88 protein-coding genes, 2 tRNA genes and 1 pseudogene (1 of these 91 running past the window's edge) are annotated in these 82,727 nt (G+C 58.6%); 53 read left to right on the top strand and 38 right to left on the bottom strand.

What is annotated here, in order from left to right:
- Nucleotides 1-118 precede the first annotated feature (118 nt).
- Nucleotides 119-640, bottom strand: coding sequence for an HAD family hydrolase (locus ACN2TU_RS05505; protein ID WP_435153626.1), 522 nt, complete (start codon nt 638-640; stop codon nt 119-121).
- A gap of 879 nt (nt 641-1,519) precedes the next feature.
- Here ACN2TU_RS05505 and ACN2TU_RS05500 point away from each other — a divergent pair.
- The 3 genes from ACN2TU_RS05500 to ACN2TU_RS05490 all read left to right on the top strand — a co-directional run bounded on the left by ACN2TU_RS05500 (nt 1,520) and on the right by ACN2TU_RS05490 (nt 3,932).
- Nucleotides 1,520-1,909: a DUF5805 domain-containing protein gene (locus ACN2TU_RS05500; protein ID WP_435153624.1), complete on the top strand. Its 390-nt coding sequence runs from the start codon at nt 1,520-1,522 to the stop codon at nt 1,907-1,909.
- Nucleotides 1,899-2,954, top strand: a complete 1,056-nt coding sequence (locus ACN2TU_RS05495) for a tyrosine-type recombinase/integrase (RefSeq protein WP_435153622.1) — start codon at nt 1,899-1,901, stop codon at nt 2,952-2,954. Before ACN2TU_RS05500 ends, ACN2TU_RS05495 begins: the two co-directional genes overlap by 11 nt.
- Nucleotides 2,955-3,416: 462 nt before the next feature.
- Complete coding sequence (locus ACN2TU_RS05490) at nt 3,417-3,932, top strand: twin-arginine translocation signal domain-containing protein (RefSeq protein WP_435153620.1); 516 nt, start codon at nt 3,417-3,419, stop codon at nt 3,930-3,932.
- Between the two features lie 56 nt (nt 3,933-3,988).
- Here ACN2TU_RS05490 and ACN2TU_RS05485 read toward each other — a convergent pair whose 3' ends face one another.
- Nucleotides 3,989-4,582: a DJ-1/PfpI family protein gene (locus ACN2TU_RS05485; protein WP_435153619.1), complete on the bottom strand. Its 594-nt coding sequence runs from the start codon at nt 4,580-4,582 to the stop codon at nt 3,989-3,991.
- A gap of 226 nt (nt 4,583-4,808) precedes the next feature.
- Between ACN2TU_RS05485 and ACN2TU_RS05480 the strand changes: the two genes are divergently transcribed.
- Complete coding sequence (locus ACN2TU_RS05480) at nt 4,809-6,434, top strand: acyl-CoA synthetase (protein WP_435153617.1); 1,626 nt, start codon at nt 4,809-4,811, stop codon at nt 6,432-6,434.
- 30 nt (nt 6,435-6,464) lie between these two features.
- Here ACN2TU_RS05480 and yciH read toward each other — a convergent pair whose 3' ends face one another.
- Together yciH and ACN2TU_RS05470 are read right to left on the bottom strand one after the other, a co-directional pair.
- Nucleotides 6,465-6,764, bottom strand: a complete 300-nt coding sequence (gene yciH, locus ACN2TU_RS05475) for a stress response translation initiation inhibitor YciH (protein WP_435153615.1) — start codon at nt 6,762-6,764, stop codon at nt 6,465-6,467.
- A gap of 143 nt (nt 6,765-6,907) precedes the next feature.
- Nucleotides 6,908-7,072, bottom strand: a complete 165-nt coding sequence (locus ACN2TU_RS05470; RefSeq protein ID WP_435153613.1) for a hypothetical protein — start codon at nt 7,070-7,072, stop codon at nt 6,908-6,910.
- 84 nt (nt 7,073-7,156) lie between these two features.
- Between ACN2TU_RS05470 and ACN2TU_RS05465 the strand changes: the two genes are divergently transcribed.
- Nucleotides 7,157-8,308 carry a thiolase family protein gene (locus tag ACN2TU_RS05465; RefSeq protein ID WP_435153611.1) on the top strand — a complete coding sequence of 384 codons (1,152 nt, stop codon included), beginning with the start codon at nt 7,157-7,159 and terminating at the stop codon, nt 8,306-8,308.
- A gap of 2 nt (nt 8,309-8,310) precedes the next feature.
- Nucleotides 8,311-8,676 carry a Zn-ribbon domain-containing OB-fold protein gene (locus ACN2TU_RS05460; protein WP_435153609.1) on the top strand — a complete coding sequence of 122 codons (366 nt, stop codon included), beginning with the start codon at nt 8,311-8,313 and terminating at the stop codon, nt 8,674-8,676.
- Nucleotides 8,677-9,045: 369 nt separating this feature from the next.
- On the opposite strand, the gene ACN2TU_RS05455 is transcribed toward ACN2TU_RS05460, so the two are convergent.
- Nucleotides 9,046-9,741, bottom strand: coding sequence for a DUF7547 family protein (locus ACN2TU_RS05455; RefSeq protein WP_435153607.1), 696 nt, complete (start codon nt 9,739-9,741; stop codon nt 9,046-9,048).
- 39 nt (nt 9,742-9,780) lie between these two features.
- On the bottom strand, nt 9,781-11,007 hold the full coding sequence (locus ACN2TU_RS05450; RefSeq protein ID WP_435153605.1) for a GNAT family N-acetyltransferase: 1,227 nt from the start codon (nt 11,005-11,007) through the stop codon (nt 9,781-9,783).
- 148 nt (nt 11,008-11,155) lie between these two features.
- Here ACN2TU_RS05450 and ACN2TU_RS05445 point away from each other — a divergent pair, with 148 nt between their 5' ends.
- Nucleotides 11,156-11,644: a DUF7992 family protein gene (locus ACN2TU_RS05445; RefSeq protein WP_435153603.1), complete on the top strand. Its 489-nt coding sequence runs from the start codon at nt 11,156-11,158 to the stop codon at nt 11,642-11,644.
- A 24-nt stretch (nt 11,645-11,668) separates the two neighbouring features.
- Here the strand turns inward: ACN2TU_RS05445 and ACN2TU_RS05440 are convergent, their stop codons facing one another.
- Complete coding sequence (locus tag ACN2TU_RS05440) at nt 11,669-12,754, bottom strand: NADH:flavin oxidoreductase/NADH oxidase (protein WP_435153601.1); 1,086 nt, start codon at nt 12,752-12,754, stop codon at nt 11,669-11,671.
- Nucleotides 12,755-12,869: 115 nt separating this feature from the next.
- Between ACN2TU_RS05440 and ACN2TU_RS05435 the strand changes: the two genes are divergently transcribed.
- Nucleotides 12,870-13,610, top strand: a complete 741-nt coding sequence (locus tag ACN2TU_RS05435) for a DUF7504 family protein (protein WP_435153599.1) — start codon at nt 12,870-12,872, stop codon at nt 13,608-13,610.
- 27 nt (nt 13,611-13,637) lie between these two features.
- On the opposite strand, the gene ACN2TU_RS05430 is transcribed toward ACN2TU_RS05435, so the two are convergent.
- Both ACN2TU_RS05430 and dpsA read right to left on the bottom strand, forming a co-directional pair.
- Nucleotides 13,638-14,018 carry a hypothetical protein gene (locus ACN2TU_RS05430; RefSeq protein ID WP_435153597.1) on the bottom strand — a complete coding sequence of 127 codons (381 nt, stop codon included), beginning with the start codon at nt 14,016-14,018 and terminating at the stop codon, nt 13,638-13,640.
- A 441-nt stretch (nt 14,019-14,459) separates the two neighbouring features.
- On the bottom strand, nt 14,460-14,993 hold the full coding sequence (dpsA, locus tag ACN2TU_RS05425; protein WP_435153595.1) for a DNA starvation/stationary phase protection protein DpsA: 534 nt from the start codon (nt 14,991-14,993) through the stop codon (nt 14,460-14,462).
- A 224-nt stretch (nt 14,994-15,217) separates the two neighbouring features.
- Here dpsA and ACN2TU_RS05420 point away from each other — a divergent pair, with 224 nt between their 5' ends.
- Together ACN2TU_RS05420 and ACN2TU_RS05415 are read left to right on the top strand one after the other, a co-directional pair.
- Nucleotides 15,218-16,648, top strand: coding sequence for an aldehyde dehydrogenase family protein (locus ACN2TU_RS05420; protein ID WP_435153594.1), 1,431 nt, complete (start codon nt 15,218-15,220; stop codon nt 16,646-16,648).
- Nucleotides 16,649-18,136: 1,488 nt separating this feature from the next.
- Nucleotides 18,137-19,351, top strand: coding sequence for a Cdc6/Cdc18 family protein (locus ACN2TU_RS05415; RefSeq protein WP_435153592.1), 1,215 nt, complete (start codon nt 18,137-18,139; stop codon nt 19,349-19,351).
- Between the two features lie 26 nt (nt 19,352-19,377).
- On the opposite strand, the gene ACN2TU_RS05410 is transcribed toward ACN2TU_RS05415, so the two are convergent.
- Nucleotides 19,378-20,706, bottom strand: coding sequence for an APC family permease (locus ACN2TU_RS05410; protein WP_435153591.1), 1,329 nt, complete (start codon nt 20,704-20,706; stop codon nt 19,378-19,380).
- A gap of 235 nt (nt 20,707-20,941) precedes the next feature.
- On the opposite strand from ACN2TU_RS05410, the gene ACN2TU_RS05405 reads away from it, so the two are divergent.
- The 4 genes from ACN2TU_RS05405 to ACN2TU_RS05390 all read left to right on the top strand — a co-directional run bounded on the left by ACN2TU_RS05405 (nt 20,942) and on the right by ACN2TU_RS05390 (nt 24,885).
- The gene (locus ACN2TU_RS05405) at nt 20,942-21,712 is read left to right on the top strand and encodes a sugar phosphate isomerase/epimerase family protein (RefSeq protein WP_435153589.1); all 771 of its coding nucleotides are present in this window, start codon (nt 20,942-20,944) and stop codon (nt 21,710-21,712) included.
- A gap of 167 nt (nt 21,713-21,879) precedes the next feature.
- Nucleotides 21,880-22,839 (top strand): carbohydrate kinase family protein, encoded by a 960-nt coding sequence (locus ACN2TU_RS05400; RefSeq protein ID WP_435153587.1) that lies wholly within the window; start codon nt 21,880-21,882, stop codon nt 22,837-22,839.
- Between the two features lie 77 nt (nt 22,840-22,916).
- Complete coding sequence (locus ACN2TU_RS05395; protein WP_435153585.1) at nt 22,917-24,476, top strand: uracil-xanthine permease family protein; 1,560 nt, start codon at nt 22,917-22,919, stop codon at nt 24,474-24,476.
- A gap of 109 nt (nt 24,477-24,585) precedes the next feature.
- Nucleotides 24,586-24,885, top strand: coding sequence for a zinc ribbon domain-containing protein (locus ACN2TU_RS05390; protein WP_435153583.1), 300 nt, complete (start codon nt 24,586-24,588; stop codon nt 24,883-24,885).
- On the opposite strand, the gene ACN2TU_RS05385 is transcribed toward ACN2TU_RS05390, so the two are convergent.
- Nucleotides 24,878-25,252, bottom strand: coding sequence for a secondary thiamine-phosphate synthase enzyme YjbQ (locus ACN2TU_RS05385; protein ID WP_435153582.1), 375 nt, complete (start codon nt 25,250-25,252; stop codon nt 24,878-24,880). The genes ACN2TU_RS05390 and ACN2TU_RS05385 overlap by 8 nt on opposite strands.
- Before the next feature lie 52 nt (nt 25,253-25,304).
- Between ACN2TU_RS05385 and ACN2TU_RS05380 the strand changes: the two genes are divergently transcribed.
- The 8 genes from ACN2TU_RS05380 to ACN2TU_RS05345 all read left to right on the top strand — a co-directional run bounded on the left by ACN2TU_RS05380 (nt 25,305) and on the right by ACN2TU_RS05345 (nt 32,510).
- Nucleotides 25,305-25,610 carry a MazG-like family protein gene (locus ACN2TU_RS05380; RefSeq protein ID WP_435153580.1) on the top strand — a complete coding sequence of 102 codons (306 nt, stop codon included), beginning with the start codon at nt 25,305-25,307 and terminating at the stop codon, nt 25,608-25,610.
- On the top strand, nt 25,555-26,544 hold the full coding sequence (locus tag ACN2TU_RS05375) for a methyl-accepting chemotaxis protein (protein WP_435153578.1): 990 nt from the start codon (nt 25,555-25,557) through the stop codon (nt 26,542-26,544). The genes ACN2TU_RS05380 and ACN2TU_RS05375 overlap by 56 nt, the downstream gene beginning before the upstream one ends.
- An 84-nt stretch (nt 26,545-26,628) precedes the next feature.
- Nucleotides 26,629-27,105, top strand: coding sequence for a YbaK/EbsC family protein (locus tag ACN2TU_RS05370; RefSeq protein ID WP_435153576.1), 477 nt, complete (start codon nt 26,629-26,631; stop codon nt 27,103-27,105).
- A 38-nt stretch (nt 27,106-27,143) separates the two neighbouring features.
- On the top strand, nt 27,144-27,572 hold the full coding sequence (locus ACN2TU_RS05365) for a DUF4149 domain-containing protein (RefSeq protein ID WP_435153575.1): 429 nt from the start codon (nt 27,144-27,146) through the stop codon (nt 27,570-27,572).
- Entirely contained in the window at nt 27,569-27,985 is a 417-nt protein-coding gene (locus tag ACN2TU_RS05360; protein ID WP_435153574.1) for a GIY-YIG nuclease family protein, read from the top strand. Before ACN2TU_RS05365 ends, ACN2TU_RS05360 begins: the two co-directional genes overlap by 4 nt.
- Nucleotides 27,986-28,044: 59 nt before the next feature.
- Nucleotides 28,045-30,147 carry an acetate--CoA ligase family protein gene (locus ACN2TU_RS05355; RefSeq protein ID WP_435153572.1) on the top strand — a complete coding sequence of 701 codons (2,103 nt, stop codon included), beginning with the start codon at nt 28,045-28,047 and terminating at the stop codon, nt 30,145-30,147.
- Nucleotides 30,144-31,250, top strand: a complete 1,107-nt coding sequence (locus ACN2TU_RS05350) for a phosphotransacetylase family protein (protein WP_435153571.1) — start codon at nt 30,144-30,146, stop codon at nt 31,248-31,250. The genes ACN2TU_RS05355 and ACN2TU_RS05350 overlap by 4 nt, the downstream gene beginning before the upstream one ends.
- Nucleotides 31,251-32,510: an FAD-dependent monooxygenase gene (locus ACN2TU_RS05345; protein WP_435153569.1), complete on the top strand. Its 1,260-nt coding sequence runs from the start codon at nt 31,251-31,253 to the stop codon at nt 32,508-32,510. It abuts the gene before it with no gap.
- On the opposite strand, the gene ACN2TU_RS05340 is transcribed toward ACN2TU_RS05345, so the two are convergent.
- Nucleotides 32,500-33,522 carry an NAD(P)-dependent alcohol dehydrogenase gene (locus ACN2TU_RS05340; RefSeq protein WP_435153567.1) on the bottom strand — a complete coding sequence of 341 codons (1,023 nt, stop codon included), beginning with the start codon at nt 33,520-33,522 and terminating at the stop codon, nt 32,500-32,502. The two genes, ACN2TU_RS05345 and ACN2TU_RS05340, sit on opposite strands and share 11 nt — an antisense overlap.
- Nucleotides 33,523-33,679: 157 nt before the next feature.
- Here ACN2TU_RS05340 and thiC point away from each other — a divergent pair.
- The 4 genes and pseudogenes from thiC (at nt 33,680) to ACN2TU_RS05320 (ending at nt 37,725) form a co-directional block, all read left to right on the top strand.
- Nucleotides 33,680-35,067: pseudogene (thiC, locus tag ACN2TU_RS05335) on the top strand (phosphomethylpyrimidine synthase ThiC).
- Nucleotides 35,068-35,198: 131 nt separating this feature from the next.
- Nucleotides 35,199-35,792, top strand: coding sequence for a TetR/AcrR family transcriptional regulator (locus ACN2TU_RS05330; RefSeq protein WP_435153565.1), 594 nt, complete (start codon nt 35,199-35,201; stop codon nt 35,790-35,792).
- A complete protein-coding gene (locus tag ACN2TU_RS05325; RefSeq protein WP_435153564.1) occupies nt 35,789-37,258 on the top strand; it encodes an MATE family efflux transporter in 1,470 nt (489 codons plus the stop codon). Before ACN2TU_RS05330 ends, ACN2TU_RS05325 begins: the two co-directional genes overlap by 4 nt.
- Nucleotides 37,259-37,359: 101 nt before the next feature.
- Nucleotides 37,360-37,725: a VOC family protein gene (locus tag ACN2TU_RS05320; RefSeq protein ID WP_435153562.1), complete on the top strand. Its 366-nt coding sequence runs from the start codon at nt 37,360-37,362 to the stop codon at nt 37,723-37,725.
- Nucleotides 37,726-37,763: 38 nt separating this feature from the next.
- Here the strand turns inward: ACN2TU_RS05320 and ACN2TU_RS05315 are convergent, their stop codons facing one another.
- Complete coding sequence (locus ACN2TU_RS05315) at nt 37,764-38,714, bottom strand: phytoene/squalene synthase family protein (protein WP_435153561.1); 951 nt, start codon at nt 38,712-38,714, stop codon at nt 37,764-37,766.
- Nucleotides 38,715-38,887: 173 nt separating this feature from the next.
- Between ACN2TU_RS05315 and ACN2TU_RS05310 the strand changes: the two genes are divergently transcribed.
- Nucleotides 38,888-39,589 carry a rhodanese-like domain-containing protein gene (locus ACN2TU_RS05310; RefSeq protein ID WP_435153559.1) on the top strand — a complete coding sequence of 234 codons (702 nt, stop codon included), beginning with the start codon at nt 38,888-38,890 and terminating at the stop codon, nt 39,587-39,589.
- Between the two features lie 70 nt (nt 39,590-39,659).
- Complete coding sequence (locus tag ACN2TU_RS05305; protein ID WP_435153558.1) at nt 39,660-39,869, top strand: hypothetical protein; 210 nt, start codon at nt 39,660-39,662, stop codon at nt 39,867-39,869.
- On the opposite strand, the gene ACN2TU_RS05300 is transcribed toward ACN2TU_RS05305, so the two are convergent.
- The gene (locus ACN2TU_RS05300; protein WP_435153556.1) at nt 39,857-40,951 is read right to left on the bottom strand and encodes a CNNM domain-containing protein; all 1,095 of its coding nucleotides are present in this window, start codon (nt 40,949-40,951) and stop codon (nt 39,857-39,859) included. The two genes, ACN2TU_RS05305 and ACN2TU_RS05300, sit on opposite strands and share 13 nt — an antisense overlap.
- A 526-nt stretch (nt 40,952-41,477) precedes the next feature.
- Between ACN2TU_RS05300 and ACN2TU_RS05295 the strand changes: the two genes are divergently transcribed.
- From ACN2TU_RS05295 to ACN2TU_RS05280, 4 genes are all read left to right on the top strand, one after another.
- Nucleotides 41,478-44,519 (top strand): MMPL family transporter, encoded by a 3,042-nt coding sequence (locus tag ACN2TU_RS05295; RefSeq protein ID WP_435153555.1) that lies wholly within the window; start codon nt 41,478-41,480, stop codon nt 44,517-44,519.
- A gap of 1 nt (nt 44,520) precedes the next feature.
- Nucleotides 44,521-45,099: a TrmB family transcriptional regulator gene (locus ACN2TU_RS05290; protein ID WP_435153554.1), complete on the top strand. Its 579-nt coding sequence runs from the start codon at nt 44,521-44,523 to the stop codon at nt 45,097-45,099.
- Between the two features lie 27 nt (nt 45,100-45,126).
- Entirely contained in the window at nt 45,127-45,261 is a 135-nt protein-coding gene (locus ACN2TU_RS05285) for a hypothetical protein (RefSeq protein ID WP_435153552.1), read from the top strand.
- 61 nt (nt 45,262-45,322) lie between these two features.
- A complete protein-coding gene (locus tag ACN2TU_RS05280) occupies nt 45,323-46,309 on the top strand; it encodes a DUF7544 domain-containing protein (RefSeq protein ID WP_435153550.1) in 987 nt (328 codons plus the stop codon).
- Here ACN2TU_RS05280 and ACN2TU_RS05275 read toward each other — a convergent pair.
- From ACN2TU_RS05275 to ACN2TU_RS05265, 3 genes are all read right to left on the bottom strand, one after another.
- Nucleotides 46,306-46,758, bottom strand: coding sequence for a DUF7552 domain-containing protein (locus ACN2TU_RS05275; RefSeq protein WP_435153548.1), 453 nt, complete (start codon nt 46,756-46,758; stop codon nt 46,306-46,308). The two genes, ACN2TU_RS05280 and ACN2TU_RS05275, sit on opposite strands and share 4 nt — an antisense overlap.
- Before the next feature lie 49 nt (nt 46,759-46,807).
- Nucleotides 46,808-49,123 (bottom strand): DEAD/DEAH box helicase, encoded by a 2,316-nt coding sequence (locus tag ACN2TU_RS05270; protein ID WP_435153546.1) that lies wholly within the window; start codon nt 49,121-49,123, stop codon nt 46,808-46,810.
- Between the two features lie 152 nt (nt 49,124-49,275).
- Complete coding sequence (locus ACN2TU_RS05265; protein WP_435153545.1) at nt 49,276-49,719, bottom strand: DUF6653 family protein; 444 nt, start codon at nt 49,717-49,719, stop codon at nt 49,276-49,278.
- Between the two features lie 132 nt (nt 49,720-49,851).
- Between ACN2TU_RS05265 and ACN2TU_RS05260 the strand changes: the two genes are divergently transcribed.
- Together ACN2TU_RS05260 and ACN2TU_RS05255 are read left to right on the top strand one after the other, a co-directional pair.
- Nucleotides 49,852-50,970, top strand: a complete 1,119-nt coding sequence (locus tag ACN2TU_RS05260; RefSeq protein WP_435153543.1) for a pyridoxal phosphate-dependent aminotransferase — start codon at nt 49,852-49,854, stop codon at nt 50,968-50,970.
- A 61-nt stretch (nt 50,971-51,031) separates the two neighbouring features.
- Nucleotides 51,032-51,322, top strand: a complete 291-nt coding sequence (locus tag ACN2TU_RS05255; protein WP_435153541.1) for a PRC-barrel domain-containing protein — start codon at nt 51,032-51,034, stop codon at nt 51,320-51,322.
- On the opposite strand, the gene ACN2TU_RS05250 is transcribed toward ACN2TU_RS05255, so the two are convergent.
- On the bottom strand, nt 51,319-52,764 hold the full coding sequence (locus ACN2TU_RS05250; RefSeq protein WP_435153540.1) for a DHH family phosphoesterase: 1,446 nt from the start codon (nt 52,762-52,764) through the stop codon (nt 51,319-51,321). The two genes, ACN2TU_RS05255 and ACN2TU_RS05250, sit on opposite strands and share 4 nt — an antisense overlap.
- A 301-nt stretch (nt 52,765-53,065) precedes the next feature.
- On the opposite strand from ACN2TU_RS05250, the gene ACN2TU_RS05245 reads away from it, so the two are divergent.
- Nucleotides 53,066-53,139: transfer RNA gene (locus ACN2TU_RS05245), tRNA-Lys, on the top strand.
- On the opposite strand, the gene ACN2TU_RS05240 is transcribed toward ACN2TU_RS05245, so the two are convergent.
- The 5 genes from ACN2TU_RS05240 to guaB all read right to left on the bottom strand — a co-directional run bounded on the left by ACN2TU_RS05240 (nt 53,121) and on the right by guaB (nt 57,043).
- Nucleotides 53,121-53,252, bottom strand: a complete 132-nt coding sequence (locus ACN2TU_RS05240) for a hypothetical protein (RefSeq protein WP_435153538.1) — start codon at nt 53,250-53,252, stop codon at nt 53,121-53,123. The two genes, ACN2TU_RS05245 and ACN2TU_RS05240, sit on opposite strands and share 19 nt — an antisense overlap.
- Nucleotides 53,253-53,459: 207 nt before the next feature.
- Entirely contained in the window at nt 53,460-53,927 is a 468-nt protein-coding gene (locus tag ACN2TU_RS05235) for a hypothetical protein (protein ID WP_435153537.1), read from the bottom strand.
- Complete coding sequence (locus ACN2TU_RS05230) at nt 53,906-54,559, bottom strand: succinylglutamate desuccinylase/aspartoacylase family protein (protein ID WP_435153535.1); 654 nt, start codon at nt 54,557-54,559, stop codon at nt 53,906-53,908. The genes ACN2TU_RS05235 and ACN2TU_RS05230 overlap by 22 nt, the downstream gene beginning before the upstream one ends.
- Before the next feature lie 372 nt (nt 54,560-54,931).
- Nucleotides 54,932-55,405, bottom strand: a complete 474-nt coding sequence (locus ACN2TU_RS05225; RefSeq protein WP_435153533.1) for a DNA methyltransferase — start codon at nt 55,403-55,405, stop codon at nt 54,932-54,934.
- A gap of 144 nt (nt 55,406-55,549) precedes the next feature.
- A complete protein-coding gene (gene guaB, locus ACN2TU_RS05220; protein ID WP_435153531.1) occupies nt 55,550-57,043 on the bottom strand; it encodes an IMP dehydrogenase in 1,494 nt (497 codons plus the stop codon).
- Between the two features lie 259 nt (nt 57,044-57,302).
- Between guaB and ACN2TU_RS26940 the strand changes: the two genes are divergently transcribed.
- The 6 genes from ACN2TU_RS26940 (at nt 57,303) to ACN2TU_RS05195 (ending at nt 60,912) form a co-directional block, all read left to right on the top strand.
- Entirely contained in the window at nt 57,303-57,509 is a 207-nt protein-coding gene (locus ACN2TU_RS26940) for a DUF8099 family protein (RefSeq protein ID WP_472850199.1), read from the top strand.
- Nucleotides 57,510-57,512: 3 nt separating this feature from the next.
- Complete coding sequence (locus ACN2TU_RS05215) at nt 57,513-58,442, top strand: DUF5794 domain-containing protein (RefSeq protein WP_435153529.1); 930 nt, start codon at nt 57,513-57,515, stop codon at nt 58,440-58,442.
- 67 nt (nt 58,443-58,509) lie between these two features.
- Nucleotides 58,510-58,734, top strand: a complete 225-nt coding sequence (locus ACN2TU_RS05210) for a DUF5795 family protein (RefSeq protein ID WP_435153527.1) — start codon at nt 58,510-58,512, stop codon at nt 58,732-58,734.
- A gap of 43 nt (nt 58,735-58,777) precedes the next feature.
- A tRNA-Trp gene (locus ACN2TU_RS05205) sits at nt 58,778-58,952 on the top strand.
- 266 nt (nt 58,953-59,218) lie between these two features.
- Nucleotides 59,219-59,380, top strand: coding sequence for a hypothetical protein (locus ACN2TU_RS05200; protein ID WP_435153526.1), 162 nt, complete (start codon nt 59,219-59,221; stop codon nt 59,378-59,380).
- Nucleotides 59,381-59,607: 227 nt separating this feature from the next.
- On the top strand, nt 59,608-60,912 hold the full coding sequence (locus ACN2TU_RS05195) for an LVIVD repeat-containing protein (protein WP_435153524.1): 1,305 nt from the start codon (nt 59,608-59,610) through the stop codon (nt 60,910-60,912).
- Nucleotides 60,913-60,968: 56 nt separating this feature from the next.
- Here ACN2TU_RS05195 and ACN2TU_RS05190 read toward each other — a convergent pair whose 3' ends face one another.
- The 4 genes from ACN2TU_RS05190 to ACN2TU_RS05175 form a co-directional block, all read right to left on the bottom strand.
- On the bottom strand, nt 60,969-61,451 hold the full coding sequence (locus ACN2TU_RS05190; RefSeq protein ID WP_435153522.1) for a hypothetical protein: 483 nt from the start codon (nt 61,449-61,451) through the stop codon (nt 60,969-60,971).
- 101 nt (nt 61,452-61,552) lie between these two features.
- Entirely contained in the window at nt 61,553-62,125 is a 573-nt protein-coding gene (locus tag ACN2TU_RS05185) for a metal-dependent hydrolase (protein WP_435153520.1), read from the bottom strand.
- 274 nt (nt 62,126-62,399) lie between these two features.
- A complete protein-coding gene (locus tag ACN2TU_RS05180) occupies nt 62,400-62,711 on the bottom strand; it encodes a HalOD1 output domain-containing protein (RefSeq protein ID WP_435153518.1) in 312 nt (103 codons plus the stop codon).
- Between the two features lie 255 nt (nt 62,712-62,966).
- A complete protein-coding gene (locus ACN2TU_RS05175) occupies nt 62,967-63,299 on the bottom strand; it encodes a HalOD1 output domain-containing protein (RefSeq protein ID WP_435153516.1) in 333 nt (110 codons plus the stop codon).
- A 180-nt stretch (nt 63,300-63,479) separates the two neighbouring features.
- Here ACN2TU_RS05175 and dinB point away from each other — a divergent pair, with 180 nt between their 5' ends.
- Together dinB and ACN2TU_RS05165 are read left to right on the top strand one after the other, a co-directional pair.
- On the top strand, nt 63,480-64,844 hold the full coding sequence (dinB, locus tag ACN2TU_RS05170) for a DNA polymerase IV (protein WP_435153515.1): 1,365 nt from the start codon (nt 63,480-63,482) through the stop codon (nt 64,842-64,844).
- A gap of 58 nt (nt 64,845-64,902) precedes the next feature.
- Entirely contained in the window at nt 64,903-65,178 is a 276-nt protein-coding gene (locus ACN2TU_RS05165) for a hypothetical protein (RefSeq protein WP_435153513.1), read from the top strand.
- On the opposite strand, the gene tpiA is transcribed toward ACN2TU_RS05165, so the two are convergent.
- From tpiA to ACN2TU_RS05150, 3 genes are all read right to left on the bottom strand, one after another.
- Nucleotides 65,175-65,819 carry a triose-phosphate isomerase gene (gene tpiA / locus ACN2TU_RS05160; protein ID WP_435153511.1) on the bottom strand — a complete coding sequence of 215 codons (645 nt, stop codon included), beginning with the start codon at nt 65,817-65,819 and terminating at the stop codon, nt 65,175-65,177. The two genes, ACN2TU_RS05165 and tpiA, sit on opposite strands and share 4 nt — an antisense overlap.
- Nucleotides 65,820-66,057: 238 nt before the next feature.
- Nucleotides 66,058-67,011, bottom strand: coding sequence for a TIGR03557 family F420-dependent LLM class oxidoreductase (locus ACN2TU_RS05155; protein WP_435153510.1), 954 nt, complete (start codon nt 67,009-67,011; stop codon nt 66,058-66,060).
- A gap of 184 nt (nt 67,012-67,195) precedes the next feature.
- Nucleotides 67,196-67,516 (bottom strand): hypothetical protein, encoded by a 321-nt coding sequence (locus ACN2TU_RS05150; RefSeq protein WP_435153508.1) that lies wholly within the window; start codon nt 67,514-67,516, stop codon nt 67,196-67,198.
- Nucleotides 67,517-67,674: 158 nt separating this feature from the next.
- On the opposite strand from ACN2TU_RS05150, the gene hisC reads away from it, so the two are divergent.
- From hisC to ACN2TU_RS05125, 5 genes are all read left to right on the top strand, one after another.
- Nucleotides 67,675-68,748 (top strand): histidinol-phosphate transaminase, encoded by a 1,074-nt coding sequence (gene hisC / locus ACN2TU_RS05145; RefSeq protein ID WP_435153507.1) that lies wholly within the window; start codon nt 67,675-67,677, stop codon nt 68,746-68,748.
- A complete protein-coding gene (locus tag ACN2TU_RS05140; RefSeq protein ID WP_435153505.1) occupies nt 68,745-69,260 on the top strand; it encodes an adenylate kinase family protein in 516 nt (171 codons plus the stop codon). Before hisC ends, ACN2TU_RS05140 begins: the two co-directional genes overlap by 4 nt.
- Nucleotides 69,257-69,862, top strand: a complete 606-nt coding sequence (locus ACN2TU_RS05135; RefSeq protein ID WP_435153504.1) for a CDP-alcohol phosphatidyltransferase family protein — start codon at nt 69,257-69,259, stop codon at nt 69,860-69,862. Before ACN2TU_RS05140 ends, ACN2TU_RS05135 begins: the two co-directional genes overlap by 4 nt.
- A gap of 51 nt (nt 69,863-69,913) precedes the next feature.
- Nucleotides 69,914-70,447, top strand: coding sequence for a multiprotein bridging factor aMBF1 (locus tag ACN2TU_RS05130; protein ID WP_435153502.1), 534 nt, complete (start codon nt 69,914-69,916; stop codon nt 70,445-70,447).
- 225 nt (nt 70,448-70,672) lie between these two features.
- On the top strand, nt 70,673-71,608 hold the full coding sequence (locus ACN2TU_RS05125; RefSeq protein WP_435153501.1) for a DUF4349 domain-containing protein: 936 nt from the start codon (nt 70,673-70,675) through the stop codon (nt 71,606-71,608).
- A 60-nt stretch (nt 71,609-71,668) separates the two neighbouring features.
- On the opposite strand, the gene ACN2TU_RS05120 is transcribed toward ACN2TU_RS05125, so the two are convergent.
- The 3 genes from ACN2TU_RS05120 to ACN2TU_RS05110 form a co-directional block, all read right to left on the bottom strand.
- Nucleotides 71,669-72,103 (bottom strand): DUF7313 family protein, encoded by a 435-nt coding sequence (locus ACN2TU_RS05120; RefSeq protein WP_435153500.1) that lies wholly within the window; start codon nt 72,101-72,103, stop codon nt 71,669-71,671.
- Nucleotides 72,104-72,156: 53 nt separating this feature from the next.
- The gene (locus ACN2TU_RS05115) at nt 72,157-72,894 is read right to left on the bottom strand and encodes an NAD(+)/NADH kinase (protein WP_435153498.1); all 738 of its coding nucleotides are present in this window, start codon (nt 72,892-72,894) and stop codon (nt 72,157-72,159) included.
- A 113-nt stretch (nt 72,895-73,007) separates the two neighbouring features.
- Entirely contained in the window at nt 73,008-74,318 is a 1,311-nt protein-coding gene (locus ACN2TU_RS05110; RefSeq protein WP_435153497.1) for a M20/M25/M40 family metallo-hydrolase, read from the bottom strand.
- Nucleotides 74,319-74,550: 232 nt separating this feature from the next.
- Between ACN2TU_RS05110 and pdhA the strand changes: the two genes are divergently transcribed.
- Nucleotides 74,551-75,591, top strand: a complete 1,041-nt coding sequence (gene pdhA / locus ACN2TU_RS05105; protein ID WP_435153661.1) for a pyruvate dehydrogenase (acetyl-transferring) E1 component subunit alpha — start codon at nt 74,551-74,553, stop codon at nt 75,589-75,591.
- 83 nt (nt 75,592-75,674) lie between these two features.
- The gene (locus ACN2TU_RS05100) at nt 75,675-75,908 is read left to right on the top strand and encodes a hypothetical protein (protein ID WP_435153495.1); all 234 of its coding nucleotides are present in this window, start codon (nt 75,675-75,677) and stop codon (nt 75,906-75,908) included.
- Here the strand turns inward: ACN2TU_RS05100 and ACN2TU_RS05095 are convergent, their stop codons facing one another.
- Nucleotides 75,909-76,163 (bottom strand): MTH865 family protein, encoded by a 255-nt coding sequence (locus tag ACN2TU_RS05095; RefSeq protein WP_435153493.1) that lies wholly within the window; start codon nt 76,161-76,163, stop codon nt 75,909-75,911.
- 129 nt (nt 76,164-76,292) lie between these two features.
- Here ACN2TU_RS05095 and ACN2TU_RS05090 point away from each other — a divergent pair, with 129 nt between their 5' ends.
- The gene (locus ACN2TU_RS05090) at nt 76,293-77,339 is read left to right on the top strand and encodes a M42 family metallopeptidase (protein ID WP_435153491.1); all 1,047 of its coding nucleotides are present in this window, start codon (nt 76,293-76,295) and stop codon (nt 77,337-77,339) included.
- 398 nt (nt 77,340-77,737) lie between these two features.
- Nucleotides 77,738-78,352 (top strand): plastocyanin/azurin family copper-binding protein, encoded by a 615-nt coding sequence (locus ACN2TU_RS05085; protein ID WP_435153490.1) that lies wholly within the window; start codon nt 77,738-77,740, stop codon nt 78,350-78,352.
- Nucleotides 78,353-78,449: 97 nt separating this feature from the next.
- Here ACN2TU_RS05085 and ACN2TU_RS05080 read toward each other — a convergent pair whose 3' ends face one another.
- Nucleotides 78,450-78,923, bottom strand: coding sequence for an SRPBCC family protein (locus ACN2TU_RS05080; RefSeq protein ID WP_435153489.1), 474 nt, complete (start codon nt 78,921-78,923; stop codon nt 78,450-78,452).
- A gap of 85 nt (nt 78,924-79,008) precedes the next feature.
- On the opposite strand from ACN2TU_RS05080, the gene ACN2TU_RS05075 reads away from it, so the two are divergent.
- Complete coding sequence (locus ACN2TU_RS05075; RefSeq protein ID WP_435153487.1) at nt 79,009-79,593, top strand: arsinothricin resistance N-acetyltransferase ArsN1 family B; 585 nt, start codon at nt 79,009-79,011, stop codon at nt 79,591-79,593.
- Here the strand turns inward: ACN2TU_RS05075 and lrpA1 are convergent.
- From lrpA1 to ACN2TU_RS05060, 3 genes are all read right to left on the bottom strand, one after another.
- On the bottom strand, nt 79,586-80,014 hold the full coding sequence (lrpA1, locus tag ACN2TU_RS05070; RefSeq protein ID WP_435153485.1) for an HTH-type transcriptional regulator LrpA1: 429 nt from the start codon (nt 80,012-80,014) through the stop codon (nt 79,586-79,588). The two genes, ACN2TU_RS05075 and lrpA1, sit on opposite strands and share 8 nt — an antisense overlap.
- Nucleotides 80,015-80,118: 104 nt before the next feature.
- Entirely contained in the window at nt 80,119-81,054 is a 936-nt protein-coding gene (locus ACN2TU_RS05065) for a thiamine pyrophosphate-dependent enzyme (RefSeq protein WP_435153484.1), read from the bottom strand.
- A 1-nt stretch (nt 81,055) separates the two neighbouring features.
- Nucleotides 81,056-82,727, bottom strand: the 3' portion of a protein-coding gene (locus tag ACN2TU_RS05060) for a 2-oxoacid:acceptor oxidoreductase subunit alpha (protein WP_435153482.1). The gene runs 218 nt beyond the window's last position; the window shows 1,672 of its 1,890 coding nt (coding positions 219-1,890); the start codon falls outside the window, past its right edge; it ends in the stop codon at nt 81,056-81,058.

The following is an 82,727-nucleotide window of genomic DNA, read 5'->3' as shown; positions in this document are numbered from 1 at the left end:
GTCGTCTCGGCTGGCCGAGACGACCGCTCCATCACCTCCGGGTTTTACCGCCTCACTCGATATTCGCGTTCATCCCAACTGCGATTAGATGAATATCGGAACCGAAACCGCTCTTCTCCTACACTCCCCTGAACGCGGTTCCCGCTCTCCGAGCAGTCTCTTGGTCACTGTCCGAGTCGCCAACGAACAGCGTTCGTTCCGGCCGCACCCCCAGTTTTTCCACGGCGGCGAGTAGCGGTTCCGGATGTGGTTTTCGCTCGGAGACCGAATCGCGACCGATAATCGCTCCGATGTCTTTTGAAATGTCGTGTGCAGCCAAAGCGATGCGACATGCTTTCTCGCAGTTGAGCGAGCAGATACCGACCGGAGCTGCCGCCTCGACAAGTTCGTCCATGATCGGTAGGCGCTCTGATTGGCGCGCTCCGGCACACTCCGCCGCCGCCAAATGCGGCTCGATTGCGTCCGCAGCGCCGATTTCTTCCGCGACCGGCAATAGGTCTAGCGCGTCGTCCGCGTTCGCGTTTCCGCCATGTGTTCGAATTATTGGCTTGATCCGCTTCGCAGTTTCCTCCCAATCTACCGCGAGTCGAACGAGGGTTCCATCGAGGTCGTAAACGATTGCGTCGTACGAATCATTCATTTTTCTAACACAATGTGGTCTGCGCACAAATACGTTCTTGGCATTCGAACATGGTATGGAGACGGTTATCCCCGTCAAATCACTCTGAAGAAGACGCAGACCGGCCGTTCGGAAAATCCGTCGGAGGGAAGTGAATAGGGACACAGCGGTCGGCTCTTGGTCAACTGTGTGACGCACACCAGGGGGCGGATAGTATAGCGACATACAATTTATCCATGCGGCAGACGGGAGCTAACTAACTTAGATAATGATTTGTGCGCTTCACGAACAATTCTTGCACGGGTAGTGAAGAAGGCGGAGGCCGTCAGTTTAGGCTTTCAGACGCGACGAACAGTCCGAACGAAGCCACCAACTAGCTGTTCGCCTCCGGCAGTGGAGTGAAGTAGCACCTCGATGGTGGCAGATACCCACCTCGACACTCGACGCAGGAATAATTCGGCGGCCAGTAGTTGCCAAATGTCGCTGAAAACAAGGGTCGCTGCGCGACTGTTGAGGAGACGGCCAGTGCGGACTGCTCTTCGTGCATTCTAACTGCGTATGTGAGTCGTGTTCTCAACATATATTCAGCCGAATTGGAATACGGTTTGACGGCCCTACCGAGACGACAACCCTCGTTGCAACATCGAGTGGGAGCACAACCACGAGAAAATCAACCTCGGCGCAAATGATTATTTATGAGGATGTAATTTAAAACCACATCTTCAGGTTCCTACCTGAAAATAATATCGTCGTCTGTAGTACTTGATGAGGTGATATTGTGACTCTAATTAGGACGATATACGACAATTCAGCGCGTTAACGGAGTCCCATTCGGAAAGATAAAGTCCCTTATCACGCTCCATGGGACAAATTGAAATACTGGGGATGGGACGTGCAACCATGGGCGACGAGACGAGCAGAACTGTCGTGAAGACATACATTCCCGAATATCAGAAGGACGAATGGCAGTCGCACGCCGACGAACTCGACATGAGCCAGAGCGAGTTCGTCAGAGCCATGGTACAGGCCGGACGAAAGGGATTCGAGATTAATCCTGTGGAGACCCCTGAAGGCGGGGCGAACCCCGGGGGTAGCGAGCTGAAAACACGGCTGCTCGAAACCCTCGCAGCGGAGGGACATCTATCATGGGACGAACTGGTCGAACGACTCGCCGGAGATTTCGAAGACCGACTCGAAAACGTGCTCGACGAACTCCAGTCTGCGAACCGGGTACAGTACAGCGGGCGGCGCGGGGGCTATGAACTCGTCGGAGGTGCCGATGGCCACTAGTTCCGATAGTCCGAACCCCGATGACCCGGTCGGCTACTTCCTCCAAGATTTGCTCTACCACGGGAAAAGTGAGCGAACCAGAACGGCGTATAAACGTGTTCTCCGTCGCTTTGAAGCGTTTCTCACTGACCCCGATTTGAACCCCGCAGGGCGTAGCGTGACCCCGGAATCAGCCACTCAACGCGACTGTATGGCGTGGATTCATACGCTCCGAGGTAACCATGCCGAAAGCACCATCGCGACCTACGCCTCCTATCTGCATCGGTTTTACACGTATATGACGCAAGTCGGCGCGTTCGACTCGAATCCGATGGCGCTCGTGGTCGAAGAGATGCACGAATCTATCGACAAAGATCCGATGCGCCGCGAGATTTCGGTGATGAGTATGCGGGAGTTTGTCGCCGGGATAACGCATCCGTTAGAACGCGCTGTCGTCCTCACACTGCTGAAAACCGGGATGCGTGTCGGCGAAGTCAGCAATCTCGATTTGCGGGATGTGAATCTTGCAGACGAGGAAATACGGCGAACGTACACGCTCGGAAAACGTCCACAACTCGATGGCCGACCCGACTCGATTTTCGTGGCCACAGATGCCGTCCGTGGGCAAGTCGTCAACGAAGAGGAGCGAACCGCCTCGAACAAGCGAAAGCGCGAGACCATCGTCCCCGTGGATGATGAACTCCGAGGGGCGCTCATCTGCTGGCTCGCGATTCGCCCGGATGTCCAATCGCCCGCGGAACCGCTGTTCGTCAGCACGAGTGGCGACTGGGGGACGCGGCTCACGCCAAAAATGGTTCGAAACATCGTCGAGCGCCACGCCCGCGACTGGGGCTGGTATCGAACCGGTGGCGGTGCGGAAGAAAACGTTACCCCCCATTACTTCCGACACTTTTTCACGACGCATCTCCGCGATCGAACCGGCGACAGAGGTATCGTGAAATACCTCCGTGGAGACGTTGCGAGCGACATCATCGACACGTACACCCACAACTGGGGCGACCGAGTGCGCGAGGTGTACGAAGCGAACATCTACTCGCTGGTGTGAAACTCCATCGCGACCCGACCGCGGAGAGTCCACAATAGATATCGAAGTACTCCGACATCAACTCGGTTCTGGATTGGGAAATCAGTGCCATCCCGTCGCTTCGGCAGTCGTGAACCCACGAGAGCGACGATCACAATTCGGACACCGTGAAATATCAATGAGTCGACTCCGGATTTGGCAGGTGAACAGGGATGTTTTCACAATCTATGGTTTCGGAAGAATTGAGTAGTCGAACAACACACGTCTCACGTTGAACCCATATACTGTATGTCGCTATACGAAAGGCGGTTGGATAATTCGTCTTTCGCGTTCCGAATCAATATGCGGAATTCCCGTGGTAATCCCCATTACCGGTCGGATACGACGATTACGAGCGTTCGGACACCGATAGGTTCAATCTGAAAATTTGAAAGTTCTGCGCTCTTTATCAGAGATTCTCACATACTGGTTCGTGAGGGAGAGATGTCCGAGAACGATAATCACGGCACGGAAAACCTCGAATCGAAAGAACGGCGGTCGTTCATGAAAAAGGGTGCACTCGCGGCGGGTGCACTCGCGTTGGGCCTTGGGAGTGCTGGAACCGCTACCGCCCAGGACAACGAGATGTTGGTATACACGTACGCCTATCATCCAAACGTCCCGTTCCGCGTTGAGAACACCTTGGAGCAGTCCACTGTCGTTCGGCTGCTAGCGCGACCCGGTGGTGGAGACGTGCCCGAAATCAGCCAACCAGACGACTACAGCGGCTGGGTTGTTCGCTACGACCTCGGCGGGCAGGATGCGTCGATTACCACAATAGTGTTCTCACGAGGTGCGAGTCTTAGCTCGGGTGACCGACGACGGCTCGCTGGTGACGCATCCATCTTCAGTAGTGGCCTCAACCTGCTTAGCACCAACCTTCAGGGAGGTGGCGGTGGAAACGGCAGCGGAAACAACACAACGACGCAGGGGAACGGCGGAAACAATTCGTCCGCCTGAGCGAACTCGCCGTTGTTTTTTCCGGTATTCGAACGACCCGTGAAAAGATAGTATTCTCAGTCGTCGGCAGCGACGGCCTCATTGTGTTCGATATCGGTTCCTAAAACGTCGAGGAACTGTGATAGCCACTCGACGTGATCGCTCCAGTCCCTGCCAGTCACCAGATTTTTGTCGGTCGTCACGCCATCGTAATACTCGCCACCAGCATCCTCTACGTCCGCTTGTAGTGCGGAGTATGCGGAGCACGTTCGCCCCTCGATGACATCCGCGGCGGCGAGAATCTGGGCGGCGTGACAGATGGCGGCAATCGGTTTGTCCTCGTCGTCGAAGTGTTGAACGACTTCGATAACCTCGTCGTAGTTTCTGAGGTATTCGGGTGCACGCCCGCCGGGGATGACGAGACCGTCATAGTCGGCGGGGTCAATGTCGTCGAACGATGTCGTGAGTGCGAAATCGTGCCCTCGTGATTCGACGTAGGTCTGGTCGCCTCGGAAGTCGTGAATCGCGGTCTTGACGGTGTCGTCTCCGTCTTTTTCGGGACACACTGCATCGACCTCATGGCCGACCGCTTGCAGCGCCTGAAACGGTACCATGATTTCGTAATCCTCGCCGAAATCGCCGACTATCATCAACAGTTTCTTTCCGGCCATCGAGGGGCATACGACGGAGATAAACAAATAGATACTGGCGAACGGGATGGATGAGAAGGGCGTCGAGACTGAACGCAACACCGCTTTAGTTCGAATTAAGGAACGTCCGAATACCGCCGACGAAACGGTACTGAGACGGAATCAGGCGAAAGAGCGGTATGGACTCCTGTCCGACCCGTGATAACAGACGACAAAATCAAATAACCGACCATCCATTGTCCGACGAATGCAAATCGATTACGAGCGCGAACTGTCGGAATTCGAATGGGACATTCCGGAAGAGTACAACCTACCTGCGGTTATCGAGTCACACGCCGAGGAGTTCGGCCACCGACTTGCGGTCAAATTCCGCGACGAGGAGGGAAGCGAGACCGAACGAACCTACGCCGACTTACGCGACGATATGAACCGATTCGCCAACGCTCTCGAATCACTCGGGGTCGGCGAGGGCGATAGGGTGATGCACCTTCTGCCGCGCCACCCGGACGTGTTCGCGATCCAACTCGGGGCGTTGAAACGCGGTGCGATTTTGGTGCCGTGTTCGGCCATGTTGAAGCCGAAAGACCTCCAGTTCCGGGCGAACGACTGCGAGGCGACGACCATCGTCTGCCACGACGAGTTGACCGACATGGTCGAACCGATTCTGGACGAGACGCCGCTTTCGACACTTATCGCATTAGATGGGTCGCAAACGGGCAACTGGGAATCCTTCGCCACCGTGGTCGATGGCGAACCGACCGAACATGACGGCCCGGACATCGGAGCACAATCACCGATGTCCATCAACTACACCAGCGGAACGACGGGACAACCGAAGCCCGTTCTTCATCGCCACCGCTGGATGCATTGCTTCGAGCGCGTCAACGGGCGCTACTGGTGGGGTGTCGAACAGGGAATGGACTACGAGGACGAATTGCTCTGGGCGACGACGGGCACAGGATGGGCCAAATGGTTCTGGAGTCCGGTTGGCGTGGCGCTGACGACGGGTGCACCGCAGTTCATCTATCGAGGGGACTTCGACCCCGAAACGTTCCTTTCGCTGATGGAAGAAGAAGGCGTCACCCGACTCTGTGCGGTGCCGACCCAGTACCGGATGTTCACACAGGAGGACGACATGGCCGACTACGACCTCGCCCTGAAGGAGGTCGTTTCGGCGGGCGAACCGCTGAACCGCGAACCGATTCAGGCGTTCGACAAGGCGTTCGGCGTGACGCCACGGGACGGCTATGGCCAGACGGAAACCGTCGCACTGGTGACGAACTACCCCGGAATCGACGTGAAACCGGGAAGCATGGGCAAGCCAACGCCCGGCCTCGGAACGACCATCATCGACACGGTGGACGACGAGGAAGTCGAAACGGGTGAAATCGGCGAGATCGCGGTCCCGGTCGATAGCCCCGCGATTTTCGACGGCTACTTCGAGAAACCGGAGCTGGACGAGAAGACGTTCTCAGGTGCCTATTACCGAACCGGTGACTTGGCGAGCGAGGACGAAGACGGCCGATTCTTCTTCGAAGGGCGCGCGGACGACATCATCATCTCCGCAGGCTACCGAATCGGACCCTTCGAGGTCGAAGACGCCCTGGTCGGTCATTCGGCAGTTGCAGAGGCCGCTGCAGTCGGTAGCCCTCACGATGAGCGTGGAAACGTCGTCAAATCCTACGTCATCCTCGCGGATGGCTACGAGGGTAGCGACGAACTCGCAGAAGAACTACAAGAGTACATGAAACAGGAGACTGCGCCGTACAAATACCCACGCAGAATCGAGTTCGTGGACGAACTCCCGAAAACGTCCAGCGGAAAAATCAGGCGTATCGAACTCCGCGAGCAGGAACAAGCGAAGTTCGGGTAAGTTCACCGCACCCCCACGTTTGCCATCGGTTTAGTTGATTGCGTACCCCTTCTCTCGCAGAACTTCCCCCACACGCTCGCGGTGATTACCCTGGAGTTCGATTGCCCCTTCGTGTATGGTTCCACCAGTTGCCATCTTTCGTTTGAGTTCCGACGCGAGTTCTTTCAGGTTAACCGAGTCGGAGTCGAACCCCTCCACGATGGTCACTGGCTTGTCGTAGCGCCGTTTTTCGATTCGGATGCTAAGACGCTGTTCGGTTCTCCCCAAGTCTTCATCGATGCCGAGTTCCTCTGGCAGTCCCGTAATGGAACTAAAGTCGTCTTTTGCCACGGCAAGCTACAGTATGACACCGAGTACCTTGGCTCTGTCTCACAATATCCTGAGAAAATCCGTTGAAACACTAATTCAAGCACTTCTCGCCATCAGTGTGCGAAAATACACCAACACGACCGGGTCGGTAGTCGATTATCACGTCATGGCATCCGTCCTCGGTGAACGTGAAACTCCCGCAGTTTGCGGTCGTAGTTGATGCGGTCGAAATAGCCGAACCTCGCCTCGGGTGAATCGAGAATCACGACGCAACCAGAACCGGCGATCGGTACTGTAGCGAAAGTGGTAACGAGGGCTTCCCGTCGCATACCAAACACGAGTTCGACTCGTGACAAATATCTTCCCTTCCGGAAATCTCAAGATTCTAAACCCACCCCTGCGTCGTCTGTGGCATGAACCGAGTCGCAGTCATCGGCGCGTCGATGACGGAGTTCGGAAAGCGCGAGGGGTGGATACGCGAACTGCTCGCGGAGGCCGGACAAGCATGCCTCGACGACGCTGACGTCTCGCCACACGACGTGGAGCACCTGTACGTTTCGAACATGGCGAGTGGGGAATTCGAGGGCCAAACAGGGATTCCGAACGCGCTGGCGCACGACTTGGGCGCGCTTCCGGCGTACACCCAGCGAATCGACCAGACGAGCGCGAGCGGGGGGGCTGGAATCTACGCCTCGTGGCAGTCGGTCGCGTCGGGGGCGAGTGACCTGACCCTGCTCGTCGGGGGCGAGAAGATGACCCACAAAACAACGGCCGAATCGACGGACATTATCGCCTCGCTCACGCATCCCGAGGAGTACAAACACGGCGTCACGCTCCCGAGTTTTGCGGGCTTGACCGCCCGGAGATATCTTCACGAATACGACGCCCCGCGCGAGAGTTTGGCGAGAGTGGCCGTGAAAAATCACAAGAACGGGGTCGATAATCCACACGCCCAGTTCCGTAAGGAGGTCGATTTGGAGACAGTGATGGACTCACCCATCGTCGCCGATCCGCTGCGATTGTACGACTTCTGCCCAATTACGGACGGAAGTGCAGCACTCATGTTTTGCCCCGAATCGAAGGCGAAGGAGTACACCGACGACTACACCGTCATTTCGGGTATCGCTGGCGCAACTGACACTCACGTCGTCCACCAGCGTGCTGACCCCACCGTGATGGGTGCGGCGTACGAAAGCAGCGAACTCGCGTACCAGATGGCCGAACGCAACCCGGACGATATCGACGTGGCGGAACTCCACGACATGTTCACGATCCTCGAATTTCTCCAGAGCGAGGCGGTCGGCTTCTTCGACCAAGGCGAGGGCTGGAAAGCAGTAGAGGAGGGCGTCACCGACCGCGATAGCGAGTTGCCCATCAACACCTCCGGCGGCCTGAAGTCGAAGGGCCACCCACTCGGCGCGAGTGGCGTTGCACAGGCGTACGAGCTCCACCAGCAGTTGCGTGGCGAGGCCGGAAAACGACAGGTCGATGCGGAGGTCGCACTGGCCTGCAACGTCGGTGGATTCGGAAATTGTGTTACGACTACCATCATGGAGGCACGATAATCATGCCGCTCGAAGCACATCGCTGTCCGAACGGTCACCTTACGATTCCGGTACACCCGCGCTGTCCGGAGTGCGCAGAATCGCAAGAGGAGACCGTGGACATGACCGACGAGACTGCCGAGGTGGTGACGTGGACGACCAGCACCGCGACCCCGCCCGGCGTCCGTCAGCCGAACCACCTCGCAATCGTCGAGTTCGAGGTGGACGGCGAATCGGTACGTACGATCGGCCAGTTGACGACTGACGGCGTGGAGATTGGCGACGAGGTTCGGCCAGTCTACGCCGAGGAACTCCGCGACCCGAACGCCGGTATTCGGGAAGCGGCGAGTCAGGAGTGGGACGGCTACCGCTTCGAACCTATGGAGTAAACGGGAGCAACCGCTGATTTTTCGGGGAAGGTAGCTTCACGAATAATTGATTTTTGACGTGGTGTGGTTCCTCGCGCGAGCGACCTCCGGTCGCTACCGCTCACCGAGGTCGTTCGTGACAATTCGCGCGATCCAAATTGTCCATGTGGCGCGCGCTGGCATAGGCCTGAGGCGTCTACCGCCGAAGGCATGTGCTGAAGTCGTGCGAGGGATGAGTATCGCAGGCCTGTGGCCGAGGAACGCAAGAGGTTGGGGAGGCATGTGGCCGTCGCGGTGCGGTAGCGATCTGCTTGGAGTCGGCAACAGCCAGCATCACCGGAAATAGAGAAAATCGACGATCTGACTCACAATATAGGGAAATCAAAAATCCTACTCCTCGGAATCGTCGGCACCGTCGGCAACTGCACCACCATCCGAGTCGTCGCTATTCTCCGAATCGTCGTCCAAATCAGCCGCAGAATCGCCAGCATCCCCATCCCAGACGCCGAGTTCGTCTCGAATCGAGCGCAGTTCGGCGTCTACATCGACCTGCGGTTTTTCGTCGTCGTCCTCGATTTCCTCGGCCTCCGCGTCCGCCTGCTCCATCGCCTCGCGACTGTCGTCCGCTTGCTCTTTCCCGGTCGAAATCTCTTCGCGGATGTCGTCGCTGAGTCGGCGTGCGTCTTCGAGAATCCGCCGCGCACCCGGTTCCTGCGGAAGACCACCTTCGGTGAGCGCGCCCTCGACTTCATCGAGCGTGGACTGGAGACGATCCAGCGTGGCCCGACTCGCGCGTCCGGCGCGGGAGCTGAGTTCGGAGCGCGCTTCGCGGGTCGAATCGTACTCGGGGTCGACGAGGCGGATGATTTGCTGAAGTGCCTTGAGCGCGCGAACGTTCGCCTCCAGCATGGTGATAAGCGTCGGGAGGGCGTACTCGCTCGTAAACGAGAGGACTTCGCGGGGCGTCGGCGGGCGAGGAAGACCGAACGAACCTCGTGGTGGCTGCCGAAGTTCCGTCTGAAGGTCACGCAACATTGTCTCCAACTCCTCGATTCGGTCTTCGAGGTCGTCCGGGTCGTCAGACATGGCCGGATGTTCGCACCGCAGGACAAAAATATTGGTTGGTCAGAATCCTTCCCGAAGGAACACGTCTCGTTTCGGGAAGAGTGAGTCGAGACGAGCGCGGGCGTCGTCGGATTCGATGGCGCAGTCTCCGAATCGCTCTGCCCCCTCGACGGAGTAGTACCCCGCAACCAACTGTGAAAGCGTGTTCACGTCGAAAGTCACATCGGGTTCGGCGTCGGTGCGGCCACAGAGCACGACATCGTCGGGATCGAGTTCGAACGTTCCGTCGTTCCAGTCCGCCAGTGGGTCGATAACTCCAATGACGATGCTTTCGGTGGCTTCGTCGGGGAACGAGATGCTTTCGAGGGCGCGCGGAACATCCACGAGTCGGAACATCGGCCCGGTGTGAATCTCGCATTCGACATCGCGCGGGTTATCCACCATGTCGAGTAGCGACGTGTTCTCGGGTTCGTGGATGACAACGCTCTCGACTTGTGAATCGTGATACTGCACGAATCGAAGCAGGTGGCGGTACGCTTCGTCGTCCGCATATGCCAGTTCCCACGTTTTGAGTTGCCTGCCGTCCTCACCGTCCTCGATGACATAGACGATGAAACCTCGCGCGTTACCCTTTAAATCGTCTTTGTTCGTGTCGGGCGAGTCGCGTTCGTCCTCGTCTTGCACCCACACGTACACGTATGGATCTTTGTCCCACTGTTTGAACACCCGATTTCGCCACCACTCCTCCGTTCGGTCGATGGAGAGGGCGTAGTTCTCTCCGTGGGCGGCGAGAACGGGGGCAAGTAGTTCCCAGTCGTCCGCATCGACGCGACGGAACTCCCCCGTCGATTCGGTATCCAGTGCGAGGGTGTCCGGTGTCGTCTCGTATCTGGTGAACTTGGTCACCGTCCCCCAGCCATACTTCCGATAAAATTCGTAGGAGAAGGGCCAGAGGGAAGAGAAGTACACCTCGTTCTCGCGGTACTCGACGAGCGAGTCCACGAGCATCCGCTGAACTAATCCTCTGCGGCGGCTTTCCGGCGGCGAGGCGACGGCGGACAGTCCGGCCATTTCGTGCCACTCACCACGAATACGCGTGCTGAACCAATGGTGTTTGCAGACACAGAGGAGATCGTCGTCGTCGAACAGCCCTCGGCGATCACCGAGCTCCGGTTTGTCGTCCTCATCGTCGTCGGTTTTCGGGCCGTCCTCTGGGCGAAAGGCGTAGCGCAAGAACCCGTCGTATTCGCGCTTGCGTTTGGCGGGAATCGGTCGATATTCGGGCATATTTGTTGGTAGATGTGAAATGAGAAATAGGTTCGTATCACCCACATAAACCATATGCAGCCATATCAAATTCGTGTTTGAGCTCACGAGTTCCGAACCACAACGGACGCATGGAGAGTTTATCCCCATGAACGTCGTTTCTATACGTATGAGCCTGGACGTGAGCACACCCGACGCACCGACCATCGACGGGGAGAGCGAAGACCAGTACGAACCCGACGGGGCGAAACGGAGCGACCTCCAGGAATACCTCGACGGCGATGAAAACGCATGGGAGGAAGGGTTCAGCGAATGGGCGTCGGAAACGTCGCTTTCCGAGGATTCCTATCGCATCATCCTCGAACTCGGTCTCTTGAACGAACTCGATTTCTTCTGGGATACCGAAACCGAGGAAGTTGGATTCGAATCACCGGAGATAGGGGATGACTGGAAAGACCGACATCCGCAGCTCGAGACGTGGTCGACCGTCTCCGAAATCAACGAAGAGATGGACGAATTGGGCGAGACGGTTGCTGGCACCCTCAGCGACTACTACATCGCGTGGGAGGCAGAGCGAGAAGTGACGGAGACGTTCGGCGAGCAGTACAATGGCCGTGACGATGCGCTCTCGGAAAACGAGCGCGACCGGGAGATATGACGGAAGCGAGTGTCGTTCGAAACTCTATAATGCCCGCCGATACTGCACCGGCCACTCGACACGGTCTTCGGCATCGAGTTTTTCGGCGGCATGAAGCGTGAAGTACGGGTCGCGGAGATGTTCGCGGCCGACGATAGCGAGGTCGGCGCGTTCGTTCCGGATGAGTGCGTCGGCCTGCGCCGGTTCAGTAATGCCCCCGACTGCGCCCACCGAAAGGTCGGTTTCCTCGCGAATTTGCTCGGCGTAGGGCACCTGATAATTGGGGCCGGTACTCGGAATCTGCTGGGCAGGATGCAGTCCTCCGGCGCTTACGTCGATGAGGTCGGCCACGTCGGCAAGTCGGTCTGCGAGCCGAACCGAATCCTCTACGGTCCACGATTCTCGGTTTGGAAGCCAGTCAGTTGCGGAGATTCGAACGAACACCGGTTTGTCGTCGGGCCAGATTGTTCGAACGGTTTCGGTGATTTCGCGGACGAGACGGGTTCGATTTTCGAAGCTCCCGCCGTAGTCGTCATCGCGGTGGTTTGCGACCGGTGAGAGAAATTCGTGGAGCAAATAGCCGTGGGCTGCGTGCACTTCAGCGATTTCGAATCCCGCGTCGAAGGAGTGTTGTGCCGCAGTTCCGAAGGCATCCACCACGGTTTGGATATCGTCCGTCGTCATCTCGCGGATTCGGGGTGGGTCGGAATCGTATGGCCACGGATCCGCACTTGGTGCGACAGTTTCCCATCCCCCATTGTCGGGTTGGAGGGGGGTGCTTCCCGCCCACGGGCGGGACTTGCTCGCTTTTCGACCGGCGTGTGCGAGTTGAATCGCCGGAAGTGCGCCCTGTTCGCGGATGAACCGTGCAACGGGTTCGAGGGCGTCCGCGTGCTCGTCGCTCCAGATGCCGAGGTCGTTCGGCGAAATGCGCCCGCGAGGTTCGACCGCCGTCGCTTCCGTCATCACGATTCCCGCGCCACCAGTCGCACGACTTCCGAGATGAACGCGGTGCCAGTCGGTCGCTAAGCCGTCTCCCGCAGAGGAGTACTGGCACATCGGAGAGACCATCACACGATTTCGTGCCGTACTATCCCGAAACGAAATGGGGCTAAAGAGGTCGTCAGCCATCGTCGTCACGTACACATCCGCCCCTGAAAACAACTACAGACGCTGCCGTGTTTGCCGATATCCCCGAACGCAATATCCGAAAACTTATAATACATAGTAGTGTTTGTGTGAAACAATGCAGTATCGTGGCGAAAACAGTACCTCTGCGTCTGAGACGGCAGCCGTTTTTACTCGAACACTGGCAGGTCTCAAACGCCGAGGAAGCGGGCTTCTTCTGGTTGGTCCACAGCCAGCGATGGATGAAGCCTGCAATCGATTCCTCGGTGAATCACAGACTGAGCCGCGACAGCGATTACTGGTTCGAACCGACGGAGAGAATCACCACACACACGCTGCGTGTGCGGGGTTGGGTTCGGCTACTGATTGCACGAGCGGTTCGAACGATGGAACCACCAAAGTCATCGAACGAGTGACCCACACACGAGGCGCCGCGATGGCGTCGAATGCTGGGTACGAAGGTGCAGGAACGGATACTGAACCGGAAACGACCGTCCTCACTAGTAGGAGTCTTCCACGCCTCGGAATTACGATTTCCGAAGTTATCGACGAGTTCGACCGGGAGTGTGGTGGTTTGGAATCGGGCGAACTCCGGGTGTGTTTTGATTCCCTCACACCCCTCTTGGAGGAGTACGACCAAGAGTCGGTGTTTCGGTTCCTCCACATCCTGACTGCCCGCATCCGACACGTCAACGGGATGGCGCACTTCCATCTTCCAGCCGAGATGGATTCGACCATCATCAACACACTGGCACCTGTTTTCGACGCCGTCGTCGAAGTTCGGACGACGGGTGGTCTGGCCGAACAGCGATGGCAGTTAGTCCAACAGGACGTGACAACTGATTGGCTCTCGCTTTAACTCCGATGTTGATGACAATCGGAACTGTCAGTCGACCAGTAGCCACGGATGGCGGTTGCTCAGTCGAGTGGCGATCCGTCGTCCTTCTGTCGGGGCAAACCGGTCGAGTTCTCTAAGTCGGATGATATCATCGTCCGTAATTTGTTCGAACAGCGGCGTGTCGAGCAGTTGTGCAACACCCGGAACCGCCTGTTGCCCGTATAATCGCTGCCGTCGTCGCCGTTTTCCCTCGGCGATCCATTCTCCGGGGTCGAGTGAGTGGTCGTAGGATTCGATTATCGGATACCAACCACCTCGAACAGCGTGGCCCGTGTATCGAGAAACCGTGGACAGTCGCTCACGAGGGGTGGATTCGTTCGACGGATGCCGACCGGCATCCACAGGTTCGAAGAGTTTTTCGTGTGCCACCAACAGACGGTGAAACTGTTCGACGGAACGTGACAACTCTTCGGCGACGGCCGACCGAAATCGGCGCTCTGCCTCCTCGTAGTACCGATAAAATTTCCCGCGAGCGTTCCGTTCGAAGGTCCGCGCCTCGAAATATGGTTGTTTATATCGCTCAATATGTCGAGGTATTCGATTTTGTGTTCGGACGGCGGTGACTGGAGTCTCGCAGCACCTCGGTCCGCCTTGACCAGTGCGCTCAGGCACTGCTCGCCTCGATATTGGAAGAATCTATATCGACCATCGTTTCGCTCGACCAAATCCCGAGCCCCCCTGAAGAAACCCTTCGAAACCATACGATAGTTGGCATCTCGTTTGAGTGCTACAGCTTAAATCTTTCAACGAAATTATCACAAGGAATAATTTGTACGGGCTGGTTTCGAGGGATCATCCCGCGTTGACCGCTTACCAAAGTGTGAGTGAGTCGTGGGCGAGGAAATGGTCGATTTCGTGTGCATACTCCTCTATCTCCACGAGTTGTTCGCGGAGTATTTCGCCCGTAGCGTGGTCACCCAAACTCTCAGCGAGTTCGATGTGACTGCTGACGCTCTCGATGATATCGCCGTACGCTTCGAGGTCGTTCTCCATCGACGTTCGCACGTCGTAGACATCCTCGCCTTCGAACGGAACTGGACTGTGCTGTTCGAGCATGGCCGGACCACTTATCGGAACTCCACCGAGTGCCTGAATCCGCTCCGCGATTTCGTCGGCCGCGTACTCAGCGTCTTCTGCGGCCTCCCCCCAGAACAGATGAAGTTCCAAATACTGTGGCCCTTCGACGTTCCAGTGATGTTTTCGAAGTTGGTGATAGAGCACGTACGTTGCCGCGAGATCGGCGTTCAGTGCCTCGATAATCTGTTCCGCCTTATCGATATCCAATCGAACCGCGTTCATTTCGACGGTTCCCGCCCGCTGTCGAACCCGTTGCTGTTGGCTCATTGTACCCCCTTCCCCCGGTACATCGGCGGTCAGTATAAAATATGCGCCGGGCACAAATTCCAATCGAGACCGGTTTTACCGAGCGAAGAACCGATTGCGTTGGGGTAGGTGCGATTTTCAGCAGTCGGATGTTAGCGTTCGACATATCAGGTGGTGAAAACAACCCAGAGTCATTAATCCAGTTGTGAGTAAATAATTTACCGACGGAGTGCCAAGGGATACCTATGACACAGAAGCGTCTCCATCGCCGGGAGCAGTTGTACATTGATGGCGAATGGTTGGAAGCCGACGACGTGCTCGAAGTTACAGACCTCGCGGACGGTGGAATTTTCGCCGAAGTGGCCGCGGCCGACGCCGAACAAGCCGACAGGGCACTCGCCTCCGCACAGCGCGCGGAGGCCGAGATGCGAGAAACCACCATCCCACAACGAGCGGAGTGGGTCGAAACCATCGCCGACGGCCTCCTCGAACGAAAGGAGGAGTTGGCCGAGGTCATCGTCCGCGAAGCCGGGAAGCCGATTTCGAGTGCCCGTGGCGAAGTCGAAAGCGCGGCCGAACGATTCCGCCGAGCCGCGGAGGAAGCTCACGACTTGCGCGGCGAATATCGCGAGGGAACGACGCGCGGGCACGAAGGCTGGGAAGCCATCGTCAAGCCGGAACCGATTGGAACCGTCCTGGCTATCACACCGTACAACTACCCCCTCGCAACGACCGCATTGGAAGTTGCCCCTGCACTCGCGGCGGGTAACTGTGTCATTCTCAAGCCCGCCAGCAAAACACCGGTGAGTGCGGCGATTCTGGCCGAGGTGATTTCCGAAGTGGACATTCCGGACGGCGCGTTCAACTTTACGCCCGGAAAAGCGAGCGAAATCGGTGACCTCCTCGTCGGTGACGACCGCGTAAACATGATAACGATGACCGGCTCCAGCGCGGCAGGCAAACACGTCGCGCGAAAGAGCGGAATGGTGAACCTCCACATGGAGCTCGGCGGAAACGCACCCGCAGTGGTCTTTCCGGACGCCGACCTCTCCGATGTGGCCGGAGCCTGCACGAAAGGCTCGTTCAAGTATGCCGGTCAGCGCTGTTCCGCCGTCAGTCGAGTCGTCGCACACGAATCTGTTCACGACGAAGTGGTCGAACGAATCGATGTGACGATGGACGGCTGGACTACCGGTGACCTCTTCGACGAGGACACGCAGATGGGACCGCTCATCAGCGAAGATCAAGCAGACTGGGTCGAAGAGCTCGTCGAAGATGCCGTAGAGAAAGGTGCTACCCTCGTTCGCGGCGGTGACCGTGACGGTCAGTTCTTCGAGCCGACACTTCTGGCGAACGTTCCCCACGACGCTCGAATCATCCACGAAGAGCAGTTCGGCCCCGTCGCAGCAGTTACTTCCTTCGAGAGTGAGGAAGAAGCCCTCGACATCTCGAACGGCGGCGACTTGGCGCTCGATGCGGCAGTGTTCACCACGGATTACGATCGAGCGCGTCGGATGGCCGACAAACTCGACGCCGGAGCGGTGCGAATCAACGGCGCTCCGAGTCACGGACTCGGCGACATTCCGTTCGGTGGGAACAAAGGTTCAGGCATTGGTCGGCAGGGTCTTCACCTGACCATCGAGGAAATGATTCGGCGGAAGAGTATCATCCTGTAACCGTAGCGTTCTACCATCCTTTTGACGTGCCCACGCTTCCTTGTTTTATCGGGGAGACCCCATCGTTCCGCTGTGTCTGACATCATGCGTTCGACCCCGTCGTTCCGCTGTCCATTGACGTGCCAAACCTGTATTTCAAGGACTGAGAAAGCTAATCGCCCGTATGATTTCCTCCCGGTCGTTCATTCGAAATTCCCATCACCGTCCGAAATTCCCGTCGCCATCCGTTCGATACCCCATCGTTCCGCTGTTTTTTCTGGCCAGTAGTCGTCCATCGGGTGCCAAATCCTCCGGTAGAGGGCACCGGTGACCGCGATTCACCATTTTATCGACTTCATGGTGTGAAATCATCTCGGCAGAAAAGGGGTAAAAATGCAACCCCGTCGTTCCGCTGTTTTTCGGTGGCCCGTGAACGTACGCACGCTCGTTCCTGCGGAGTGAATCATCATCAACATCATTAGTTATCCACTTTCCACCGATTTTTCTCACTTTCCAATCACTCACTTTTTGAGTCGTCTTTCTGGAAGCGCTCGAAACGGAGCCGTGGAACGAACAGACGTGTGACGTACCCTGGTGTGCACTCGCGGGGTTGCTAAGTACGAACTCTGGGTAACGAGGTCTGAACGCGAGGTAGTTGGGTATGAGACAGTAGCTGAGTATGAAACATTGGAACGCACGTTAACTGTAACGCGAGTTCGTGTGCCGTCTACGAGGATTGACGCTGTTGTCGCCGAGTACTTGCCGTTTTCGCCAATGTGTGGTTGTTTCCGCCAAGGTGTGATTCCGCCAAACTATGGTCGTTTCCGCCCGTCGGTTTATTCAGGGGGTTGTCCGAGACACTGTTTCTCACACCACACACACCGTCGTTCCGCTGTCTTTTCGCCGTCGTTCGTTCGTCTACTATCGCTGTCTCCCGGTCTTGTCTGCTTGCACGGTGGTTTTCTCTGATCCCATCGTTCCTCTGTTCTCTATAGTCGTAATGAGACATCGAGTATGGGGACGTTTCCCCTGTTTCCGTTGTTTGGCGTCTTTTTATACTCACCCCCACCCCTGCGTTCCGCTGTTTTTTCGGACGGAAGGGTGGGGCAATGAGACGGTCGGTTCGAAGGACGAATTATTCATCGACTATTCCAGTGAAATAGTCTATTTTGTCGGGTTTACGGATATGGTTGTCTGGATGATGACTTGAATGTTCCTGTTCTAGAATCTCCCGTCACATCCCTTACCCTCTTTCTCAGCAATACAGCGGAACAGAGGGGTGGGGGTCATACTTAAACAAGCGTGTCAGAAGAAACAGGCGAAACATAGGAACGGGTGGTTTTGGCGTGGTTTCACCGATAATCAGCCGGCCGCATAGAACCGGCGAAGACGTAGAGACTCCCGTCACGAGCGCTGTGTGTCTGACACAGATGATTCTCACGAAACTCAGGAAACATAGGAACGGGTGGTTCGGAAGGGTTATCAATCTGCCCTGTTTGCGGTGGAGTAATGGGATCATTCGAATTCGTCCGCGAACATTCACCGTACAAACATCGGGAGGCACTGCTTGATGATTACACACCCGACACGCTGGTCGGTCGGGACTCCGAGTTGGCGGAGTACCACGGCGCACTCCAACCAGCCATCTACGGCGAACAACCCGACAACATCTTTCTCTACGGTAAAGCCGGTGTCGGGAAAACCGCCGCAACGCGATTCCTCCTCAATAAGCTCGAAAACAACGCCGACGACTACGATGACCTCGACATCTTCACTGAACTCGTCAACTGCGACGGCCTCAACTCCAGTTATCGCGTCGCTAGCCATCTGGTGAACACCCTTCGCGACCCTGCAAACCGCATCAGCGAAACCGGGTATTCGCGGTCGCAGGTGTACGAACTGATGTGGGACGAACTCGACAGTCACGGCGGTATTATCCTGTTGGTGCTGGACGAAATCGACCATCTCAAGGATGACAGCATTCTCTACCAGCTTTCCCGTGCACGGGAAAACGAAAACCTCACCGAGGCTCGAATCGGCCTCATCGGTATCAGCAACGACCTCACGTTTAGGGACGGTCTCTCCCCGAAAGTTCGCTCGTCGCTCTGTGAACGCTCGATTTCCTTCTCGACTTACGACGCGAACGAACTCCGTGCAGTGCTCGAACAGCGCCGGGAAGTCGCGTTCAAGGACGACGTGCTGACGGACGACGTAATTCCACTGTGTGCCGCGTTCGGCGCGCAGGAATCCGGCGACGCGCGAAAAGCTCTCGATTTATTACTGAAGGCGGGCGACCTCGCACGCGAAGAAAACGCGGCACGGGTATCCGAAGAGCACGTCCGAAGGGGTCGCGACCTCCTCGAACGAGAGCAGGTCGCTCGCGGCATCGCCGACCTAAACGACCACGAGCGACTGGTCGTCTACGCCCTCGCAACCCTCGAAGCAGAGAGTGAGACGCCCGCTCGGTCGCGCGAAATCTACTCCCGATACAAGGCACTCTCGGAGGCCGCCCAACGCGAAGCTCTCACCGCCCGATGGCTCCGCGAACATCTCGACGACCTCTCGATGCTCGGCATCCTGTCGGTTTCAGAAATCAACGAAGGCTCCGCGGGCGGAAAGTACCGCGAATACGCCCTCCAGCAGGATTTGGCGGTCGTCCTCGATGCGCTCGAAGAAACCCTCGAAGCGATGGGTGTCCATACGAGCGTCAAAGGCTACGTCTGACCGATTCACTGTCGTTCATATTTTGGCTATACGATATCCTCGACGCTGGATTCCACTGCGGATAGCCTATCCTCTATCGACTTTCGCTCGAAGTACAGCAGTTCGACCGTCACAACGACGACGGAGATAACGATAACCGTCCAGAAGACCGACCCTTGACTCGTGTAGAGATGCCAGAGGAGCGCACATACTGTCGCAATCGCGCCGAGCGTTCCGATTGCTGGAACGACTCTCGTTCCGGTCGTCGCGTCCTCGTTTCGATGCCTGAAAGCGAGATAGCTCACCCCGCCGAAAATGGTGATGAACGCGAGTGAGGCGAACGACGAGATTCCATCGAGACTCCCGAAAACGGTGAATCCGACCGTGAGTGCACCCAGGACGACCAGCGCTCGAACCGGTTCGCCGTCGTCGCTCTTGCTGAGTTGTGCAGGGAGATACTCCTCGGAAACCATTCGATTTAGCAGACGGGATGAGCTGAACAACGTCGCGTTGATGGCGCTTCCGGTGGAAAACAGTGCTGCCACGGAAATCAGAACGAACCCTATCTGGCCGAGAAATGGCTTTGCCGCGATTGCGAGTGCAGTTTCGGAGTTGTTCTGAATGACTGCCGGAGCCACGAGGTTCGTGGTCACGACGGCGACGATCACGTACAAACCAGTTACCGCGACGATAGAGACGTAAATCGCGGTTCGTATCGTCTCCGTCGGATTTCGAATACTGTTCCGGTCGAACAAGAGGAGTTCCCAGCCTTCGAACGCGACGAAGGAGAGCGCCGCCGCCACCACGGGACCGACACCGAACGCCGAGAACCCCGGTCGAATCTCGCCTCGCTTGAAACCGTAGTACAGTCCACCGATGCCGAACAGGAGCAAGATGAGCACCTTCAAGCCGACCAAGGCGTCCTCGGTTCGTCCGGAAGCGTGCGCCCCAATGGTGTTGAGGCTGACAAAAACGACCACGATTACCATCGAAACGAGAGGGCGCGCTGGAATCCCGCCGACCGAATGGACGCCGACGATTTCGACCAAGTAGCTACCGAACGCGAAAGCGTACATGGCCATCGTTCCGATGTATCCAACGACGAACGTCCAGCCAGTCATCCCGGCCAATTTGGTACTTCCCGTGAATCGCTCGATGTAGGTTAGCGGGCCATCGCCCTCGTTTGCGAGCCGACCCAACCGGACGAACGAGTAACCCGCCGAAAGTGCGATAATGCCCGCGACGAAGAACGCGAACCATGCTAGTGTTCCAGCAGTGACGGCAACGACACCCAGCACGGCGAAAATTCCCCCACCGACCATTCCCCCAACTGCCATCGAAATGGATTCAGCGAGCCCGATTTTTCCGGATGCCATCGTATCATGAACAGTGTCCAGTTCTATCAGTGTTGGCGCTCGCCGCTCCCATCGTCGGTACTCGCAGTCGGTTTCTCACGATTATCGATGGTTCGTTGGTCGAAATTTCTACGATTTCGACGGCTTCGACGGTACAAGGGATGAACGTCACGTATTTCTTCGAATTCGGACGGACGGAACGTTCCGGGGCGAACGCTCCCACCAGAGCTAACTCCTCATCCATCGAGCGACGGATATGGACGCGAAGACGGGATTCGTCACGCAAATCGAGATGGCGTACGACGAGGCGTTCGAAGTCGCGGGCGACCTCGAATTTGACTACGTCGAACTGATGATGGACGGGGCGACCGAACGCCAACGTCTCGACCCGGCTGCAGTCCGGAGGCGTGCCGACGAGTGTGACATCGACCTCGCAGTTCACCTTCCCTTCACGCTCGACATCGGGTCACCGTTCGACCACGTTCGAGAGGGTGCGATTCGAGAGGTGCAAGCTGCCATCGAAACGGCAACCGAGCTCGGGGCGACGAAAGGCGTCCTTCACGCCAGCTCGAACGCGTGGAAACCGGCATGGGATGCCGAAACCATCGGGTCGAACATCGTCCAATCGGTGCGAACCATCGACGAGTTCGGCCGCGAACAGGGCTTCGAAATTTGCGTCGAGAACATTCCCAGCGGGTGGTTCACCGTCCACGAGTTCGACCGAATTTTCGAGGAAACCGACGCCTCGATGACGCTTGATACGGGCCACGCACGAATCGATGGGCTGGATTCACACGGGATGGCCTCCTTCGTCGGGAGACACGGCGACCGGATTTCACACTTCCATCTAAACGACACGCGGCGGGCGAAAGACGAACACCTCCCGTTCGGGTCGGGAACCATCGAGTTCCGCGATATTTTTGCGGCCATACCCGACGACTGGGATGGAACGTTCTCACTCGAAGTGTTCACCCTCGATTACGGCTACATCGAGACGAGCAAGTCGCATCTCGACGAACTGCTCTGACGACGGTCGTAGCTTGTTTCAGGCGGTTCGTCTCTGTCGCGTCCTCGTCGGAAATGCCCGAAATATCAATTTCCTGTGAATAGACGTCGTTTGAAAACCCCTCCGCAAGGGGGACAAACCACATCGCGTAAGCAAATCCTTTCCTACTGGCCTTCCCACGGGAAACTGTGACTGATACATCGAAGCCGAAAATCCTCGTTTCTGGGGAAGCGCTCGTGGATTTCCTGCCGGGGCAGTCCGGCTCTCTTTCCGACGTGTCGACTTTCGAACGGAGACCGGGCGGCGCACCCGCGAACGTGGCTGTCGCACTCTCCAGACTGGACGAAACGCCGTGGTTTTGGACGCGTATCGCGAACGACCCTTTCGGAGATTTTCTCGCCGACACGCTTGCGGAGTCGCTCCCTGACCGCTTTATCGAACGCGACGAGGACGCAAAGACGACGCTGGCATTCGTAACTCACGACGAAGCGGGCGACCGGGAATTTACGTTCTACCGCGACGGGACAGCGGACACCCGACTCCGGCCCGAAGGTGTCTCGGACGACGTGCTCGCCGATATCGACTGGGTGTACGTCGGCGGGGTGATGTTGGCCTCGAACCCCGGACGTCGGGCAACGCTCGACCTCGCGGAACGCGCGAAAAAGGCGGGCTGTTCGGTCGTCTTCGACCCGAACGCACGACCCGAACTTTGGCCCGAGAACGGGTTTTCGGACATAATCGCCGAGGTGCTGTCGCTTTCCGACGTGGTGAAAGCGACGCCCGACGACCTCCGGATGGACGGTTTCGACGCACAAAATCCGGTCGACCTGGCCGTCGATGTATGCGAGACAGGACCGCACACCTGCCTGCTCACGCTCGGTGAAGATGGAGCACATGCCCACGCAACCGAGGACGCGCCGTGGGGTGAAAACTCGCTGAGTCACGATGGCTACGACGTGTCGACGGTGGACACGACGGGGGCAGGGGATGCGTTCACCGCGGGTGCGTTGGCGTCGTTCGCCGAGGGCAACTCCCTTGATGAAGTGCTGGCCTTCGCGAACGCAGTTGCCGCCCTGACGACGACCGAACCGGGCGCGATGACCGCGCTCCCGACCCGCCCAGCCGTCACCCGACTTCGAAATTCGTAATATTCTCTGCAGAGTTCGTAACGGCACTTTTATGGCTATTACGAAGAATCCGAACAACAGACCGCGACTGAGAAGGCATGACAGGAACGACAGGTGACACGAATGAGGACGCGGCGCTCGAAGAAGCGTCGTTCGTGGAGTACGGCATCGAAGACAAACCGCCGATGGGGGAATCGGTTCTACTGGGGTTCCAGCACTATCTGACGATGATCGGCGCGAACATCGCCGTTCCGCTGGCACTCGCGGGTGCGATGGGGATGCCCGATGCGGAGACGGCGCAGTTCGTCGGCACGTTCTTCGTCGTCTCCGGAATCGCAACGCTGGCCCAGACGACGTTCGGCAACCGGTATCCCATCGTGCAGGGTGCCACGTTTTCGATGCTCGCACCTGCGCTGGCGATCATCGGCGTCATCGGTGGTGGTTGGCGCGTGACCCTCCTGGAACTCCAAGGAGCGGTCATCGCGGCGGCCGCTGTCGAGGTGGTCGTCGGCTATCTCGGCTTGATGGGGCGATTGAAAAAATACCTCTCGCCGGTCGTCATCGCACCAACCATCGCGCTCATCGGCCTGTCGCTGTTCGGGGTTCCACAGATTACCGACGTGAATCTTGCCGCTCCTGGTGCACAGCAGAACTGGTGGCTCGTCGGTCTCACGCTCGGACTCATCGTCCTCTTTTCGCAGTATCTCGACAACCATCGCGCGTTTCGACTGTTTCCCGTCCTGCTCGGCGTCGTTTCGGCGTGGCTCATCGCGGCGATTTTGTCGGTGACCGGATTCTACGCACCCGGGACGCCGGGCTACGTGGCGCTCGAACAGGTCGCGAGTGCCAATCCGATTCAGCCCGTGATGCCGCTTCAGTGGGGGATGCCCAAGTTTACGCTTCCATACATCATCGGGATGTTCGCGGGCGTCGTCGCGTCGATGATCGAGAGTTTCGGCGACTACCACGCCGTCGCCCGATTGTCGGGCGTCGGCGCACCGAGCAAAAAACGCATCGACCACGGCATCGGAATGGAGGGTCTCGCCAGCGTCTTCGCCGGGTTCATGGGTACCGGCAACGGTTCGACCTCCTACTCCGAGAACATCGGCGCAATCGGCCTGACGGGCGTGGCCTCGCGCTACGTCGTCCAAATCGGTGCCGCCCTGATGCTCGTCGTCGGCTTCGTCGGCTACTTCGGCCAACTCGTTGCAACCATCCCGAGTCCGATCGTCGGCGGACTGTTCATCGCCATGTTCGGGCAGATCGCCGCCGTCGGCCTGTCGAACCTGAAATACGTCGATTTGGACTCCCAGCGCAACCTCTTCATCGTCGGCTTCGCTATGTTCGCGGGACTCGCGATTCCGGCGTACATCGGCGGTGTCGAAGCGAGTGCATTCAAGCAGGGCATGGCCAACGTCGCAGTGCTCGGCCCGGTTCTAGGCAGTGACCTCGTCTCGAACACCCTGTACGTCATCCTCGGTACCGGGATGGCGGTCGGTGGTCTCGTCGCGTTCGTCCTCGACAACACCGTCGAAGGAACCCGTGAGGAGCGCGGCCTCGAAGCGTGGGAGGCCATCACCGAAGACGAGAGCGACTTCCAGAGTGCCGTCGAACGGTTCGGCACCAGCGACGGTTCCGACCCGACGAAGGCCGACTAACGCCCTGTCAACGGTTTTCCGTTCGCGACCCGTTTCTGCAAAATTTGCCCACACGCTTTTGTTCTCCCCTGTCGTGCGTAGAGATAGCACGCGACAAGGATGGATTTCTATGACAACAAACGAATCGGAAACGACGACTGACGCCCCTGATGACTCGCATTCGGACGACGACTCCCAGACGAGCACGCTCCAGTCGCAAGTCGAAGCCCTCCGCGACGAACTCGAAGCGACGAAAGACCGACTCCAATCCGCCGAGAAGCATCTACGGTGGATGGCGCAACACCAAGCCAGCGAGACCGGAAAGAGCGTCTGTCCGGAGTGCAGTTCCGGCGGTTCGCTCGCGGTTGAGCGAACCGCCACGGGGAAGAAGAAAGTCGAGTGTACGAACTGCGGGAAACGCTTTATTTAACCAGAACGCGGCGGGTTCGCGGCCCGTCGCAATCGACGAATAGAACCGACTGCCACGTCCCGAGTGCCAGGTCGCCGGATTCGACCGGAATCGTGACGTGCGAACCGAGCAGCATCGCTCGAAGGTGTGCGTCCGCGTTGTCGTCCAACTGGTCGTGTTGGTAGTCGTCCCCTTCGGGAACGAGCGTCGAAAGTGCAGTTTTGAGGTCGGCGAGCAGTCCGGATTCGTTTTCGTTCACGACTACGCCGGCGGTGGTGTGCGGGACGAAGACGGTGCAGGTTTCGGCGTCGGTGAAGACGCGTTCGTTCACTTGCTCGGTGATGTCTACGATGTCCACCCGTTCCGAGGTGCTGACTTCGAACTCCATACACTGCCTTCGACTCGCGGGGTCTAAATCACCGCTCCGAAATTACATTGCAATGAAAGAACAGCGAACCGTCGCACGGTTCCTTGCGGAACACGAATTGGACGCTCCACCGGCTTACCGACTACTCGACCTTACAGCGGAAATCGGCGAACTGGCGGCGGACGCGAACGAATCGACCGATTACGGCTCGTCTCCGGATTCGATTTCAGTCAACTCGGACGAAGTCGGTGATGCACTGTTTGCCCTGCTCTCGCTCGCCGAGTCGCTGGATATCGACGCAGGGGAGGCACTGGACGAAGCGGTTGCGAAATACGAATCCCACATCGAAGCAACCGGTGACGCCGGTTCGGACAGGTAACGGCCCCGCGGCGAGTCAGGAAGTGACCGCGAGCACGGACGAGATAGAACAGGCGAGTCGGCAGGTAACCGAATCGACACAGATGATGTCCGAAGGGGCAATCGAGCAGTCCGAATGCCTCGAACTCACTGCCGGAGAGATGAGCGAACTGTCGGCGACCATCGAGGAAATCGCGGCCTCCGCGGATCAAGTGGCCGAGTCCGCCCGGCACTCGGAAGCGCTTGGGGAGGATGGCCGCGAGGCGGCGCAGGCGGCCATTGAGGAGATGTCCGCCATCGAGTCGGGAACCGAAACGACGGTCGAACACATCGAGGAACTGGAGTCCGAAATCGAACGCATCGGCGACGTGGTCGAACTGATTCGATCCATCGCGGACCAGACGAACATGCTCGCGCTGAACGCGAACATCGAGGCTGCGAGCGCCGACGGTTCCACCGAAGGCTTCGAAGTCGTCGCGAACGAAGTGAAGGAACTCGCCAACGAAACGAAAGAGGCTGTCGGCGATATCGAACAGCGAATCGAAACGGTTCGCTCGCGGGCGGAAGTGACAGTCGAAGACATCAGGGAGACGCACGGCGCTGTCGAAGACGGCGTGGTGACGGTGCACGAAGCGTTGGAATCCCTCGAATCAATCGTGAACAACGTCGAGGAGACGAGCGTGGGCGTCGAAGAAATCAACGACGTAACCGACGAGCAGGCGGCGACGACCTCCTCGGTCGTCGCCATGGTGGACGACGTGAGCCGAATCGGCGAGAAAACGGCGGAGGAGGCCGAAGATGTTGCGGCCGCCGCCGAAGAACAGACGGCCTCGCTCGACGAGGTGTCCCAGAGCGCCGAATCGCTCGCCCACCAAGCCGAGTCGCTTGCGGCCACGGTTGACGATTTCCACGTCGGACGCCAAGAGGACGCGAACGGTTCGGACGACTCGCTGTAGCACCAACTCCTCACCTTTCACGCAACAGCGATTTTTGATTACCGCCACCATCACCGATTTGGGGGTTCGAACTCCACTACCGCCATGCACGAACGAGCGAGCGAGTTCGAAGAACGCGCGGAAAACGAGGCCGGCTTCGATGTAGACGTTCACGAGTTTCCGGAAGGGACGAAAACCGCCGCAGACGCCGCCGCGGCTATCGGCTGTGACGTGGCTCAAATCGCCAGCAGTCTCGTCTTTGATGCTGGTGACGACCTCGTCGTGGTCGTCACCAGCGGCGCGAACCGAATGAGCGAAGAAAAACTCGCGGAATTGCGTAGCCTGTCCGAAAGCGAGGTCGGAATGGCTGAGGCAGACGAGATTCGAGAAGTTGTCGGCTGGTCGATTGGCGGCGTGCCACCTTTTTGCCACGATAGCGACCTGCCCGTCTATCTGGACGAAACGCTCACGAACTTCGAAACGGTGTGGGGTGCGGCAGGGACACCGAAAGCCGTGTTCCCGATTTCGCCCGAAAAGCTACGGGAGTTGTCCGGAGCCACTGTCGCGGACGTGAGCGAGTAAGCGAAAGGCCGATTTCAGTTCCCTTCTTTCGTTCCGCCATGACCCTTCTCGAAACAGGAGTGACGTTCGTTCTCGACGCGACTCTCGGAATCTGGCTCGGGAGCATGCTTTTCTTCTCGTTCATCGGCGCGCCGACGACGTTCGACGTGCTGGACGACGATGCCGGTCTGGTGGTGAACGCCATCTTCCCGAAATACTACCGATTCGGCGAAATCCTCGGATTTACGGCGGTCGGCGCCGCGGTAATCGCTGGGAGCCAGGACATGCTCGATTCGATTGCCGCGCTCACGATTGGGCCGCTCGTACTGGTCGCGCTTGCCGCGACGATTTACGCCCGCGTCAGGCTCATTCCGAAGATGGAGGAAGCAGGCGACGATGGATTCGCAAAATACCACAAGCAGTCGGTGCTGTTGAACGGCGTGACCATGCTCGCGGTTGCGGGCAGTCTGGTGCTTTCGCATCTATGAAGGGAACATACACCTTGCTGGTCGAACTTGCCACCCCAGCAAAGATCGAATTTGGCGCGAAAGGCAGCAGATCTCTCGATTCCGGGTGGTACGCTTACACCGGCAGTGCGTTCGGGCAGGGCGGTTTCTCGCGCGTGGAACGCCACGCGCGAGTCGCATCGGGGGAAAACGACGCCCGCCACTGGCATATCGACTATCTGCTCGGCAGTTCCAAATCACGATTAGTTGACGACGTGCGAACTCCGGTGGTGGATATCGAGTGCGATGTGGCCCGAACGCTCAACGACGAGGTTCGACCGGTTTCGGGAATCGGGGCGTCGGACTGCAACTGCGGGTCCCATCTCCACTTTGCACAGGAAAACGGGACACTCGAACCGGCGGTACGACGGGCACACGAACTGGCAGAAAAGTGACTATCGCGGGTTGAAAGACGGGCACTAGTTTTAATCCCGCGCTCGCCAACTTTCGGACGATGGGTGACCGCGTACTTTCAGACCTTTTCGCGCCGTCGCGTGTCGCAGTCGTGGGAGCGACAGAAAGCGAAGGCTCCATCGGTCGCGCTATCGTGACGAACCTGCGCGACGACTTCGACGGCGAGACGGTGCCGGTAAACCCGAACTACGACGAGGTGTTTGGGCTGGATTGCTACCCTGACCTCGCGTCCGTGCCGGACGTAGACCTCGCGGTGGTCGTCGTCCCGCCACACATCGCGGTCGATGTGGTTCGCGGCGCGGGCGAGGCGGGCATCGAAAACGTCGTCGTCATCACCGCCGGATTCGGCGAGACGGGAAGCGAAGGGGCGGAGCGAGAACGGGAGCTGCAAGCAGTCGCCGAGGAGTACGATATCAACCTCGTCGGCCCGAACAGCCTCGGGGTGATGAGCACGCCGCTCGGCCTGAACGCGACGTTCGGGCCGGAAAACGCACTGCCGGGGTCGATGTCGTTCATGAGCCAGTCGGGTGCGTTCATCACGGCTGTCCTCGACTGGGCCAACGACGAGGGACTCGGCTTCAAAGACGTCGTCTCGCTCGGCAACAAGGCCGTGTTGGACGAAACCGATTTTGTCCGGGCGTGGGGCGACAACCCCGACACGGACGTCATCCTGGCGTATCTCGAAGGCGTCGAAGACGGTGGCGAGTTCATCTCGTCCGCGCGCGAGGCGACCAGCACCACGCCAATCGTGATGGTGAAATCAGGGCGAACCGACGCCGGAGCGCAGGCAGTCTCCTCGCACACCGGGACGCTGGCCGGAAGCGACCGAGCGTATGAAGCAGGACTCGAACAGGCGGGTGTCTTGCGGGTCGAAAACGTCCAAGAACTGTTCGACTTTGCCCAGATTTTGGCGGGGCAACCGCTTCCCGAAAAAGACGACGTGGCTATCGTCACGAACGCGGGTGGCCCGGGCGTGATGACAACCGACGCGGTCGGTGATTCGACGCTGTCGCTGGCGTCGTTTTCGGAGGACACGGTCTCGGCGCTTTCCGACGCCCTGCCCGAGGAGGCGAACATCTACAACCCGATAGACACCATCGGGGACGCCGATATCGACCGCTTCCGCAAGGCGGTCGATATCGCGCTGGCCGACAAGAACGTCGGGTGTGCGGTCGTGCTCTCGGCACCGACCGCGGTACTCGACTATCGGGAGTTGGCCGAGATGATCGTCGAACTGCAAGAAAAACACAGCAAACCGGTCGCCGCGGCGATGATGGGCGGCGAACGAACCGAGGGTGCGAAAGAACTCCTCCGTGAGGGCGGGATTCCGAACTACTTCGACCCCGCCCGCGCGGTGCGAAGCCTCGACGCGCTTGCCACCTTCCGCGACATCAGCGAGCGTGAGTACGAGGAACCGACCCGATTCGAGGTGGACAAGGAACGGGCGGAAGAAATCCTTTCGCGGGCGAAAGACCGCGGCGACAACCGCCTCGGCGTGGAAGCGATGGGACTCCTTTCGGCCTACGGCATCCCGACGCCCGATAGCACCATCGCGAACGCACCGGAGGACGCGGTGGCTGCCGCACAGGATATCGATGGCGACGTCGTGATGAAAATCGTCAGCCCCGACATTCTCCACAAATCCGACATCGGCGGCGTGAAAGTGGGCGTTCCGAACGAAGAGGTGTACGATGCCTACGAAGACCTGGTCACTCGGGCGCGAAACTACCAACCCGACGCGACGATTCTCGGCGTGCAGGTACAGGAGATGGCGGATCTCGACTCGGGCACGGAAACCATCATTGGGATGAACCGCGACCCGCAGTTCGGCCCGCTCCTGCTGTTCGGGTTGGGCGGCATCTTCGTGGAAATCATCGAGGACACGACGTTCCGAGTTGCTCCCGTAAGCGAACGCGAGGCCCGAGAGATGGTGAACGACATCGAAACCGCACCGCTGCTCCGAGGGGCACGAGGCCGCGACCCCGCCGACGTGGGAAGCATCGTGGAGAGCATTCAGCGACTGTCGCAACTCGTTACCGACTTCCCCGCAATTTTGGAACTGGACGTGAACCCCCTCGTCGCAACGCCTGACGGCGTGCAAGCTATCGACATTCGACTGACCGTGGACACCGACGAACTATGAACACGATACTCGTCACTGCAACCGAAGAAAGCACAGGCAAGACTGCCGTCGCCCTCGCTCTGGCGCGACTCGCACAGGAGCGAGGACTGTCGGTGGGCTACATGAAACCCAAGGGGACTCGACTCCAGAGCAACGTCGGCAAGACGCTGGACGAAGACCCGATGCTGGCCCGCGAACTGCTCGGGTTGGACGCGGAGATGCACGAACTCGAACCCATCGTCTACTCGCCGACGTTCATCCAGCAGGCGATTCGGGGGCGGGAGAATCCCGACGAACTCCGAGACCAGGTTCGCGAAAGCTTCGACTCGCTGGCCGAGGGTCACGATTTGATGATCGTCGAGGGCGGGGGCAAACTCACGACGGGTGGAATCGTCGAACTCACCGATCCTGACGTAGCCGAACTGCTGGATGCCGAGGTGCTGCTCATCTCGCACTACCGAAACGGAAGCGACATTGACGACTTACTCGCCGCGGTAAACGACGTCGGTGACCGACTCGACGGTGTATTGTTCAACACCGTCGAGAACGCGAACTTCGACCCGCTCGACACCGACGTGGTTCCGTTCCTCGAAGGGCGAAACGTTCCGGTTCTCGGCGTTATCCCGCGCCAGCAGGAACTGGCGGGCGTTACGGTCGGCGACCTCGCAACGGAACTCAACGCCGACGTGCTGACCGCGGCGGATACGGACGCCTTCGTGGAGCGATTCCTCGTCGGCGCGATGAGCGGCGACAAAGCGCTTCGGCACCTCCGCCGAACGAAGGATGCCGCCCTCGTCACCGGCGGCGACCGACCCGACTTGCAGACCGTCGCGCTGGAAGCACCCGGCGTGAAATGTCTGATACTGACGGGCGGATTCCGTCCCCCAGGTGCAATCATCGGCAAGGCGGAGGAGAAGGGTGTCCCCATCCTGCTCGTCCAAGGCGACACGCTGACCGCCATCGAACGAGCGGAGGACGTGGTTCGCAGCGGCCGAACCCGCGACGAGGAAACGGTCGAACGAATGCGAGAGCTTCTGCATGACCACGCCGACGTGGACGCACTGCTCGGTGATGGGGAGTTCGGGATGACAGACGACACCGAAGCGGACGACGAAGGGGAGTAAATGGCCAACAGCGGGAGCGAGACGACCACGAATAACGCCGACGTGGTCGTCGTCGGTGCCGGACCGGGTGGCTGTGTGGTGAGCTATCTCCTCGCCAAAAGCGGCGTCGAAACCGTGCTGGTGGAACGTCACGCCGACCTCGACCGTGAGTTTCGCGGCTACTTCTTTCAACCACTCGTGCTGCGACTGTTCGACAAGATGGATGTCTTGGATGACGTGCGCTCGCTCGACCACGATGAAGTTCGCCAACCCGCCCTGACGGTGTTCGGCCGTCCGTTCGAAGTCGTTGACTTTTCGCGGCTGCCGAAACCGTACAACTACGGGATTCTGATGGAGCAACCACCGCTGCTTCGACTGCTCATCGACCGAGCGGACGAGTTCGAGAACTTCGAATTTCGTCCTGCGACGACGGTGACCGACCTCCGTTCCGAAGGTGGGAAAATCACGGGCGTACGTGCCACGAACCGCGAGCGAGACGAAGATGTCGAACTCAGCAGTCGTCTCGTCGTCGGTGCTGACGGACGATACTCGACGGTTCGGAAGGCCGCTGGAACCGATCCCGGACTGTTCGACTCCGAGGTCGAACTACTATGGTTCAAGCTTCCGGCGGATGCCGTCCAGTCCGCCGCGCAGGGACGCATCGAGAGCGACGGCATCGTCCTCTACTTTGGACTCGGTAAAGAGGACGCACAGGCAGGGTGGTTCATCGAAAAGGGAACGTATCCCGAGATTCGAAATCGCGGGATCGACGCACTCCGTCGGCAAGTCGGAGCCGTCGAACCGACGCTCGCTCGGTATCTCGAAAGCTTCGACCAGTGTTCGCTCCTGCACATCGAACCCGGACTGTCCGAAAAATGGGTTGACGACGGATTGCTGTTGCTCGGCGACGCCGCGCACGTCGCCTCGCCCGTCGGCGGGCAGGGTAACGGCTTGGCGATTCAGGACGCGGTGGTTGCTCATTCGACAATCGTGAACGCATTGGAAGAAAACGGTGGCTCGATTCCAAGCGAACGACTCCGTCGATTCGAGTCGATTCGCCGACCGGCCGTCGAAGCGGTGGTTCACCTCCAGCGACGGGGTGAACGAGCATTATCGTGGTATGTTCTCAATCACGACTCGATTCCGGGGTGGATCGGCGCACCCCTTGCTCGGGTGCTGTTTTCGGTGGCCCCGAAAACGCCTGGGTTCCGGCGAACGTGGGAGACGTTCGCGCTCGGAGATAGTGAGATATCTGTCGATACCGGCGCGTTCAGGTCGTAATCATTCCCTTCACTGTCTCCCCCTCTTTTGCTCGTTCGAACGCCGAACCGATTTCGTCCAACCCCAACTCGAAGTCCACGATTCCTTCGACATCGACGGCACCGTCGGCCAGCAGTTCGATAGCTGCAGGGTACGTGTTCCGGTAGCGAAACGACCCGAACAAGTCGAGTTCGTTGTCGATGAGTTCACCCGTGTCGAGCGGGATTTCGGCGTCCTGCGCGAGGCCGATGAGCACGACCGTTCCACCGCGCCGCACCGCGTCGATGGTCGAACGAATCGCGGGTTCCGCGCCGGAGGCTTCGATGACGACATCGACACCGTCGCCGTCGGTGAGTTCTGCGATTGCATCTTCGAGGGCCGTTTCTCGAACGTCGATTACCGCGTCGGCACCCCGCGATTCAGCCAACTGGAGTTTTTCCGGCACCACGTCGGAGATGAACACCTCAGTCGCTCCGGCGGCGCGAACCGCTTCCATGGCCAACAGGCCGATTGGCCCGCATCCCGTGATGAGGACGGAATCACCGACGCCGACGTTGCCGCGCCGCACGGCGTGGATCCCGACGCTGAGGGGTTCACAGAGCGCGCCTTCGCGGAGCGAAACCGAATCAGGGAGTCGATAGGCAAAGTCAGCGGGCCACGCGACGTACTCTGCGAACGCGCCGTCGTCCGGCGGGGTTGCCATGAACGTCACGTCCGGGCAGAGATTGTACTCGCCACGCTTGCAGTGGGAACAGCGCCGACAAGGGACGCCGGGTTCGAGGGCGACACGGTCGCCGGGTTCGAAATCAGTATTGTTGCCGACTTCGACTACTTCGCCCGCGCTCTCGTGGCCGAGGACGAGTGGGGACTCGACCACGTAGTCCCCGATTTTACCGTGCTCGTAGTAATGAACGTCCGACCCGCAGATGCCGACTTCACGGATTTTGACGAGCAGTTCGTCCGGGGCGGGTTCAGGGCGCACGCGTTTTTCGACGTGGAGCGATCCCGGTTCGTCGAGGACTGCGACTTGCATACTCGTCGTTCGTGTTCGAACGGCGTCAACGTTAGGTGCTGAGAACGACGGCTTCCCCGATCGCCTTGTGCAAACTTTATCACTGGGTAGTATTACCTAGTAGTCGAAGACGGAAACACAATTTCAGCGCGCCCGTGCCGGTGAGCTCACCCCTGCGATTCGACGGGTCGCCGAACGGGAAAATCGTTCACCAGAAATCGTCCGTAAACAGGTCGCAAACGGGCAGGCGGTCATCCCGACCAACCGGAACCACTCGTCACTTGACCCGATGATAATCGGGCGTGAGTTCGCCACAAAGGTCAACGCGAACATCGGCAACAGCGAGACGACGAGTGGTCTCGAAGGCGAACTCCGAAAACTACACACAGCAGTTCATTACGGAGCGGACACGATAATGGACCTGAGTACCGGTGGTAACCTCGACGAAATTCGGGAGACGAACGTCGAACACTCGCCGGTTCCAATCGGAACCGTCCCCATTTACGAAGCGGTCACGCTCGTCGACGATGTCGCGGACCTCACACACGAACTACTGCTCGACGTCATCGAAAAACAGGCTCGGTAGGGTATCAATTAATTGATAATTCACGCGGGCGTGCTGATGGAACACCTTTCGCTCACGGACGGACGAAAACCGGCATTGTCTCCCGAGGTGGATCGATTCTGGCCAATTGGATGGAGGAAAACGGGATGCAGAACCCATTCTACGCCACGTTCGAGGAAATCTGCGAAATCTTCACCGAGTACGACGTTACGTTCAGTCTCGGCGACGGACTCCGTCCGGGTTGTCTGGCCGACGCCTGTGACGATGCACAGTTTGCAAAATTGGAAACGCTCGGTAAATTGACCCGGATGGCGTGGGAACACGGTGTTCAGGTAATGGTCGAGGGACCGGGCCACGTTCCGATGGACGAAATCGCGATGAACGTCGAACGACAGCAGGAGCAGTGCGACGGCGCTTCGTTCTACGTTCTCGGTCCGCTCGTCACCGACATCGCTCCCGGGTACGACCACATCACGAGCGCCATTGGCGCGACGGAGGCTGCCCGTGCCGGTGCGGCAATGCTCTGTTACGTCACGCCCAAAGAACATCTCGGTTTACCCGACGAGGACGACGCTCGGGACGGACTCGCGGCGTATCGAATCGCCGCACACGCAGGGGACGTAGCGAACGACCTACCCGGTGCCCGTGACTGGGATGATGCACTTTCGGAGGCCCGATACGAGTTCGATTGGCGTCGCCAATTCGAACTCGCACTCGATTCGGAGCGCGCCCGTGAGTTCCACGACCAGACGCTCCCCGGAGACAACTACAAGGAAGCCCGCTTCTGTTCGATGTGTGGCGTGGAGTTTTGCTCGATGCATATCGACCAAGACGCCCGCGAAGCCGACGGCGAGATGCATTCGCTCGCCACTGAGACGGATTTGGACGACTCACCTGCGGCGGAAGTCAATCTTCCACCGACTGGCTCTCACGACACGACGGCGATACCCGAGCTACCGGATTTCGCTGCATCGGTGGACGAAGGCCATGCAGACGACTGAACGGCTGATACACTCACGTCGGATCTGACCCCTGTTTGCCTTTTTCAGCTCCGTCTACCCTGAGTCGGATTGCTCGAATACTTTTCTGAAAGCGAAACCTACTTCCCCGATACTGACTGACTAGTCAGTCAATGAAGCACGGAAACGAACGGTCGGAAACCCGGGAATCCATAATGCGAGCGACCTACTGCGCGCTCTGCAAGCACGGGTATGCCGACTTGACGATGCAGGATATCGCGGAAGAGTTCGAGAAGAGCAAATCGCTCATCCACTATCACTACGAGACGAAAGAAGACCTCTTCGTCGCGTTTCTGGACTATTTGTTCGACCATTTCCGCGACCACGTCGAATCGATCGAGAGCGACGACCCGGCGGAACGGCTTCGCCAACTGCTCGACCTCTTCCAGTCGGGGGCGTCCGATGACGAAAACCGCGATTTCCACGTCGCAATCCTCGAAATCCGAGCACAGGCACCCTATAGCGAAGCGTACCAGGAACAGCTCCACCAGAACGACCGATTTCTCCACGAACTCGTCGCAGATATCGTCCGCGAGGGTATCGAGGCCGACCAGTTCAAATCCGTCGACCCCGAGGTGGCGGCAACAACCCTGCTAGCCACCGTGGATGGCTTGCGGGTTCGTCGGACGACGCTCGGCGTGGATAGTGCTGATTCCGCCGTTCACGATTTGCTCACCCGCTATCTCGGTTGGGAGCGTGAAGAATGAGCACGAAGAACTTCGACGTGAACCTGACCGAGGGAGAACTGCTGAAGCCGCTGCTCGTGCTGTCGCTCCCCATCGTCCTCTCGCAGTTGATGCAGGTCGCTTACAACCTCGCGGACACATTCTGGGTCGGTCGCCTCGGACAGGACGCCGTGAGCGCCTTGTCGTTCTCGTGGCCGCTCGTCTTTCTCATGATCTCTATCGGTGGCGGCTTTACGGTCGCTGGGACGGTGCTCGTGGCCCAGAACAAGGGTGCGGGCAACCACGACCGAGTTGACCACATCGCAGGTCAAACTATCGCGTTCGTGACCGCAATTGCCGTCGCATTCTCGATTCTCGGCTGGTTTCTCACCCCGACGCTCCTCACGCTCATCGGGACGACGCCGGGAACGCAGGTTCACGCTTACTCCGTCGAGTACACGCGAACCATCTTCCTCGGTGTGTTCTTCATGTTCGGCTTCTTCATCTTTCAGGCACTCCTGCGCGGGTGGGGCGACACGAAGACGCCAATGTATTTGATGGCGTTCGGCGTGGTCATCAACGTCGCCCTCGACCCGTTTTTCATCCTCGGCTTTCAGGACAACCCGCTGTTCGGCTATCTCGGAATGCGCGGACTGGAGGCGGCGCTGTTCGACACGACCGGCTTCAACGGATTCGGCGTGCAGGGTGCGGCATTCGCCACCGTTCTTTCACGTGGTGTTGGTGCGATGGTCGGGTTCGCCCTCCTTTTCTCGGGACGGGTCGGCATCCACCTCTCGCTGGATGACCTGCGCCTTCGCGCCGAGTCGGTTCGGAAGATAATCGAAATCGGTGCCCCGACGAGCGTCGAACAGAGCACTCGCGCGCTCGGCATCACGGCCTTAACCGCGCTCGTCGCACTGGCTGGTACCGACGCAGTTGCGGCGTTCGGTATCGGCAATCGACTCACGTCGCTTGTCTTCTTGCCCGCGCTGGGACTCGCACAGGGAACCGAAACCGTGGTCGGCCAGAACCTCGGTGCCGAAAAGACTGCGCGCGCGAAACGTGCCGTCCATCTCGCGACGGGAATCATCGTCGCGGTTCTCGCCGTCGTCGGTATCGTCGCGTACGTCTTCGCGGAGCCGATTACGAACGTCTTCATCTCCGGCGAAGGTGCCGAGGCGGTCGTCGAAATCGGCGGCGACTACCTCCGAATCGTCGGACCCACGTTCTTCGGTATCGGCATATTCCGCATCATTTCCGGCGGGTTTCGCGGAAGCGGAAGCACGCGCGTGGCGATGGTTCTCTCAATCCTTTCGCTCTGGGTGTTCCGACTGCCGCCCGCCTACGCCCTCGTCGAATGGTACGACATGGGTTCGACGGGAATCTGGTACGGAATTGCACTCTCGAACGTGTTGACAGCAGTCGTCGCCGTCGCGTGGTTCCTTCGCGGAACGTGGACGGAGTCGGTTGTCGAACCGTCGAAAAAGCCGACCGTCGCGGACGACTGACACGGTACTATTCATCGGTTCGTTTTACCGCGACGGACTCAATCCCTGGCTAAAAATGCCGACACAGTCACCTTTTCAGCACAGTGACACTAGTTCGGGGTATGATTGGCTGGAAAGGAGTAGACCACATTCAGCTCTGTATTTCGCCGGAGTCCGAAAATGAAGCACGTGAGTTCTATGGAACGATACTCGGTCTACATGATATTCCGAAACCCGACTCGCTTCGCTCGAACGGCGGACTGTGGTTCCGAGCGAATGGGATGGAAGTACATCTCGGTGTCGAGGATATTGAATCACCACAATCGAAACAACATCCTGCATTCGAAGTCGGGAACGTGGACGAAACGAGAGCGCATCTCGATGCGAGCGGTGTCGAAACTCACGACGAAACGCCGATTCCGGGGAGAGAACGATTTTCGTTTCGAGACCCGTTTGGAAACCGAATCGAAATTCTAGAAGCCGTTTGAGTCATCTATCGAAAAATCGGGTAATTGGTTCCAAATGACTATCGCGTCGGGAGCGTGTCCCGCCGCTCGAAATCGCTGTGTCTGTGCTCCGAGGTCGAAACTGAACTCACGGCACGGAAGACGGTTTCCGGGTCGTGCGTCTTTCGCCAGTGCCAGCGCGTCCGGGCGATAAGCGAGAGTTTTCGGAGGGTACCGAGGGATGGTTCTTTCGAGAGCACGTCGTAGCCCTGCGCTCGAATTACGCGGTGATAATCGGCGTAGAGCACCGCCGAAACAAGCACTGCGAACTGACAATCCTCGGGAAGGAACTGGATACCCGCGACACCATCGCGGTACAACGACTCCGCTCGATGGAGTTCGTCGCGCATCACGTCGGCGAACGCCGCTGAAAAGTCGAGAGTCTGGATTTCCGCGTCGGTGACGCCGTATCGCGAGAGCGTCGTCCGGGGCAGATAGATTCGGTCGCGGTCTTCGATATCCTCGCGCACGTCGCGGAGGAAGTTGGTCAACTGGAACGCCTCGCCGAGCGCCGTCGCGTGGGGCAGGGCGCGCTCGACGTCTTCGGGGTTCATAATCGTCGTCATCATCCGACCGACGGCGGCAGCCGACCCACGCATGTAGGCTTCCAGCTCCTCGTAATCGGCGTACCGCGATTTAGTGATGTCGGACTCCATGGCGTCGATGAAGAGCGTAACTTCCTCGTCCGAGATACCGTGGGTTTCGCGAAGTTCGTGAAACGCTTCGAGGACGGGGTCGTCGGGTTCGACCGTTCCAAGCGCCTGTGCTCGGAACGATTCGAGCCGTGCCTCCTGCGCTTGCGGTGAGACACCGTCGGCATCATCGACTACTTCATCGCAAATTCGAAAGAAACCGTACAGTACGTACGTTGGGTGGCGTACTCGCTCCGGCAAGAGCCTCGTGGCAAGGTGGAACGTTTTCCCTGTCTGCTGTTGTATCGACTTCCCCGTCCGTACGTGTTTGTCCTTCATTGCATGTCTGTCCCGAGAATAGTAGATGGTACGTCGGTACTCTGAAAAAAGACGATGCCAAACTAGTTCGGCCCTGCCGGTTCCAATGCATCGTCCTAGTTTTCTACCCGAAATTTCGAGTGAAATTACCATGATAAAATTGATACCGCGGTGGTTACTACGGGTTTACAACGATGAACCGACGAACGTTTCTCGCGGCGGGCGCAGTTTCCGTCACCGGATTGAGCGGCTGTCTCGGTCTCGGTGGGGGGTCGGGAAAAACGGAAGAGGGGTACAAAACTGTCGAACAGTACGGAGAGCAGGTACCACTCGCACCGCTTTCCGACACCTATGAATGGTACAAACAGGATGAAGCTCGATTCGTCGACGCTCGCGGAAAGCAACAGTACGACACCTCACATATCAAAGATGCTGTGTTGAGCCCCGCGCCGGACGGATTGGCACAAAACGACCCCGTCGCATCGTGGTCGAAAGACCAGAAAATCGTTTGTTACTGCGGCTGTCCCCACCATCTCTCTTCGATGCGTGCCGGGAAACTGATCAAAAACGGCTACAATAACGTCTACGTCATCGATGAAGGGTACTGGGAATGGCACGAGAAAGGATACCCGATTCGCGGCCAGAACACCGCCGCAACCCCTAACGCGTACGTCATCGACGGACTCGCCGACCCAGCCTACGTCGGAGAGACGGCTTGGGCACGCCACCTCGCATCCGGACAGAAGGAAGCGACGGACATCCTTCAGGACGGGTCGTACTCGCTCCGTCTCAAGTTCCACGACGTGACGCCTGATACCCTCATCACCGTCGAAACACCTGCCTATGAAGTCGAAGGAACAATCGGTGAACTGTCTTCCCACGTCGTCACCGGATAACCACGATTTTCCCCACCGACCGAGCCGTTTCTGAAGGTTTATATTGGCTCCAGCGTGTGAACCATACTCAATGATACGGTGCAGTCAGCGTGGGTGCAGTTGGGTTGCCGTCGCCCCGTCCGAGCGGGTGGCATGGAAACAATACGAATCACACGTCCTGTGTGAACACGTCGAGACGGTCGAAATTGACATTCCGGAAGGGTACGTGCAGGTGCGAACGGACGATGGCGAGTGGGAGACGATGACCGCTGAGGAAGCGCGGCAGTTCTACGACGATTGAACCGCGGACTCCCTGTCGGTCGGGTCTTCTAACTCGCCCAGGACGGCCTCGAACGCGTCCGTCGCGGTCACCACCCCGACGACTTCGTCCCCGTCCAGTACCAGCGCGAGTTCCTGATTTTCGGCCTGAAACAGGTCGATAGCGTCGCTGACGCTGGTATCTCCCGCAATCGACATCGGTTCGTGCGCGATGTCGGCAAGCGATACCTCGCCCGACTTGAGTTCGTCGTATTGGCTGACGACGCTGGGTGCGTAGACGATTCCACGATACTCGTCGAACGATTCGCCGATAACCGGGAACCGAACGAGTGGATTCGTTTCCATTCGTTCGAAATTCTCCTCGATATCGACTTCGGTCGAGAGTGCGACGATGTCCTCCCGGGAAACCATGATGTCCCGAACCGGCAGCATCTCGATTTCCATGGCGGCCATGATCTCCTCTTCGCGTTCCTGCGAGAGGTGATCTACCTGACTGAGCACGTCGCCCATCTCGCGGTGGAGGTCGGCACGGCTTACGATTTCGCCTCCATCGTCACCCTCCTCGGCTTCCGTCCACGACCGCGTGATTTCGACGCCGAACAGGCCGAGTAATATTTTGGCGGTTCTGTCAGCAACGACGATAACCGGATACAGAACCTTCGCCCACCAGTAGAGCAGTCCCGATCCGTATCGGGCGACGAATTTCGTCCGTTCGATGCCGAGATACGTCGGAATCTGTTCGCCGACGATGACATGGAGGAGGTTGATAAGTGCGAGCGCAAGAATTGCCGAGAATGCGTGTGTCGAACCCTGCCCGAGTCCGACGGAGTTCAGAATCGGCGTGAACACCTTTGCGACTGCGGGTTCTGCGACGACACCTAGACCGACACTGGCGATTGTAATCCCGAGCTGACAGCCGGAGAGATAGATTTCGAGTCGGTCGGTCATGTTCCACGCACGCTTCAGCCCGGACGGCCCATCGAACTCGCTTTTGTCGAACTGCCGAACGCGTGTCATGGCGAACTCGATGACGACGAAGTACGCGTTCATCAGCAGGAGAAACAGCCCGCCGAAGAGACGGAGTATAGTCACGACTTCTACCATCAGGTTCCACTCCATCGGCGAGTATCCTAACTCTGCTGGGCAATGATGTCAGAAAAATTTCTAATACCGAGACTATAATTACGGAGGATAATCAAGCAGTTTGCATCTGCAATTCTTTATTAATTCTTTATTTACATAATGGAAATATTATTTTATATAAATACATATCAGTGTTGTATCGCAACAATCACGGCGGTCATTTCTGAAGGTTAGCGGTGCAGTACTGGGTGGCATTGCGGTTAGCACGACGGCGACGGAGAATAACTCGAACTACCGAACCGACCTGGTAACGGCTTTTTATGGCTGTGGCTTGCTGCCGACGACGGTTTTCGAGCGACAGCGCTCGACGTTCGAACAACTGCCGTTTCAGATTCTCTCGTGATTCTGTGCTGTCGTGGCGTATGCGCGACCGCTTGCCACTTCCTATCACACTCCAGAACAAAAACCGCTATCTTTTTGATATCGCTGTTAGTAGAATTCTAACAACAACTATGGATACAAACAGTCGTAGCCAAGGTGAGGGTTCGTGAGCCTTCTTGACCGGCTTTTCGAGAACGTAACGGCCCACAGCCGCGTGATTATCGCGGTGTTGCTCGTTCTGACGGTGCTCGTCGGTTCGGGTGCGCCGATGATAGAACAGTCGTCGTCGCTCGACCAGTTCCAGAGCGACAGCGAAGCGGCGAAGAAACTGAACTACATCGACTCGAATTTCACGACCGGACAGGAGAACACCACTGCAGTACAGGTTATCGTCCGTGGAGATGATGTGCTTTCGAAGGAAGCGATGGTGAATTCGCTCCAGTTCCAGCAACGACTTCGTGAAAACGAGACGGTCAGCAAGACGCTGGCCGACGAAAATCCCACGAGCGGCGTTGCCAACGTCATCGCCATCAGCGCGATTCAACGGGAGAAAATCGGCGAAGTCCGTGCTGAAGGACAGCAACTCCAACAGCGAGGGCAACAGCTGAATCAGACCGCGGCACGGTTGAGTGACGCGCTGAACCAGACGCGGGGACTGCAAGCGCAGTACGACCAGTTGAACGCATCCCGACAGGCGGGTGAAATCGACAACGAAACGTACCGCCAACGAGCGGGCGAGATAGAAACCCAACTGCAATCGGTTCGGGCCAACGCGACGAGCGACCTCACCGCGAACCAGTCGGCCACGTTCAACAAAGCAGCACAGCAGGCCCGCGGCCTGCAAGCCCAACTCGACCAGTTGAACAACTCGTACGAGCAGGGACAGATCAATCAATCGACCTACCAGCGGCGCGCTGGCGAGATTCAGTCCCAGTTCCAGCAGGTGTACAAACTCGGTACGCAGGGCGTCCTGGCGGAGGAGTACAAGCAACTCCAAACGCGAAGTGAAAACCTGCAAGCAAAACAACAGGGGCTGCAAAACGCCTCACTGCCATCGCTTTCCGAACAAATCGACCAGTTGGAGTCGATGAATCAGTCGCAGGTCGATAGCCTGACGAAGACAGTGCTGTCCGAGAACTCCAGCTCGGGCGGCATGTCGGGGCGTGCACTGGCGTTCATGCCGACATCGTACGAACCAGGCACGACCGACGCCAACGCGACGATGCTCGTGGTCTTCCAGAAACAGGACGGCCAGTCGATGCAACAGGGGCAGGCCTCGGACACGCTCGTCAACTCGCAGGCGGCTATCCAGTCGGTCGCTGACGAGGAGTTCGACCGCGAGGCCGTCGTCTTCGGAAGCGGCATTATCAGCGAGGAAATCAACCAGTCGATGGCGGACAGTCTGGCCATCGTCGGTCCCCTCGCCCTGCTGTTCGTCGTCCTAACACTGCTCGTGGCCTACCGTGACCTGCTCGACATCGTGCTCGGCGTCCTCGGTATCGTCCTCGTGCTGGTATGGACGTTCGGCTTCATGGGTTGGCTCGAAATCACGTTCAACCAGATGTTCATCGCGGTTCCCGTCCTGCTCATCGGGTTGTCCATCGACTACGCGATTCACGTCTTCATGCGACACCGCGAAGAACGGAACGAGAACACCGGCGAAGGCGTTCGCGGTTCGATGCGTGTCGCACTCGTCAGCGTCGGCGCGGCCCTGACTTGGGTGACCGCAACGACGGTCATCGGCTTCCTTTCGAATTTGGTCAGTCCGTTGCCGCCCATTCAGGACTTCGGTATCGTGAGTTCCATCGGTATCGTCGCGGCGCTGCTAATATTCGGCGCGCTGATTCCAGCGCTGAAAGTCGAAGTCGACGAAATGCTCGAATCCCGCGGCTACGACCGCAACAAGCGAGCGTTCGGTACCGGGGGCGGCGCACTCGGTCGCGTCCTCTCCGCCGGAGCGGTCGCGGCCAGGAAAGCCCCGCTCGTCGTCATCGTGTTGACGGTGCTCGTGAGCGCCGGCGGTGCCTACGGTGCGACGAAGGTCGACACCAGCTTCGCACAGGAGGACTTCCTCGCGGAAGACCCGCCAGGATGGACGAAGGAACTGCCGGAACCGTTCAAACCGTCCGAGTACTCGGCAAAGAAGAACCTCGACTACGTGAACGACAACTTCGTCCGCGAGGACTCGCAGGCACAAATCCTGATTCAGGGTGACATAACGCAAGCGAACACGCTTGAACAGATTCAACAGGCACGCAACGAGGCCGCGAAGAAAGACACGACGCTTGTCCTTTCCAACGGCGAACCCCAGGTGACGAGTCCGCTCTCGGTGATGCAACAGACTGCGGCGCAGAATCAATCGTTCAATCAAACGTTTACTGCCGCCGACACTGACGGGAACGGCGTCCCTGACCGGAACCTGAAACAGGTGTACGACAAACTGTACAGCGTTGCCCCAGAACAAGCGGCCAGCGTCATCCACAAGGAGGGTGACGACTATCAGGCGGTTCGAATGTCCATTTCGGTCAAGGGTGGCGCGGCGAGCGTCGAAGTGACCGAGGAGATGCGCGACGTGGCGGCTGGCTTCGAAGGCGACCTCGAAGCGACCGCGACTGGACAAACAATCGTCTTCGAAATCGTCCAGAAACAACTGCTCGACACGGTTATCCAGAGCCTCATCATCACGATGGTCGCCGTCTTCGCCTTCCTGATGTTCATCTACCGCATCACGGAAGGGAGTGCGACCCTCGGTGCTGTGACCCTGCTCCCCGTCGTGTTCAGCGTGGCGTGGATTCTGGGAACGATGTATCTGATCGATATGCCGTTCAACATCCTGACGGGGATGATTACGAGTCTCACCGTCGGGTTGGGTGTCGCCTACAGCATCCACCTGTCCGAGCGGTACAACGTCGAACTGGAACGACGAGGTTCCGTCTGGGAAGCGATGAACGTCGCACTCGCCGGAACCGGTGGGGCATTGCTGGGCAGTGCGGCGACCACGGTCGGCGGCTTCGGCGTCCTCGCCTTCGCCATCCTGCCCGCGCTCCAACAATTCGGTATCATCACCGGCTTGACCATCATCTACGCGTTCCTCGCGAGCGTGTTGGTGCTCCCAAGCCTACTCGTCGTTTGGACGCGCTACTTCGGGCCGGGCGCTCGCGGTACCATCGAAACGAAATCGACGACCGCCGCGCCGAGCGAGGATTAAAATGGACGAGGATGACGCCATCTCCGCGCTTACCGACCTCGGCCTGTCGAACTACGAGGCCAAGGTGTTCGTCGCCCTGCAAAAGCTGGGTACCGGGACTGCCCGAGATATCCACAGCGTGACGGACGTTCCGCGGTCGCAGGTGTATGGTGCGGCGGAAACTCTGCAAGAGCGTGGCCTAGTGGAACTCCAACAGTCGAAGCCGATTCAGTACCGTCCCGTGAGTTTGGACGTGGCCAAATCGCATCTCCGTAACCGATTCGAGCGAACTCAAGAGCGGGCGTTCGACTACCTCGAATCCGCCCAGAACGAGTTCGTCGATGGTGACGAAGAGCGCGAAGACGTGTGGTCCGTCGATGGACGTGACGCCGTCTCCGGCCGTCTCGAACAGCTAATCGGGGAGGCTGAATCGAGAATCGTCTTCGCAGTTCACGATGCCTCGTTGTTCACCCGCGGTATCGCGGATGCCCTGCGAGAGCGTTCCGACGCGGGCGTCAACGTCCTCGTCGTCACGGACGACGTTGCCGTTCACGACCGGGTTGACGACATCCCGATCATCGACATGCCCGGAGGGCCGTAAGAACACCGCGCAGGGCGTGTCGTCGTGGTGGACGACGGCGACACGGTACTTATCAGCGTCCTCGGTGATGGCGAAAGCGCGATTTGGAGTTCACAAACCGGGTTCGCGGAAATCTTGAGTCAGTTTATCGACGCACCGATCGAAGACGTGGTGCAGGACTGACGCGTTTCCTGCGAACGTATTTTCACGATAGTTTAAATATCAAGCCGCCAAATCTTTCGATATGCCGTGGTATGCCGTCGAAGCCCTAGACGACGCAATCGACACCACGAAAGCCTTCCTGCTCCCCGTCGAGATTCGAACGTGGCTGAAACTTGCCATCATCGTTCTTTTTTTGGGAGGGACGAGCGCGTCGCCACCGACGGCCGGCGGAAACTTCCAGTTCGGTGGTGGGCCCCCGGAAATTCCGATTTCGATAGAGATCATCACCACGTTGGTTATCGCCATTGTGGCGGTTGCGATACTCCTCTGGATGGTTTTTACCTTCATCGGGTCGCTGATGGAGTTCGCGTTCGTCGAATCGCTTCGCTCGCGTAAGGTTCACGTCCGCCAGTATCTACGCCGCTATTTCGGGCCGGGAGTACGTCTGTTCGGGTTTCGACTCGTCGTTTTCACGCTCGTCCTCCTACCGATAGTTGGATTCTTACTCGTTTTCGTCCCCGCGCTGCTCGATGGGTCGGCGGATGTGGCGTTCGGAAGCCTGTTCCTCTTCTTGCCCGTGGTGGTCATACTCGCACTCGTTGCCGGGTTGATCGACGGTCTGACGACGAATTTCGTCGTTCCCGTGATGATCCTCCGGGGCGGGGGCGTCTTCGCTGGCTGGCGTCGTTTCTGGCCGACGCTTCGAAACCAGTGGAAACAGTACGGCGTATACGTCCTGCTTCGATTTGCATTGAGCATTGCGGCAGGCATCGTCGTCTCTATCGTCGGCGGAATCGCGGGAATCGTCCTCGGTATCCCGTTTGCAATCGTCGGTATCGGTCTCTATGTCCTGGCCGGTGCCCCTGTGCCCACCGTACTCGCGTCGAGCGTCCCGATACTGGTTGCGTTCGGTTTGCTCGCCGTCGCCTACATGCTGGTACTGCTGTTTACCCTTGCCATCGTTCGCGTCCCGATACAGACGTACCTCCGATACTTCGCTCTGCTCGTGCTCGGCGATACGAACGGGGAACTCGATCTCATTCCGGAACTGCGAGAAGAAGTCCGCTAGAGTTTCGAATCGAGTTGTCTCCCGACCGCATCGTCGCCAACCGGACCACAATCGCGCGCGAGATGGACGAGAGGTGCATTCTCCATCGTGAGCCATTCGCCTTCACCATCGTTTGCGATGGTGACGGAACGCTGAGTCTGGGGAAGGCCGTTGGCGCGGGTGCCTTCTGTTCGTTCGCGGACGCCAGCCATCTGTAGCGGCGGGTCAGATTCTTCGGTGACGACGAATCGGTAACGAGGAATGTCAGGGTCGTGTTGGCGAAGCGCGTCGCGATAGCCACGCGCGAGTTCGGCGGCCCGAGACGCATCGTCGTGGTCTTCGAACTGTTTTCCGGTGATCGGCATCGGACATTCACCAGTGTCCGCACACACGACTGAAAACTGACCACGACCGCTTTCGGCCGCCATCGCCTCGATTTCCTTGCGTGTCTGCCGGAGGATGTCGTCCATGTTTAGGCTAACCTAATTTAGGTTTAGGCTGTCCTAAAAAGGTTGCGACTCACTCCGTGAGCAAGGAGAGTAGACGCCAGGAAAGCCGTTTATCGAGCGGATCGTTCGCGTTTCCGCAGTGGGGTGACTGCACGCAGGAGGGGCATCCCGACTCGCAATCACAGTCGCGAATCAATTCCCGGGTGTTTCGCATGAGCGGTTCGACCGTTTCGTAGCCGTCGCGGGTGAGGCCGACGCCGCCGGGATACCCATCGTAGATAAAAATGGTGCTGGTGCCGGTGTGTGGATGAAGCGGTGTCGAGAGGCCGCCGATATCGCGCCGGTCACAGAGCAGCTCCAGCGGGAAGAGCGAAATCATCCCGTGTTCTGCGGCGTGAATCGCACCGCCGAAATCGCCGTCCATGGCGCGGATTTCCCGCTCGACATCGTCCGGTATCGTAAAATAGAGCGCCTTGGTTCGAAGCGTGAGTTCCGGCAAGGAAAGCGATTCTTTTCCGAGCGTCTTGCCGCGTTTGGCGTCTCGCCGCTCGTAACCGGTAATTCGCTTTCGCATCGTCACGTCGGCAAATCGAACGAGACAGTCATCATGAGTCGAAAGCGTCGTTTCGTCCAAATCCTCTTCTACCGTGATCTCCTTCTCGTGGAGCGTCTTCGTGTGATAGTCCGCCCACGTCGGTGATAGTTCGGCTACGTCTTTCGACAGGTCGAGGTCAACCACCTCGTACGACTGTCCTTGGTGGTGGTAGATGGCTCCGGGATGCGCGTCGTTCAACGCATCGCTAAATGGGAGCGAGGAGATAATATCGCCACGAGAGCGCTCGAGTAGGTCTATTTCTCGGTCGTCGATCGTCCGCAGGCTCATCTCGTGCTGGGGGCTCCCGCCGCCATCGTACACCCAGCGCATACCGTCGCTCGTCTGTCGGCGCTTTAGTTCCCCCGCAGATTCGAGGTCGGCGACGAGGTCTGGGAATCCATCACCGAAATACTGCTCGTCGTCCGGCGAAAGCCACGATTCGCGGGCGGCGGACGTGACGTGTGACGGAAGGAGTTCCTCGTTTTCGGGGTTCGCTACCGCTCGCTCTGGGTCGCCCGCGAAGAACTCGTCGGGGTTCCGCATCAGGAACTGGTCTAACTGGTCTTCGCCCGCGACGAGTGTGACGAGGCTGGCGTCGGTTCCACGCCCAGCACGGCCCGCCTGCTGGAACGCTGCCATCCGCGTACCGGGATAACTATCGAGCAAGACGGCATCGAGCCCGCCGATATCGACGCCGAGTTCCAGCGCGTTCGTGCTCCACGCACCACGAATCTCGCCGGAGTGCAGGCCGGATTCGAGTTCGCGCCTGCGGTCGTTGCGGAGGGCCGCCTGATACGCCGAGATTTCGGACGCGATGTCTCGTTCGCCTCGTCGGCGGAGTTCGTCCGCGCTTTCCATGGCGTAACGTTCCGCGGCCTGTCGGGCGCGGGTGAACACCAGCGTTTGGTAGTCGCGGGTGACGAGGTCGGCGAAGAGTCGCTTCGATTCGCCGTGACTCGATTTTCTGCGCCCACTGCCCCGATTTTCGTCCTCGTACTCCGGTGGATTCCAAAGTATCCAGTGCGTCGGGCCGGTTCGACTCGTATTCTCATCGACAAGGTGAAACGAGGGTTCGGGTTGACCGGTAACCGTGCTCGCATGCTCGACCGGGTTGCCGATGGTCGCGGAACAGCAGACGAACTGGGGCGACGAATCGAATCGGTCGCAGATTCGCACGAGTCGGCGGAGGACGAGCGCGACATGACTTCCGAAGACGCCGCGATACTCGTGGACTTCGTCGATGACGACCGTTTCCAATCCTTTGAAAAACCAATCCCAAAGTCGGTGAGCGTAGGGGAGGAGCGCGTAATGAAGCATGTCCGGGGTCGTGAGCACGACGGTCGGGTGGCGGTCTCGCACCGCTCGCTTTTCGTTTTTGTCGAGTCGGCCGGTGTACTGGGCAACCGAAACCCGACTGCCGAATCCCAAATCGCGGGCGAGTTCCGACAGAGTGTCCTCTTGGTCGTTGATGAGTGCGTTCTGTGGACCGATATATAGTGTCCTCCCGCCGTGATCCATCGCTCGCTCGAACGCCGGAACTGTATACGCGAGGCTCTTGCCACTCGCAGTCCGTGTGGCGATAACGACGTTTTCCCCGTCGCGGACTGCCTCGACTGCTACGGCCTGGTGGCGGTAGAGTCGGTTGATGCCGCGGTCAGCGAGGGCCGATTCGAGACGCGATTCGAGGGGGATGTCTCGAAACTCTCCGTCGTTTCCGGAAATCGTTTCATGACGGGCGATTTGTCCCTGATAATAGGGTCGCCCGCGAAGCCAATCGATGGTGTTCTGCACTGAGAACACGTTGGATACGGAGGCTCTAACCGGTTTCGTCACGATACCAATGCGCTTCTTGGAGCGAATTTATCGGAATCGATCGAATGGATTATTTCCCACAAATTAACAGTGTATGAATAGTCGTCGAGTTCTCGCTACCGTCGCTGGCGCTAGCAGTTTTTAGGTCGCAGTTCGTACAGCCGAACCATTCGGTCGAAGAAAACGAACATGCAAACGAGCGAAACAGCGGTTCCAAACAGGGTTCTGACTGGCTGACGTTTGATCGCCGCTCGGAGGGCAAACAGATGAATCGGTGCTGTCACCCCGACAAAAAGGGAATCTCGCGGCGACGATAGAAGCCCTCGTTCGAACCATACCCGCTCCCCGAGTACGACGCGTGTCGCCCACGCTTCGTCGTCGTCCGGCGGAGCGAACAAGAGCGGATTCACCGAGACGAACAAGAGCGTTCCGACCAACAGTAAACGCCGTCGCCGGTAGATGGCCAGAATCAGCATCGGATATGCCACAACCAGCGTCCAGACACTCCACGGATTGGCGTGCCGAGACCAGAAAAACAGTTCTGCAACACTATCGCTGCCGATTTGGGTTTTCATTGCGACGAACGCCGTTTGCCGACCGGATAAGCGTTGTCGTCGTTTCGAAATACTCTCCATTGTCGATAGCGATTTCTGCCGCACTTTGCACCCTTCCCGAACGTTATTACGTTCGTTCCCGTAGCCATCCGCGTGTTCCCCGATATTGAATATCTCGATTGGATAACCGGGCGACCCGAGTCGGCGACGCACGACCTCGGGTCAAGCGACCTTCGCCGACCGATTCCCGAGCCGGACGGTGTCGTTCCATCGGAACTCGCCAACCTTCCAGCGCCACCGGACGATACCGACTTGGAGAGCATCATCGCCGAGGGCTACGACGTGGGAACGGAGAACGTCCTCGTGACGGCAGGAGCGACGCACGCGAACTTCCTCGCCGTGGCCGCCGCAATCAACGATACGGTCGGGGGAGCGGAGTCGGACGACGAGGACGCTCAGTCCAATCCGCGTGTACTGGTCGAAAAGCCGGGCTACGAACCGCTCACGGCAACGCCACGGGGGTTGGGTGCGACGGTCGACCGATTTCGTCGCCCGGAGGAAAACGACTACTCGCTCGAACCCGGTCGGATATCGGCAGCGATGACCGACGATACGGAATGCGTCGTCGTCACGAACCGTCACAACCCGAGTGGGAGTCGCACCGAGAGGGAAACCATCGCTGACGCGAGTCGAATCGTCGCCGACAACGGCTCACACCTTCTCGTTGACGAGGTGTACGCACCCTTCTGTGAGAACGCCGACCCGTCCGTCTTCGGCGGGCCGACCGGAGTGGATCTGCCGAATACCGTTGTCACGAACTCCCTGACGAAATTCCACGGATTCGGTTCGATTCGAGTTGGATGGCTCGTCGCGGATGCCGAGTTCGTCTCTCGTGCCCGATCGATTATGTACCACGTTCCGGCGATTTCAGGGCCTGCCGTGTCGTTAGCCCGGCGAGCGCTCTACAACGAGACCGAGCTCGCGGAGCAATCAAGGGAGCGAATCGTCGAAAACCGCGAACTACTCACGAATTTCGTCGCGGAGCGAGACGATCTCACGGGTGCCGCCTCCGCCGGATGTACCTATGGCTTCTTCGAACACGAATCGGCGGACGGTAACGAAGTGGCGACCGCCGCGTGGAAGAAGGGCGTGTTGATCGTACCGGGCCGGTTTTTCGATGACGACGAACGATTCCGATTGAGTCTCGGTCTCGAGACCGAGACGGTTCGGGAAGGGTTGGATGTCTTTGGTTCGGTGCTAGACGAGTTATAGTATCGACTGGTCGTGAAACGTCTACCAAGAGTTAAGACCCGCGCATACAATCTTCGTGCATATGGACGGAACCCCTGAGGAAATTACGACGCTTGTCGGACGGGAGGTGTACTCCAACAACGGCGTGTTCGTCGGTGAAGTGGACGATGTACGCCTCAACTTGGACGAAACCGCCGTGACGGGTCTCGCGCTTGGTGGCATCAACGACGAACTGTTCGGCGACCGAATCGAACCGGGCCGCGGCGTCATCGTTCCCTATCGATGGGTACGTGCAGTCGGCGACATAATCCTCGTCAACGACGTGGTCGAACGGATGAAAGGCGCTGACGACGAAGAAGAAGTCGCGGTTTAGTTTCCGTTCGTCTCGCCATCGACGCCCATCGCGTCGAACAGTTTCTTCTTGACAGCTTCCTCTGTGAGCGACAGCAAGGTGTCGCGGTTGTTCTCGTTCGATTCGATGCCGGTGAAGATACCGAGCGGAATCTCCGCGCTCGCCTGCGTGGAGTGACCCGCCGCCTCGCCGATATCTTCGAACGCGTCTTGCAGAACGTTGCCGATGTTCATCCGGATGTCTTTCGAGCGGGCCGCGAGGTAGATGGTGTCGTCCGCGATTCCGAAGACGGCAGTCGTCGTAATACCTTCCAGATTAAGCAGATGTTGTGCGGCCTGCGTGAGGGCATCGCGGTCGCGAATGAACCCCGCGTTGGTGACGAGATGGCTTCCCTGAACGTCCCGGCTGGTGATGGCTTCGGCCAGCACGTCGAGCGTCTCGGGGGACATCGACGGCGATTCGACCTGTTCGAGTGTGTCGTGGTTGGCGAAGGGGTAGAGGTAGGCGGCCGCGGTGAGGTCGGCAGGGGTCGTGTCACGTTTAAAATCCAGCGTCTCCGCGCGGATTCCGTAAAGGAGCGCCGTCGCGACTTCCTCGCTCAGGCTGATGTCAAACTCCTGGACGTACTTCGTCATGATGGTCGAAGTCGAGCTGACGTTCGGGCGAACGTCGGAGAACTCCGCCTCGTACTCGCCCTCGGGTTCGTAGTGGTCGATGAGAATATCGACCGGATGGTCAAGTTCGGGTTCGCTCGCTCGCATGTGGTCGACGAGTGCGAAGGTGTCGTAGTCATCGATATCCACATTGTCCCGCTGAACCAGTTCGATACCGAGGAGGTTGACGAACGCCCGATTCTCCTGATGACCGATTTCACCGTGATAGAGGATATCGGCCTCGACCCCAAGGCTTTCGGCAATCGACTGCAAGGCGGCCGCGCTGGCGATAGAGTCCGGGTCGGGGTTGTCGTGTGTGAGAATCGCGAGTCTGTCCGGCGTCCCTTCGATGACCGTGGACAGCTGTCGCGCTTTGTACTCCAACTCGCCCGATTCGAGCGACCGAAGCGCCGAGTTGGCGATGACGGTGGACGGATTGATAACCACGTCCGCACCCATTTCGGTGAGCTCATCCGCCGAAACGGGGTCGCTTGCCCGAACGACGATAAATCGTTCGCCGCCGCGGGATTGCAGGTTCGAGACGGCCTCCTTGTTCGCGGCCACATCCGATGAGAGAATGAGGACAACGTCCCGGTCGCCGACGACATCCGTGACAGATTCGTCCCTGATATCTCCCGTCTGCGCGTTCAGGTCTTGGTCACGGAGCGCCTCAACGCGGTCGGTATCTCGGTCTACGATGAGAACTTCCTTGCCCTGTTCGACGAGTTCCTCCGCGACGGCGTAGCCGACACTTCCACACCCGAGAATGGCGTATGTAGACATCGAAGAAATAGTTATCCCGGCGCTCATTACTACTGGTTCGTTGCCCGGGGCGGTACTTAATCCTCCCGAAGCCACCGCGAAACCAGCCCGATGGCGTGTTTCGCTTACAGGACGAAGTTGTGAATATATCGTCAGAGAGTGCTAAACTGCATCGGGTTCGGGTATACGACTGAACACACTTCGAAGAATCGAGCGTCGATCGACATTTTCATCGACTCGGGCGGGCGGCTATCGAGGTTTGTCTTGGATATTTTTCGACCGCAAAGTGGCCGACTGCGTTCTGAAAGGAAACGTATTTACGTCACACCACGCTTTTTCAGAATGCGTTGGGCCGGTAGCTCAGTTAGGCAGAGCGTCTGACTCTTAATCAGACGGTCGCGTGTTCAAATCGCGCCCGGCCCGTTTTCACGACGAATGGACATGAGGAGTGAAACGTCCGTAACGATATGAAGTAGACGAGTCGCAACTCGTGAGCGAGCGAAGTGAGCGAACTGGAACGTCTCGGCGTAGTTCATAGTCGCGTCCGGGCCGTCTTACTGCGAACAGACTCCCGAGTGGCAAAACCGCGTTAGCGATCTGCACTTCAGCTAAAAAAGAGGTTCTTCACATAGTACACGTACCGCCCTGATGCTATCTCGTCGTATGGGATTCGCTGAATTTGAAGCAGTTTGGTAAAAGCAGTTCAGTCGAACTATGCAGTCACCGTCAGGGAGTTTGACGAATCAGAGCAAAAGCGTAAACGTCCGACTGCCGCTCCCGCCGTCGCCAAGCGTGTAATCGATGGTGATGTCCACCCTTTCGCCGACCATATCGATGGGCGAACCGTTCGACTTGGACTGGTAGAATGACACCGTCGCCGAGGAACCCGACGAGAGAATCGCGTTGTTGGATGCGCTTTCGTCGTGCCCGTCCCAGTCGAGGTCGATGGAACCGGGGAGCGAAATCCCGTTGTTGATGTCGGTCACTCCGTTTTGTACGTCGGCAGCGATGAACAGTTCGCTGACCCATGCACCTTCGCCGTAGGAGTGGTCGCGCAGTTGGTCGATAGCGGAGTTTTCCGGCGTGATTTCGAGGTCGGTAATGCGAGCGTCCTGTCCGAAGGTGTTCGTAAGACTGAATCGCAGTCCGGACTGTTTCGGGTTGGTATCCTCGCTCGCGTTGACTGCAATCACGTCTCGGTCATACGCCACCGTATCGGTGATGAGGCCGAACCGTTGGAGGAACTCCTGTACTGCGGCGGTCGTTTCTCTGACCTGCTGGGAGAGCGGTCGGTCGTTTTTGCGGGTCGTCTCGTAAATGATGGCTCCTGTGTCGAGATCGCGCCGACCTTGTGTTTGAGCATCGGACTCGACCCGTCACTGCTAGTCGCACCGGAGTAGTCGTACGTCGAATTCGAGATGTAGTTCGCGTTCAAGTACGATACGAGCTCTTTTCGGTACGAAGTCGCGCCCCCCGCTTGCGTCGAGAAGATTCCCTGACCGACGCCGCCGTCGCCGGAGTTGTAGATTCCGTAGGAACTGTGCAGGTCGAAGAGGAAGTCTATATCTTCCATCACCACCACATCCCAAATTTCCCGGGCGAGGGAGGTCGTCGGTTCCTCTCCGGTCGGGAACTGTCGGTTGAGATCCGTTCCGTCGTTGTAAATTCGGTTCGTGCTCCGAATCGCGTTCTTGTTCGCCTCAGGAAGGACGACGAGTTTTCCTGCGTCGATACTCCAATCTTTGATCTTCCCGGCCGCCGTATAGCCGTTCGCTTCGTCGCCGTGCATTCCTCCGACGACCATCACGGTCGGTCCGTCCGCATCTGCATCCCGAACGTACACCGTGGTTTCCTCGCTCGTTCCCGCTCGAATCGTGTAACTGGTACGAGTTTCCTGTGCGGATGCTCGTCGTGAAGCAGAGTGGAGTCCCCCTGTCGTCGAGAGCGCAAAAATATCGAATTTAATATATATATATATATGTGTCTTCTTATTTTTGAGCTGGGGAGACCAGCTTCATCGTCGTTTCGTGTCATGGTTTTCTCAAAGTGAATATTCACTTCAAATTTCATACATCATATAAGAATCTACTCTCTAGGATTAACATATGTATCTATTATAAGTAAGTATTCATTTAATAGAAAGCTATTACTATTGCCAGCCAAATCTGTTGTCAAAATGTAACTAGAATTTGATAATACTCATAACCCGTATCGGTCACGATTTGTCGCCGGGATTGTCCACGTTCCGAAAAACCAGACAGTAGCTGTGGTCGTAGCCGTATCCGAACGTTCCTGTTTTGTCGGCCGGTTCACCTTCCTTCCACGTGACGACGATTTCACCTTCGAAGTGAATGCACGTCGAGAGAACGTCCGCTATGTCCATGCCAACGTCGTTACGTACCCCCTCGTTTTTGAGGTTCGAAATGTCGATCAGTACGTGTGAACCGGTCGCCATGTACGCTTCGAGTTGGCCAAAGGTGTCTCCAATATTTTCGAGATACTCGTCATACTGACTCTCTCCGGCGTAGTTCCGAAACGGATTCCGATTGTCTTCCTCTGCCATGAAGGGCGGCGAGGTGAGACAGAGGTCGAACGTCGGCAAGTCGTACGATATCAGTTTGAGTGCGCTCCCGTGGATGGGGTTCTCGTCGTGGTCGATTCGACCTTCGATATACTCGGCTCGATTCATTTCGTACTCGATTCCGTACGGGATTCGTCCACGCTCCTCGGCAACGAGGAGGGTCGTCCCGAATCCGGCGAAACGTCTGTATTGACTCGCAAGAACTTATCAAGAATAAAATGTCTAACTAACTCACGACGGTGATGGTGAGGACTACTCGTGTGGGCTGTAGTTCGGCGCTTCGTCCGTAATCATCACGTCGTGCGCGTGGCCTTCGGTCTGCCCCGCGGAGGAAACGCGAACGAATTCGGAGCGCTCTTTAAATGCTGGAATCGTCTCCGCACCGACGTAGCCCATGCCGGACTGCATCCCGCCGACGAGTTGGTGGAGTTCGCTTTCGAGCGTTCCTTTGTACGGTTTCGCGGCCTCGACACCTTCCGGCACGTACTCTTCATCGTCCTGCGGTTCATCTTTCAGATAGCGGTCGCCGTCACCGCTTTTCATCGCGCCGACGCTCCCCATGCCACGGTACTGCTTGTACTTCTTGCCCTCGATGGTGATGACACGCCCCGGTGCCTCGTCAGTTCCTGCGAAGTACGACCCGAGCATAACTGCGTCAGCACCCGCCGCAATCGACTTGATGGCGTCACCGGAGTACCGAATTCCGCCGTCCGCGATGACAGGCACGTCGTGTTTTGTCGCAACGTCGGCGACCTGCGAGATAGCCGTAATCTGGGGCATCCCCGAGCCGCTGACGACGCGAGTGGTACAGATGCTTCCCGGACCGATACCGACTTTCAAGCCATCGGCGAAGTCCACCATCGCTTCTGCCGCTTCCTGCGTACCGATGTTTCCAACGACGACGTCGGCGTCGACGGATTCTTTGATTTCTCGTGCTCCATCGATGACGTTCAGGTTGTGCGCGTGCGCACAGTCGATGAACAGCACGTCCGCACCTGCATCGTCAGCAGCGACTGCTCGGTCGGTTTCGAACGGGCCGACGGCGACACCGACGCGGAGATGGTCGTTTTCGTCACGGACTGCTTCGCCGTACTCCCGGCGCTGAAGGACGCCCTGCATCGTGATGAGGCCGGTAAGGTGGTTCTCGGCGTCCACGATCGGGACGCGCTCGATTTTGTGCTCGTACATGAGTTCGAGCGCCTCGCGCGCGGTCACCGACTCATCGGCGGTGATGACCTCGTCGGTCATCGCCTCCCTGACCTCGTCGCTGTCACCGACTTCGAGGTAGGGGCGGATGTCCGTGCCGGAGATGATTCCCAGCACTTCTCCCTCGTCGTCCACGACGGGTGCGCCGCTGACGCCTCGGCGTTCCATCATCGCGTCTACCTCGCGGACGGTCTGCTCGGGGCTTGCCGTCACGACATCGCGAATGATGAGTTCGTCCGCACGTTTGACGCGTTCGACTTCGTTCACCATTTCCTCGACATCCATGTTTCGGTGGAGGACGCCGAGACCACCCTGTCGGGCCATCTCGATTGCCATCTCGCTCTCGGTGACGGTGTCCATCGCCGCCGAGAGTACGGGAACGTTGAGTTCGACGTTTTTCGAGACGCGCGATTGTACGTTGGCGTCGTCGGGTTCGACACGGCTCTCCTTCGGGCGCAGTAATACATCATCGAAGGTAAGCGCCTCTGGAACACGGAGTTTCTCGGAAAACGAACCGTCGTTGTGAGAATCGTTCGCCATGTAATGCGAACGTAGCGGCCCCTAAAAAGAGTTGCGAGATTGTGCTTCACTTGCGTGGAAAAATTTCTATTTCTGTACATACTCGTGTTCATTTCCCGTCTCATCACGGCCCAAACGTATTTCGCGCTGAAAAACAGTCGCCGATTGGACGAATCTAACAAAAAAGCAAAGCCTGGGTGGCTATTTTCGCGTCTATTTCGCGCCCCATGGGGGCATCTCTCACGCAACACTTAAGCAGAAAACAACAATAAGTGCAGGTATGGACTCTACCAGTCTCATCGTAGAGCGCATTGCTGGTCGGACGAGCGGCGACTGCTTTGCTCCGATTGCAATTTTTGCGAAAATGTGCTCCACATTTACACTGGTAGGGAAACGACCTGCACTGAATCTTCGGCCGAACTCGGATCGTCGGTCGTATCGCAGGTACCAACACCCCTCGCCCACGGGTCAGGGTTATCGTGGCTAGTCAATGAGTAGCTCACAGCATCCAATCGCCTACCGATTAGAGCGACAGGTAGGTGGCGCGACGAAGTTACTGGCAACCGTCATGGGGCTCCCTCTCGTCGACGGTATCTTCCCAGCGATGGTGCTCGCCGGAGCGATGGACGACCCGGTCGGTATCATTCAAGTCGGCCTCCTCGTCTTCGGCGGAAGTGCCACCGTCGCCGTCATCCTCGCCGAGATGGACGGCACGCCACGCGAGCAGGCGATGACCGTCCTCGCGGTCGGTGTCGGTCTCATCGCGCTTGCGTCGGTCGAGGCCGCCTTCGCCCCGACCATCGAGAGCGCGCTGAACATGGACGTGTTCAAGCGTTTCGCTGCGCTGGTCATGGCGGCCATCGCTGCGAAAACCGCCAGTGCGCGAGTCGGCGAATATCTGCCAAGCCCCGGTGTCATCATCGGCTTCGGCATGCTCGCCAGCCTCCAACCCGCCGGGTTCGAACTGATAACGTCCATCGACACGACGCGCGTCCTCCACGCCGCCGCCGCAGCAGGCAGCGGCGTCGGGTTCGCGCTGACGGTCGCCCTGCTCGGCCCGTGGCTCCGCGATGTCGTGGACATCGACCGTTTCCGATTCGGGAGTGCAGTTGCACTGGGCGTCCTACCCCTGTCGATACTCGGCCTCGCTCCCGGTCGCGCGCCGCTGGCAGTCCTCGCGGTTACCAGCCTCCTTGCGCTCGACCCCGGCGAGCAGGTGAACACCGATGTCGAAGTTCTCGACGAGCCACAATCGGCGACCGACGAGACGGAGGCACCGGAGAACAACCCGGCGGTGACCGACGGCGGCAAGAACGCCGAGGTCAACGAAATCACCGAAGCGACCGAAGATGACGGAGCCGAAACGGCCTACGGCTATCCCGGCGAGGAAGACGGCGACCAACGCCGTCCGTGGTTATAAGCGATTTCTCCCGACTGACGAACGCCGTCTTGTAACGTTTTTCCGTCTTCCCGTCCCTGTTTCTCGCATGAGTCAAAATCGCGTCGTTCAAGGGCGGATGGTCACGCCGAAGAAACTCGCCGAGATTATCGAGGGCGAGCCGGTGATGGAGGCCGACAATATCCAGGAGACAGACCGCAACTGTCCGGATTGTGGCGGTGACGTGTTAACGGTCGGCTACATGCCGAGCGTGACGGCGTTCGTCACGGGTTTCAAGTGCCAAGACTGCGACTGGCAGGAACGCGAAGAGTAGAAATCGAAACCCCTTTAGGTGGTTTCGACCTATCAAAGTCCGCGGGGTCGTGGCCAAGCCAGGGATGGCGACTGACTCCAGAGGCTACGCGCCCGGGACGAAACTCCAGCTGATATACCGAGCGAGTGACTGATCATCGCTCGCGTTGACGACCCTCTGGAGTTCCGAGGCGCACCGGAGATATCAGTCGATCGGGGGTTCAAATCCCTCCGACCCCATTCTTATTTCGACGCAATGATGACGAGCAGAGCGAGGAGCCTGTGCCGCGATTGATGGCGGAGGGGAATTTGAAGTAGACGGGACGCATGCCCGGGAAACGAGGAGACCCGGAACGTCTCGACGTTCGTCCCCGTGTCGCTCAGACAACGTCCTCAATGACAAATGATAAATCGAGATGCATCGAAATTTACGATATGATTCCTCTATTTGGTCCTGTTCCCGGCGGAATGGAAATCGCCGTCATCGCAATGTTACTCGCCATCATATGACAATTTCCTATCATGTCTGCCGGGACGCAAAGAATCGCGGGAGCGACTACGTCTATCCGTGGACGGTCGGCATGATTCTCGGCGGTGTCTTTGGCAATATCGTCGGAATTCTGTTGGTCGGTGGGTTATACTACACAATCGAAGTTCGGTCGGTGTAGAACCGAATCGAAGTCGTCGGCTCGTTACTTTTCTAGGACTTCGCCCCTGCATCGGGCATGCGATGTCGGTTGCACACGGTTCCAGTTCGAGAAAATACAGTAGGTCGCAACTGCTGTTTTTCTATCCGATTCAGACTGCCCATAACAAAGGGTGCCTTCGTCGTTCATGTGTCCAACACAAGAGATTACCAATGACCCCCACGCCCGGTTCACGAACCCGTCGTCGAATGCTCAAGCGTTCCGGCGCTGTCCTTGCTGGAACGATTCTCGCTGGCTGTTCGAGTGCGATAGACAACCGCGACAGTGGAACGACAGGGACAAAATCGACCTCCGAAACCGAATCCGTAAACCCGAATCAGGTAACACTGCGCAAGCTGGGCCAGACGCATCCGTCCGCACAATCGCCACCTAGCGGCGGCTATTCGGAAGTATCGGTTCGGGACGATGGCAAATATGCCGTCGTCGGAACCAAGTGGGGAGTTCACGGCACCTATCTGGTCGACCTCACCGACCCAGCTACCCCGAAACAGGTTCACTATCTCGGCAACTCGAACGACGCACCGAACTTGGATGTCAAGTTCGACCACCGGAACGGGCTGTACTATCGGGCGATCGAGAAAACCTGGGATGGAAATTTCGAAATCGTGGATTACGGACACTCCGCCGGGTCACCGGCGAAGCCGAAAGTCGTCGGAACCATCTCGGACGGGAAATCTCACAACGTGACACCCCATCCGACGAAGCCGGTACTCTACACCGTGAACTACGGCCTGGAAACGAACGGGTTCGATGTGTACGACATCTCCGACCCGACAGCCCCGCACAAACTCGGCCAGTACGGCCCCCAAGGCGCGTGTCACGACATTTCGGTCGATTCGGAGCGTGAGTTACTCTGTAGTGCGTATCAGTCGGGGCAGTTCATCGGATTCATCATTTACGACGTGAGCAAGCCACGAAACCCGAGCGAAGTCGGCCGGTTCGATTACGATACTCGAAAGTCGTATAGCACGGTAGAATCCGGTAAGGAAGCGTTTGGACGGGCTCACCACGGCCACTTCGACCCTCGTCGGGATTTATTGGTCATCGGAGACGAGCGACCGCAGGGTAAGCCGGGCGGAAAACACGTCTTCGACATCGGGTGGAAGGACGGCTCGCTTTCGAATCCCATCCCGGTCGGGTTTACCCTCTCGCCGAACGCACAACACATGGAAGGCGACAGCTACGCCGAACGCTTCGATTGGACCGGTCATCATTTCGCCATCGTCCCGTGGGGGAACGTAACCCTTCTCGTCAGCGCCGACTGGCACGAAGGAGTCGTTGTGTACGATATCACCGACCCGACAAATCCGCATCCGATAGATCGGTATTCGACCGACGATGGGATGGGGTCTCTCACGGTGAACGACCAAGTCAGACGACTCGGCAAGCCGCCGATGGCGTGGAAAGCAGCATACAATCCGGAACGCGACCTGGTCGTCGCGAGCGACACGTTCACCGGCCTCTACACGTTCGAACTGACGCAATCGGGGTAGTTCGGGACGTAGATGAAATAAGGGAGAAGACGTGTTTTGCTGACGGTTCCACGCAGTCACTTCCGATGTTCCACAGTTGTCGTCTGCTGTTTGAAATCCTTCGGAGGACGTTCGGTTGCAGTTACAGTTCGCGGGAGACTGTCGTTGAACGAGATCACGACTTCGTAGCGTATCGCGCCGAGGGAGTCCGCACATCCAGTCATTTGTTTGATCCAGTCTTTCGTTCGGCGAACGCCGACTACGACTGTTAGACCTCTGTTTTCGGGGTCGTATCTGACCGATTTCATCTCGGCGACTTTGCAGGGGTTGCCCTTCCACATCTTTCCCGTGATAACGGCCTGACGTTTCTTTGCATCGAATTCCACAACGGGGTTCTCGTCGAACGGTGGGTTCGGATTAGAATTAGTAACGGTGAACGTTTGGGACTTGACTCCCCGAGATTCACGATTTTCTGCTGCTTTCGAACCGGCGTTACTTACACAACCCGACCCGACTGCGGCCACGCTTACAACCGTTGTGAACAGCGTTCGTCGATTCATGACTGTAACGACGAATCGGAATGACAGATAAGTGTCGTATGGTGAAAGAACGGTTTGAGTTACGACAACCGGGGACAGGTCTCCCACGTTCGGATACTGTCCTATCGTCCGGTAACCGCCTGCCGGAGTTCCGAAACGATTGGCGCGCCATCGAGGAGCCAGAGGATGAACACGAGCATGTACGGCGCGAGGTAGATGCCGAACACCATCAACTGTTTTTCCGTCGAAAGCGAGTACAGGAACGCGCCGATGATGTGAAACGCGCGTTCGAACAGGGACACCTCGTGACCGTACGGCGGAAGCGTCACGACGGGCCAGAGGACGGGGGCGAACGGCGTCTCGTCCCGACCGACGACCCGGATAAGCACGTCGCCGCCTAGGTGCGACCAGTAACCGATGGTGAACGCGGCACCGACCGCGGACCGATCCTTGAGAACCGCGGCGGTGAGAACGAGGAGACCGACGGGCACTGCGACGAACACGGAATGTCCGATGGAGTAGCCCTGCGGGAACAGATGTAGTCCCCACGAGAGGGGTTTATCCACTAGGTCGGGCAACTGCGTCCCGAAAAGGAGGGCGACTACCGCAAGCCCGGACGGTGGTGCGCGCGTCCAGAGACGGTGGGAGAGCGAGTACAGGACGTAACCGAACGCGGCGTGACCCCATGGCATCATGGGCGGCTCACCGCCCGGAGAGCACGGATACTGCGACGTGGAGGGAGGGAACCAATCGTTCGCATCGTACTCCGACACGGATAGCTCATCTGCCGCTGTGTAGCAGTTCAAGGGTTAAAAATCCGAAGAACTTCTCGATTGTTTCCGAATCGAGATGGGGTTTCAGTCCGCCGTCGCTTCCTCGACTCGAACGAGGTGGGCTTCCTCGGCATGGCGGTCGATAGACAACGAACTCACGGACGCAGTTGTATCACAAAAAGACGAAACTCGCCGACTACTCCTTCACGACGACTTTCCCGCTCGCATCGACGGTCACTTCGTACACGTCGTAGTGGAACGTAATCGAGACGTTATCTCGCGCCTCGCCGTACCGCCGGGTACGGAACAGTGCGTCGATAGCATCGCAGTTCACGACCGCGTGGAGCGGTCGCATCTCGTTCGGGTTTGCGTCTAGTATCTCTGCGAGGATACGAACGATGCCCGCACATGTGTGTCCATTGGCCATTTCCGATTCAATGTCGAAGACGTACGTCGAAGACGTCTCGGCAGGATTGTCGTCACTGCGATCCTCGATTTCAATTCCCATACGATTATCACTAGGCGGTTCGACCACAGTTCTACTACTACGTCACCAGAGGCGGGATGAGTATATATCTATCGACGACTGGCTGATATCACTGACCAATCGTACTGTATCACGACGAATAGTGGACAGTATTATCAAAATCAGAGCGTTGTGCATCCACAGTACGCACCGTTGATACGTAGTATACGGACTGCCGCATTTCCGGAAACGTCCAGTTCTCGCTACTATGCCACCTTCCCCGAAGCACGCCGTCGTTTAGCTGTCGTTGGACGGAGGTTCGGACGTCGAAGGACCCGAACCCGTCGATTCGGTGGCCTCCGAAGAACTTCCCCGTACTATTTCGACTCGACCGTCGCTGTAGACTGTCACTTCGTGCGTACCGTATTGGAACGAAACGTATCCGTCCGCTCGGGAGTCCCCGTGTTGCGTCTCCTCGAACAGTGAGTCGAGTGCGTCGGGGTCGATGATATCGTAGAGAACTGGCTTGATTTCCGTGGGGGTCGCCTCCTCGTGCTCTGCGATGGCGTTGATCACCTGAATACTGGGTCTGTCATCGATGCTCGGCTCGTCCTCGCCGGAGTGATCCATCTCGTTCGGCGCTACCACACATCGCGCAATAAACGTGCCGAAACACCATGTAGAGCGCCCAAAATACGGTATTTAGTGCTTTTGGTCTCATCGGTGGATACGTTACAATCGCATCCGCGATGGTTCACTTCCACCTTGCTTTGCACAGTTTAATTCCGCTGGCGTGGTAACGGTTCAACGATGTCGAACCGCGGCGGTTCACGCTTACCCGGTGTCGGCGACGAGCACGAGGAGCGTATCGTCTTTCACGTCGATATGGATTGTTTTTACGCGGCCTGTGAACGCCTTCGAGAACCCGAACTCGAAGGGGTGCCAGTCGTCGTCGGAATGGGGTATGAGGACGGCGAATCACAGGGTGCGGTCGCCACTGCGAGCTACGAAGCCCGTGAACACGGCGTTGAGAGCGCCCAAGCCATCGGTACGGCGCTCGAACAACTGCCGCGGAGAGCCACTACGGAAGCGAAAAACGATGATTCCAGTGCTACAGGCTACTATCGTCCCGTGGATATCGAGCTTTACAAATCGGTCAGCAACGATGTTCGTGCGATTCTCCACGATTGTGCGGACACCGTGCGCGAGGTGAGCATCGACGAAGCCTACCTTGACGTCACCGACCGAACCGCGTGGAAGGTCGCCGAGGGATTCGCCCGGCACGTCAAAAATCGAATCGAGCGCGAGGTTGGCGTCCCTGCGAGCGTCGGCGTCGCCCCGAACATGAGCGCGGCGAAAATCGCCAGCGACTACGACAAACCGGACGGCCTGGTGGTGGTCGAACCGGGGACGGTTCGCGAGTTTCTCGCACCGTTGGATGTCGCCGAAATTCACGGCGTCGGCCCGGTTACCGCCCGGAACCTCCGCGAGATGGATATCGAAACGGCGGGCGACTTGGCCGAGGCAGACCCGCGTGCGCTCGACGACCGATTCGGCGAGCGTGGGCGGGAACTCCATCACCGGGCGCGGGGTGACGACGACCGAGAGGTCACGCCGACGGGTCGCCCGAAAAGCCTCTCCCGAGAATCGGCGTTTACGAGCGCGACGAGCGATGCCGAAGAAAAACGGTCGCGCGTCGAGACGTTGGCGACTGCCGTCGCCGAGCGTGCGAGCGACCGAGACGCCATGTACAGAACCATCGGCGTAAAAGTCGTCACGCCTCCATTCGACGTACACACCCGCGAACGGTCGCTTCCCGGGCCGGTCGACGACCACGAACTGGTTTCGGAAGTCGCACTCGATTTGCTTTCGGAGTTCGAAGACGACCGAGTTCGAAAAGTCGGCGTTCGCGTCTCGAACCTCCAGTTTACCGAAATCGACCAAACCAGCCTCGACGGGTTCGACGCGCCGGAAAACGCGGAGTCGGGGCGGGAAGATCCGCCCGTTGACGAGAGGAATCCGACGCAAAAAACGGATGAGAGCGTCGGTGAAGAAGCGAAAAACGAAACAGATGGACGGGAGAAAGAGGAACGCAAGGCGGAGAAGTCGGAAGCAAACCAGACGGCCAACCCATCACAGCCGAATTCCGGACAGGTGTCGCTTTCGGATTTCTGAAATTTAGCGTATTCGTCGTTTTCGGACTGCTGATTACCATCGACCGCATAGCCCCGATATGAACAAGCTAGCGGAGGTCGGCAAGGGTCGCTGGCATCTCCCCCAACATGCACATATCATCGTCTACGAGGCCGAGCGGGGCGACGAACTTCTCACAATCTACGACTGCGGGGCCGCACAAAAACCGCCGTCCGCGCAGGTTATCGGGAACCTCGTCCGCGTTCGGGCCGAACACGAACTCGACCGAACCGTGACGGGCTATATCGTCAAGATGCGAGAACGGTCGGTACTAGTCGAACAGGACGCAGACCACTTTGTCATCGTTCCGGCTTAGAGCGGTTCCACGAGGTTTTCGAGTGCGGCGGTCGGGTCGTCGGCTTTCGCGACACCGCTGGCGAGTAAGACACCCTCCGCGCCGAGTTCCCTCGCTGCGACGAGGTCTTCGCCGGTACTGATTCCTGCACCACAGAACACGCTCACGTCTTCGTTCACCGCTTCTGCGGCCGCCACAGCATCGGTGACGATGTCCGGGTCGGCCTTGCTGACCGGTGTCCCCGTGCCGATGAGCTCCGGCGGTTCGACGGCCACCGCGTCCGGGCCGAGGGTGGCGACGGCACCGACCTGTTCGGGGTTGTTCGCACAAACGGTCGTGTCGAGTCCCACGCGTTCTGCGGCGTCCAATCCGGCGTCGATGTCCGCGAGTTTGAGACGATTCTCGGAGTGGTTGAGCATGGTTCCTGTCGCGCCCGCATCGGCGACCGCCTCCGCGAGGGTGCTTCCGGTGTGACTCCCGTGTTCGACGGGGCTGACGTGCTGTCCCCACGTTTCGACGCCCGTCTCCGCGACTCGCGAGAGATGGGCCGTCTGTGGCGCGACGGCGATGTCGACGCCGCTCGCGTCGCTCACGTCCCGGACGGCTTCCGCAATTTCGATCGGGTCACAGGGGTAGGCTTTCAGGTTGACGAGTACGAACATACCCGGAGCGAGTGGCGGCGCGCCCAAATAGATTACGAGAGCGCAAAAGGAGGTCGGAAGACGAATGGATGCCGATGGTGTTCTTTGATTTTCGGTAGTCACTGGACGTTCTTGGCGGAGTCCATCGGCCAGCCCGCCCAGCGATTTTGATCGTGAACCGGCGAACAAGGGAGGAAACGAGTGACGCCGTCGTGAGTGGCCACATGATTTCGGACGCAGCCTGCTCTCAACAGCTGCGTCACTCGAACGCCGGGAGCACTTCGCTCTCGTAGAAGTCGAAAAAGGACTCCTGATCCGGGCCAACCTGATGGACATAAACGTGGTCGTACCCCGTATCGAAGAACTGCTGGAGATTTTGGATGTGCGTCTCCGGGTTGGGGTCGGTGACGATACTCCCCTCGGCGATATCCTCGCGAGACACCATCTCACAAGCCTGTTCGAAATGCGTCGGCGTCGGCAGTTGCGAGTTGAGTTCGCCCGTCAGTGCGGTGTTGGGCCACCACTCGTAGGCGGTGTCGATGGCCGCATCCTCGTCTTCGGCGTAGCAAACCGTCATCTGGCTGTATCGTGGCCCTTCGCCGCCTTCGTCGTCGAATATTTGCACTTCGTCCTGCGAACCGACGCTCCAGAAGCCGTCGCCGAGTTCCGCGGCGGCTTTCGCCGCTCGTGTGCCGTACGCCGAAACGACGATGTCCGGCGGCTCTTCCGGCAGGGTGTACAGGCGCGCGTTTTCGACCGTGAAATGGTCGCCGTAGTAGCTTTGCTGGCCGCCTCTCCACAGTTTTTGCATGATTTCGATGGCCTCTTCGAGCATTTCGAGACGCACTGCATGCTCGGGCCAATGCTCGCCGGTCACGTGTTCGTTCAATCGCTCGCCCGTGCCGACACCGAGGAAGAACGTCCCATCGAACATCGTCGCGGCGGTCGCCGCCGCCTTCGCGACGATTGCCGGATGGATTCGCATGATCGGACAGGTGACGCCGACGCCGACTGGAAGATTCTCCGTGGCGTGTGCGACACCCCCCAATGTCGACCAGACGAAGGGGCTGTGCCCTTGTTGGCTCACCCACGGGTGGTAGTGGTCCGAGATGGACGCGAACTCGAAGCCGACCGCTTCGGCACGAACGGCGTGCTCGATGAGTTCGTTCGGACCGTGTTCCTCGCTCGATAGGGTGTAACCAATCTGTGTCATCGTCGTCCTCTGTTCGCTACTTCGGAATGCATGGCACACACGCTACATCGGTCGCTGGCATGAACACAGTGGCTGAAAAAGCAAGGTCGGAAAATTTCGGTCTACTGCTAGGGCTGTTGGCGACTGTAGCGTCCTCGTCGTTGGTGCTGACTATGTCCGCGCTGGCCCTGTTGTTGCCCTTGCGCTATCCGTGACTCTTGCTGATGACCCATTTGCGAGCCCTGTTGGCGTCCAAACCGTCTCCGTTGTTTTTGGTGTTGTTGCCGCCTTTCGCCTTGCTGACGGCGTCCGTGTTGTTGCTGACCGTACCGTCGCTGTTGACCCTGCTGACCTTGCTGATGTCGATGGGACTGCTGACCTCGTCGGCTCTGTTGACCGTGCCCTCCTTGTTGTCGGCCGTCACCCTGCTCTTGCTGGCGGCCGTACCGTCGCTCACCACCGCGCTGTCGGTGTTTTCCTCGCCGTTTCTGGAATCCTTTTTCGTCACGGCGGCGCGGCCCGCCATATCGTTGCATTCCCGATTGTTGCTCGTTACCGTGACGTGACTGGTCGTGTTGATGGTGTGTCATTGTTCAACCCCTATCATGGGGTCGCGACAGGATTGCTTAGTCGTGTTGGCCTCAGGTGGCCATACTTAAGGCTAGTCGGTCACTTCCTCCCGATATGGAACCACGAGACCTCTCCGCGCACGTGGCATATGAGGCCGGACGGGGCATCGAGGAGGTGGCCCGAGAACTCGGATTCGACCCGGACGACCTCGTCAAACTCGCGTCGAACGAGAACCCGTTCGGCCCGAGTCCGTCGGCAGTCGATGCCATTCGAGCCGGGGCTGGCAACGCCAGTTCCTACCCGAAAGCGTCCCACACCGACCTCACCGCTCGACTCGCCGAACGGTGGAGCGTCGAACCGGCGCAGGTGTGGCTGGCAAACGGCGGCGACGGCGCACTCGATTACCTCTCCCGGGCCATGCTTGACCCCGGCGACGAAGTGCTCGTTCCGACGCCCGGATTCGCCTACTACGAGATGAGCGCGCGCTACCACCATGGCGAGGTGAACGAATACCCGCTCTCGAAGGACGACGGATTCGAACTCACGGCGGACACCGTCCTCTCGGCATACGGCGGCGAGCGAATCGTCTACCTTACGAGCCCCCACAACCCGTCCGGCGGGATGTTCTCGTTGGACGCAATCGAGACGATTGCGGACGAAACCGACGAGCAATCCCTCGTCGTCGTGGACGAGGCGTACGGCGAGTACGCCGAGGCACCGAGCGCAATCAGTCTGCTGGACGAGCGCGACAACGTGGCCGTCCTCAGAACGTTTTCCAAAGCGTTCGGGTTGGCGGGCGTTCGACTCGGTTACGCCGTCGTGCCCGACGAGTGGGCGGACGCATATGCTCGCGTGAACACGCCGTTCGCGGCGAGCGAACTGGCGTGTCGGGGCGGACTCGCCGCGCTGACCGACGACGAGCACGTCGAGAAGTCGGTCGAAACGGCGCGCTGGGCGCGTGAATACATATACGAAACCCTCGACGCGCCGACGTGGGAGAGCCACGGCAACTTCGTCCTCGCGGAGGTCGGAGATGCCAGCGTGGTCGCCGAGGCAGTTCAAGAACGTGGTGTCATTCTCCGCGACTGCACGAGTTTCGGCCTTCCCGAGTGCGTGCGCATTACGTGCGGAACGGAAGCGGAAACCGAACGAGCAGTCCACGAACTCAACGAGGTGCTCTCCTCGTGAGAGTCGCGGTAACCGGAACGCCCGGAACCGGAAAGACGACTGCGACGGAGCTGGTCGAATCCGACCTCGAAGTGATGCATCTGAACGACGTGATTCGGGAGGAGGGATTGGACGAGGGAACGGACGAGGAGCGGGACAGCCTTCTCGCGGATTTCGACGCGATTCGGGAGTGGCTAGACGAGCGCGACGACGACACCGGTCTCCTCGTCGATTCGCATTTGGCTCACCATTTCGGGGCGAACAGGGTCGTCGTGCTGCGATGCCACCCCGAGCGATTGGAAGGCCGACTGATTGAGCGCGGGGAATCGGAACCGAAGGCGGCGGAGAATGCAGAGAGCGAAGCCCTCGACGTAATCCTCTCGGAGGCAGTCGCCGAACACGGCACCGAGTCGGTGTACGAAATCGACACTACCCACCGCACGCCGGCAGACGTGGCGAGCGACATCGAAGCGGTTATCCGGGGAGAGCGCGCGCCTTCCGCTGGAACTGTCGATTACCTCGATTATCTATGACACTCGATCAACTCCGCCCGGTCGCAAACCGCGCGCTCCGCCCGTTCGTCTCGGCGTCGAAGCAGGCCGGGTTGACCCCCGACGCGATCAGCGTCATCGCCTTCCTGCTCGCTGGCGGTGCTGGTTGGGCGTTTTACCTCGGCGAAGCAACGTCGATGTGGTACCTCGTGGGCGCGGTGCTCGTCTTCCTGAACGGGTGGCTCGACCTGCTCGACGGTGCACTGGCGCGGGAACTCGGAACGGACTCCAAAGCAGGCGATTTGCTCGACCACGTGCTCGACCGCTACGCCGATATCGTGCTCATCGTGGGACTGGCAGCGGGACTCGGCCGGTACGCCCTCGGTCTGGCGGCGGTGACGGGCGTGCTGATGACGTCGTATCTCGGAACGCAGGCACAGGCAGTCGGTCTTGACCGCGTTTACGGTGGCTTGGTCGGACGGGCAGATAGGTTGGCACTTATCGGTCTCGTCGGCGGTGTGGCTGCCTTCGTCGGTTCCGTCGCTGGGTATTCAGTCGTGGCGCTCCTGCTCGTCTTTCTTGCCGTCATCGGGCATTTCACCGCGCTTCAGCGGTTCTATTACTCGTGGAGCGCACTGGCCTGATATAGCCTCTGTGGCGTGCCATTTATGAGTCGAGACGGTAAACGTCAACACATGGTTCAGTGTGAGATGTGCGGTGCCGAGACGGCCTCCCCGAAGAAAATCAAGGTCGAAGGCGCGGAGTTAGATGTCTGTGATAACTGTGCAGATTTCGGGACGGAAGTGAAGACACAGCAGTCCTCTTCTACGTCCACGAAATACTCCACCTCCTCGTCGTCGGGCAAATCCAGCGGTAGCACCAGCACCGGCGGGTCGCGCTCGTCGGGTGGGTCGCGCTCGCGCCCCTCCGACATGTTCGACGATATGGACGAGATTGCACAGGATTACGACGACCGAATCCGCAACGCGCGCGAGTCAACCGGCCTAAGTCAGGAAGACCTCGCCAAGGAACTCAACGAGAAGGCCAGCCTCATCCGAAAGCTCGAACGCGGCGACATGCTGCCCAGCGACAGCGTGCAAAACAAACTCGAAAAGAAACTCGAAATCAGCCTCAGCACCGGCAGTGCCGGGGCCGACGACGAGGAGTGGAGCGGCGGCAGTTCGACCGGCGGAACAACCCTCGGTGACGTTGTCAAGCGAAAAGATTAGGACGACGATTTTGGGCGTGATTTCTCGCTGGAACTAGCGCTGATGGCGTGATGACTGAAATTGCAGGACGCACGTCACGCCGAGCATCAGTCGTCCCGACAGTCCCGTCTTCGTTAACCGGCCGCGTTTCGATTCTCCCCACTCGTCAACGCAGTATCTTGCGAGGGTCAAACGATTCTTTCACTCTACCGAACAGCTTTGTCGGTAGAATGTGCCTTATTTTATATGATGGTACGAAGGAAACTACTGGTGCTCTCGCTGGTCGTCCTCGTCGCAGTCGCCGGATGTGCAGGAATGGACGGAAACGATGCAGCGAAGGATGCATCAGGAAATCGGAATGGCGATGCTGGCGGATCATCCCAATCCGACAGCACGGCGGCGGATGGTAATCAGCGAAGCGCCCTCGTCGTCCAGCAGCGGGCGCTCATTCGGACTGGAAACGTCACGATAGCGGTCGAAAACTTCGACCAAACGGAGACGAATCTCTCTCGGTTGGCCCGCCAACGGGGCGGGTTCGTCAGCGATTCGACCCAGCGAGTCCATCGCAACGGAAACGAGACGTGGACGACCGGGAGGGTCGTCTTCCGAATCCCGAAGGAGAATTTCTCGGCGTTCTTCGAAGAAGCGAAGCGGGCGGGCGAAGTGCAGGAGTCGAGCACCGGGACGAAAGACGTGACCGACCAACTCGTCGATGTCGAGGCGCGACTGACGAATCTCCGGTCACAGCGTGAGAAACTCCGCAACCTGTATCGAAACGCCAGCGACACCGAGGACGTGCTCGCAGTGCAGAAACGTCTCTCGAACGTCCAATCCGAAATCGAGCGACTGGAGGCGAAACAGCAGTCGCTGAAACGCCAGGTCGCCTACTCGACGGTGACGGTGACAATCAACGAACCGCGACCACCCTCCGAGACGAAATCCTCGGGTCAGAAATCGTGGTACGAGACGGGTGTGTTGGCCGCCTTCCTCGATTCGGTCGATGGCTCGCTCGTTATGCTCCGAGCGATAGTGGTCGGTGTCGCGTATCTCCTGCCCTATCTCGTCGTCCTCGGAATTCCGGTCGGTGGCGTGTACGTCTGGCGACGGCGGAACTCCGACCGTCGAGACACGATGGACGACAAAAAAGCGACGGAGAATAAAACCGGCGAAAACGACGACTAAAGTAGCTCACGACCGAGTCGAAACGAGAAGCAAGAAGGAAATCGACCGTCCGAAATCGCCTCAGACGATGGCGCTCCAGAACGGTTTGATGAACTGGAAGAGACTGAGGTACGCCGCATAGAGGAACACGACGAACGACGCCGTAAGTGCCCCTTTCGGTTTATCCAACGGGACGCCCCGGCGCAGTTCGACGGAGCGGGCTTCGACCTCGAAGAAGTCCGTGAGGAACAGACCGAGGACGAGCGTCGAGAGGACAATACCGGCGTGATGGTGGATCGTCAGGAGGTAGAACGACGCGAGCACCAGCAACACGTTCGTTATCTCGTGTGGAACCCAGCGGTCGAGCGTCTCACGGTCGTCATCCCGCGCTTGTTTCCTGTAGTTTCGGAACGCGAGCATCCGGGTGCCCATATTGACTAGCACCAGTGCGAGCACGAGGGCTTCCGCGTAGGGTTCGAGCACGTCGAGCGGCCCGAGCAACGATAGCGCTTGCATGTCCGAAACTCAGTAGGACAGCGTATTATATTCTTTCCAATTCGGTCGCCCGTTCACTCCTCGAAGAAACTCCGGGCAGACGGGAGGAAAACGACTTCGATCACGCCGTCGAAGGCGATTTCCACCGGTTCGTGGGGTTCGACGGAACAGATTTCACGGTCGTCGGCGAGGAGTTCCACCGCGTCCTCATCGCGCTCGACCGAGAGCGTAACCGGGCCGCGGAGCACCCAGTCATCCACGTGGATGGCGAACGGCGCGACGGGAACCACCGCGAGCACACCCGCACCAGGTTGAACGACCGGGCCGCCCGCATCGCGCGCGTATCCTCGACTGCCGGCGGGTGTCGCAGTGACGACCGCGTCGGCCCGAAACTGGGCGACCGAGTCGCCGTCAGCTTTCACGGCGTATTCGGAAATTCGGGCGGGTTCGCTGGTCACGAGCGTCGCATCGAACAGTGCAGTGGCGACGTGCTCACCGTCCACTGATGCGGAGAGCAGGGGTCGTCCGTTTGTTGTCCATTCGCCCGCGAGCAGGGCTTCGATGGCCGGTTCGATACTCTCCGCCGGAACGCTCTCCACACCCGGTCCGACATCGACCGGCAGAACTGGAACCGACACGCCAGCGCGCACGAGGTCGATAACGGCAGACTCTCCGACTGCGATGACCACGGTCGGGTCTGCATCGAGCACGACCTGGGCGGTTTCATCCATCGAACTGGCTTCGCCGGTCAGCGCGCTCTCGATGCGTCGATCGAGATGGTCGTTCCCGCTGGTTACGACGCCTATCCGCATCGTGTCCTCCTCGCGTGGTTGTCGCCTGTTTCGGTCATTACCTGAACACTCTCGGTCTGTCTTGAAAAGGATACCGCGCTGGTCGTTCGGCGGTCGTTTTGGTCGAGGTTCCGTTACTCGTCGTATGGCCAGTCGCCGATGATTTTCATGCCTGCGGCTTGATCTTCGGCTTCGAGTGCCGCGGCGATTTCTCCGGGTTCTTTGTGCGCAACGTCGAACTCGTCACTCGCGAGGTGAATGGTGAGTTCGGTGAGCAAAATCGCTTGCTCGCGGAGGTCGCGAACTTCGACTTTATCCAGCGTGTCGGCGAAGGTGTGGCCCCATCCTCTGCCTTCGTCGCCGGTCTCGCTCATGACGTGATACCCCGGAACGCCCCACTGGACGAACGGCCAGTGGTCGCTGTGTGGCCCTTGCTCCGGAATCGTTTTGATGGGGTGGCCGAACTCGTCCGCGATTTCGCTCGCAGCCTCCGACAGCTCGTCAAAGCCGTGAGTGAAAAACGAGAGGGTTCGACCGCGGACGACGCCGTCGTTGTTGACGATGGCCTTGATGCTATCGTGGTCAGTTTCTTCGGCCATGTAATTCGACCCGACGAGGCCAACCTCTTCCGCGCCGAAGGCGACGAAGTGGACGCGCGTTTCGAGTTCATCTTCCCGTTCGGCGAGCGCACGAGCTATTTCGACGACCATGGCGCTTCCCGCACCGTTGTCCATCGCACCCTCGGCGATATCGTGAGCGTCGATGTGGCTCGTAACGAGCACCCGTTCGTCGGTGTCAGGGCCGAGTTCCGCGTGGACGTTTTGGCTCGTCGCATCGTGGATGTCCGCTTCGACTTCGACCGTTACGTCGTCACCCTCCCACCGGCGGGCGAGGCGCGAACCGACCTCCTTGCTGACGCCGACTGCGGGGATATCGCCGATCGGGTCGTCCCCGGTGCCGACGCTTCCCGTCGGTGGCAGACATCCTTCGACGTGATTGCGGAAGACGAAGGCTGCGGCACCGCCTTCGACGGCGTAGTAGTACTTCTCCCGGCGGTGAATGAACCGGTCGTAGTATCCCGGAACGTTCGAGGCGGCCATCACGACTTTTCCCTTGATATCTGTTTCCTCGAAGTCCGAAGGTAGTCCATAGCCCAGATCCACGAATTCGCCGTCGACGTTTCCGGATGGACTGCGTGGAAGCGCGATGGATTCCTGTGTCGTGTCCCCGGCGTGAATCGCGCTCGCGCCCCGCTCCCAGCCCTGAATGTCGAACTCCGCCAGTCGTGCATTTCGCGCACCGACTGATTCGAGTGCATCTCGGGTCGCTTCGGCACCGCGGCGTTCGCCCTCGCTTCCGGCCATTCTGTCGCCGATATCGACTATCGTTTCGAGGAAATCCCATCCCGAATTGCTCGTGAATGTTCGGCCAATCCACTGTGACATACGCAGACACGTCTCGTGGGGTCAGCCTAAGTGTTTCGAACCGTAACATCCTGACAAATCGTCGGTTATTCGCTCTTCTTCGCCAACAATCTCGCTGATTTATAATCAAGGTATTTAAACCGCCTACAGATTCTTCTGGATACTTGACCTGTGGCGATGTTTTATAATGAAAGACATCGTTTCGCCGATAGACGGTCGGAGTTACACATATATGGCTTCACAAGCACCTGATATGGCGCGCGTGGTTGGGCTCGATGGAAGTGTCGAAGGGAACGTGAATCTCTCGACAACCGACGTAGAGAACATGTACCGGTTGCAGGTACTCGCACGCACGTTCGACCAGAAAGCCGTCTCGCTCCACCGACAGGGACGAATTGGGACATACGCGCCGCTGCAAGGACAGGAGGCCGCACAGGTCGGTGCGGCCTATGCGCTCTCCCCCGACGACTACTGTTTCCCGACGTATCGCGACCACGCGATGTATCTCACCCGTGGCCACGCGATGCGGGACATCCTTCTTCATCTCTCGGGGGCGGGGAACTACGTCGACCGCGAAGACGCCGAGGCACTTCGGACGTTCCCGCCGACGATTCCCATCGCCACGCAACTGCCTCACGCAGTCGGCGTCGGCATGGCTGCAAACTACAAGGACGACGATTGCGCCGTGTTAGCGAGTTTCGGCGACGGAGCCACCAGCGAAGGGGATTTCCACGAGGCGATGAACTTCGCGGGCGTGTTCGAGACGCCGACAGTGTTTTTCTGTCAGAACAACCAGTGGGCGATTTCGGTGCCGAGAGAGCGCCAGACCGCGAGTGCCACCATCGCGCAGAAAGCGCAGGCCTACGGATTCGAGGGCGTCCGCGTCGATGGTAACGACGTGTTCGCCGTGTACCGGGCAGTGGCCGATGCGCTCGAAGGTGCTGACGACGGCGAACCGATACTCATCGAGGCGGTCACCTACCGGCAGGGTGCTCACACCACGACCGACGACCCCACTAAATATCGTGACGAAACGGAAGTCGAGGCGTGGGCGAAGAAAGACCCGCTCGACCGAACCCGCGACTATCTCGAATCCGAACACGGATGGACGGAGGAAGACGAGGAGGAACTTCGCCAAGAAGCGAAAGAACACGTCGCCGACGCCGTCGAAGCTGCCGAGGCGCACGAGGGGTACGACACGGACGCCATCTTCGACCACGTGTACGCTGGCGAGCATCCACGGTACGACCGCCAACGTGCTTCCATCCCCGAAAATCCCCAAGTGGAACGGTAGCGAAGGCGGGAGGGGAGAACGGACTCGAAACCGTCGCCAGCACAGTTATGTACAGGGCTGTGGTAACTCGCACGGGGATTGAGATGGAACGTCAAGATACACAACCGGGGGCGTACGGAGCCGAGACCGAAGAAATCGCGGACATCGCGGAGATAGAGATTACGGAGCCGATGCTGACGTGGCTCGAAGTCTCACATCCACAACAGCCGATTCCGATCGGTGAAAACGACCGAGTTCTAGACAGCAAGTTCAACGAACAACACGATGTCTGGGAAGTACTGCTCGTTGCGCTTCCTGAAGAAGAGGACGAAGAGTAGTTACAGCATATCCTTCTGTTTCAGCCCTTCGATGAGGTCATCGACGAGGGCATCCACGTTGTCGTACGGGAAATCCTGTGCGTCGTTCATTTTGGTCGCCAGTTCCATCGCGGTGAAACTCGTGTCGCCGGATTCGAAGCGCGTCCCCGGTCCGTTCGGGAGCGCCGGAACGAGATCCATCGGACTGCTGACTGGGTAATCTGCGCCTTCGAATGCGTCGTGGAACTGCTCTCTAAATTCTGCTTCGTCAGCCATGTCAGTGTCTGTGTGTGTAATTGGCAAAAACGTTCCGGAACCACAATAAACGAGTTGTGAGTTTTGTCATTACTTCTCCGGGTCTCCGGTTCACCGAGTTTTATACCACGATGCGTCAGAGAGTCAGGTATGGCATTTGATTTCGATTTCGAACTACTACAGGAACTGACCGAGACGAGCGGCGCACCGGGGTACGAAGACCGAATTCGGAATATCGTCCGACGGGAGTTAGACGGCGAAGTGGACGAAATTCACATCGACGCAATGGGGAACGTCGTCGGCACGGTAGAAGGCACTACCGACTACGAGGTTGCTGTCCCGGCTCACATGGACGAAATCGGATTCATGGTTACGCACGTGGACGATGACGGATTCCTCTCGATCGACTCGTTGGGCGGATGGGACCCTCGAGTGCTCCGCGCACAGCGCGTCACGGTTCACACCGAAGACGAAGATTTGACGGGCGTCATCGGGTCAATGCCGCCCCACCTGCTGGACGACGAAGACGAACAGGAGGTCTCGGACGTGTATATCGACCTCGGACTTCCTGCCGAGGAAGCGGAATCCCGCGTCTCCGTCGGTGATATCGTGACGATGGAACAGACGACGACGCGAATCGGCGAGCACGTCACCGGCAAGGCGCTGGACGACCGAGTGTGTCTCTTTGCGATGCTCGAAGCCGCAAAGCGAATCGAGAACCCCGACGTGACGATTCATTTCTGTGCAACGGTACAAGAGGAAGTCGGACTTCGAGGGGCAGAGGCGTTGGGCGTCGATATCGACCCCAACCTCGCCATCGCACTCGACGTAACGGTCGCGAACGATATCCCGGGAGTCACCAAAGAAAAAGACCACGTGACCAACCTCGGTGATGGAACTGCGATAAAACTCAAAGACGGAAGTGTCGTTACGACCCCGAAAGTTCACCGACGACTGCGCTCGCTGGCCGAGAACCGTGACATCGAATACCAACTCGAAGTGCTTCCGTCCGGCGGAACCGACACCGCCGGATTCCAGAACACCCACGGGGCAAAGCCGGTCGGCGCGATTTCGATTCCGACGCGTTACCTGCACACGGTGACCGAGAGCGCCCACGGCGACGACGTGTCGGCGACCATCGACCTGCTCACCGCATTCCTCGAAACCGAAACCGGCGAGCACGACTACTCACTCTGACTCACCTTTTTCTGCGGTCGGGAGCCAAAGCCAGCGCCACATGGCGCTGGCTTTGGCCTACCTCCCTGGAAAAATCTGAACCAAAATCTCGGTGCTCCCTTCGGTTCGCGCCGAGTTCGCTTGGTCGTCGCTGGCGCTTCACTCGCGGGGAGTACGCTGGCCCTCTCCGCCCACATAGCGATGAACCGACGAGTAAAACGAGTCGGTTCGAGCAACTGGCTGGTGACGTAACAACCGAAAACAGCAGACGAACGCACTGCAGGAACCGGAATGGACACAACCGTTAGGAGCCAGCCGAAACGGTGACGGTGTTCGTTGCCGTTCGCGCCTGCGACCGCAGAAAAAGGTGGTGGTTCCAAACCAAAGTATTCAGTACCCACCGGGACTAAGCCCCGCGCATGACAGATGGGGAAGCGGACGACTCAGTCACTCGACGCGGATTTCTCCTCGGTTCTGCGGGTGTCGCGGCCGTCGGCGCGACTGGAACGACAGCAGCGGCTGAAGGAGAGGGTTCCCAAGGCACCACGACCAGCGGCGGTGGAAGTGGAAACGAAAGCTCCGGCGGTGGAGGCGGCGGCGGAACGAAGACCGTCAAAGTCGGCCCTGGCGGCGAACTCGTCTTCGAGCCAGCCGACCTCCAAATCTCTCCCGGCACCACGGTGAAGTGGGTCTGGGAGTCGAACACCCATAACGTGGTTCCCGAGAGCCAACCCGATGGGGCTGGCTGGGAAGGGTCTGGAAGTGATAGTGAAACGTTCGATTCTGGCCACACGTACGAGCACACCTTCGATACGGAAGGGTCGTACGAGTACTTCTGTGCGCCGCACAAAAGTGCCGGCATGACCGGCGCTATCACAGTCGGCGGCAGTGAATCTAGCGGCCCAACCGAACCGGCGATTCCCGCCAGCGCGAAGACGCTCGGCGTCGCCACCTCCGGCGCGCTGGCGTTCACCCTCGGACTGGCGTACTTCTTCATGAAGTTCGGCGGCGACTACGGCGAGTTCGACGAGTAGCGAGGCGTTTTCGGACGTATCGACCGGTAGAACTTCCCGTCTCCGAACTCGGGTGATGTAGTCCGGCGACTTCCCACGACCGGAACGGTGGTCGGCATCACTCCAGCAGTTTCTTCGTCTTTTCGTGGCGATACCGGAACATCGGCTCGAACCCCACCTTGGCAAGTGGACTGCCTGCTTCACCGAGCGCAGGGAATCGATACTTTACTCTGTCGCGCACGAGCGTCTTTCCGTCCCCGGCGTAGAACTGGTGGGTGTGCGTCCACTCCGGAAACGGGCCGTTGCTCATCTCGTCCTGGAACATCGCCGAGCCGTCGTCCTCTTCGCGTCGCGTAATCGTCGAAATCCATCGCTGGCGCGGGCCGACACCGAACGGTTGGAGCGACAGTCGGATTTGGGTTCCCGTCTCCAACACATCCGGATTCGACTCCCCATCCGGGCCTCGTATCCCTTCGACACGGAGGTGCATCCAGTCGGGGGTGAGTGCCTCCAATCCATCGGTCGTCGAATGAAATTTCCACACCTCGTCGAACGGCGCATCAACCCACACCTCGCGCTGGTACGTTGCCATCGTCTGACGTTCTCGCGCTGACCTCAAGGGTCTTGTGCGCAACCAGTGAGACCATTTATTTCGATTCACGGTGCACGTCGAATCGATGGCTCTCATCCGACTCGCCGAAACGGACGATGCCGCGCAAATCGCGGCCATTTATGCACCAGTCGTCCGCGAAACGATCATCTCGTTCGAAACTGACCCCCCCGACGACGCGGAGATGACAAACCGGATTCGAAAGACGCTCCCGACGTATCCGTGGCTCGTCTGTGAACACGACGATTCGATTCTCGGCTACGCCTACGCCGGTGCCCATCGAACCCGAGATGCGTATCAGTGGTCGGTAGACGTGTCGGTGTACGTCCACGCCGAGCATCGTCGTTCGGGAATCGGTCGCGGACTGTACGAATCCCTGTTCGCACTCCTCGAAAAACAGGGATATTACAACGCCTATGCCGGTATCGCGCTTCCAAACGCCGCGAGCGTCGGCCTTCACGAATCGCTCGGCTTCGAGCAGGTGGGCGTGTACGAAGACGTCGGTTACAAAAACGGGGCGTGGCACGACGTTGGATGGTGGCAGCGACAACTTCACCCCTCCGAGGACGAGCCGAACCCACCGTCGCCACTCACCGATCTGGATATCGACAATGAGATAGAACGCGGAGCGGCTACGATACGGATTACTTGAGTCGCTCCTGGAGGAACGATGGGTGCGCGGCAGAGACGCCATCGATGGACAAAATCTCACCGCTGATTACGTCACCAACCGCGCCACCGTTCGGTGCGCGGACTTCCGCCATCAGCATGTGGTCTCCGCTACACGTGTACAGCGTTTCGATATCGGGCAACTCTTTGAGCGAGCGAGTCGCTTCCACGTAGCGTTCGCTCTCAACGTCGATGCCGACGAGCGCGATGCTCTGACTCGAGAGTTTCTTCGGGTCGATCTCCGCAGAATAGCCGACGATGACGCCTTCATCTTCGAGTTTTTCGATGTACTTTCTGACGGTTGGCTTCGAGACGCCAGCACGGTCTGCAATTTCGGAGTACGACGCCTGTGCATCGTCCTCTAACACTCTGAGAATACGGTCTTCTGTCGATTCCGTGCTCATGTTATCAGGATGTTTCACTCACAGGAAAAAATACCTTGCGAAGTGGAAAACACATTACCGAGCGCGAAAAGCTTGGACAAACCGACAGGAGAAACGAAACGAGATTATTTGTGGCGGTCGAGCAGGTCGTAGCTTCGCTCCCACTCGTAATCGTCGTCGAAGTACCGCTCCGCGAGTGGCGTTTCCGGCATGTCGCCGGTTGCCTGTTTCTCCTGCTGGTAGGACAGACGCTCATCATCGATGTAGAATCGACCGGTGAGCACTTTGCCCTCGTACAGTGCGTCCTCGGCCTCGTGCATCGCTTCGGCCGCTTCACGTCGGTCGTTTACGTCGAAGTCGTAATCGTCGCTGTCCTGTACGTCGATGTACGGGACGTACTGCTTTGCGTCCTTGTTCCACGTCGGGCACTGCGTGAGGAAGTCCACGTGTGCGAACCCGTCGTGTTCCATCGCTTCGGCGAGGATTTCTTTCGCCTGGTTCGGATTGACCGCCGCGGTTCGGGCGACGTAGCTTGCACCCGATGTGAGTGCGAGCGACAGCGGTCGAATCGGACTTTTCGCACTGCCGTGCGGTTGGGTCTTCGACTTGTGACCCTTCGGCGACGTGGGCGAGGTCTGCCCCTTCGTCAGGCCGAAGATTTCGTTGTCGAAGACGATGTAGGTCATGTCGTGGTTCTCGCGGGCGGTGTGCATGAAGTGGTTGCCACCGATGCCGTACCCGTCACCGTCACCGCCTGCGGCGATGACTTCGAGATCCGGGTTGGCGAGTTTAGCCGCACGTGCGACCGGCAGGGAACGCCCGTGAATCGAGTGGAAGCCGTAGCTTTGGAAATAGCTTGACAGCTTTCCGGAACACCCGATACCCGTGACGAGAAGCGTCTCGTCCGGCGTTCGGCCGACCTCCGGCATGGCCTGTTTCAGCGCCTTGAGGACGCCGAAATCACCACAGCCCGGACACCACGTCGCCTGTGGTTCGAGGCTGGGCGTGAATTCGTTCACGTCGATGTCTCGTTCTTCGTCGATTGCGTTGAATACACTCATTTCAGTCACCCCGTGCGGATTCTATCCGCGTGTTGTGCGCTGGTTCGGCACTGCCGTCGAGTTGTGCCTCGTAGCCCTCTACGATGTCGGTAGGCTCGAACGGGTTACCGTCGTATTTCAGCAGGCTGTACAGTTTGTCGCCGTGGCGACCGGTCTCGCCCTGGATGTGGCGACGGAACTGTGCAGTAGCGTTCATCTCGACGACCAGCGCCTCGTCCACGTCTTCGAGGAACGAATTGACTTCGTCCTTCGGGAACGGAAGCATGTCGCTGACGTTCATGGCCTTGACCGAGTGGCCATCCTCGTTCAGCATATCGACGGCTTCCTCAACGGCACCTTTTGTGCTTCCGAAGTTGAGGATGGCGTACTCGGCATCCTCGTCGCCGTACACCGTCTGGTGGGACTCGTCCATCTCGTTGAGTTCGTCGCGGATGGCGTCGAGTTTGGACATCCGGCGGTTCATCTGCGTGACGCGGTTGTCCGGGTCTTCGCTGATGTGTCCGGCCTCGTTGTGCTCGTTACCGGAGGCGAGGTAGTTGCCGCCCTTCTGTCCCGGGAGGGAACGTGGGCTGACACCGTCTTCGCCGTCGTAGCGGTAGCGCTTGAAGCGGCCGGCGAGACGTTCTCCTTCCTCGATATCCTCCTCGGTCACGACGCTTCCGATGTCCGGGTTCGGTTCCTTGTCGAACACTGATTCCGGAACCGTCTCGTGGCCGCCTGAGAGCTTCTGGTCGTAGAGGATGATGGATGGAATTTGGTAGTTGTAGGCGAGTTCGAATGCCTTTCGCGTCTGGATATACGATTCGCGCGCATCACCCGGCGCGAAGACGACGCGGTTGGAGTCGCCCTGGCTCGTATACAGGACGTGTTCCAAGTCACCTTGTTCCGGCTTCGTCGGCATCCCCGTCGATGGACCTGCTCGCATCGATTCGACGAGTACGAGCGGTGTTTCGGTGATTTCCGCCAGTCCGAGCGGCTCGGACATCAGCGCGAATCCGCCACCGGACGACCCACTCATCGCCTTTGCACCTGCGTGACTCGCACCGATTGCGAGCGCGGCGGCGGCGATTTCGTCCTCGACCTGCTCGGAAATTCCGCCGAGGTCGGGAAGATGCTGGGTCATAATCGTGAACACGTCGGTCCACGGGGTCATGGGGTATCCGGCGATGAACCGGCATCCTTCGTCCATGGAACCGTATGCGATGCCGTGACTGCCCGAGATGAGCACCTGCTCTTCTTCGTGTTCGCTCTCGGGAACCGTCACGCCAACGTCGGTGTCGTAGTTCTCCGAGACATCCTCGTAGGCTTCGCGGAGAATTTCGAGGTTGGGTTCGAGGATTTTCTCCGGCATTGCGCCGGTCATCAGTTCCTCAACTACGTTGAGTTCGAGACCGATGATAGCGCAGGTTGCGCCGATACCGGCGGTGTTCCGCATGATTTCACGGCCGTACTCTTTCGCCAGACCGCGAAGGTCTAGGTCGAAGACGTGCCAGTCGTTCTCCTCGACTCGCTCCTCGAAGTCCGGAATGTCGTCCGTGTCGAGCAGTCCGGAATCGTAGATGATGACACCCCCCTCACGGAGTTCGTCCAAGTTCTCCGACAGGGGCTTGATTTCCTCATCGCCGTAGTAGGCTTCTTCCTGTGGGTTTCGAGCGAAACTGTCACCCAGTGCG

Source organism: Haladaptatus marinus (genome assembly GCF_051194195.1).
This window is presented reverse-complemented; position numbering and strand designations above follow the sequence as displayed.

What these genes read in the sequence shown, in the direction of transcription:
- ACN2TU_RS05505 (WP_435153626.1), bottom strand. Translation starts at nt 640, where the DNA reads ATGAATGATTCGTACGACGCAATCGTTTACGACCTCGATGGAACCCTC.
- ACN2TU_RS05410 (WP_435153591.1), bottom strand. Translation starts at nt 20,706, where the DNA reads ATGGCATCCGGAAAAATCGGGCTCGCTGAATCCATTTCGATGGCAGTT.
- tpiA (WP_435153511.1), bottom strand. Translation starts at nt 65,819, where the DNA reads ATGTTCGTACTCGTCAACCTGAAAGCCTACCCCTGTGACCCGATCGAA.
- ACN2TU_RS05100 (WP_435153495.1), top strand. Translation starts at nt 75,675, where the DNA reads ATGGAACGTCAAGATACACAACCGGGGGCGTACGGAGCCGAGACCGAA.
- ACN2TU_RS05320 (WP_435153562.1), top strand. Translation starts at nt 37,360, where the DNA reads ATGATTGGCTGGAAAGGAGTAGACCACATTCAGCTCTGTATTTCGCCG.
- ACN2TU_RS05075 (WP_435153487.1), top strand. Translation starts at nt 79,009, where the DNA reads ATGGCTCTCATCCGACTCGCCGAAACGGACGATGCCGCGCAAATCGCG.
- ACN2TU_RS05440 (WP_435153601.1), bottom strand. Translation starts at nt 12,754, where the DNA reads ATGGCTGACGACCTCTTTAGCCCCATTTCGTTTCGGGATAGTACGGCA.
- ACN2TU_RS05395 (WP_435153585.1), top strand. Translation starts at nt 22,917, where the DNA reads ATGACAGGAACGACAGGTGACACGAATGAGGACGCGGCGCTCGAAGAA.
- ACN2TU_RS05390 (WP_435153583.1), top strand. Translation starts at nt 24,586, where the DNA reads ATGACAACAAACGAATCGGAAACGACGACTGACGCCCCTGATGACTCG.
- ACN2TU_RS05480 (WP_435153617.1), top strand. Translation starts at nt 4,809, where the DNA reads ATGCAAATCGATTACGAGCGCGAACTGTCGGAATTCGAATGGGACATT.
- ACN2TU_RS05290 (WP_435153554.1), top strand. Translation starts at nt 44,521, where the DNA reads ATGGACGAGGATGACGCCATCTCCGCGCTTACCGACCTCGGCCTGTCG.
- ACN2TU_RS05355 (WP_435153572.1), top strand. Translation starts at nt 28,045, where the DNA reads ATGGGTGACCGCGTACTTTCAGACCTTTTCGCGCCGTCGCGTGTCGCA.
- ACN2TU_RS05135 (WP_435153504.1), top strand. Translation starts at nt 69,257, where the DNA reads ATGACACTCGATCAACTCCGCCCGGTCGCAAACCGCGCGCTCCGCCCG.
- ACN2TU_RS05455 (WP_435153607.1), bottom strand. Translation starts at nt 9,741, where the DNA reads ATGTCTGACGACCCGGACGACCTCGAAGACCGAATCGAGGAGTTGGAG.
- ACN2TU_RS05360 (WP_435153574.1), top strand. Translation starts at nt 27,569, where the DNA reads ATGAAGGGAACATACACCTTGCTGGTCGAACTTGCCACCCCAGCAAAG.
- ACN2TU_RS05310 (WP_435153559.1), top strand. Translation starts at nt 38,888, where the DNA reads ATGAACCGACGAACGTTTCTCGCGGCGGGCGCAGTTTCCGTCACCGGA.
- ACN2TU_RS05065 (WP_435153484.1), bottom strand. Translation starts at nt 81,054, where the DNA reads ATGAGTGTATTCAACGCAATCGACGAAGAACGAGACATCGACGTGAAC.
- ACN2TU_RS05200 (WP_435153526.1), top strand. Translation starts at nt 59,219, where the DNA reads ATGACAATTTCCTATCATGTCTGCCGGGACGCAAAGAATCGCGGGAGC.
- dinB (WP_435153515.1), top strand. Translation starts at nt 63,480, where the DNA reads ATGTCGAACCGCGGCGGTTCACGCTTACCCGGTGTCGGCGACGAGCAC.
- dpsA (WP_435153595.1), bottom strand. Translation starts at nt 14,993, where the DNA reads ATGAGCCAACAGCAACGGGTTCGACAGCGGGCGGGAACCGTCGAAATG.
- ACN2TU_RS05215 (WP_435153529.1), top strand. Translation starts at nt 57,513, where the DNA reads ATGAGTAGCTCACAGCATCCAATCGCCTACCGATTAGAGCGACAGGTA.
- ACN2TU_RS05185 (WP_435153520.1), bottom strand. Translation starts at nt 62,125, where the DNA reads ATGATGCCATGGGGTCACGCCGCGTTCGGTTACGTCCTGTACTCGCTC.
- ACN2TU_RS05340 (WP_435153567.1), bottom strand. Translation starts at nt 33,522, where the DNA reads ATGCAAGTCGCAGTCCTCGACGAACCGGGATCGCTCCACGTCGAAAAA.
- ACN2TU_RS05420 (WP_435153594.1), top strand. Translation starts at nt 15,218, where the DNA reads ATGACACAGAAGCGTCTCCATCGCCGGGAGCAGTTGTACATTGATGGC.
- ACN2TU_RS26940 (WP_472850199.1), top strand. Translation starts at nt 57,303, where the DNA reads ATGGACTCTACCAGTCTCATCGTAGAGCGCATTGCTGGTCGGACGAGC.
- pdhA (WP_435153661.1), top strand. Translation starts at nt 74,551, where the DNA reads ATGGCGCGCGTGGTTGGGCTCGATGGAAGTGTCGAAGGGAACGTGAAT.
- ACN2TU_RS05315 (WP_435153561.1), bottom strand. Translation starts at nt 38,714, where the DNA reads ATGAAGGACAAACACGTACGGACGGGGAAGTCGATACAACAGCAGACA.
- ACN2TU_RS05275 (WP_435153548.1), bottom strand. Translation starts at nt 46,758, where the DNA reads ATGGACGACATCCTCCGGCAGACACGCAAGGAAATCGAGGCGATGGCG.
- ACN2TU_RS05500 (WP_435153624.1), top strand. Translation starts at nt 1,520, where the DNA reads ATGGGCGACGAGACGAGCAGAACTGTCGTGAAGACATACATTCCCGAA.
- ACN2TU_RS05490 (WP_435153620.1), top strand. Translation starts at nt 3,417, where the DNA reads ATGTCCGAGAACGATAATCACGGCACGGAAAACCTCGAATCGAAAGAA.
- ACN2TU_RS05450 (WP_435153605.1), bottom strand. Translation starts at nt 11,007, where the DNA reads ATGCCCGAATATCGACCGATTCCCGCCAAACGCAAGCGCGAATACGAC.
- ACN2TU_RS05240 (WP_435153538.1), bottom strand. Translation starts at nt 53,252, where the DNA reads ATGAACTACGCCGAGACGTTCCAGTTCGCTCACTTCGCTCGCTCACGA.
- ACN2TU_RS05300 (WP_435153556.1), bottom strand. Translation starts at nt 40,951, where the DNA reads ATGGTAGAAGTCGTGACTATACTCCGTCTCTTCGGCGGGCTGTTTCTC.
- ACN2TU_RS05125 (WP_435153501.1), top strand. Translation starts at nt 70,673, where the DNA reads ATGATGGTACGAAGGAAACTACTGGTGCTCTCGCTGGTCGTCCTCGTC.
- ACN2TU_RS05110 (WP_435153497.1), bottom strand. Translation starts at nt 74,318, where the DNA reads ATGTCACAGTGGATTGGCCGAACATTCACGAGCAATTCGGGATGGGAT.
- ACN2TU_RS05165 (WP_435153513.1), top strand. Translation starts at nt 64,903, where the DNA reads ATGAACAAGCTAGCGGAGGTCGGCAAGGGTCGCTGGCATCTCCCCCAA.
- ACN2TU_RS05225 (WP_435153533.1), bottom strand. Translation starts at nt 55,405, where the DNA reads ATGAATCGAGCCGAGTATATCGAAGGTCGAATCGACCACGACGAGAAC.
- ACN2TU_RS05155 (WP_435153510.1), bottom strand. Translation starts at nt 67,011, where the DNA reads ATGACACAGATTGGTTACACCCTATCGAGCGAGGAACACGGTCCGAAC.
- ACN2TU_RS05380 (WP_435153580.1), top strand. Translation starts at nt 25,305, where the DNA reads ATGAAAGAACAGCGAACCGTCGCACGGTTCCTTGCGGAACACGAATTG.
- ACN2TU_RS05080 (WP_435153489.1), bottom strand. Translation starts at nt 78,923, where the DNA reads ATGGCAACGTACCAGCGCGAGGTGTGGGTTGATGCGCCGTTCGACGAG.
- ACN2TU_RS05115 (WP_435153498.1), bottom strand. Translation starts at nt 72,894, where the DNA reads ATGCGGATAGGCGTCGTAACCAGCGGGAACGACCATCTCGATCGACGC.
- ACN2TU_RS05095 (WP_435153493.1), bottom strand. Translation starts at nt 76,163, where the DNA reads ATGGCTGACGAAGCAGAATTTAGAGAGCAGTTCCACGACGCATTCGAA.
- ACN2TU_RS05350 (WP_435153571.1), top strand. Translation starts at nt 30,144, where the DNA reads ATGAACACGATACTCGTCACTGCAACCGAAGAAAGCACAGGCAAGACT.
- ACN2TU_RS05495 (WP_435153622.1), top strand. Translation starts at nt 1,899, where the DNA reads ATGGCCACTAGTTCCGATAGTCCGAACCCCGATGACCCGGTCGGCTAC.
- ACN2TU_RS05175 (WP_435153516.1), bottom strand. Translation starts at nt 63,299, where the DNA reads ATGGATCACTCCGGCGAGGACGAGCCGAGCATCGATGACAGACCCAGT.
- lrpA1 (WP_435153485.1), bottom strand. Translation starts at nt 80,014, where the DNA reads ATGAGCACGGAATCGACAGAAGACCGTATTCTCAGAGTGTTAGAGGAC.
- ACN2TU_RS05460 (WP_435153609.1), top strand. Translation starts at nt 8,311, where the DNA reads ATGCCGCTCGAAGCACATCGCTGTCCGAACGGTCACCTTACGATTCCG.
- ACN2TU_RS05345 (WP_435153569.1), top strand. Translation starts at nt 31,251, where the DNA reads ATGGCCAACAGCGGGAGCGAGACGACCACGAATAACGCCGACGTGGTC.
- ACN2TU_RS05150 (WP_435153508.1), bottom strand. Translation starts at nt 67,516, where the DNA reads ATGGCGGGCCGCGCCGCCGTGACGAAAAAGGATTCCAGAAACGGCGAG.
- ACN2TU_RS05465 (WP_435153611.1), top strand. Translation starts at nt 7,157, where the DNA reads ATGAACCGAGTCGCAGTCATCGGCGCGTCGATGACGGAGTTCGGAAAG.
- ACN2TU_RS05250 (WP_435153540.1), bottom strand. Translation starts at nt 52,764, where the DNA reads ATGAGCGCCGGGATAACTATTTCTTCGATGTCTACATACGCCATTCTC.
- ACN2TU_RS05255 (WP_435153541.1), top strand. Translation starts at nt 51,032, where the DNA reads ATGGACGGAACCCCTGAGGAAATTACGACGCTTGTCGGACGGGAGGTG.
- ACN2TU_RS05330 (WP_435153565.1), top strand. Translation starts at nt 35,199, where the DNA reads ATGAAGCACGGAAACGAACGGTCGGAAACCCGGGAATCCATAATGCGA.
- ACN2TU_RS05120 (WP_435153500.1), bottom strand. Translation starts at nt 72,103, where the DNA reads ATGCAAGCGCTATCGTTGCTCGGGCCGCTCGACGTGCTCGAACCCTAC.
- ACN2TU_RS05435 (WP_435153599.1), top strand. Translation starts at nt 12,870, where the DNA reads ATGCAGTATCGTGGCGAAAACAGTACCTCTGCGTCTGAGACGGCAGCC.
- ACN2TU_RS05210 (WP_435153527.1), top strand. Translation starts at nt 58,510, where the DNA reads ATGAGTCAAAATCGCGTCGTTCAAGGGCGGATGGTCACGCCGAAGAAA.
- ACN2TU_RS05365 (WP_435153575.1), top strand. Translation starts at nt 27,144, where the DNA reads ATGACCCTTCTCGAAACAGGAGTGACGTTCGTTCTCGACGCGACTCTC.
- ACN2TU_RS05195 (WP_435153524.1), top strand. Translation starts at nt 59,608, where the DNA reads ATGCTCAAGCGTTCCGGCGCTGTCCTTGCTGGAACGATTCTCGCTGGC.
- ACN2TU_RS05280 (WP_435153550.1), top strand. Translation starts at nt 45,323, where the DNA reads ATGCCGTGGTATGCCGTCGAAGCCCTAGACGACGCAATCGACACCACG.
- ACN2TU_RS05305 (WP_435153558.1), top strand. Translation starts at nt 39,660, where the DNA reads ATGATACGGTGCAGTCAGCGTGGGTGCAGTTGGGTTGCCGTCGCCCCG.
- ACN2TU_RS05385 (WP_435153582.1), bottom strand. Translation starts at nt 25,252, where the DNA reads ATGGAGTTCGAAGTCAGCACCTCGGAACGGGTGGACATCGTAGACATC.
- ACN2TU_RS05085 (WP_435153490.1), top strand. Translation starts at nt 77,738, where the DNA reads ATGACAGATGGGGAAGCGGACGACTCAGTCACTCGACGCGGATTTCTC.
- ACN2TU_RS05130 (WP_435153502.1), top strand. Translation starts at nt 69,914, where the DNA reads ATGGTTCAGTGTGAGATGTGCGGTGCCGAGACGGCCTCCCCGAAGAAA.
- ACN2TU_RS05325 (WP_435153564.1), top strand. Translation starts at nt 35,789, where the DNA reads ATGAGCACGAAGAACTTCGACGTGAACCTGACCGAGGGAGAACTGCTG.
- guaB (WP_435153531.1), bottom strand. Translation starts at nt 57,043, where the DNA reads ATGGCGAACGATTCTCACAACGACGGTTCGTTTTCCGAGAAACTCCGT.
- ACN2TU_RS05370 (WP_435153576.1), top strand. Translation starts at nt 26,629, where the DNA reads ATGCACGAACGAGCGAGCGAGTTCGAAGAACGCGCGGAAAACGAGGCC.
- ACN2TU_RS05405 (WP_435153589.1), top strand. Translation starts at nt 20,942, where the DNA reads ATGGACGCGAAGACGGGATTCGTCACGCAAATCGAGATGGCGTACGAC.
- hisC (WP_435153507.1), top strand. Translation starts at nt 67,675, where the DNA reads ATGGAACCACGAGACCTCTCCGCGCACGTGGCATATGAGGCCGGACGG.
- ACN2TU_RS05470 (WP_435153613.1), bottom strand. Translation starts at nt 7,072, where the DNA reads ATGCGACGGGAAGCCCTCGTTACCACTTTCGCTACAGTACCGATCGCC.
- ACN2TU_RS05485 (WP_435153619.1), bottom strand. Translation starts at nt 4,582, where the DNA reads ATGGCCGGAAAGAAACTGTTGATGATAGTCGGCGATTTCGGCGAGGAT.
- ACN2TU_RS05190 (WP_435153522.1), bottom strand. Translation starts at nt 61,451, where the DNA reads ATGAATCGACGAACGCTGTTCACAACGGTTGTAAGCGTGGCCGCAGTC.
- ACN2TU_RS05445 (WP_435153603.1), top strand. Translation starts at nt 11,156, where the DNA reads ATGAGCCTGGACGTGAGCACACCCGACGCACCGACCATCGACGGGGAG.
- ACN2TU_RS05180 (WP_435153518.1), bottom strand. Translation starts at nt 62,711, where the DNA reads ATGGGAATTGAAATCGAGGATCGCAGTGACGACAATCCTGCCGAGACG.
- ACN2TU_RS05265 (WP_435153545.1), bottom strand. Translation starts at nt 49,719, where the DNA reads ATGAAAACCCAAATCGGCAGCGATAGTGTTGCAGAACTGTTTTTCTGG.
- ACN2TU_RS05090 (WP_435153491.1), top strand. Translation starts at nt 76,293, where the DNA reads ATGGCATTTGATTTCGATTTCGAACTACTACAGGAACTGACCGAGACG.
- ACN2TU_RS05415 (WP_435153592.1), top strand. Translation starts at nt 18,137, where the DNA reads ATGGGATCATTCGAATTCGTCCGCGAACATTCACCGTACAAACATCGG.